Source organism: Paenibacillus sp. TCA20 (assembly GCF_000732325.1).
Lineage (GTDB): Bacteria > Bacillota > Bacilli > Paenibacillales > Paenibacillaceae > Paenibacillus > Paenibacillus urinalis.
In genome coordinates this window covers 115343-230685 of the sequence record NZ_BBIW01000004.1, presented here as the reverse complement: position 1 = coordinate 230685, position 115343 = coordinate 115343, and the positions used below count along the sequence as shown (strand labels likewise).

General features: G+C 48.0%; 96 protein-coding genes, 2 pseudogenes and 3 riboswitches (2 of these 101 running past the window's edge). Of the genes and pseudogenes, 34 read left to right on the top strand and 64 right to left on the bottom strand.

Translation table 11 applies throughout. The features are described 5' to 3' along the window. From kdpA to TCA2_RS09880, 3 genes are all read right to left on the bottom strand, one after another. A protein-coding gene (kdpA, locus tag TCA2_RS09885) for a potassium-transporting ATPase subunit KdpA (protein ID WP_047911429.1) crosses the window boundary here: on the bottom strand, nt 1–942 show its 5' portion. It extends 729 nt beyond the left edge of the window; only the first 942 of its 1671 coding nucleotides appear in the window; its start codon is at nt 940–942; its stop codon lies beyond the left edge, outside the window. A gap of 72 nt (nt 943–1014) precedes the next feature. Beyond that, nucleotides 1015–1092, bottom strand: coding sequence for a K(+)-transporting ATPase subunit F (kdpF, locus tag TCA2_RS27980; RefSeq protein WP_370510332.1), 78 nt, complete (start codon nt 1090–1092; stop codon nt 1015–1017). 132 nt (nt 1093–1224) lie between these two features. Next, on the bottom strand, nt 1225–1620 hold the full coding sequence (locus TCA2_RS09880) for a hypothetical protein (protein ID WP_047911428.1): 396 nt from the start codon (nt 1618–1620) through the stop codon (nt 1225–1227). 134 nt (nt 1621–1754) lie between these two features. Continuing rightward, nucleotides 1755–1932, bottom strand: a riboswitch (cyclic di-AMP (ydaO/yuaA leader). A gap of 364 nt (nt 1933–2296) precedes the next feature. Here TCA2_RS09880 and TCA2_RS09875 point away from each other — a divergent pair. After that, entirely contained in the window at nt 2297–2743 is a 447-nt protein-coding gene (locus TCA2_RS09875; protein ID WP_047911427.1) for a hypothetical protein, read from the top strand. A 126-nt stretch (nt 2744–2869) separates the two neighbouring features. Here the strand turns inward: TCA2_RS09875 and TCA2_RS09870 are convergent. From TCA2_RS09870 to TCA2_RS09855, 4 genes and pseudogenes are all read right to left on the bottom strand, one after another. Further along, nucleotides 2870–4544, bottom strand: a pseudogene (locus TCA2_RS09870) (NAD(P)H-hydrate dehydratase). Between the two features lie 67 nt (nt 4545–4611). Then, nucleotides 4612–5244 carry an NAD(P)-dependent oxidoreductase gene (locus TCA2_RS09865; protein ID WP_047911426.1) on the bottom strand — a complete coding sequence of 211 codons (633 nt, stop codon included), beginning with the start codon at nt 5242–5244 and terminating at the stop codon, nt 4612–4614. 260 nt (nt 5245–5504) lie between these two features. After that, nucleotides 5505–6728: a threonine synthase gene (locus TCA2_RS09860; protein ID WP_047911425.1), complete on the bottom strand. Its 1224-nt coding sequence runs from the start codon at nt 6726–6728 to the stop codon at nt 5505–5507. A 284-nt stretch (nt 6729–7012) separates the two neighbouring features. Then, nucleotides 7013–7414: a GNAT family N-acetyltransferase gene (locus TCA2_RS09855; protein WP_052511873.1), complete on the bottom strand. Its 402-nt coding sequence runs from the start codon at nt 7412–7414 to the stop codon at nt 7013–7015. 324 nt (nt 7415–7738) lie between these two features. On the opposite strand from TCA2_RS09855, the gene TCA2_RS09850 reads away from it, so the two are divergent. Then, entirely contained in the window at nt 7739–8551 is an 813-nt protein-coding gene (locus TCA2_RS09850) for a hypothetical protein (RefSeq protein WP_152557692.1), read from the top strand. 134 nt (nt 8552–8685) lie between these two features. Here the strand turns inward: TCA2_RS09850 and TCA2_RS09845 are convergent, their stop codons facing one another. The 5 genes from TCA2_RS09845 to TCA2_RS09825 all read right to left on the bottom strand — a co-directional run bounded on the left by TCA2_RS09845 (nt 8686) and on the right by TCA2_RS09825 (nt 14083). After that, nucleotides 8686–8940, bottom strand: coding sequence for a YezD family protein (locus tag TCA2_RS09845; protein WP_047911423.1), 255 nt, complete (start codon nt 8938–8940; stop codon nt 8686–8688). Between the two features lie 101 nt (nt 8941–9041). Further along, nucleotides 9042–9905 (bottom strand): sulfate ABC transporter permease subunit CysW, encoded by an 864-nt coding sequence (cysW, locus tag TCA2_RS09840; protein ID WP_047911422.1) that lies wholly within the window; start codon nt 9903–9905, stop codon nt 9042–9044. Between the two features lie 12 nt (nt 9906–9917). Next, nucleotides 9918–10754, bottom strand: a complete 837-nt coding sequence (gene cysT / locus TCA2_RS09835; protein WP_047911421.1) for a sulfate ABC transporter permease subunit CysT — start codon at nt 10752–10754, stop codon at nt 9918–9920. A 112-nt stretch (nt 10755–10866) separates the two neighbouring features. Beyond that, nucleotides 10867–11910 (bottom strand): sulfate ABC transporter substrate-binding protein, encoded by a 1044-nt coding sequence (locus TCA2_RS09830; RefSeq protein ID WP_047911420.1) that lies wholly within the window; start codon nt 11908–11910, stop codon nt 10867–10869. 367 nt (nt 11911–12277) lie between these two features. Further along, on the bottom strand, nt 12278–14083 hold the full coding sequence (locus tag TCA2_RS09825) for a rhamnogalacturonan lyase (protein ID WP_370510331.1): 1806 nt from the start codon (nt 14081–14083) through the stop codon (nt 12278–12280). A 357-nt stretch (nt 14084–14440) separates the two neighbouring features. Between TCA2_RS09825 and TCA2_RS09820 the strand changes: the two genes are divergently transcribed. Next, nucleotides 14441–15376: a methyltransferase domain-containing protein gene (locus TCA2_RS09820; RefSeq protein WP_052511869.1), complete on the top strand. Its 936-nt coding sequence runs from the start codon at nt 14441–14443 to the stop codon at nt 15374–15376. A gap of 45 nt (nt 15377–15421) precedes the next feature. Here the strand turns inward: TCA2_RS09820 and TCA2_RS26900 are convergent, their stop codons facing one another. Together TCA2_RS26900 and TCA2_RS09810 are read right to left on the bottom strand one after the other, a co-directional pair. Further along, entirely contained in the window at nt 15422–23272 is a 7851-nt protein-coding gene (locus TCA2_RS26900; RefSeq protein WP_052511867.1) for an Ig-like domain-containing protein, read from the bottom strand. Nucleotides 23273–23492: 220 nt separating this feature from the next. Then, nucleotides 23493–24563: a lactonase family protein gene (locus tag TCA2_RS09810; protein WP_238546337.1), complete on the bottom strand. Its 1071-nt coding sequence runs from the start codon at nt 24561–24563 to the stop codon at nt 23493–23495. A 218-nt stretch (nt 24564–24781) separates the two neighbouring features. On the opposite strand from TCA2_RS09810, the gene TCA2_RS09805 reads away from it, so the two are divergent. Both TCA2_RS09805 and TCA2_RS09800 read left to right on the top strand, forming a co-directional pair. Further along, nucleotides 24782–26221, top strand: coding sequence for a glycoside hydrolase family 1 protein (locus TCA2_RS09805; RefSeq protein WP_047911417.1), 1440 nt, complete (start codon nt 24782–24784; stop codon nt 26219–26221). Nucleotides 26222–26388: 167 nt separating this feature from the next. Then, a complete protein-coding gene (locus TCA2_RS09800) occupies nt 26389–27372 on the top strand; it encodes a LacI family DNA-binding transcriptional regulator (RefSeq protein WP_047911416.1) in 984 nt (327 codons plus the stop codon). Between the two features lie 20 nt (nt 27373–27392). Here the strand turns inward: TCA2_RS09800 and TCA2_RS09795 are convergent, their stop codons facing one another. The 5 genes from TCA2_RS09795 to TCA2_RS09775 form a co-directional block, all read right to left on the bottom strand. Next, nucleotides 27393–29366: an RNA polymerase sigma factor gene (locus TCA2_RS09795; RefSeq protein WP_047911415.1), complete on the bottom strand. Its 1974-nt coding sequence runs from the start codon at nt 29364–29366 to the stop codon at nt 27393–27395. A gap of 47 nt (nt 29367–29413) precedes the next feature. Continuing rightward, on the bottom strand, nt 29414–31339 hold the full coding sequence (locus tag TCA2_RS09790) for an RNA polymerase sigma factor (RefSeq protein ID WP_047911414.1): 1926 nt from the start codon (nt 31337–31339) through the stop codon (nt 29414–29416). 61 nt (nt 31340–31400) lie between these two features. Further along, complete coding sequence (locus TCA2_RS26130) at nt 31401–33308, bottom strand: sigma-70 family RNA polymerase sigma factor (RefSeq protein ID WP_052511865.1); 1908 nt, start codon at nt 33306–33308, stop codon at nt 31401–31403. A 151-nt stretch (nt 33309–33459) separates the two neighbouring features. Continuing rightward, entirely contained in the window at nt 33460–33897 is a 438-nt protein-coding gene (locus TCA2_RS09780; RefSeq protein ID WP_047911413.1) for an Rrf2 family transcriptional regulator, read from the bottom strand. Between the two features lie 264 nt (nt 33898–34161). Next, nucleotides 34162–35283 (bottom strand): hypothetical protein, encoded by a 1122-nt coding sequence (locus TCA2_RS09775; protein ID WP_047911412.1) that lies wholly within the window; start codon nt 35281–35283, stop codon nt 34162–34164. Between the two features lie 273 nt (nt 35284–35556). On the opposite strand from TCA2_RS09775, the gene TCA2_RS09770 reads away from it, so the two are divergent. Next, nucleotides 35557–36057: a CcdC family protein gene (locus TCA2_RS09770; protein WP_274520934.1), complete on the top strand. Its 501-nt coding sequence runs from the start codon at nt 35557–35559 to the stop codon at nt 36055–36057. Between the two features lie 257 nt (nt 36058–36314). Here TCA2_RS09770 and map read toward each other — a convergent pair whose 3' ends face one another. Together map and TCA2_RS09760 are read right to left on the bottom strand one after the other, a co-directional pair. Beyond that, on the bottom strand, nt 36315–37061 hold the full coding sequence (map, locus tag TCA2_RS09765; protein WP_047911411.1) for a type I methionyl aminopeptidase: 747 nt from the start codon (nt 37059–37061) through the stop codon (nt 36315–36317). A gap of 154 nt (nt 37062–37215) precedes the next feature. Beyond that, a complete protein-coding gene (locus TCA2_RS09760; protein WP_047911410.1) occupies nt 37216–37860 on the bottom strand; it encodes a hypothetical protein in 645 nt (214 codons plus the stop codon). 474 nt (nt 37861–38334) lie between these two features. On the opposite strand from TCA2_RS09760, the gene TCA2_RS09755 reads away from it, so the two are divergent. After that, complete coding sequence (locus TCA2_RS09755) at nt 38335–39303, top strand: L-lactate dehydrogenase (RefSeq protein WP_047911642.1); 969 nt, start codon at nt 38335–38337, stop codon at nt 39301–39303. A gap of 149 nt (nt 39304–39452) precedes the next feature. Here TCA2_RS09755 and TCA2_RS09750 read toward each other — a convergent pair whose 3' ends face one another. The 5 genes from TCA2_RS09750 to TCA2_RS09730 all read right to left on the bottom strand — a co-directional run bounded on the left by TCA2_RS09750 (nt 39453) and on the right by TCA2_RS09730 (nt 44019). After that, on the bottom strand, nt 39453–40175 hold the full coding sequence (locus TCA2_RS09750) for an ABC transporter permease (protein WP_047911409.1): 723 nt from the start codon (nt 40173–40175) through the stop codon (nt 39453–39455). A gap of 2 nt (nt 40176–40177) precedes the next feature. Further along, a complete protein-coding gene (locus tag TCA2_RS09745) occupies nt 40178–40894 on the bottom strand; it encodes an ABC transporter permease (protein ID WP_047911408.1) in 717 nt (238 codons plus the stop codon). Continuing rightward, nucleotides 40891–41802 carry an ABC transporter ATP-binding protein gene (locus TCA2_RS09740; RefSeq protein ID WP_047911407.1) on the bottom strand — a complete coding sequence of 304 codons (912 nt, stop codon included), beginning with the start codon at nt 41800–41802 and terminating at the stop codon, nt 40891–40893. Before TCA2_RS09740 ends, TCA2_RS09745 begins: the two co-directional genes overlap by 4 nt. An 82-nt stretch (nt 41803–41884) precedes the next feature. Further along, on the bottom strand, nt 41885–43333 hold the full coding sequence (locus tag TCA2_RS09735) for a HAMP domain-containing sensor histidine kinase (protein ID WP_238546336.1): 1449 nt from the start codon (nt 43331–43333) through the stop codon (nt 41885–41887). A gap of 8 nt (nt 43334–43341) precedes the next feature. Beyond that, nucleotides 43342–44019 (bottom strand): response regulator transcription factor, encoded by a 678-nt coding sequence (locus TCA2_RS09730; RefSeq protein ID WP_047911405.1) that lies wholly within the window; start codon nt 44017–44019, stop codon nt 43342–43344. A 255-nt stretch (nt 44020–44274) separates the two neighbouring features. Here TCA2_RS09730 and TCA2_RS09725 point away from each other — a divergent pair, with 255 nt between their 5' ends. The 3 genes from TCA2_RS09725 to TCA2_RS09715 all read left to right on the top strand — a co-directional run bounded on the left by TCA2_RS09725 (nt 44275) and on the right by TCA2_RS09715 (nt 49110). Beyond that, nucleotides 44275–46017 carry an alpha-glycosidase gene (locus TCA2_RS09725; RefSeq protein WP_047911404.1) on the top strand — a complete coding sequence of 581 codons (1743 nt, stop codon included), beginning with the start codon at nt 44275–44277 and terminating at the stop codon, nt 46015–46017. Between the two features lie 223 nt (nt 46018–46240). After that, entirely contained in the window at nt 46241–46531 is a 291-nt protein-coding gene (locus tag TCA2_RS09720; RefSeq protein ID WP_047911403.1) for a helix-turn-helix transcriptional regulator, read from the top strand. Continuing rightward, nucleotides 46528–49110 (top strand): DsrE/DsrF/DrsH-like family protein, encoded by a 2583-nt coding sequence (locus TCA2_RS09715; RefSeq protein ID WP_047911402.1) that lies wholly within the window; start codon nt 46528–46530, stop codon nt 49108–49110. The genes TCA2_RS09720 and TCA2_RS09715 overlap by 4 nt, the downstream gene beginning before the upstream one ends. A gap of 92 nt (nt 49111–49202) precedes the next feature. Here the strand turns inward: TCA2_RS09715 and TCA2_RS09710 are convergent, their stop codons facing one another. Further along, nucleotides 49203–50447, bottom strand: a complete 1245-nt coding sequence (locus tag TCA2_RS09710) for an OFA family MFS transporter (protein ID WP_047911401.1) — start codon at nt 50445–50447, stop codon at nt 49203–49205. 291 nt (nt 50448–50738) lie between these two features. Between TCA2_RS09710 and TCA2_RS09705 the strand changes: the two genes are divergently transcribed. The 3 genes from TCA2_RS09705 to TCA2_RS09695 all read left to right on the top strand — a co-directional run bounded on the left by TCA2_RS09705 (nt 50739) and on the right by TCA2_RS09695 (nt 53768). Further along, a complete protein-coding gene (locus TCA2_RS09705) occupies nt 50739–51641 on the top strand; it encodes a LysR family transcriptional regulator (RefSeq protein WP_047911400.1) in 903 nt (300 codons plus the stop codon). Nucleotides 51642–51778: 137 nt separating this feature from the next. Beyond that, nucleotides 51779–52516 (top strand): SDR family NAD(P)-dependent oxidoreductase, encoded by a 738-nt coding sequence (locus TCA2_RS09700; protein WP_047911399.1) that lies wholly within the window; start codon nt 51779–51781, stop codon nt 52514–52516. A gap of 229 nt (nt 52517–52745) precedes the next feature. Then, nucleotides 52746–53768, top strand: a complete 1023-nt coding sequence (locus TCA2_RS09695) for an LLM class flavin-dependent oxidoreductase (protein WP_047911398.1) — start codon at nt 52746–52748, stop codon at nt 53766–53768. Between the two features lie 183 nt (nt 53769–53951). On the opposite strand, the gene sdaAA is transcribed toward TCA2_RS09695, so the two are convergent. The 7 genes from sdaAA to TCA2_RS09660 all read right to left on the bottom strand — a co-directional run bounded on the left by sdaAA (nt 53952) and on the right by TCA2_RS09660 (nt 61306). Beyond that, nucleotides 53952–54875, bottom strand: coding sequence for an L-serine ammonia-lyase, iron-sulfur-dependent, subunit alpha (sdaAA, locus tag TCA2_RS09690; RefSeq protein WP_047911397.1), 924 nt, complete (start codon nt 54873–54875; stop codon nt 53952–53954). Beyond that, on the bottom strand, nt 54865–55560 hold the full coding sequence (gene sdaAB / locus TCA2_RS09685; protein WP_238546335.1) for an L-serine ammonia-lyase, iron-sulfur-dependent subunit beta: 696 nt from the start codon (nt 55558–55560) through the stop codon (nt 54865–54867). Before sdaAB ends, sdaAA begins: the two co-directional genes overlap by 11 nt. Nucleotides 55561–55765: 205 nt before the next feature. Next, nucleotides 55766–55878: riboswitch (glycine riboswitch) on the bottom strand. Between the two features lie 258 nt (nt 55879–56136). Further along, nucleotides 56137–57381: an MFS transporter gene (locus TCA2_RS09680; protein ID WP_047911395.1), complete on the bottom strand. Its 1245-nt coding sequence runs from the start codon at nt 57379–57381 to the stop codon at nt 56137–56139. Between the two features lie 190 nt (nt 57382–57571). Next, nucleotides 57572–58330 carry a phosphate ABC transporter ATP-binding protein PstB gene (gene pstB, locus TCA2_RS09675; RefSeq protein ID WP_047911394.1) on the bottom strand — a complete coding sequence of 253 codons (759 nt, stop codon included), beginning with the start codon at nt 58328–58330 and terminating at the stop codon, nt 57572–57574. Nucleotides 58331–58369: 39 nt separating this feature from the next. After that, nucleotides 58370–59266 (bottom strand): phosphate ABC transporter permease PstA, encoded by an 897-nt coding sequence (pstA, locus tag TCA2_RS09670; protein WP_047911641.1) that lies wholly within the window; start codon nt 59264–59266, stop codon nt 58370–58372. After that, nucleotides 59266–60198 carry a phosphate ABC transporter permease subunit PstC gene (pstC, locus tag TCA2_RS09665; protein WP_047911393.1) on the bottom strand — a complete coding sequence of 311 codons (933 nt, stop codon included), beginning with the start codon at nt 60196–60198 and terminating at the stop codon, nt 59266–59268. Before pstC ends, pstA begins: the two co-directional genes overlap by 1 nt. A 157-nt stretch (nt 60199–60355) precedes the next feature. Next, entirely contained in the window at nt 60356–61306 is a 951-nt protein-coding gene (locus tag TCA2_RS09660) for a phosphate ABC transporter substrate-binding protein PstS family protein (protein WP_047911392.1), read from the bottom strand. Between the two features lie 322 nt (nt 61307–61628). Between TCA2_RS09660 and TCA2_RS26125 the strand changes: the two genes are divergently transcribed. Together TCA2_RS26125 and TCA2_RS09650 are read left to right on the top strand one after the other, a co-directional pair. Then, nucleotides 61629–62525, top strand: coding sequence for a LysR family transcriptional regulator (locus tag TCA2_RS26125; RefSeq protein WP_052511863.1), 897 nt, complete (start codon nt 61629–61631; stop codon nt 62523–62525). Between the two features lie 25 nt (nt 62526–62550). Continuing rightward, nucleotides 62551–63225 carry a hypothetical protein gene (locus TCA2_RS09650; protein ID WP_047911391.1) on the top strand — a complete coding sequence of 225 codons (675 nt, stop codon included), beginning with the start codon at nt 62551–62553 and terminating at the stop codon, nt 63223–63225. 137 nt (nt 63226–63362) lie between these two features. Here TCA2_RS09650 and TCA2_RS09645 read toward each other — a convergent pair whose 3' ends face one another. The 4 genes from TCA2_RS09645 to TCA2_RS09630 form a co-directional block, all read right to left on the bottom strand. Continuing rightward, nucleotides 63363–65090 carry an alpha-amylase family glycosyl hydrolase gene (locus TCA2_RS09645; RefSeq protein WP_047911390.1) on the bottom strand — a complete coding sequence of 576 codons (1728 nt, stop codon included), beginning with the start codon at nt 65088–65090 and terminating at the stop codon, nt 63363–63365. 6 nt (nt 65091–65096) lie between these two features. Continuing rightward, nucleotides 65097–65939 (bottom strand): sugar ABC transporter permease, encoded by an 843-nt coding sequence (locus TCA2_RS09640; RefSeq protein WP_047911389.1) that lies wholly within the window; start codon nt 65937–65939, stop codon nt 65097–65099. Continuing rightward, a complete protein-coding gene (locus TCA2_RS09635) occupies nt 65936–67276 on the bottom strand; it encodes a carbohydrate ABC transporter permease (protein WP_047911639.1) in 1341 nt (446 codons plus the stop codon). The genes TCA2_RS09640 and TCA2_RS09635 overlap by 4 nt, the downstream gene beginning before the upstream one ends. Before the next feature lie 140 nt (nt 67277–67416). Further along, on the bottom strand, nt 67417–68709 hold the full coding sequence (locus TCA2_RS09630; protein WP_052511861.1) for a maltose ABC transporter substrate-binding protein: 1293 nt from the start codon (nt 68707–68709) through the stop codon (nt 67417–67419). A gap of 591 nt (nt 68710–69300) precedes the next feature. Between TCA2_RS09630 and TCA2_RS09625 the strand changes: the two genes are divergently transcribed. After that, the gene (locus TCA2_RS09625; protein WP_047911388.1) at nt 69301–70338 is read left to right on the top strand and encodes a LacI family DNA-binding transcriptional regulator; all 1038 of its coding nucleotides are present in this window, start codon (nt 69301–69303) and stop codon (nt 70336–70338) included. 235 nt (nt 70339–70573) lie between these two features. On the opposite strand, the gene TCA2_RS09615 is transcribed toward TCA2_RS09625, so the two are convergent. After that, nucleotides 70574–70840: a hypothetical protein gene (locus TCA2_RS09615; protein WP_047911386.1), complete on the bottom strand. Its 267-nt coding sequence runs from the start codon at nt 70838–70840 to the stop codon at nt 70574–70576. Continuing rightward, nucleotides 70792–71130: an RNA polymerase sigma factor gene (locus tag TCA2_RS09610; protein WP_081872357.1), complete on the bottom strand. Its 339-nt coding sequence runs from the start codon at nt 71128–71130 to the stop codon at nt 70792–70794. Before TCA2_RS09610 ends, TCA2_RS09615 begins: the two co-directional genes overlap by 49 nt. 326 nt (nt 71131–71456) lie before the next feature. Between TCA2_RS09610 and TCA2_RS09605 the strand changes: the two genes are divergently transcribed. Continuing rightward, nucleotides 71457–72542, top strand: a complete 1086-nt coding sequence (locus TCA2_RS09605; RefSeq protein WP_337999895.1) for a hypothetical protein — start codon at nt 71457–71459, stop codon at nt 72540–72542. A gap of 465 nt (nt 72543–73007) precedes the next feature. Here the strand turns inward: TCA2_RS09605 and TCA2_RS27165 are convergent, their stop codons facing one another. From TCA2_RS27165 to serS, 6 genes are all read right to left on the bottom strand, one after another. Then, complete coding sequence (locus TCA2_RS27165; protein WP_193746018.1) at nt 73008–73184, bottom strand: hypothetical protein; 177 nt, start codon at nt 73182–73184, stop codon at nt 73008–73010. A gap of 310 nt (nt 73185–73494) precedes the next feature. Then, a complete protein-coding gene (locus tag TCA2_RS09600; RefSeq protein ID WP_047911384.1) occupies nt 73495–74097 on the bottom strand; it encodes a hypothetical protein in 603 nt (200 codons plus the stop codon). A gap of 91 nt (nt 74098–74188) precedes the next feature. Beyond that, entirely contained in the window at nt 74189–75001 is an 813-nt protein-coding gene (locus TCA2_RS09595) for a hypothetical protein (RefSeq protein ID WP_047911383.1), read from the bottom strand. Between the two features lie 302 nt (nt 75002–75303). Continuing rightward, nucleotides 75304–77583, bottom strand: a complete 2280-nt coding sequence (locus tag TCA2_RS09590; protein WP_370510327.1) for a bifunctional 2',3'-cyclic-nucleotide 2'-phosphodiesterase/3'-nucleotidase — start codon at nt 77581–77583, stop codon at nt 75304–75306. A gap of 390 nt (nt 77584–77973) precedes the next feature. Then, nucleotides 77974–78390 carry a pyridoxamine 5'-phosphate oxidase family protein gene (locus TCA2_RS09585; RefSeq protein WP_047911382.1) on the bottom strand — a complete coding sequence of 139 codons (417 nt, stop codon included), beginning with the start codon at nt 78388–78390 and terminating at the stop codon, nt 77974–77976. Between the two features lie 163 nt (nt 78391–78553). Beyond that, nucleotides 78554–79849 carry a serine--tRNA ligase gene (gene serS / locus TCA2_RS09580; RefSeq protein WP_047911381.1) on the bottom strand — a complete coding sequence of 432 codons (1296 nt, stop codon included), beginning with the start codon at nt 79847–79849 and terminating at the stop codon, nt 78554–78556. 378 nt (nt 79850–80227) lie between these two features. Beyond that, nucleotides 80228–80347: riboswitch (TPP riboswitch) on the top strand. 227 nt (nt 80348–80574) lie between these two features. Here serS and TCA2_RS09575 point away from each other — a divergent pair. From TCA2_RS09575 to TCA2_RS09530, 10 genes are all read left to right on the top strand, one after another. Next, a complete protein-coding gene (locus TCA2_RS09575) occupies nt 80575–81582 on the top strand; it encodes an ABC transporter substrate-binding protein (RefSeq protein ID WP_047911635.1) in 1008 nt (335 codons plus the stop codon). Nucleotides 81583–81609: 27 nt separating this feature from the next. Beyond that, complete coding sequence (locus TCA2_RS09570) at nt 81610–81903, top strand: MTH1187 family thiamine-binding protein (RefSeq protein WP_047911380.1); 294 nt, start codon at nt 81610–81612, stop codon at nt 81901–81903. Next, on the top strand, nt 81900–82673 hold the full coding sequence (locus TCA2_RS09565; RefSeq protein WP_047911379.1) for an ABC transporter permease: 774 nt from the start codon (nt 81900–81902) through the stop codon (nt 82671–82673). Before TCA2_RS09570 ends, TCA2_RS09565 begins: the two co-directional genes overlap by 4 nt. Before the next feature lie 50 nt (nt 82674–82723). Further along, nucleotides 82724–83545 carry an ABC transporter ATP-binding protein gene (locus tag TCA2_RS09560; protein ID WP_238546334.1) on the top strand — a complete coding sequence of 274 codons (822 nt, stop codon included), beginning with the start codon at nt 82724–82726 and terminating at the stop codon, nt 83543–83545. A gap of 23 nt (nt 83546–83568) precedes the next feature. Next, nucleotides 83569–84375 (top strand): TatD family hydrolase, encoded by an 807-nt coding sequence (locus tag TCA2_RS09555; RefSeq protein WP_047911377.1) that lies wholly within the window; start codon nt 83569–83571, stop codon nt 84373–84375. A gap of 336 nt (nt 84376–84711) precedes the next feature. Beyond that, on the top strand, nt 84712–86481 hold the full coding sequence (locus TCA2_RS09550) for a sensor histidine kinase (protein WP_047911634.1): 1770 nt from the start codon (nt 84712–84714) through the stop codon (nt 86479–86481). Further along, nucleotides 86456–87247 carry a response regulator gene (locus tag TCA2_RS09545; RefSeq protein WP_047911376.1) on the top strand — a complete coding sequence of 264 codons (792 nt, stop codon included), beginning with the start codon at nt 86456–86458 and terminating at the stop codon, nt 87245–87247. Before TCA2_RS09550 ends, TCA2_RS09545 begins: the two co-directional genes overlap by 26 nt. Nucleotides 87248–87402: 155 nt before the next feature. Next, nucleotides 87403–88689, top strand: a complete 1287-nt coding sequence (locus TCA2_RS09540) for an ABC transporter substrate-binding protein (protein WP_047911375.1) — start codon at nt 87403–87405, stop codon at nt 88687–88689. Between the two features lie 93 nt (nt 88690–88782). Continuing rightward, nucleotides 88783–89664: a carbohydrate ABC transporter permease gene (locus tag TCA2_RS09535; RefSeq protein ID WP_047911374.1), complete on the top strand. Its 882-nt coding sequence runs from the start codon at nt 88783–88785 to the stop codon at nt 89662–89664. Nucleotides 89665–89677: 13 nt separating this feature from the next. Beyond that, complete coding sequence (locus TCA2_RS09530) at nt 89678–90556, top strand: carbohydrate ABC transporter permease (RefSeq protein ID WP_047911373.1); 879 nt, start codon at nt 89678–89680, stop codon at nt 90554–90556. A gap of 98 nt (nt 90557–90654) precedes the next feature. Here TCA2_RS09530 and TCA2_RS09525 read toward each other — a convergent pair whose 3' ends face one another. Further along, nucleotides 90655–92271 carry a glycoside hydrolase family 43 protein gene (locus TCA2_RS09525; RefSeq protein WP_047911372.1) on the bottom strand — a complete coding sequence of 539 codons (1617 nt, stop codon included), beginning with the start codon at nt 92269–92271 and terminating at the stop codon, nt 90655–90657. Between the two features lie 215 nt (nt 92272–92486). Between TCA2_RS09525 and TCA2_RS09520 the strand changes: the two genes are divergently transcribed. Beyond that, nucleotides 92487–93431: an AraC family transcriptional regulator gene (locus TCA2_RS09520; protein ID WP_238546333.1), complete on the top strand. Its 945-nt coding sequence runs from the start codon at nt 92487–92489 to the stop codon at nt 93429–93431. A 188-nt stretch (nt 93432–93619) separates the two neighbouring features. Here TCA2_RS09520 and nfsA read toward each other — a convergent pair whose 3' ends face one another. The 3 genes from nfsA to TCA2_RS09505 form a co-directional block, all read right to left on the bottom strand. Then, complete coding sequence (gene nfsA, locus TCA2_RS09515; RefSeq protein WP_047911371.1) at nt 93620–94363, bottom strand: oxygen-insensitive NADPH nitroreductase; 744 nt, start codon at nt 94361–94363, stop codon at nt 93620–93622. 123 nt (nt 94364–94486) lie between these two features. After that, entirely contained in the window at nt 94487–94933 is a 447-nt protein-coding gene (locus TCA2_RS09510) for a DoxX family protein (protein WP_047911370.1), read from the bottom strand. A 51-nt stretch (nt 94934–94984) separates the two neighbouring features. Next, on the bottom strand, nt 94985–95581 hold the full coding sequence (locus TCA2_RS09505; protein WP_047911369.1) for a TetR/AcrR family transcriptional regulator: 597 nt from the start codon (nt 95579–95581) through the stop codon (nt 94985–94987). A 421-nt stretch (nt 95582–96002) separates the two neighbouring features. Here TCA2_RS09505 and TCA2_RS09500 point away from each other — a divergent pair, with 421 nt between their 5' ends. Both TCA2_RS09500 and TCA2_RS09495 read left to right on the top strand, forming a co-directional pair. Beyond that, on the top strand, nt 96003–96560 hold the full coding sequence (locus tag TCA2_RS09500) for an RNA polymerase sigma factor (protein ID WP_338000041.1): 558 nt from the start codon (nt 96003–96005) through the stop codon (nt 96558–96560). Next, the gene (locus tag TCA2_RS09495; RefSeq protein WP_047911367.1) at nt 96557–97525 is read left to right on the top strand and encodes a hypothetical protein; all 969 of its coding nucleotides are present in this window, start codon (nt 96557–96559) and stop codon (nt 97523–97525) included. Before TCA2_RS09500 ends, TCA2_RS09495 begins: the two co-directional genes overlap by 4 nt. Nucleotides 97526–97661: 136 nt before the next feature. Here TCA2_RS09495 and TCA2_RS09490 read toward each other — a convergent pair whose 3' ends face one another. The 3 genes from TCA2_RS09490 to TCA2_RS09480 form a co-directional block, all read right to left on the bottom strand. Further along, complete coding sequence (locus tag TCA2_RS09490; RefSeq protein ID WP_047911632.1) at nt 97662–100091, bottom strand: heavy metal translocating P-type ATPase; 2430 nt, start codon at nt 100089–100091, stop codon at nt 97662–97664. Nucleotides 100092–100203: 112 nt separating this feature from the next. Further along, nucleotides 100204–100404: a copper ion binding protein gene (locus TCA2_RS09485; protein ID WP_047911366.1), complete on the bottom strand. Its 201-nt coding sequence runs from the start codon at nt 100402–100404 to the stop codon at nt 100204–100206. Between the two features lie 72 nt (nt 100405–100476). Then, complete coding sequence (locus TCA2_RS09480; protein ID WP_047911365.1) at nt 100477–100836, bottom strand: metal-sensitive transcriptional regulator; 360 nt, start codon at nt 100834–100836, stop codon at nt 100477–100479. A gap of 285 nt (nt 100837–101121) precedes the next feature. Between TCA2_RS09480 and TCA2_RS09475 the strand changes: the two genes are divergently transcribed. Continuing rightward, complete coding sequence (locus TCA2_RS09475; RefSeq protein WP_047911364.1) at nt 101122–101724, top strand: DUF5317 domain-containing protein; 603 nt, start codon at nt 101122–101124, stop codon at nt 101722–101724. Between the two features lie 331 nt (nt 101725–102055). Beyond that, a complete protein-coding gene (locus TCA2_RS09470; protein ID WP_047911363.1) occupies nt 102056–103918 on the top strand; it encodes a diguanylate cyclase in 1863 nt (620 codons plus the stop codon). A gap of 131 nt (nt 103919–104049) precedes the next feature. On the opposite strand, the gene TCA2_RS27160 is transcribed toward TCA2_RS09470, so the two are convergent. Then, a complete protein-coding gene (locus TCA2_RS27160; protein ID WP_170862498.1) occupies nt 104050–104220 on the bottom strand; it encodes a hypothetical protein in 171 nt (56 codons plus the stop codon). 249 nt (nt 104221–104469) lie between these two features. Here TCA2_RS27160 and TCA2_RS09465 point away from each other — a divergent pair, with 249 nt between their 5' ends. Together TCA2_RS09465 and TCA2_RS09460 are read left to right on the top strand one after the other, a co-directional pair. Further along, a complete protein-coding gene (locus TCA2_RS09465; RefSeq protein WP_047911362.1) occupies nt 104470–105312 on the top strand; it encodes a sensor histidine kinase in 843 nt (280 codons plus the stop codon). Further along, nucleotides 105309–105965 carry a response regulator transcription factor gene (locus TCA2_RS09460; protein ID WP_047911361.1) on the top strand — a complete coding sequence of 219 codons (657 nt, stop codon included), beginning with the start codon at nt 105309–105311 and terminating at the stop codon, nt 105963–105965. Before TCA2_RS09465 ends, TCA2_RS09460 begins: the two co-directional genes overlap by 4 nt. A 127-nt stretch (nt 105966–106092) precedes the next feature. On the opposite strand, the gene TCA2_RS09455 is transcribed toward TCA2_RS09460, so the two are convergent. The 10 genes and pseudogenes from TCA2_RS09455 to TCA2_RS09410 all read right to left on the bottom strand — a co-directional run. Continuing rightward, nucleotides 106093–107343 (bottom strand): DUF445 domain-containing protein, encoded by a 1251-nt coding sequence (locus TCA2_RS09455; protein ID WP_047911360.1) that lies wholly within the window; start codon nt 107341–107343, stop codon nt 106093–106095. Nucleotides 107344–107589: 246 nt separating this feature from the next. Further along, nucleotides 107590–108054 carry a cupin domain-containing protein gene (locus tag TCA2_RS09450; protein WP_047911359.1) on the bottom strand — a complete coding sequence of 155 codons (465 nt, stop codon included), beginning with the start codon at nt 108052–108054 and terminating at the stop codon, nt 107590–107592. A gap of 113 nt (nt 108055–108167) precedes the next feature. Further along, the gene (locus TCA2_RS09445) at nt 108168–108770 is read right to left on the bottom strand and encodes an ABC transporter ATP-binding protein (RefSeq protein ID WP_047911358.1); all 603 of its coding nucleotides are present in this window, start codon (nt 108768–108770) and stop codon (nt 108168–108170) included. Next, complete coding sequence (locus TCA2_RS09440) at nt 108760–109755, bottom strand: ABC transporter ATP-binding protein (RefSeq protein ID WP_047911357.1); 996 nt, start codon at nt 109753–109755, stop codon at nt 108760–108762. The genes TCA2_RS09445 and TCA2_RS09440 overlap by 11 nt, the downstream gene beginning before the upstream one ends. 21 nt (nt 109756–109776) lie before the next feature. Further along, a complete protein-coding gene (locus TCA2_RS09435) occupies nt 109777–110637 on the bottom strand; it encodes an ABC transporter permease (RefSeq protein WP_047911356.1) in 861 nt (286 codons plus the stop codon). Further along, nucleotides 110638–111611: pseudogene (locus tag TCA2_RS09430) on the bottom strand (ABC transporter permease). Between the two features lie 38 nt (nt 111612–111649). Next, nucleotides 111650–113275, bottom strand: a complete 1626-nt coding sequence (locus TCA2_RS09425; RefSeq protein WP_047911355.1) for an ABC transporter substrate-binding protein — start codon at nt 113273–113275, stop codon at nt 111650–111652. 271 nt (nt 113276–113546) lie between these two features. Beyond that, nucleotides 113547–113762, bottom strand: coding sequence for a hypothetical protein (locus TCA2_RS09420; RefSeq protein WP_047911354.1), 216 nt, complete (start codon nt 113760–113762; stop codon nt 113547–113549). Between the two features lie 114 nt (nt 113763–113876). Next, nucleotides 113877–114323 (bottom strand): nickel-responsive transcriptional regulator NikR, encoded by a 447-nt coding sequence (nikR, locus tag TCA2_RS09415; protein ID WP_047911353.1) that lies wholly within the window; start codon nt 114321–114323, stop codon nt 113877–113879. Between the two features lie 102 nt (nt 114324–114425). Next, nucleotides 114426–115343: the 3' portion of a glycoside hydrolase family 28 protein gene (locus tag TCA2_RS09410; protein WP_238546332.1), read on the bottom strand. 684 nt of this gene lie beyond the right edge of the window; only the last 918 of its 1602 coding nucleotides appear in the window; its start codon lies off the right edge, out of view; it ends in the stop codon at nt 114426–114428.

The window sequence follows — 115343 nt, the reverse complement described above, 5'->3', positions numbered from 1 at the left end:
CTGCTGAACTCCTACAGCCTCCATCGCAGGGTTACCGTTCGTTTCAGCACCAAGTGATACCCCCATCAGCACGAGAAACATGATCGCCATCGAGACGAACAGGACACGCCCTTGCTTCTTGTTCCCCACCATCTTGCCATATGCGAAGGGCAGGGAGACCGGGAACAGAAGCATCAGCACCATCTGCAGCAGGTTCGTGAATCCATTAGGATTCTCAAACGGATGAGCCGAGTTTACTCCGAAAAATCCACCGCCGTTATTCCCCACCTGTTTAATGGACAGGAAGGAACCTACTGGACCTCTCGCAATTTCCTGAACACCACCCTCAAGCGTCGTTACGGCTGCTGTTGCTTTTAACGTCTGTGGAACACCAGCAGCAATAAACAGAATAGCGGAGACAATAGCGACAGGAAGCAATACCCTTGTTATACTTCGCACGACATCTACGAAGAAGTTACCGAGCGGCTTGCCTGTAAGTCCTCTAATAAATGCGATCGCCACCGCAAAGGCCGAGGCCGGAGCAGTAAACATCATGAACACAATGGCGATCATCTGTGATAAATAGCTGAGACCAGATTCCCCGCTGTAATGCTGCAGATTCGTATTGGTCATGAAGCTAATCGACGTATTAAAAGCAAGCGTCGGCTCCATACCTGCTACACCGCTTGGATTCAGCGGCAGATGGGCCTGTATCCGAAAGATCAGATAGACGAGTACAATCATGACCGTGTTACTGATGACAAAGGAAGCTGCGTACTGCTTCCAGGTTTGATTCGTCTCCTTGATGCCGCTGACAGCATAGAGGGGTCTCTCTATCCATTTGAACCACGGATCGATCCGGGTTGGTTCATAACGGAATGCACTTGCAATATATAGACCTGCAGGGCGAGCCAGCAGGAGCACGACCGCGAGGGTCACACAGATGGATATAACGGTTAACATATCGACTTATCAGCCTCCTGTTAGTGAATGTCGTTTATTCATTGTTAAATGAATCTAGTTCTTTGTTCTGTCTCAAAATTTCTCTGGGTTAAGCAGTGCGTAGACCAAATAAATGAATACAGCAGCTGCAATAGCAAGCAGCACCCACATCATTTTTGTTCACTCCCTTCCGAGGTGATTAAGTCTGAGCCTTTGATAACTCCGATTGAAATAAGCGTCAACAAGCTGATCAATACGATCATGATAAAATCCAGCATTGGTTTAGCACCTCCCGATTCCGGTTTAGAGTAAGAAAGAGCAGTCGCTGCCGCGGCTGTAGATGACATGTGTTGCACCAAGCCCTCTGTAGATGAGCCGCGGCTTGCTTCGCTCTGTAATGACATAGATTGGCTTACAGGTCCATGACCGGCAGACTTGGATGTACTTACAGCACACGGGCAGACTCTCCTCGAACAGAAATACGTGACCTACGTGGAAATCAGGGGGCTCAGGTGCCTGTTCGAAAGAATCCACTTGAATGACCGGTTCCACATAGAGCCTTTGCATTTCTTTACGCTCATGCTCAGAGCTGACCAAGATGGCAAACGGCAAACCCTTCATGAGCAGGGTCTTTATAAAGGATCTGCCCGGCTTACCCCCAGCTGCAACAATTATGACGTCATCGTCATCAACGGACATTTGTGCATTCCCCTCCTGTTTCTCCCTTCATCCGGCAATAAAAAGAAGCCGAGCAAGAGAAATCTCTCTCGCGCAGCTTCTTATTCGTAGGCAGGCGGGAACAAGCCGCTGCCACTTAAGAGCTCGGATATAAGAAAGTCTCTCTAGATACGCTGACGAGGTTAGCTGTCGGATTCGGGCGTGAGAGTCGCCCTACCTGTACTAAGCACATATGGTGTGCTCTTCAGGATTCACCCCTCGAAGCCTGCATAGCAAACCTCACTGGTTCCCCCGCTCCTTTTCATTCATCAAAGGATTAAGCGGTATGAAATTGTATGGCGAAAGCTTTTATGCCAAGAATCATAATCCTGACCGAATGTGCTGTAAAGAAAGTCCGCTCCTCATATAAGACGAATTTCGAATCATTGACTTCGCATAGCGGATTGTTATCTTTATTTTCCTCTTCGTTCCTCTCTCTAACTCCACTTTCCTTGCTTTTTGCGCAAGAAGCTGACAACGATAGATATAGGTCCGATCGGTCGAGATTGGCCCTTAATTAACCGCTTACTTTCATCCATTTCGTCCGATTTGCTGAAAAACCGGTTTTTTTAGAACAAGGATCATTTTACTCGTCTGTGACATTTGCTATATGATGATCAACATAATAATGAGGATGATTAATGGAGGATGAATACTCGTGGCACTCGCCTATATGGGGAATAATTCAGTACCTGCTTATACAACGGATGCGATCAGCTCGATGGAAATCATACGCTATGATTCACGCCGGCTTCCTTATTTGACAGAGGAGAAATATCATTACTGCGGATTGTTTAAAATAACCTGCGGGACAGCACACGGCTTTGCTGAATTTGAGCTGCCACAGGAGAGTGCTCCCGGGGATCTGATTCCATGGATCTCTGTGTTTGCCATCCTGAAGGAGCTGACCGTGGAGCAGGCCAAGCTCTGCGTTGCAGATCATGAACAGGAATGGGGAATGGAACGAACCCGAATAGCCGAGGAAGCACTCGCAGATCTGCAAATGATGCAGGACGCGGATGAAGAGCTGCATCCTGTTATCAGTTCCAGACTGCTCGTTCGTTCTTTTTTGATGGAGTATGGGCTGACGTATTATTCCTTCTAAGTTCCTGGTCGTCAAGATTTACTCCAATACTAAACGTAAAAAGGACACGCTTCTGCGTGTCCTTAAATTTGACTTGTAAATCTGTGTGCAGACGCCTTACCGGCGGCTCCTTGCCAATACGCTGTATTACAATGCGTCAATAATGTCGCCGGCAATAATGCCTCCCGGATGATGCCGCTTGTATGCAGCACGTTCTCCGGAGAGTCCATGCAGATATACACCGTATGCTGCTGCCTGCTCAGCGCTCCATCCCTGAGCCAATAGACCCGCTATAATGCCGGTCAGCACGTCCCCTGCACCGCCGGTTCCCATACCGGGATGTCCGGTCAGGTTAATATAGGTGCTGCCTGAAGGAGCAGCAATGACCGTGCGCGAGCCCTTGAGTACAAGGATAACGCCCGTCTTCTCTGCATATGCCGCCGCATGGGTGATCCGGTCTCGCTGGACGTCCTTCGTGGATATCCCCATCAAACGAGCCATCTCCCCCCGGATGCGGCGTCAGAATGAGCGGTGCAGTCCGGTTCATCCCCAAGAAGAAATCTTCCCCTCCTGCTGCGACCATATTGAGTGCATCAGCATCAAGTACAATAGGTACATCACATGCTTCAACAATGCGGCGAAGCCACCCTGTATCTCCTTCAAAGCGCCCAAGTCCCGGCCCGATGGCCAGCACATCCTTGCCCTCCGCGAGCTGTATAACTCGCTCTGCTGACTCTTCCGTCCACAGCCCGTCATTTCCGCTCACCGCATCGGCGAGCATCAGCTCAGGCACCTTGCCGATGACATGCGGCATCAGCTCGTAAGGCAGCGCCCAAGTGGCAAGACCGCAGCCTGACCGGAGCGATGCACGTGCACTCAGAAGCCCGGCCCCGCTCATGGCAAGTGTCCCGGCAGTAAGCAGCACATGTCCATAGGTTCCCTTATGCCCTTCGCCTGATCTTCGGAGCGCCAGATCCATTCCAAGCGTCCCTTCCAGCACTTCTTCTGTAAGGACTTGTACAGATATGCCCTGATCCGCTGCGAGCTTAGGAGGGATTCCAATGGATCGCACTTTGACGCGGCCTGCTGCCTCTGCACCGGGATACTGAGTCAATCCGCGTTTTAACAACCCGAAGCACACCGTCATCTCTGCCCGGATATGAGGCTCATAGAGCTCTCCCGTATCTGCATTTAAACCGCTTGGAATATCAGCGGAGACAATAGGGAGCCCGCTCTCATTAGCCTCACGGATCAAGGCTGCATAAGCCTTGCGCGGCGCACCGTTGCTTCCAGTACCCAGCAGCGCATCTACAATACCGGTAATGCCATGAAATGACAGCGGCTCCTTCTCGCTATATACGACTGCCGGAATCCTATATGCCGTTGCCGCGTCTCTTTGAAGTGCAGCATCCTGCTCCAGTGCTGAAGGCGGAACAGCATAAACAATCGTTACTTTGATACCCGCCTCTTGCAAATGCCGGGCACACACGAGCCCATCTCCGCCGTTATTTCCTTTTCCAATGAGTATAAACCAATGTTCCTGGCTTCGGTCTTTGATGCGTAATGTCTCCTCGGCACGAATCGTACCTCTCACACCACGCCACTCCTCAAATGCCCTGCGATTGTTATTCTCATCTTCCTGCAGCGGGTCCCGCGGTGTTCCTCGTTCTATTCGCCCATTCTGCTCTTCACGGCACAGCTTCACCACTTCTTCGGCGAGCGCCTTGCCTGCATTCTCCATCAGGCTTGCCGAAGGAACGCCGATCTTCTCAATTACGATGTGATCAAGCTCACGCATCTGCTTCGCGGTTACAACATACATCTTGTCCAGCCCCTCCTATCAAAAAGAGCGAGAGATAGATCCCTCGCTCGCTAAGATGAATTCTCTTCTAATAAGCCACGGTAAATCGGGACCCGCTGAAATACGGATCATCCGCTTCATCCACCATAGCCGCTGCATAATCTTCGACCGATATACGGCTCTGCCCTGCTTCATCCAGGATCAGACGATCTGTGCCAATTCGGAAATTGCCTGTACGGCGTCCAGGTTCGATCGTTGCTGCCGGACTCAAATAAGTCCAGTCCAAGTCGGACTCCTCGTAAATATGAAATGCATCCCGATGTGCGAGCGCCAGCGGTCTAACCTCTTCCGGGAATTCCGGAGTCTCCATCAGCGGAACTCCGCTATCGGTCAGCAGACTGCCTGCTCCTCCAACGACGAGCAGACGCTGGACTCCACTGTTTCGAATGCCCTCTACGAGGGAACGTGCCGCCTCGACCAGCTCTTCCTCCTTACCGAATTCAGGACCGTATGCGCTAATGACCACATCATGTCCCTTTACGGCTTCAGCAACCGATTCAGGCTTAAGAATGTCACCCTCAACAACGGTGAGTCCCTCTCGCTTCTCGTTAAATTTAAACCGATTCCGCACAATGGCAGTTACCGTCATTTTTCTGCCCAATGCTTCCTCCAAGATCGCTTGTCCAATCGTTCCTGTTGCTCCAAATAAAGCTATATTCATATTATTCAGTCCTCATTTCTGTTCTATGCTAGCGTAAGCTTACTTTATATTAATCAGGTATGCTCTCTATTAAAACGTCAATTGTTTACAACTCAAGCTCCGTAGCTTAGTTATGCTTCTCTCATTCAAAAAAGATACGTCATAATAATGTTAGAGACAATCCCCTGCTCACCTTACATTATTCGATATTCACAAGAAAAGCCACCTTGCCCGGCTGGAGCGAGATGGCTTCCTGCTATTCATTTGTATTATAAGTTCGATCATGTCAGCGCCTTGGGAATCGTATCTCCCGGGTTCAGCAGTGGAACATTGCCGGATATCGTTTCCGGATACTTAATGCCAGAGCCCGTATTCAGGACGATCACCTTCTCGTTGTCCTGAATCCATCCGTTAGCCCGAAGTATTCGTGCGGCAGCAAAAGCAGCGGCGCCTTCCGGACAAATGAACGATCCTTCCAACCGGGCTGACAAACGCTGTTCAGACAAAATTTCCTCTTCTGTCACAGCGATGGCAGCTCCATCCGTCTCATATATGGCGTCAAGTACAAGAAAATCTCCGATCGCTTTGGGCACATTAATACCAAAGGCAATCGTCTGCGAGTCGGACCAAAATTCCGATTCAGACGCATTCTGCTCCCATGCTTTTACAATCGGGGCACAGCCTGCAGCCTGTACAGCAACCAGCTTCGGCAGACGACCGGTTACAAAGCCCAGCTCTTGAAGCTCTAGCAGACCTTTATAGATCCCGATCAAGCCGACACCGCCGCCTGTCGGATACAGAATAACGTCCGGCATCTGCCAGCCCAGCTGTTCTGCAATCTCCAGTCCCATCGTTTTCTTGCCCTCAATCCGATAAGGCTCCTTAAGCGTGGATGCATCGTAGATCCCCTCTGATCGGACCTTATCTGCAACAATCTTCCCTGCATCACTGATTAGTCCGTTCACGAGGTACAAATCTGCACCTGCGGCAATACATTCATTGCGCGTAATCAGCGGCGCGTCAACAGGCATTACAATCGTTGCCTGAATACCGGCACGAGCTGCATATAAGGACCAGGCTGCGCCCGCATTCCCGTTCGTCGGCATCGCAAATTTGGATACGCCAAGTTCTTTGGCTTTGGATATACCGACAGCAGCGCCGCGTGACTTGAATGATCCGCTCGGAGTCAAGCCTTCATCCTTCATATACAGCTGAGGAATCGCCATATCCATCCCGAGACTTGGCATACGAAGCAGCGGTGTCATCCCTTCGCCCAGAGTGATCACATGCTCCGGTTCCCTTACAGGAAGCAGTTCATGATATCTCCACAGGTTCATCTCCCTGCCTTGTAATGCTTCAGGATTCCATTCCTTCTTAAGACTATCCAGATCGTATCGGGCGTTTAACGGAGATCCGCAAGTGCACAGTTGTTGAACGCCTGTTGTATGATAAATCAGTCCGCACTTTGGACATTCCAAATGACTCAAATAGCTGTACTGTCCCATATGAACATACATCTCCTCACTTTATAACGACCTAAGTGACGTGAAAAAGATTGATGCTATGACTGTAAATAAGAGTTCACCCTTCTGTTTCAGAGTGAGGACCCAGCGATATCTTAATGCAGCAAAATGCTGCCATGACCCAAAAAATGGCCTCCTTATTCCTTCTGAACCATCTCAGAATACCAGGGGCCATTTGCAAGCATTCGCATCTAAATGTATATCTATCATCTTTTCATAGTGAAACTTATTTGTCAATTCGACCGAGGTATAATTTCCAATAATTTCTATTTTTGTTTCCAATGCATGCCTTGAGATTCGGGTGCTGAATGCGTAAAGCCATACTGCTCATATAACCGATCAGCCGGGATATCTGCCAGAAGTGACACGAGGCCCTTCGCAGGGACATGATCATCGAGGTATTTTCGAATCTCTCCCATAATGGTCTTCCCATATCCTTTGCCCTGGTAATCGGGATGAACAGCAATATCCGTCACAAAAAACTGTAAGCCTCCATCACCGACAACTCTGCCCATGCCGATGAGCTTGCCCTCTTCCATTAGACTGACTGCGAACAACGTGTTCGGCAGCCCTTTCTGAGCTCCGTCAAGACTCATCAAGGACAGCCCTGCAGCTTTGCGAAGGTCCAAATAGTCCTGCGGCGAAGGAATTTGATATGTAATTTCCATGTCTATAGTCACCCCGTATGTTTTTTTGAATGATCCACCTATTGTTCCTTTCTAGATTTGCCCAATCAAGGATTAATTATGTCGAAATGCAGCTTTACTTGATCTCTATTCCTAGAACTATTTTACGATATTTATAGAAATAAAGAAAACACATGTTCCTGTCCTGCATGCTCCTGCGGTTTAATTTTAGCTTCGTCCCCTTTTCGACTTGAAAACCCCCGATTCGTATGCAATAGTGAGAGAAGATATCGCCGCTATTCGTGTAAAGGAGGGAGAAGCCTGAGCTCTATTGTACAAATTGACGGCATCTCGCTGTCCGCACAGGTGATTGCAATTGCCGCCTTCATGATCGTGCTGCTGCTGTGGCTCTACATATATCATGCATCCAGCTTGCGACAGGGCAAGTACCGACGAATGGACGATCTTCAGGACACGCTCTACACCTACTCCAAGCTTGCAGGACATTTGACCCTGGGGCTGAAGAAAGACGGTCTTCCTGGGGAGCCTCTGCACGGAGCGCTCATCCTCGCGCTTCAGGAGAGTAAATCTGCACCCTGCCTTACGCCGCATCTAAGAGAACAGATTCAGGCCTGCCTTGCAGAAGGTGACGAAGCAGGGCTCCAATTACTCTCACGTTCGCTGGAGCGGGAAATGACCCGGCTGGCTGCCGAACGAGACCGATTGTTCTCGTCCGTGCACTCCCCAAGATGGGGACAAGCACTCTGGCAGATTATCCAGCCTATGTTTGCTCCTCTTGCAGCGGTAGGTATCGCGGTTCTGTTGTACCAATTCATGACAGGAGCAAGAGATATCACCGAGGGAAGCTCTGCATGGGACTGGGTGTTGCTGAGCGCAAGACTCGTATCCGGCATGATATCCATCGCATACGTTTACATCCTCATCTTGATGAGACCACGTACGGCCGCCGGATTAATAACCAATCTGCTGTCCTTAGCCATTATTCTGGCAGCACTATTTCATCTGATCGGGCTCGCTGCTGCACCTTATGTTCTGGGAGGACAGCTGATTCTGTTCCTGCTCGGATTCAAATGGAGCAAGCCGCCTTCCCGCAAAGAACGGCCTTATGCCGGTCAATTCGCAGCCATGGATAAGCAAGAATCACAGCTCTATCGTTAGCATAACCTAAATAAGCAGCTCCTCACGCTTCTAATAGAAGACAGAGGAACTGCTTATTTTCATTTTGACATACAAGCGAATCCATTCATAATACCTTATAGCTGCTTTCAATCAAGGGTATAAGCTATGAATGTTTATGAAGACCCGGATTTGCGCAGTGCACGTGGACCACTCGATCTGGAATCAGCGGCTCCTGACGCCGCACTGCGAGCTTTGCCCGATTTAGAGGTATTGGAAGATGTGTTCTCATAACGTTTGCGCTCGGTCCGCTCCATCTGTACAATCTGCCCCTCGTGGACGATGATGGACAAGGAGCCAAATTCCATTTCATTCAACAAACTGGCGATACGATCCATCCACACTTCATCGACTTTCAGCGGTTTAGTCATTATTAACGCCTCCTATTAAATCGGGCCTATTAGCGTACCCTGCTTACTTATTCAAACCTATAGCTCGAATCTGCAGGAACACACCCTGACTTCAGAAAGCTCTAATGCGTACCCTTCCTAGTAAACCAGCTCTTGAGTATAAGTGTAATCAGGGCAAGCACGAGCAGCAGGGATGCAACCGCAAATGAAGCGGCAAACTGATACTCGTTATACAAAATCTCCACGTGGAGCGGCAGTGTATTTGTCAGTCCGCGAATGTGACCCGATACGACAGACACCGCTCCGAATTCCCCCATCGCTCTGGCATTACACAAGATGACACCATACAGCAGACCCCATTTAATGTTAGGAAGCGTCACTTGGAAGAACACTCGCCAGCCCTTGGCTCCCAGCATCACAGCGGCTTCTTCCTCCTGTGTTCCCTGATCCTCCATCAGCGGGATCAGCTCGCGTGCTACAAATGGGAACGTGATAAACAAAGTGGCAAGCACAATACCTGGAACCGCAAAAATGATGCTCATATTCCATGACTCCAATAAAGGTCCCAGCCATCCATGAGATCCAAAGACAAGAACAAGCATCAAGCCGGCAACAACCGGCGAAATGGAGAAGGGCAGATCGATCAAGGTAATGAGCAGACCCTTCCCGCGAAATTGAAATTTCGTAATAACCCAAGCGGCCGCGATGCCGAACACCGTATTCAGCGGTACAGTAATCACAGCGACCAGCAGTGTAAGTCTAAGCGCGGACAGCGCATCCGGATCCGAGAGTGCAGCGAAGAACACCCCCGCCCCTTGCTTCAACGCTTCAGCAATAACAATAACCAGCGGCAAAATCAGCAGCCAGCCCATAACGAGTATGGCCGCTCCGATGAGCACCCATTTCACCCAAGGCGCTTCTGTCGTCGCCCGGGACTGGTTCGCATTCGTCCGTGTGTTTGCTCCTACAGGTACGGTTCCTGCCATAATGCATTCCTCCTATTTGCGGGATGTCTTCCGGCTCCAGCGCTGTAATGTATTAATAAGAAACAACAGGACAAAGGAGACGATAAGCAGCAGCAGCGCAACCGCTGTTGCCCCTGCATAATCAAACCGCTCAAGCTGGGTCATGATGAGGAGCGGAGCAATCTCCGTCTTCATCGGCATGTTGCCTGAAATGAACACAACCGAGCCGTATTCACCGATTCCTCTCGCGAATGCAAGAGCAAATCCGGTAAGCAAAGGAGGAATAAGCTCTGGCAGAACGACCTTGCGAAAAGTAAGCCAGCGTCCAGCTCCCAGAGTAGCTGCCGCTTCTTCTACATCCTTCTCCAGTTCAGCCAGTACCGGCTGGACTGTACGTACCACAAATGGAATACCGATGAACATCAAGGCAAGCGTAATCCCAAGCTGCGAGAATGCGATCTGAACTCCCAGCGGTTCAACAATGGAGCCTATCCACCCGTTCGGTGCATAGAGCGCCGTGAGCGCAACCCCCGCAACTGCGGTTGGAAGTGCAAAGGGCAGATCGATGATGGCATCAAATATTTTCTTGCCAGGGAACTCGTACCGGACCAGCACCCAGGCTAGCAGCAGCCCCAGAAACAAGTTGGCGAATGCAGCAAAGCCCGCAGTCGTAAAGCTGACGCGGAAGGACGCGAGAATTCGCGGATCCGTAGCCATATCTGCAAACTTGGCCCATGTCAGACCTGTTGAATTGAACAGCAGTGCTGCTAGTGGAATCAAGACAACCAAACTTAAATACAGCACCGTAAATCCCATATTTATCCCAAAACCCGGAAGTACTCTGACCCGGGCTGTTCCTGCCCTGCTCATGCTTACTCATCCCTTCATGCCTCCGGCCGTCTCCGGTCGGCATCTCTAGTCTTGTATGGCTGCAATAATGTCGAGTTCATATGAATAGTAATTTAAAATGTAAATTCATTGCTTAATTGCTTGGCACATAGATTTGAGAGAATATTCCGTTCTCGCTGAAATGCTTCTCTTGTGTTTCTTTCCATGTACCAAATACATCGTTCAGTGTGAACAGCGCAAGCTCTGGAAAATTCTCTTTATACTGTTCAGCAACAGCAGGAAGAGTCGGACGGTAAAAGTTCTCGGCAGCAATCTTCTGCCCTTCTTCACTGTACAAGTATTCCAGATAAGCCTCTGCTGCTTCACGTGTTCCATTTTTATCTACATTCTTGTCTACTACAGCTACAGGCGGCTCAGCCAAAATACTGATCGATGGGTAGACAATATCGAATTTATCTGCACCTTGTTCCTTGATCGACAGCAGGGCCTCGTTCTCCCATGCGAGCAGAACATCGCCTATTCCCCGTTCTACAAAGGTCGTCGTGGAGCCGCGGGCTCCTGTATCAAGTACAGGCGTATGCTTGAACAGCTCTGTAATAAATTCCTTTGCCTTGGCTTCATCATTGTTATTCTGCTTCAGTGCGTAACCCCATGCGGCCAAATAATTCCAGCGGGCTCCTCCCGATGTCTGTGGATTCGGGGTTATGACCTCCACACCTTCTTTAATGAGATCATCCCAATCCTGAATATCCTTCGGATTCCCTTTTCTCACAAGAAACACAATGGTTGATGTATAAGGTGAACTGTTAAGCTCATATTCATCCTGCCAGCCTGCATCAATAAGTCCAGCTGCTTCAATGGCATCAATATCATAGCCAAGAGCCAGTGTAACTACATCGGCTTTCAATCCGTCGATCACTGAACGGCTTTGTTTCCCTGATCCGCCGTGTGACTCGTTAATTGTGACCTTCTGCCCCTTCTCCTTCTCCCAATAGGCAGCAAACGCCGCATTGTACTGTTCATACAGCTCACGAGTAGGATCATAGGACACGTTCAGCAGCTTCAGAGAACCATTATCGGCATTTCCACTTCCGCAAGCGGTAAGCGATGCAGCAAGTGAAGCCGCAAGCAATACCCCAACCCCTATTTTCAGACGGTTACGAACACCCTTTTTCATATAGTAGACATCCTTTCTTTTATAGAAGCCGCCCATCATTGAATAGTAAAAACGGAGGAGCCTGGCTCGCAATAGAAGGGTCAAACCGGTTATCTTCCGTGTCTGCTGTTCTATGCTGCCGCTGCTCATCCGCTGCCCTGCGGTAGGCTGATAATAAATCGTTTATTCCTACCTGTTTAGTATGTTATGTTACATTTTAATAACGCAGACCAGCGCTGTCAAACATTTTTTAACAATTATAGATAGGAAAAGATACGTGCTCTCTTTTTTCCAAATCGCCTTTCAACCTCCTCTATTCTATTGGAAAAACAGAAAAAGAACCGCATTAAAAACGCGGTCCCTGATATTCTGATTATTTAGTTCTTCATTAGGGTCCTCCGACCAGTCGGATGTTCGGTGCAGGCGGTGTGCTCATCCCTGTGCCCAAGTAGAAGCTGGTATGCGGCGGCTGATTGTAGGCCACATTTTGCCATGCGATGCCAAGACGATAGATGGGGTCATGCATCAAGGTGTAGATCCGCTGTTCTGTAACTGCAGTCGTTGTATAGATCCGAAGGGCTGTGCTGTCATCTGTCCGCCACACGGCTTCCTCCCGCCAGTCTCCCAGCAGGTCAGCCTGAAGGTTTGGAGTTGCCTTCGTTCCGTTGTTGCTCGCTGCTCCTGTAGCCGTCAGCAGATTCGTTGTTGTGGATGTCTGATGATTCCATTTATCGATCCGATTATTATCCAGCAGCTCTCTGCTCAGATCCCCGTCCCACCAGATGCCGAAATTCGTAGACGGTACCTTGTTAACAATGACCTGTCCCTTCGCTGTGTACAGTACTCCATTGGCCCAGACCTCAGCTCCTTTATACCGAGGATCAATATCTGAGGCCATGCCCCTGCCTATATCCTTGGTCGTTGGAACTCCCCAGATTAAGGCCCCTGAATCGGCATCTCTGAATTCGATACCTGCATTCGAAGGAACCTCATGAACCTGGAATACCTCAAGTCCAGCCCGATCCGGATCCAGATCGCTCAGGTGCATCGCATCGCCGTGGCCAAGTCCTGTCGTATACAAGCCCTGACCATTATCATCAACCGCCATTGCGCCATATATAATTTCATCTCTTCCATCGTTATCCACGTCACCAACACTTAAATTATGATTCCCTTGACCGGCATAACCCGAATTCCCGGACGAATTGGAATCAAAGGTCCATCGCTTGGTGAGCTGACCATTTCTATAATCATAGGCTACTAGAACAGACCGGGTGTAGTATCCTCTCGCCATGACCAGACTCGGTCTTTCTCCATCAAGATAGGCAATGCCTGCAAGGAAGCGATCAACCCGATTGCCATAATTATCTCCCCAATTGCTTACGGTGCCGCGCGGCGGCTCGTAGTTCACTGTAGTGAGCACTCGGCCCGTCTGGCCGTTAAATACGGTCAGATACTCCGGCCCCGATAATATATAGCCGCTGCTGTTCCGATAATCCTTGCTTCCATCACCGATGACCGTGCCTGCAGCGTCTTTGGTACCGTCAGCCGTTTTCATTGCAACTTCGGCCCTGCCGTCGCCATCCAGATCGTAGACCATAAACTGAGTATAATGCGCGCCTGCACGAATATTTTTGCCGAGACTGATCCGCCAGAGTCTTGTTCCATCAAGCTTGTATGCATCAATAAATACTTCCCCCGTATAGCCGCTCTGCGAATTGTCTTTGGAGTTCGACGGGTCCCATTTTACGATCAGCTCATATTTCCCGTCGCCATCGAGATCCCCTGCGCTCGCATCATTGGCACTGTACGTATAAGCTACACCGTCAGGTGTTGTCCCGCCAGCAGGCTTCATCAGAGGTACATTCAAATGATTTGTCCCCCACACGCTTGCTGCCGGAGAAGCAGCCTGTTCCGCACCATTCACGACAGCTCTTACTGTATACTTCGAGCTCGCTGTACCGGCATTGTCCTGCAGATTCGTACTATTCGTTATGGGAGAAGCATTCACCTTGGTTCCATCGCGATATACATTGAATCCGACGTTAGAGCCTTCAGTTCCGAGAAGCCGCCAGCTGACGAATACACCTGTACCTGTTTTTACAGCCACCACTCCGCGGTCCAGATACTCCATTTGCCTTGGATTCGCCGCCCCCGCATCGCCTGGGGAAACACCAATGCAACCCCCAATCATCGCTGCACTGAGCATCGCCAGCCCCGCAGTTCGCCAGCTTCGTTTTTTGCTTAACATGATATAGCCTCCTTTAATTAGGTAACTACCTGCTTTGGATACACATGTTTGTAAGCGCTTCATATTGTGAGTAGAATTATATTTTATACAATGAATCCCATAAATAGGTCCTTTAGCATAATTGATATTTAAAAATCCGACTTCTTTTTGAGCAGAGAGATGGATTCGCCCATTGAAGGATACAAGTTTAGCCCTTAGGGGATGAACGCTTATACGAGATCAACTCCCCCGGCATACAACTAAAGAAGAGCCGACAAAGACCTGTGACAATACAGGCCTGTTAGAAAAGAGGGGATTTTCTTGAGAATCGATCTAGGCTGTGGACAGCAGAAATTTCCCGGATGTATCGGTATCGACTTGATTCCTTATGATGGGGTCGATCTGGTCCATAATTTAAATGATCCTCTTCCGTTTGATGACGACAGCGCTGAATTTCTTATTGCTTCACACAGCCTCCAGTATGTTCATAATTTGAACAACGTCCTGCATGAGATTTACCGGGTATGTAAGCATAAAGCCATTGTATGTATCGTGGCTCCTTACGCCCACGTAACGGCCAATATGGTGAATCCGCTGTATAAGCAGCAGTTCAACGAGCATTCCCCGCGCTACTGGACACAGGATAATCACAAGCTCATTGGTGATGAGGAGCATTTCTTCTCCTGGCCGCCCGCATGGTCCCTCGCTGAACCTGTCCCGGGAGCTGCTCCCATCGATTTGAGACTGATCCGAATGGAGTTTTTTTATTTCCCCAAATACGGAGCGTACGATGATCTGGAGCTCGTGCTGCTTCGGCAGAGCCAATTAAATGTGGCCTATCAAATTATGTATCATTTTCTTGTTATCAAGGAACCCGTATCAACACCAGATCTTGAAATGTGGAGATCCTGCGAGCTGGAAGAGCCGCTGTACGTTAAGGAACAGAGAGCGGCATTCCGAAATCTCCGTTATGGAGATCGATGGGTACAGACTGAGCATCTCTCTGCAATATTGGACGCGGATCAGTTACATCCTTCCCTTGAAGCAAGCACCGCACCATCCGCTGATAATCCTCATTTGGCCGCTCCGAAGCCTACTTCTGATATCCCTCCTCCGGATACCAAGCATCCTCACCATAGGTCCGGCAGAAGAACGAAGGCAAATCCATCTCGCGTTTCCAAACACAGCAGATCACAGGAGCCGTCTGCCAAAAACAAGTCAAAGATAAACAAAAAGAAGCCCGGGAAAAGGAATTGATTCCCCCGGGCCTTTCATTTGTGCCTTGTTTATTACTATTCTGCCTTATTCATCTCCACCCGGAACGACCCTGATATTGACGATGACCGTATAGGTCTCGCCCGAAGCAAGCGTAACGATGAACGTAATCTGATCAGGCCCGATATAATCGAGATCCGGTATATAAGTGAAGGTTCCATTGGCATTTAGTGTAACTCTTCCGTTATTCGGCGGATCCACGAGCTGTGCTGTTGTCAATCGTCCAAAAGCGTTCAGATCGCCGGATACAGAAGTATTCTCCTCTGTTCTTAGATCAATCAACACCGTGTTGGATAACGCCACTACATTCACGGTCACTACATATAGATAAACTGCTCCTCTGGCATCGGTATATCGGATGGTAAACGTATCGCTGCCGATAAAGCCTGGATTTGGCGTATACGTAAACGTGCCGTCTGGACGAAGTCTTAGATTTCCATTCGCAGGCTGGCTATACACCTGGTATACGGCCCCCGGTCCGCCATCTGCCGCTCCGCTTACCGGCCTGCCTTGAGGTGTTGTCAGTTGAACTCGAATGGTCGTCTCTCCTCCCGTATTTGCCGGAGGATATACAACGACGGTAACGGTGGATACGGCTGACCGGCCCTGGCTGTCTGTTACCGTAATTGAGAAAGTATCTGTACCACTAAAGCCTGGATTCGGTGTATAAATAAAGCTTCCATCCGGGTTCAGCTCCAGTGATCCATTAGCTGGCGATTGCAGGACGATATATGCTAATGCAAGCCCTGCCGGGCTGCTGGCCAGAATCTGTCCGGTGACCGGCTGCCCCTGATTTGTTCCTATGCCGATATCAGTCGTAATCGGTCCCGCTGTAAAAGGAGGACTTTCCTGAAGCACCGTTACCATAGCAAAAGCCACTGTAAACAGTCCTGCACTGTTGGTCACGATGACAGTAAAGGTATCGGTTCCGACAAAGCCCGGATCAGGCGTGTACGTAAACGTACCGTCTGGATTGACGACCACCGTGCCATTTGATGGAGGAATGCCCAGCGAGAACGTCAGCGCGAGTCCATTCGGATCGTTCGCGATGACTGTACCACTAACCGGCTGACCCTCTGTCGTTCTTACATTTACCGGAGATGCAACTGGCGAGTCGCCGCCTACAATGACCGTAACCGGTGCAACCGCCGATATTCCTGCACTGTTCGTCACGATCACACTAAACGTATCTGTACCGGTAAAACCAGGATTCGGTGTATACGTAAACGTACCATCCGGGCTCACGACAGCCGTCCCGTTCATCGGCGGATTCCCGAGTGTGAAGATCAGCGGCAACCCGGCGGGATCCTCTGCCGGTATAAACCCGGTAACCGGCTGCCCTGCTGCAGTCCCCACATTCACCGGAGTGGCAATCGGTACATCCTCACCTACCACGATGGTCACTCGAGAAATCGCGTTCTCCCCAAACAAATCAGATACTATGATCGGGAAGGTATCAACCCCCGTAAAGCCCGGGTTTGGTGTATACGTAAACGTACCGTCCGGATTGACCACCACCGTACCGTTGCTCGGCAGAGGTACATATTGAGTGTAGATCAAGGTGCTTGCTTGCGGATCGGATGCAATCACTACTCCGCTTACCGGCGTATTAATCGGGGTGGTCAAGAAAATATCAGGTGCCACCGGTGGAGCAGAGAACACGGTAATCGTCACCCTTCCGGTGGTTGAAGCTCCAAATGGGTCAGTTACAACTACTGTGAAGGTATCTGTTCCGATAAAGGCGACATCCGGAGTATACGTAAACGTCCCATCTGGATTGACTACGACCGTACCGCTCAATGGCGCCGTTCCTAGCGCATAAGTGAGCGGATTACCCTCCGGATCCACGGCTGGAATCTGTGACGTTACAGGTGTGCCGACAAGTGTGCTTGTTGCAAAGTCAGATACAATGGGCGGCAGGTTCGGTATCGTAATACTGACTGTGGATACGGCAGACCCTCCTGTTCCATCCAGTACCCATACCGTAAATGAATCGGTACCTACAAAGCCGGTATTCGGGGTATAGATGAAGCTGCCGTCGGCATTCAGTACGACGGTGCCATTCGTCGGGAGAGATCCAATGACATAAGTCAGCGGATCTCCATCCGGATCTGACGCAATAATCTGTCCGTCTACACTTGTATTTGGTCCCGTTTCAATGGATTGATCCTGCGTAATCGGCGGACGACCTGTGACGGTAATCGTCACCAGCGCAATCGCCGTACCTCCGAGTCCGTCACTGACCAGAACGGTGAAGGAATCTGCACCGACAAAGCCGGTGTTTGGTGTGTACGTAAATGAACCATCCGCATTCAAGATCACCGTTCCGCTTGAAGGTGTCGAATTCAAGGTGAACGTTAGTGGATTACCGTCCGGATCACTAGCTGTCACCGCTCCTGACACAGACGTATTCTGGATTGTTGTCAAGCTTGCACCATCTGCGGTCGGAGGCACATTGGACACGGTCACCGTCACGGTCCCCACACCCGATCCGCCTGCTGAATTCACCACCTGAACCGTGAAGCTATCGGTACCGATAAACCCGGGATCCGGCGTATAAGTGAACGTTCCATCTGGATTCACCACTACCGTTCCACTGAGAGGCGGTGAGAGCAGCGTCACCGTTATCGGTAATCCGTTCGGATCTGTTACCACTACCTGCGAAGATACAGGTGTATTACCTCCTGTACTTATGCTCAGATCCTGCACAACCGGTGGATTAATAGCTACATCAATCGTGATTACGCCAAAGGTGATTCCACCCCGCCCGTCACTGACCGCTACAGTGAAGAAATCGGTACCGAAGAAGGTCGGAATGGGTGTGTAAGTGAAGGTACCATCTGGATTGAGCAATACCGTTCCACTCGCTGGAGGTGTATCTATCACATAGCTCAGCGGATCGCCATCCGGGTCACTTGCCGTGACTATACCTGAGACCGGTACTGACTGTACCGTACCGTATGTTGTATTGGATACAACCGGCGGACGATTGACGACTTGGACCGTGACGGTGGATACTGCCGTTCCGCCCTTCCCATCGCTCACCAGCACGGTGAAGCTGTCAGGGCCGCTGTAACCCGTGTTCGGCGTATAGATAAACGTTCCATCCGGATTCACCTCGGCAATACCATTTGCTGCAAGTGACAGAATGCCGAAGGTTAGTGGATCGCCATCTGGGTCTGTCGCTGTCACTTGCCCGGCTACCGGCGTGTTAATATTCGTTGTCAGACTCAAATCTGATGTCACTGGCGGATTGTCTGTGACGGTAACTTCAACCGAGGCAATAGCCGTGCCTCCCACTCCATCACTGACAAGGACCGTGAAGCTGTCCGACCCTACATAACCGGTATTCGGGAAATAACTAAATGTACCGTCAGCATTAACAACCGCTGTTCCATTCACCGGTGAACTGAGCAGTGAGAAGGTCAGGGGATTACCTTCTGGATCGACGGCAGTGACCGCACCATTGGCTGGTGTATTCTGCGGCGTCGTCACACTCGTCCCTGTCGCTACAGGCGGAGCATTGGTCACTGTAATACTCACCGTAGAGATGGCGGTGCCGCCTTTCCCGTCATCCACCAGAACGGTGAAGCTGTCTGGTCCTACATAACCTGCATTGGGTGTATAGGTGAATGTACCGTCCGGGTTGACCACAGCTGTTCCAAAGACCGGGGCAGCATTGAGACTGAAGGTAAGCGGATCCCCGTCCGGATCGGTGGCGGTCACAGCGCCAGCCACTGGTATGCTGTTCGGTGTACTTAGACTTACATCCTGAGTTACAGGCGGACGATCAATAATATTCACCGTAACGACGGAAGTCGCCGTCCCACCCCGTCCGTCATCGACAAGCACAGAGAACGTATCTACACCAACGACACCTGCATTGGGTGTATACGTAAACGTACCATCCGCCGGGTTTAGCAATACGGTACCCAGTGCAGGCGGTACAGACAAGGTGTAGTTCAGCGGATTGCCGTCAGGGTCGCTTGCTGGAATCTGGCCTGCAACCGGAATGTTCTGGAACGTATCCAGCGTGAGGTTGCCTGCAATCGGTGGAACGTTGCTGACGTTGACCGTAACCAGTGAATCTGAGAATACGCCGCTTGTATTCGTAACTCGGACCGTGAAGGTATCTGTCCCGATAAAGCCTGCATTTGGTGTATAGGTAAACGTCCCATCTGCAGGATTCAGCAACACCGTACCATTCGCTGGCGGAACCAGCACAGCATAGGTCAGCGTTTGGCCTTGCGGATCGGTGGCAATGACTTGACCCCCAACCGGGACATCCGTGGTCGTATTTAAAGTAACATCTGAAGTTACCGGCGCATCAACAGGCACACCGATCGTAACCGTGGAAGTCGCAGTTCCTCCCTTACCATCACTGACGAGCACCGAGAATGTATCTGTCCCTACAAAATTAAAATTAGGAGTATACGTGAAGCTGCCGTCCGGATTTAGTACCACTGTCCCGTTTGCTGGTGGAACGGATACGGTATAGGTCAGCGCATCGCCATCTGGATCGGTCGCTGGAATTTGCCCTGCTACCGGTGTATTGACGTTTGTCGTGAGTGTCAAATCCTGTGCAACCGGCGGCTGATCGATGACCGTGATAATGGCTGTACCGACAGCGGTGCCGCCTTTGCCATCGCTGATCAGGGCTGTGAACGAATCGGTACCCACAAATCCTGCAGCCGGAGTATACGTGAAAGTACCATCAGGATTGACGACCGCTGTTCCATTCGCCGGAGGAGACAGGAGCGTAAAGGTCAGCGCATCGCCATCCGGATCGGTTGCAAGCAGCTGTCCTGGCAGCGGTGTATTTTGCAGTGTGCTGAAATTTTGTGTCTGCCCGATCGGCGGCTGATCGATCACCGTGATGAACACCGTGGATATGGCCGTGCCGCCGAGCCCATCCGATACAAGAACAGTGAAGCTGTCTGGACCCACATACCCCGTATTCGGCGTATAGGTAAACGTTCCGTCCGGATTCACTACCACAGTTCCATTAGCTGGTGCAGACAACTGTGAAAAGGTCAGCGGATCGCCATTCGGATCGGTCGCTACGACTTGGCCCCCGGCGGGCAGATTCTGCAGTGTAGATAGAGAAACATCGCTGGTTACCGGCGGCAGATTCTGCACACTGACCGTTACCGTGCCAATTGCTGTGCCGCCAAAGCCATCGGATACGAGAACGGTGAAGGAATCCACTCCAGCAAATCCAGGATTCGGCGTATACGTGAACGTACCATCCGGATTCACAATTACAGATCCGTTCATTGGCAGTGAATTCAAGCTGAATGTCAGTGGATTTCCATCCGGATCGGTCGCAATGACCTGACCTCCGGCTGGTGTGTTCCCTAACGTAGACAACGATAAATTCTGAACGATTGGCGGCTGATTCGTGACCGTAACGGTGACAACGGAAACCGCCGTCCCGCCATTCGGGTCGCTTACCAGCACGTTAAAGTTATCTACTCCAAGGAAGCCAGGATTCGGAGTGTACGTGAACGTACCATCCGGGTTGACCACGGCTGTACCATTGGATGGAGCAGACTGCAGTGTGAAGGTCAGCGGATCCCCGTTCGGATCGGTTGCTGTAACCTGACCTCCTGCAGGCACACCTAATGTTGTCGCTACACTCAGATTACTTGTTACCGGCGGCAGATTGATTACCTCTATCGTCACGGTAGAGATGGCAGTGCCCCCGCTCGGATCAGTGACCAGCACCGTGAAGGTATCTGTACCGATGAATCCAGGATTCGGATTGTACTGGAACGTTCCGTCTGCATTCACCACTACCGTTCCATTTACTGGCGGAGCATTTAATGTAAACGTCACTGTATCCCCATCCGGATCGGTCGCAATCACCTGACCTGTAATAAACAGATTCTCTGGCGTTATCAGATTTAGGTTCTGTGCCACGGGCGGCTGATTGAGAACGTGAACCGTGACGATTCCAATGGCTGTGCCTCCATTCGGATCGGTGACGAGATAGGTGAACGAATCGTTGCCCGCAAAGCCAGGGTTCGGATTATACTGGAAGGTTCCGTCTGGATTGAATACAACCGTACCGTTTGACGGTAATGAATTCAGACTGAACGTGAGCACATCTCCATTTGGATCCGTCGCTGTGACTTGACCTGTTGCAGGAACGTTCTTGGTCGTGGACACATCCAGGTTATTAGCAATAGGCGGCTGATTAAGCACCGTTACTGCAATCGTTGAAACTGCTGTTCCGCCGAAGCCATCGCTGACCAATACGGTAAAGGAGTCGTTCCCAACGAAGCCTGTGTTAGGGGTGTATTGATACGTGCCATCGGGATTGACGATTGCTGTTCCGCTTGTCGGCACCGAATTCAGTGAGAAGGTCAGCGCATCTCCGTCCGGATCCGTACCTGTAACCTGACCCCCGGCGGGAATATTCTCATTGGTGACAAGGGAATAGTTCTGTGTCGTTGGCGGCCGATTGCCGATTGAAATGCTGTTTCCGTTCGATTGAGACATCCCTTGGAAAGTCGGTCCGCCCGGAAGACTTTGAAAATTGTAGGTGAGATTTGCTACATTCGACTGTGTTGATCCTGGCGGCCTAGACACAATTTGAACCGAGTAGATAATCGTCAGCGTCTGCCCTGGAGCCACAGTACCCAGATTGACCCCAACCGTTGGATCTGCACCTGGCTGTGCTACACCATTCACGGAGAAGGAGCCCGGAACGAATACGCCGGAAGCAGAAAATGTATCCTGCAGCAGCACCAAATTGGCAGAGGCCGTACCTGTATTGCCTGCGGTGAGTGTATACTGAACCACATCTCCAACCAGTGCACTGCTCACATTGGAGCTCTTATTAAATACAAAAAATGGCGCATTCACGTCCACTTGAAGTCCGAGACCATTTACAAGATAAGCATCCCCCTGGGATGTGGCCTGAATGACAGCAGAAGTCTGCGAATTGACAAGTCTGGAGGATACGTCAACATTGGTTATATCCCACCCTTGTCTGGCACCAATGACCGCATTACCTGGCGTACTATTTAGACTGCCAAACGTTCCCCTTGTATCCAAGAGCCCCAGATTGTTGTTGATCTGCGAACCAAAAAAATTACTGACCGGATTGTTCGGACCTGATATGGCTACAAGCGTTGCTGTTGTTGGTCCAAACCTCAGCTGATCACCTAGCAGCTGAGGATCACCCTCTCCTGCGCTGACCATCAGCCTTCCGCTCACGACACCAGTAACAGGTGTAGCGAACCCGGTAATCGTAGCGGTCGCCGCACCAAGCGCCTGGTTCACGACCTCTGCACCGACAAACACGCTCATGTTCCTTGACGGGAGGAACGGATTCTCATACACGACAGCCAGCGTCCATCCGGCGAAGTTATCATTGTTATTCGATGCTGTGACCGTCCCTGGCACCGCCCCCGTTATATAAGTACCGGCTCCCCCTTGCTGGACAAGAGCCGTTACATTTGCCGAATTGACATAATCATTCGCTGTCGGTGCGGTATTCCGCGCTGTCGCCGGATCAGGAGCAACGGAGAAGGTTCCTGCCGGTGTAGTGAATAACACAGGGTTGCCGATCTGCCCAATGACGTTATTCCCCCCCGTATTGTAGCTGGCTGCCCAGATCAATTCGGCATACAGAACCGTCGAACCGCTAGGCAAATCCAAAATAGCAGTTGATGCATTCTGGGTATAATCCAGCGTTGTTCCCAGCGGGAAATTACCGACCCGGACCGAAGTATTCAACGTGCTGAATGCTCCAATTGAGCCTGTATTTCCCTGATTATTCTGATTGGTTACCTTGTTTAGCCCCAGTGTATTGCCTGTAAAAGTCATAGCTCCGTTCATTGTTGTATTAAACCTTAATATAAAAGGCATCTTGCGCTGTCCACCCCCAAAAATAGCATAAATCCCCATACAATATATTGTTTATGACTTTGTACTATGCAGATTAATTATGAAAACAGCAAAAAAGGCATAATCCAGATCTGGATCATGCCTCACAAGGACCATATAATTCATGGCATTTCATATTTATATAGGGAATCAATTTCATCATCCCTTTAATGAGTTATGAAATTGATTCAACCAATAAATGTTACCCCTTCTTACAGGGTTCAATGCAAACAGGAGCAGGGATTTCAAGCTCGTACCCAGTTGGCGTAAGTCGCCCGTTTTCACTGTCTATTTTGAAGGAAATAAGGTTGTCACTGTCCTGATTGGCCGCGATCAGCAAGCCGCCCTCCAGCAGATTGAAGTTTCTTGGCGTCTTGCCTTCTGTACCTGTACACTCTACTGCGGTAAGCTCACCGCTCTCCTCATTAATATGAAACAGCGCGATTGAATCATCACCACGGTTGGATACATAGAGGAAACGACCGCAGGAGGATATGCGTATATCCGCACCTGTATTTTCTGACTGTTCCGTTTCATCCCGTGTTGAGATATGATGCGTGATCTGGAATTCTCCACGATTCTTGTTGAAGGTTAGTGCCGTAACCGTATTGTTCAGCTCATTAACGACATAAGCAAATTTCTCATTGGGATGGATCACCAAATGTCTCGGACCTGAACCGGCAGGCAGCTTCAGCTCATAATGGGTTGACAGCTTACCCTCCTGCATACGGTACACAATGATCTGATCCAGCCCAAGATCACACACGATAGCATACTCACCTGCCGGATCCGGTACGATGGAATGTGCATGCGGTCCCTCCTGCCGATCTTCACGGAAGCCCTTGCCTACATGCTCAATCTTCGCAGACATCTCCACAGGAATGGAGGATTCATCCAGCTTATATACATTGACACTTCCACTTGAGTAGTTAGCTACAAGCACATAGCTGCCGCTCTGATCTACCGAAACATAGCAAGGGTCAGCACCTTCGGTCGGTTTACGGTCCAGAAGCTGCAGCTCACTCGTCGACGGATCTATTTTATAAGTAAACAGTTCCCCTTCACCTGTCTCGCTCACCGCATACAATACTTCACCATTCGGATGCAGCGCAAGGAAGGAGGGACGCTCGATTCCCGATGCCTGGTTCACAATTCGCATCTCTCCACTATCCTTGTTCACGGCCACCAAATAAATGCCAGGGTCTGCTGCCGCAGAATAAGTCCCCGTATAGAAACAAACCTCGTCTGATTTCTTCGCTTGTGGGTTCATCATCGATCGCTCCTTATATTCATATCATCACTGGATAGACTACTGGAATTGATATTAATCTATTAACCACAAATGACTTCCATCCCTTCAAAAACAAGGCGGTTTACAAAAATTTCACGAATAGACTATTGCTCTGAAATGCATTTCATAACTTAAGATGCTTATGTAAAAGCTATGGTCAGCTGTAATCATAGACATAACTTGCAAGGAGGACATAAAATATGATACATGAAAAATCACCTTCCTTCCCGGCGGACTTTCTCTGGGGCTCTGCTTCTGCTGCCTATCAGATTGAAGGCGCTTGGAATGAAGACGGCAAGGGACCTTCCGTATGGGATCTATATACCAAAATTCCAGGCACCACCTACAAGGATACGAGCGGGGATATCGCTGTAGATCACTATCACAGATACAAGGAAGACGTACAGCTCATGGCTGAGATGGGTCTTAAATCGTACCGATTCTCGGTCAGCTGGCCAAGAATTTATCCGCATGGCACAGGTGAAGTCAACGAAGCCGGACTCGCATTCTACGACAGCCTGATTGATGAGCTGGTCGCCCACAGCATTGAACCCGTGCTGACCCTATATCATTGGGATGTGCCGCAGGCACTTCAAGACCGTTACGGCGGCTGGGAATCACGGGAAATTATCGAAGATTTCAACCAGTACTGCATCACCTTGTACAAAAGATTCGGAGACCGGGTCAAATACTGGGTGTCTCTCAATGAACAGAATCATAATACCAATCATGCGTACATGCTTGGCATGCATCCACCCGCGGTCAAGGATCGCAAACGCTTCTATGAAGCCAACCACATCATGTTCCTTGCGAATGCGCAGGCCATCACCTCCTTCCGCAAGCATGTACCGGACGGCAAGATCGGACCCAGCTTTGCGTATACTCCTTCCTATCCGGCTTCGAGTTCACCAGAAGACATGCTGGCATATGAGAATGCAGAGGAGTTCACAAGCTATTGGTGGCTTGATGTCTATTGCCGGGGTGAATATCCCAGCATTCCTTACCGCCACTTGAAACAGCAGGGACTCGCTCCTGTGTTTGAGGAAGGAGATCAGGAGCTGCTGAAGCTGGGGATGCCTGATTTTGTCGGTGTCAATTATTATCAGACCATTACGTACGAGCATAATCCGCTGCATGGCGGAGTTTCTTCAGGCAAAATGAACAATACCGGCAAGAAGGGCAGCAATGAATCAACCGGAATTCCAGGTCTATATAAGACAGCGAACAATCCTCATATTGAAAAATCGAACTGGGACTGGAATATCGATCCCATCGGTCTTCGTATCGGTATGCGCAGGATTACGAGCCGCTATGATCTCCCCATCTTTATTACGGAGAACGGTCTTGGCGAGTTCGACAAGCTGGAGTCCGGAGACCAGGTTCATGATGAATACCGGATCGCCTACCTTAAGTCCCATCTTCATCAGTGCAAGCAGGCGATTGCTGACGGGGTGGAGCTGATTGGCTATTGCAGCTGGTCCTTCACGGATCTGCTCAGCTGGCTGAACGGCTATCAGAAGAGATATGGCTTCGTCTACGTCAACCAGGATGAGGAGGGCGGCAAGGATCTTCGCCGTATCAAGAAAGACAGCTACTTCTGGTACCAGGATGTTATTAAGACGAACGGAGAAAACATCTAATTTTACAGTCAACAGGATATTCTGGGTTTACCTCGAACTGGAACTGAATGTACTACAATAACTTTGCTTCTATTAAGCCCCTTTCGAGGGGCTTTTGTGTTTGTGGATTTCGCGATAAACCGTATCCAAGGGTATAATATCGTTAGATCAGGAGGTGAAACATATAGATGGCCAATATTAAATCCATTGCCAAGCTGGCCGGTGTATCTGTAACTACCGTGTCCCGCGTGCTGAACAATCATCCATACGTCAATGAAGCAACTCGCCAGAAAGTACAGCACATTATGGAGAAGGAAGGATATAAGCCGAATTCAAGCGCGGTGCATTTGATTAAGGGTCAAACCGATCGTGTCGGGGTCATCGTCCCGAACAGCCATCCCTATTTTCAAACGATATTGTCAGGCATTATGGATGAAGCTGCCAAGTCCGGCTATGGAACGCTGCTATACCAATCTCGGTACGAGACACAAGAAGAGCTTAAAGCACTTCAGCTGCTATCTACCAAGCAGATTGACGGTCTCATCTTCTGCTCCCGTGCACTTGAGCTTGAAGCTATTGCTGCTTACGCCAAGTATGGTCCCATCGTTACTTGTGAGTATACAGAGAATGAGCAAATTGCGGCTGTCTATACCGATCATTATGAAGCCTTTCTAAAGGGAATACAGTACCTGATTCAGCACGGTCATAGGGCCATCGGTTATTGTGTGGGGCGGCCTGACAGTGCAAGCAGCCAAGCCAGGTATCTTGCTTATAAGACCCTGCTTCATGAGCAGGGAGAAGTCTTGCATCCGGAATGGATCTTCACCGATTGCACAGAGATTAAAGACGGTATCCGTGTCATTGATACCCTCATGAAGATGAAGGAACGCCCCACCGCTCTGCTCGTTACTGGCGATGAAGCGGCAGCCGGAGTCATCCTGAGAGCTCAAGCCCTCGGGCTTCGCATTCCCCAGGATCTTGCCATTATCGGCTTCGACAATCTCCCGATCTCCGAGGCACTTGGTCTCACGTCCATTGACCAGCATCTTCAGGAGATCGGAAGAGAAGCCTTTCGCACGTTCTATAACAGCAGGAATGTGGAAGTGAAGGACAATGCGCCTAGTTCCAAGACCGTCATTCCTTTTGAATTAGTTGAAAGATCCAGTGTCTAATCGCGGTAGCTTCATAGCGACTAATTCTGTGGATTTATAATGAGGGGAACTGAAATACGACCTTCCAGCGGATCATAATTCGCTAGGTTATTGTCCGCACTCCGTTGATCCTGGTCGAGTATTGAGAAGTAAAAAGTAAGCGGCTGTTCATACTCTAGGTCTGGAATGTTCATTCTGACTTTATCCACTTCAAATATGTTATCTATCGCTGGATACACCTGACCTGCCGCATCCGTATAATAATCCGAAATCTCATATTGAATTCCTTCCCAAGCAGGAAAGTAGATCGTATGATATGGACCATCTGTATGCCCAGCATAGGTGACCCCGTAGGATTCAGGCTCCATCCCCGCTGGATACTGGACAAGCGCAGGATTATTTAGATCAATAACAAAAGGAGTCTCCAAGCTGAACAGCTCCTCAACTAAGGTAAGTTGGAGTTCTTCATATGAATCCTCATAATAGATGGATGGAAAGATCAGATCATCCCCTGCAATCTCCACTACTCTGCTTCCGGATCTCGAATTCTCTCTTACCCGGTCCAGACGAACATTCTTCAGACTCTCTATCCCTCTCTCATTGAGAATATCAGGCCTCATCTTCACCCGCGTGTAGTCCGAGCTGATCGTCATGCCGTTAATATGGTAGGTCTGGCCTTCAATTGTGAAGCTCTCATCCATCGCGATCTCTTTGGCCGGCTGCTCGACCTCATGAGGATAGTCTGTTTCTAACATGACGGTATGCGTCTCATCCCCCTGAACCTCAACTTCGAATTGGAGCAAGGCACCTTCCGAAGAAACCGTGGGATTGGTTCGAACAAACGTAACAAAACCTTTCTCAGCCTGCTCTGTCTCTTCAAGAACCATCTGATTCTGCAAATAACCTAACAGCAGCAAAGTCGATCGCTCCAGAATAGATCCGTCCACGATCGAAGCAGAGACCTCGGGCTCTTTCTTTTCCAGCGTATACATTAATAATGTTTCTCTTCCATAATCAATCGCTCCGTCAATGATCAGCCGGGATCCATCATCTAATTTCATTGCATAACCGAGCTTCTCGTAATCCCCATCCGCAACCCGTGATCTGAGATACCCATCGCTGCTCGCAGTAGTATTGATTAAGCTCTCATCCGGGACGACTCTTGTGCCGGAAAAATTAAGAGACGCGTGAATCTCCTTCTCGCGGAAAGGATTAAGCACAAGGATAGCAAGGACAACTACACCAAGCGATACACCAAGCGTCCAAGCCCATACCTTCTTGTTCCTGTGCCTCGGGAGAACACCCTGCCCAGCCTGGAGTAGTCCCTTCTGTACTGCTGCCTCTGCATCATTACTCACCTCTACCGAGCTCAAGTATTCTTTTTCCTTGGAAAAGTGCTTGCGGATAAAAGACGTGACCGCTGCGACTTCGCTTTCCCCCATCTCTTTGGCCACAGCATTCAGCATCTCATCAAGCCGTCTAGAAGTTGTCTTCTCCGATCTTGATATGTATTTTGCTATCTCCGCTATGGGCTGTTCTGCAATATAAGTCAGCAGGAATACGACACTGTGTTCAAAGCTCATCTGGCTCATGAGTGTCTCCATCAATTCGGCTCGGTTGCTGCGCATCACTTGAACATGCTCACCCGCTACAGCCGGGTCACCCAGCTTATTAGAGCTAGGTGTAAGCTCATCAGATTCACCCACTGCCGTGGATGGTTCTATTGCAGCATCAGCTCCATCTGCTCTTCTTAACCGCTTAGCATAGAGCAGCATGTTACGAAACAAGGCAGTCACGAGATCCTCTCGCCGCTTCCCTGCTTTGACCTGATGCCAGGTGATGGACACCGTGGCCGATACAAGTGCATCCGCGGTGCTCCTGCTTCGGGATATCGCATAGGCTGTGACAAACAGACTTGCCGCATGACGCTTCAACAGGTGCTCATAAGCATCGAAACCCCCACTAAACGCCATTTTCTCTAAATCCCGATCGTTCATCTTATCAAAACTTTGCACCGTATCACCTCTTTTTCCTCATCCGATCACAGTCTGGGGGTCTGCCCTTATTTTTTTACCAAGGTTAAGTTAATGGCATCACCGTTGTCTATATAAGCATTCTCATCGCCGGACACTAACTTCTCGATCTGAAAGGTCAAAGGCTGCGCATAGTCATAATCAGTCACTTTATACGCCAGTCTTCCGCCCACTTGATCGATGCCTTGTGCAAAGTAGGACACACCCTCCGCATCCGAATATTGATAGTCGAGTGTATAGCTCGACTCCTCTGACGAAGGAAAGAAAATGTAGAAGAAAGCATCACTGGCAACATCCGTAATCTCAATTTCTCCATCGTACACTTCCGGTGCTTCTACAATCTCGCCGGTGTCTGTGTTTACCTCGATAACCGGATTAGCCTGCTCCCCCATTCCACTTATACTATGAAAGCTGAGTCTGATCTCAGAATAATCATCATAATACATCGAATCAAAATACCATTCGGTTTCATTCCCGAATCCTTCAATCCAGTCCTTCCCTTCACCCGTCATACTCATCAAGCTCTTTTCTATCACTGATAGAAGGGGTAAGTTTAATTGATCCATAGTTATGATAGTTGAAGAATCTGCCCCCAACTGAACAATTGTCGCATCGGTCGTCAGGCGCAGTTCATCAATATGAATGCTGCGGTCTTGAATCTCGAAGGTTTGGTTTATCTCAATATGCTTAACAGGCTTTTCCTCGAAATCAGGAACAGGCACTTCGAAGGAAGCCCATCGATATGTATCGGTATCGTCCTCCTGCACATTGGCAGGAAATACAATGGTATGCTCACTGGACAAAGAAGTGCCGCTGGACATCTGGTGTTTAGACAACAGAATTTTCCCAAATGTTCGATTTCCGTCTCCCCACATTCGCATGTTGTCCCGGTCGAATTCAGAACCAACCTCTCGATACACGTCACTCCAAAGAATGACTCGATCTGGGATTGGAGCTGCTGCACCCTCCGTATTCTCGAGCCTGTACCACAGCATCAGTCCGTCACTCGTCTGCATCGCACCGTCCACATACAGGCGAAGACCATTCTGCTCAGGCAGCACTTTTCCTATCTTGACGAAATCTCCTTCAGCCAGCCTTTGCTGCGATATGGGATCTTCCTTAAGCGTCCTTTCCCAGTAGCTCTGATCGAAGGTCTCCATTTCTTGGGGCTTCTCTGGAGCTGCTTGATATATACTGCCAAGAAGAAACAAGCCCACAAGCCCTGCTGCCACGCTCCAGATCAACCTGTTGCTTATGCTGCGCTTTGCCATTTTGCCAGTCTTGGCCTCATCCAGACCTTGCTGAACCCCTCTCTCCAGCTCGATCTCAGATATGGACAGCAGAGCTTCATGGTCCTTCCTAAAATGCTGCTTCAAGAATGCTTCGCTGATCGTCTCCTTCTGCTTCTCTGCATGTATGTTGATTCTCTGAAGAGCCTCACTTCGTTTTCGCTCAACCTGTGACTCTGAAGTAAATCCATACGATATCATTTCTTGAATATCTAACCTTGCGGCGTAACTGAGCAGGAATACAGTCCTCTCCTCGGCTCCCATACGAGACAATGCTTCTTCTACCACGAGAGCACGATGGTTCAGCATTTGACCTGGAGTATTCTGCAGAATCTCTTGTACGTCGGTTACAGCTATATCCGGTCTATCGGGTTTGCCAGCTCTGTCAGCACCGTTTAAATTACTGCTCACTGCAGATCCCCATATCTCCTTAAGCAGGAGGTTCAGCATTTTATCTTTAGCCTTTATTTTACTTCTATGATGCCAGGTCTTTGATATGGAACGGGTCATTAACTGCTGTGCTGCCGTGTTATCCCGCGATGTGATGTATGCGAGTATGTATATCTTTTTGCCATGACGCCGAACTACCTCCTCATACGCTTCAACATCACCCTGGCATGCGGTAATCGACAATTCGGAATCATTAAGGTCAGTATAAGTTCTCATAGCCCCAACTCTTTTCAATTATTGTTTAATAGAATCAATTTTAATGTTTTATGAAATTGATTCATAAGAGAGGAATATTTAATGTCTCCTCGTCTAATTTTTCGTAAACTACAGGAATCGTAATCGGCTGAGGATAATCCCCATCCTGAATGTAGTACGTGCGCCATTCTCCCTCATAACCTGTTCCGCTGGAAGCATAATAATTGCCCTCCGCATCATAAAAGTCAAATACCAGCTGTCCATTTGGTACACCCTCTAAAGAGGACAAAACCTCTTCGTTGATGTATCCCGCATCCTTAAAGTACAGCTTCATCTCAGAACCATCACCTGAACGCTTCATTTTAAAATCTCCATTGAAATGATCTGGATAACCAACTAATTTCCCCTCATCCAGATCTACTTTAAACTCTTCGGTTATGGTTACAAGTCCAACATCCTTCACCAGTGACAGTCCACTGTAATCAAGATAATACACCGGAGGATATATCAGTGTCGTTCGCCCTTCTTCGTCAGTCTCGTAGTTCATTGACTGCCCGTTCAGGCCAAAGTAACTCTGATCATTAGAACCAAGCCTCAGCCTTAAGCTGCGTAGCAGTGCCGCATCCTCCTCGTGCCTTGATTCTGGTTCAATCACAATCTTGGTATAATTTTTGGTAAGTTCAGCCTGCTTGATCATAAAAGAACGATGATTCAGCTCAAATTCCTGGTTGACCGTGATAAGCTCATGCGCCTGTGATGGCACGGATGGAACCGTAAGGCTTAGTGAGATTACTGACTCCGGACGTTCCGCATCTGCCGCATTAAAAATGACAACCCATTCCTCCGGGACTGTCTGATGAACGATATCATGCAGGCTATCGAATATCATCATCCCTTGTATTGTAGAGGAGTTCTTTGTCTGCACAATTTCATTTCCCGATCGAGTTCGCAACGTATCGCTCAAATTAAAGCTATCGCTTCCATACATATAGCCACTTAGCTTATCCGGCATTACTTGCCCATTCTTCGCAGTTAAGGTATACCAGATCAGAGTTGAATCGCCTTGTGCCATCATTCCATCAATAATCAGCTTCAATCCGTCCTGTTCAGCCACATAGCCCAAATATTGAGCATCCCCTTCCTGCAGCCTTCTCTCTGCAACGCGATCCGAGCTTACGGTGCTCAGCCAGTAGCTGTCATCCGGTACGACTCGGGTTCCTGCCCTATTAAGGGGGTCGTGAATCCCCTTACCTCCCCAGGAATTCAGACCAACTACCAGTATTATGGCGATACCGATCACCACAACGCCTGCTGCACCCCATGTTCTCCTTAGCCGCTTGGAGAATCTGCCAGCCCTGGCATCGGTTAAACCTTGTTGAAGTGCGTCTTCCAAATTTTCATGCTCGTGTGCATAAACAGTCATGCGATCCTTCTCGAAAAAAGTATTAAGAGATGGCGATGATTCTTTCATCATCTGCTTGGCTTGCTGTAAACTGGCGGCAGCCCTCATCTCTCCTATTCCCGTAAACTCTCCGAACTCGGCAGGCGTTTTGCCTAATATGTATGAAGCTTGTAACATCGTACGTTCTTCAAACGGCAGACTATTCATTTTTTGTGACAGCAAACGGTCGGTATCCCTTGTCATTTGAGATGTGGTCTCGTCTTGCACCGTTGATGGAGAGTAAGATATCTTATTCCAAGCCGTAGCTCTATATTGCTTTCTTGCAGTAATATACATCGTTCGAAACAGGAGCTTTGCAAGCTGAGCCTCATCCTTAAGTTTATTACGCTGACACCAGCTCTTCGAGATTGATTCTATGAGTAAACGTCTCCTATCCTGTTCTTCTCTGCTGTATATATAAGACCATGCATAGAGCTCCTTGCCATGACGCTGAACTAACTCCTCATACGCTTCAATATCACCCTGGCATGCGGCAATCGACAATTCGGAATCCTCCATCTGTAGGTATAAGTCCATGTCTGATCTCATAGGTCACTTCCTCTATTTTAAGAATGCGGAATAGCAGCTGCTTCCATTGTATATTAAAATCCATTTTAAGGTAAAATAATCCTTCTGAGTACTATTAATGGAAAAACAAAAAAGACCCGGTACCCGACCGGATCTTTCATAAACCATAGGCTTAGGTTAAATCTCTATTCTTCCATCTATCCTCCAAGCGATGCTTCACTTCAGCAAGGGTAATGCTGTCCAGGTATTGCTCCACCACGTGCTCTCCGTCATGATATATGGTACCCATGACATCCTTGATATTAGAGGATACCATGCAGCTGGAGTCCTCATCCCCCGAACGCCAATGAGGCCCAAAGGATCCTAACGCAAACAAGCGATACAAATCACCAAGTCTCACTTCATCCGGCTTGCTGTTCAGCATATAACCGCCGTGAGCCCCTTCCTTTGTCATTACATACTGATGCTTGCGCAGCACACTAAGCACTTTGCGTACTCTGGCAGGATGCGTCGATACACTCTCTGCAATGTCCTCGCTATTTGCTATGCGTCCTTCACGGATACCCAAAAACAACAGGCAATGCACTGCAATCGTGAACTCACTGTTCATTACCCTGACCTCCTGTATTAGCGCTCAAAGCTTCCTGTCTCCCGTTTCTTTATCATTTAGTTATGCCCCGAAATCGTCTATAAATCTCGGACTCATCCTTCGTATATATCATAAGTTAAGATAAACGCACTTCCCAGCAACTGTTATTCTATTGATAACAGTTTTGTTTGTCAAGTTTACATCCAATCCAATACTTACAAATAAAAAGAGTCCACAGATTCTTCTGGATCTGTATAGACTCTTCTTTGTCAAATTTCATATCGATCAAACCCGGTTACTCTCAATATCAGACAAAATCGTCTTCATCAACGGAATATAGATATTCCAATAAAAAGCATTCGGGCTGGAATTAGGCACAAAGAGGCCCACAAACTGATCCCAGCCTTTATATTGAACCATGAAGGGAGAGACTGTTCGCTCTGCAAAATCACCCGCAAAATAATAAGATTGATGCGATTTCTGCTCCTTATGAATAATGGCCGGAAACTGCGCAGGGACTCCCGCTGTTCTCAGCTTCTCCGAACCGGAGCTTGTTAATTCGAGCTTATAATCCGCTACAGTCTCCGTGCCTGGCTTGGGAGTAACAACCTCAAACCATTGATGATAGCGGGCTGATCTTTCAACATTGTATTTATCACTGTTTTCTTTGGAGAAGGAGATGGACATGCCCGGCTCCCTTAGATCTTGTCTATCGAGCACAATGACCTCCCCTTCATGATGAACGAGTACCATCCCTGTGCCGCTGTAGGACCATTCCTTGCCTGTCTGTCCTGTATAATTCTCCATGATATGGAGGGGCACTTCTGTTGATAAATTCTCATAAAATTTCCCTGCCCAGCCCTTCCATTCCACACCCAGCATCTTCTGCAGCTGCCTGCTGACAGATTCTGCTGTTGGGGCTGCCAGTATACTGTGTTCAGCAATAATTGTTGTTCCTGTCATAGCAGCAGCCTGAATTTTTTGGACATCTGTCAAATTCATGCCGCCGTACACCAGCTGCTCGATTTGCTCCTCCCTTTCTTCCTGCGAACGTACAGATTCATAGATGCCATAGGAGTCTGCAAGATAGATCAGATCGGTTCCGCGAAGTGTAGCAGGCAAACGCCTCATTCGTTCATCTCCGACTTTGTGAGGATGGTATCCATAATAAGATTCATCATATGCGTATCCCGCTCCGTTATGATCCACAACCTTCTGCTGATTGAGCAGCCAGGTCAAGCCTTTATGCTCACGGTATGTAATGTCCGGAACGGTCTTATCTACAATCACAACATCAATAACCCGGCTCGGGGCCGCTCTCCATTGAATCCAGGGGAAAGTGAGAAGCAGCAATACACCAACCAAAATCGCAAGTCCTGCTTTGAGCTTCCATTCCCTTGGTCTCACTTCTCTTTTCCCCCTTTAATAGAAAGTATATATACGTAGAGGCCTGCTTCATCAAAATATAGAAGTACTCTCCTAGTATATGACCTGTTTCCGCAAATTGGAAGAAAAGTTCTTGATCATTCGATAATTTTCTACAAATTCCTACAACAACGTATTCTCGATTAGATCTCGTTCTATATAACTCTTATATTTCACGGGATATACTTACAGTATTTCTAGGGAATTATGATATACTAATGAAAAATGATTTCCAATTAGAGAGAGGTCCTGTACGTGGCTATAAACTCCTCATTTCTCCAGATCGCAGCAACAGTCGGTATGATCTTTATTGCTGTGAGCGCTATCTTTATCCGTATGAAGGCCGCCAATCGGCCAATTAACAAGAAAAGAATCATTATTCCGCCGCTCGGCATGAGCACGGGATTTCTTATGTTTGTTGTGCCGGACACGCATATTCCATGGCTGTGGGCACTCATTGCGTTTCTGGTCGGCTGGTTTATCTTCTCGTATCCGCTGATCAAGAGCACCAAGTTTGAAGTTAGAGACGGAGCGGTCTTTGTTACCAGCTCGAAGAGCTTCATGTTCATTCTGGTCGGTCTTCTGATCGTCAGACTTGTGCTGCATGAAGTCGTTTATCAGTATATATCCGTTGTGCAGACAGGAGCCGTCTTCTTCATTCTAGCCTTCGGCATGCTGCTCCACTGGAGACTGTATATGCTGAAGCATTACAACGAAACCTTCGGTTCGTCCTTTGAACCTTCAGCTAAGCAGTAACGATGTATGTATTCATCGTGAGGTAACAGGCTCATTCGATCAACTATGATTCATTTCATTTCAAAAAGCTCAGTACAAAGGATGAATTTTCTCCTGCTTGTGCTGAGCTTTTGTATTAGAGAGATACTCCTTCCAAATAATAAAGAGCAGCATCCCTTCATATGGAGGATAGAAGGAACGCTGCTCTCTATTTATGCGGCCGTATGGCCTTGAATGATCTTGGGGGCAGCAAGCTTCCCTGCTGCAGGTCATTCTTCTTATTGCTCGGTTAGAATAACCGGGCCGTCTGCTGTAATGGCAATCGTATGCTCGTACTGTGCAGACAATTCGCCGTCCTGTGTACGGGCTGTCCATCCGTCACTGTCCAGCTTGCTGCGGAAGGTGCCGACATTCAGCATCGGCTCAATCGTAATGACCATGCCTTCCTTCAGACGCGGTCCGCGTCCGGCGGGTCCATAATGAGGCACTTGGGGCTCTTCATGCATATCCTGACCGATCCCATGCCCAATGAATTCCCGAACGACCGAGAATCCTTCGCCCTCGGCATATACCTGGATCGCGTTGGAAATATCCCCGATCCGGTTGCCAAGAACGGCTTTTTCAATACCCTTGTACAGGGATTCTTTGGTCACATCCAGCAGCTTCTGCGCCTGCTCGGATACGTTACCTACCGCATAAGACCAAGCGGAATCCGCCAGCCAGCCGTCTAGATTAACGACCATATCCACCGTTACGATATCCCCGTCCTTCAGCGCGTATTTTCCAGGGAACCCATGGCAGATTACATCATTAACCGAAGCGCAGGTCGCATACGGATAACCGTTGTAGCCCTTCTGCTCCGGAGTCGCTCCATGCTTCTTCATGAAGCTCTCTGCAAATGCATCAATCTCTTGGGTCTGAATGCCAGGGCGAATGAGCCCGGCAATCTCTCTATGGCAAGCAGCGAGAATCTCGCCAGCCTTCTTCATGTACTGTATTTCATCTTTGCTCTTCAAAATAATCATTTATGGCTCTCCTTGTCGCTAGTATCAATCACTCCTTTCTATTGTAACTCTAATACTGTAAAAATAAAAACAAATTCCTATGCTTTAGGCGGTCCTGTATCTTGATTCGTCACTTTTTGATGCAGGGTGGAGTGGATGAATATTCGCATCATCATCACGCCTCCCTCCTACTCTTTGGGAGCAATCCGAACAACATCCTCAGTGAATGTCCCCTCTGCTTGGGCTTTGGCTTCTGATTACGCCCCTGATAGCTTCGCAAATTCGTGATCAGCTGACGGTCTCGATCCTCATCCAGCTTCTCCTTGATCCATAAGCGCTGTTCTTCTACCTGCTCCTGCAGCTGTTCATTCTGCTTCATCAGCTTCGTTTGCTCACGTTCAAGCTCAGCCATGCGTTCCTGCAGAATTTGCCACTCCGAATTGAGCTGCTTAACTTGCTCCTGCTCGACTCCGGCCTTCTGGAGAACCTTCTCCTGCTCAATGAGGGGTGAGTGTGCACTTGTCTGTTCTATATCCGAGCCATCCTTGGCCGCTGCAGCCATCTCATGATTCAGCTCCATAACGAGTACAGCTGCATCATTCAGCGGCAGGTTTTGCTCTCTCATCAAATTCATCATTTCCTTAATCCGCTCTATTTCAAGCGTTCCGAACAGTCTCGATTTATTCGCAGCCCGTTCAAAACGATGTCCATGCTCCTCCAGCGCAGCCGCATATTTGCGGAGTGTGCTTGCGCCGATCCCCAGTTCCTTAGCCGTTTCCGTCGTAGCTCCTGCTTCATTCATATTCAAATGCATATTCATTATCATTCCCTCCCGAATTTTTTAGGGTCTAATAAATCATTAACGTATGCCGACAGTAATCAAACTTCATACTACCTGTTTAAGAAACAGCACTATTTCTTCCGCTTGATCAGGGCGGACACAGCGAAATAGTTGTCTGTGAGATAAGCAATTCGCCTTTCTACCCTTCAATCCCTTTGGCATATTTCTTCTAAGAATGTGGTATCGTAAGAAGTTTTGTCAGGGTGGAATTACGACGTTACCCTACGTTCTTTCGACACATTCTATAAATTTACAAAGGAATATGAAGCAGAATTTTCAGTCCACGTCACCTATTTGTAATAAATGTTCACTTGATTTGCCCTATAACCTAAATTTCCATTGCTGTTCAGGAGAAAATTATGTTATCTTATGTAACGTTGAATAGGTATATGCATAAAATACAATTATAGATGATAGGATGATAACGATATGGAGACAGGGGGCAGGCAGATTATGCGAAATCGAACAGGAAAAGTGGCGATTGTTGGAGCGGGTCTTGTCGGATCAAGCGCAGCTTATTCCATGATTAATCAGGCGATCGCAGGAGAAATTATGCTCATTGGCCGCACTTATGAGAAGGCGTTTGGGCAAGCGCTCGACTTGTCCCACAGCATGGATTTTACGTATCAGCGCACCAAGGTCCATGCTGGAACTTATGCGGATTGCAAGGATATGGATGTCATTGTCCTGACGGCAGGAGCTAATATCAAACCTGGTCAGACCCGGCTTGATATTCTGGAAGAAGCTGAGATTATAACGAAGGATATCGTTCAGCCTATTATGGAAAGCGGCTTTAACGGTGTATTTGTCGTTGCGGCGAATCCTGTGGACATTATTACGTATCTGGTGTGGAAGCTGTCCGGACTGCCGCGGAATCAGGTCATTGGCACAGGCACATCCATTGACTCATCGAGGCTTAAGACGATCCTGTCCGAAGTGTTCTCGATCGACCCGCGCAGCGTTCACGGCTATGCTCTTGGCGAGCATGGAGAATCCCAATTTGTCGCCTGGTCTCATGTCACAATTGGAGGTAAGCCAATTCTGCATATTCTTGACCAGCATAAAGAGAGATTCAAAACACTGGATCTTGAGGATATTGCACGCAAGACCCGAGATGCAGGCTGGGAGATCTTCACCCGCAAAGGCTCCACCCAATTTGGCATTGGCAGCGCCATCGCTTTTATTACCCGTTCCATTCTAACGGATGATCATAAGATCATAGCGGTGTCCGCGATTCTGGACGGTGAGTACGGCGAGACGGACATGTGCATCGGGGTTCCGGCTATTATCGGCAGCGACGGAATTAAGGAGCTGCTTGAATTAAACCTGAGCTCGGAAGAAATGGTCAAGTTCAAGCACTCTTGCCAAGTTCTTAGAAACAACATCAACAACTTAACGATCGACGATATCGCAATGCGCTAAAATACTTGATTGGAAGCTGTGCAGAATAAATTACAGGGCTGCTTATTACGCTGGTTAGCGAATAGCAGCCCTGTTTTGATTATAACTCTACCAGTTAAATCCCCTCTATGAATTCCAGCAGCGCTTCGCTCACCGATTCCACAGTATCGTCAAATTTCCTTCCGTCTGAAATACACGACCCCAAGGAGTATAAAGAACAGTGCACTGCCCAATACGACAGGCAATATGGTTGACATTGGCACCATAAATGCACCAAAACTATATTCTTCTCTCGGCATCATGAGCAGGAAGGGCTGCGCCCACGGATAATACGGGGCAATGTCGCTGGAGTTCACGATCAGCAGGTTCGGGATCGTCAGCATAAAATTAATGCCGAGCGGCGCACCAAAGCTGCTCCACATCAAGGATACGAGCAGCTGCAGTGCTGCAAGAGGCAGTACAGCCAGCCACCCCGCACCTACACTTTGCAGGAGCATCCCCCATGGAATTTCATTGTTCAGCCCGTGATAAGCACCTGCCGCAAGCAAACTGAGCAAGAGCAGCAGCTGGATGACCAGAATTAACACCATGATGACCGTCAGCTTGGCTGCATAGAAAGTGGACCGGCTCACCGGGAGTACTAATACCTGCTTCCAGCCACCCGCCGCATGCTCAAACCTGCAGATAAAAGAAGCGAATATTCCAGTGAAGATCGGAAGAAACAGCATCGCATGAAAAGTAGACTGGGAAGCTACCAGATCCCAATAACCGGCTGGCTCCGCAATAAATCCTAACAGCAGAGCAATGGCTGGACTGACGAGCACCAGCAGCCAGACCCACGATTTCATGATTTTTAGTCTTTCCGCAGATAGGAGACGCAAGTATGCACGCATGGTCAGGCCACCTCCTTTTTACCGAATACCGACATTCCGGCCAGAAGCAGTACTACGCCAAGACCAAGACCGAATAAAGCCAGCTTCTCTCCATCCGGCAGCATAATGCTGAACATCGGCCAGGAGAGCGGCACAAATTCGGGAAGCTGGGCGCTGAACAAGCCCATGATCGCAAGTGTAATCCCGATGGTCACAGACAAGGCCTGATTCTCATACGTCATCGTCAGCATAAACAAGAGTGCAATCATCGGCGAAGATGCTGCAAGCGGAAGAAAGCATAGCTTCAGCAGATCAAGCCAGGGAATATGCATATTGAATCCAAGGGCCAGTCCAAGAAGAATAACGCCAATGTACAGCAATACACATGAGCACAGCAGCAGCAGCAAAATGACAGAAAACTTGGATAAATACACCTTCCATCTGGATACGGGAAGAGCAAGCAGCTGCTTCCAGGAGCCCTGCTGATACTCTACCCCTGCCAGCATGGAGCTCAGAATGGTAGCGCCAAGAAGAATGGCCAGGGGGACAAAAGGTTCGAAATTGTAGAGTAATCCATCCCACATTCCCTCTTCACCGTACAATCCCTGCAAATAATCCAGACGAAGTCCAAAATTGAGGGCATTCATTGCAACCAGCCCGATGGGAGCTAGAAAGACGAGAAACCATAAGCCTTTTTTTCGTATCTTGAGAAGATCACTATTCAACAGCCGCATCATCATTTAACGACCCCTCCAACTACTTCGAGGAAGAAGTCCTCCAGCGACTGTCTATGCTCCTCAACCCGGTATATGCTGTGATCCTGCTCCACCAATCGGCGGACCAGCGCGGCAATGAGATGATCGTCCATATGGTTGAACGTCAGCCTTGCTCCTTCGACCTGTCCCCATTGTCCAAGCTCTCTTGCAATGTGCAGAGCAGCTTCTGCATCAGATACGGTGAGACGGATCGTGCTTCCAGCCTCTTGGTGCAGCCGCTCAATCGTATTTTGAAATACAAGCTGTCCTTCGCGAATAATACCAACAGTGCTTGCCATCTGCTCCACTTCGCTGAGCAAGTGGCTGGAGACCAGCACGGTGATACCGTACTCCTGCGGCATTCGTTTGATAAGCTCACGAATCTCCTGAATTCCTGAAGGATCAAGCCCATTTGTCGGCTCATCCAGGATGAGCAGCTCGGGATTACCAAGCAGCGCATTTGCAATACCGAGCCTCTGCTTCATTCCGAGAGAATACCCCTTCACCGGACGATTGGCATCCTTCGTCAGATCCACAATACGCAGTACTTCGTCGATTCTCGATTTTGGGACATCCAGCAAAAGACGGCTCGTCTCCAAATTTTGAATAGCATTCAAATGGCCATAGTAGGATGGATACTCGACCAGGGAACCCACCTTCCGGAGAATTTCCATCCGGTGGTTCCGGATATCCTTGCCGAAGATACGGATATATCCCTTCGTCGGTTTAATAAGACCGAGCAGCATCCGAATCATCGTTGTTTTTCCAGCGCCGTTCGGTCCCAGGAAGCCGTAAATTTCACCTTTCTTTATTTGCAAGCTGAGCTCTTTGACCGCTGCCTTGCCGCGGTATGTCTTCCACACATCAGCTGTTTCAATCATCCATTCATTCATTTGTTTATCACCTCGGGAACTATCATAACGCTCCCGGTTTAAGGTGAAGTAGGTACGAAGTTTAAGTTTTGTTTAAATTATACTAATCACGGCTATCACTAGAGCGCGGCCCAATCATGATGCTTGTCCCCTGTTCAGAGCTTTCTGTTTCCCGTTCGAGCTCCATTCCTTCAAGCAGCAAATCCACGATTCGCAGGCCGATCCCTGCACCGGCTGACGCAGAATCTCTGCTTATGCCAGGTCCATGATCCTCGATCACAATGCATGCCTTGCCAAGATGCTGTGCTGTTGCCACTCTCACATACCTGCCTGAATTGGCATGACGCATAATATTCTGAAACAGGTTGTCCAGTACGCGGCGGAAGCCTTGAATATCGACATTCCATATCAACGGCTGCTCGCTGAGCTCAATATCAATGGTAAACCCAGCAGATTCCCATAACGGATACCAAGCCGCTGTGCTCTCTCTTACAATCCGGACCACATCCGCTTGCTGCAGCTTCATCGTATACTTTCCGCTCGACAGTAAATTATAGGACAGCAGGTTGTCGATTAATCCCCCAAGGTCGTCAATCTTCCCCTCTATTCGGTGAAGAGATTCCTGTCCATTCGCTGTGAGCGGCTCTTTATGAAGCGCATGCAGATGTCCGCGTACGACAGTCAGCGGCGTTCTCAGATCATGTGACAGGTCAGCGATCAAATTTTTACGCAGCTGCTCCTCCTCCTGCTGTCTCCCTCTGCTGTCTCTAAGCTGATGTACCATCCCATTGAATGACTTCTCCAGCTGTCCAATTTCGTCCGGCTGTCTGACCTCCACCGGCAGCGGAATACCGTCAGCGCCAGGCGTGGACACTGCGTTCTCTAGCCTTGTCAGCCGCTTGCTGATGCGCCGGAAGAATGACCAGGAGATGAGCATAAACAGCCCTAAAATGATGATCATAGCGAGTGTGTTATAGATCGCCCAGCCTCCCGTGTCAGAAGAGCGGCTCAGCACCTCCCTTGGCAGCGCGAGGGATATAAATCCTTCACCCAGATCCTCCTGCCCGCCTCCGATAAAGGCTACGACAGTATAGACCTCCGTGTTATTTTGTGCATTCTTCATATATTCCACAGCATCAGAAGGCTCCCAGCGGGATTGAATCTGCAGGGTGTCCGGCTTCTTGAAGCTGGTCATACCCGTATCATCCACCCAGAGAATCGTCGATTCCTTATAATGCTCGCCAAGCTCTGCCAGCCTCAACTTAACGCTGTCCTCCGGCAATCCGCTGAGCTTCTTCGCTTCTTCATGCCAGTCCGTTTCGATCTGAATGGAATTGCCGTAAGGCAGATTATCGTTATTTGCCGAGTTGACAAATGGATACAGAATGCCGAAGAGAAGCCCTGTCGACATAAAGGCGATCGGCAGGAACACCATCGCAACGATGACGATCAGCAGATATCGCGACATCAGTGAATTTTTAAAATGAATCCTCCCATTGCGTTGGCGAAGCCCTCGTTCGTTCTTCTCGCCTTCTCTAAGGTCTTGTCTCATCCTGTAGCTCATGCCTTCACCCGGTAGCCTACACCCCTGATCGTCTCAATAATTTTGGGTTCAGCCGGATCCTGCTCCAATTTCTCTCGCAAGTGACGAATATGGACCATAAGCGTCTTGTCACCTTCCATATATGGCTCACCCCATACGGCTTCATAGATCTGCTCTTTTGTTTTGATCTGCCCCAAATGTCTCAGTAAATAATTAAAAATATGAAACTGCTTGCCGGTAAGCACAATTTCTTCATTCACTGATGTATCGATGATTCGCTGTTCGTCCATATAAACATTCAAATGATCTAGCACGATGTGCTCAGAACGGGGCAGTGCCTGTCCATTTCGCCGAAGCAGCACCTCTACTCTGGCCGCAAGCTCATCCGGATGAAAGGGCTTGGTCAAATAATCATCGGCAAATTCGAGTCCCTGCAGCTTGTCATCAATGGACGTTCGTGCAGAGAGCATCAAGATCGGCAGCTCCGGAAGCTCTTTCTTAAGCCGCTGGCCAACAGTGAAGCCATCAAGTCCGGGCAGCATAACATCCAGAATGGCCAGATGCGTCCCATGTGCCATGGAGACAGCCTTCTCTCCGCTCTTTAACCAGAGCACATCATAACCCCGGTCCTCAAGATCCGCCCTTACCAGATTCCCGATTTCGATATCATCCTCAATATAGAGCAGTGTTGTCATTCCAGTAACACCTCGTTTATAAAATATGTACGCGCTTCATTGCAGAAACCAGGATCTGCATGGTATATTACAAAATGAAGCAAATCTGCTGCAAAGTTCTACAATTCAGTATAACTTCCTGCATTTTAACTCACAATTAAAAGGCCATGTTATCTGTGATGAATCATGTACAGGTACAACCTCGGAGAACATTATCTCTCTTTGGTTGTGCCTTTTGTTTTTTCTATGCAATATATACAAGGGAGGAACAATACTATGCTATTAGAAGCCATTTATCATCATCCGAAACAGCAGTGGTCCTGCGCTTATGACAAGGATACCATTATTATTCGAATTCGCACCAAAAGAGATGATGTTCATAAGGTCTCCATCTTAACGGGAGATAAATACGACTGGGAGCGAACTAAAAAGTACATACCTCTTAGCAAGATGACCTCCGATTCCATGTACGACTATTACAGCTGTGAAGTACAGCCGCCTTACCGTCGCCTGCGCTACGCCTTCCTGCTGGAGGATGGGGAAGAGAGCATCTGGATGGATGAGAATAACTTTCTCGAAGAAGAGCCGGACAATCCGGACCGAATGTTTGAATTCCCTTATATTAACGGAGTTGATGTATTTACCCCGCCTGCTTGGGTTAAGGACGCCATATTTTATCAGATCTTCCCGGAACGTTTTGCCAATGGTGACAAGAGCAATGATCCAGAGAGTGTACTGCCTTGGGGTGGGAAGCCTGAGCGTGATAACTTCTTTGGTGGAGATCTTCAAGGGGTCATGGATCACCTGGATTATTTGAGCGAGCTCGGGATTACAGCCATTTATTTTACTCCGATCTTTGAAGCAACTACCAACCACAAGTATGATACCGAGGATTATATGCGGATTGATCCGCACTTTGGAGATGCTGACACATTGAAGAAGCTGGTGAAGCAGTGCCATAAGCGTGGTATCAAAGTGCTCCTTGATGCCGTGTTTAACCACTCCGGCCGTACATTCAAGCCCTTCGTCGATCTGCAGAAGAATGGTGAGCAGTCCAAATATAAGGATTGGTTCTATATTCGCAGCTTCCCGATTGAAGTGGTTGACGGCATTCCGAGCTATGAAACGTTCTCCTTTGAGCCGCTCATGCCGAAGCTGAACACCGAGAATCCTGAGGTCAAGGAGTATCTTCTCAATGTGGCGGAGTACTGGATTAAGGAGATCGGAGTCGACGGCTGGCGTCTAGATGTAGCGAATGAGGTAGATCATGAATTTTGGAGAGAATTCCGTCACACGGTCAAAAAGGTAAACCCGGATGCCTATATCCTTGGAGAAGTGTGGAATGATGCTTCCCCATGGCTGCAAGGGGATCAATTTGATGCGGCAATGAACTATCCGTTCACGAATGCGGTCGTTGACTTTTTTATCAAGGACGAAATTGACGCCTATCATTTTGCCAACTCGATCGGACGGCAGCTATCCCGCTACTCGCTTCAAGCGACAGAGGTGGCCTTCAACCTGCTGGACAGTCACGATACGCCCCGTCTGCTCACTTTGAGCAAGGGAGACAAACGCAAAATGAAGCTGGCTGCCCTCTTCCAATTCACTTATATCGGCACTCCTTGTATATACTATGGAGATGAGATCGGGATGGATGGCGATCATGACCCGGGCTGCCGCAAATGTATGGAATGGGATGAGTCCAAACAGGACCGCGAGCTGTTCACTTACTATCAGCATCTGATTGAACTGCGCAAATCACATCCTGCCCTTCGTACAGGCAGTGTTCACTTCCTGGAAGCCGAGCAGGACGGTACGAAGCTGGCCTACGCACGGACAGACGAGAATGAAACCATCGTTATATTGACCAGCACTTCCGAGGATCCAGAATCCTTCGCTGTGGAGGTGGATGGAGACTCTTACCTCGATCTCCTGTCCGGCAATGAATGGCCGGTTACAGACGGTAAGCTGCAAATGGAGCTGCCTCCATTCGGTTATGCGGTTCTGAAATCTGTATAGTTACACACAGCCGGATGTTATCCTTCCTTGTGATTTTAATTTCCCTGGGAAGCATCATCTGGCTTTTTTATGCAAATTGGGCTTAGGGTTGATTTATATATCACTATATCGTAATATTACAATATATTGATTTATAAATCGTAAATGAATCATAAATTTGAGTATTCATAACGATTCGTTTATTACCCATCACCTTGAAGTTCTTAAGAGGAGGCTGTTATCCGTGAATAATAATATCAAAATATATAACGAAATGGCCGAGTGTCTGAAGGCGCTGGCCCATCCGGTTCGGCTATGTATTGTAAGAGGACTGCTTCAGAAGGGCAGCTGTAACGTCAGCTACATGCAGGAATGTCTGGAGCTTCCTCAATCGACCGTATCCCAGCATCTGCAGAAGCTGCGGAGCCTGGGCATTGTCGAGGCTGAACGGCATGGACTCGAAGTGACTTATTCCGTAAAAGATCCCCGAGTTAAAGGGATTATTGAAGTATTTTTTCAGGAGGAAGAGAAATGAGTAAAAAGGTAATTATTGTCGGCGGCGTTGCTGGCGGCGCTTCTGCTGCTGCAAGGCTGCGGCGTCTGGATGAAACAGCACATATCATCATGTTCGAACGGGACGAGTACATCTCATTTGCCAATTGCGGACTCCCCTACTACATCGGAAATACGATTCAGGACCGCTCCAAACTGATTGTTCAAACACCGGAAGCGATGACGAAGCGTTTTAATCTCGATATTCGGACTCGAAGTGAAGTCATCTCCATTGATCCCAGCGCCAAAAAGGTAACGGTTAGAAGCTTAGAGCGTGGAATCTATGAGGAGAGCTATGATGCACTTGTGCTCTCACCAGGGGCCAGACCCATTCGTCCGGAGCTGCCAGGGATAGATCTTCCCCACATCTATTCAGTACGCAACATTCCAGATACCGATCGGATTAAGCAGCAGGTCATCTCTCCGGACACCCGCTCTGCGGTGGTTATAGGTGGAGGATATATCGGTGTGGAAATGGCTGAGAACCTAAAGCTGGCTGGACTTGAAGTGACACTCGTGCAATCTGGACCACAGATCATGAATTCCTTTGACCCGGAGATGGCAGGGGTACTGGCAAAGGAAATGGAAGAGCAAGGTGTGCAGCTCATTGTTAATGATAAGGTGCGGTCATTTAAGGAGCATGGCGCTCAAGTTGAAGCAGTACTGGAGAGTGGACAGACGCTGCATAGCGATATTGTCATTCTTGCCGTAGGCGTTGCACCGGATACAGGATTCCTGGCAGGAAGCAGCATCAAGCTGGGCGAGAGAGGACATATCCAGGTAAACGAAGCACTCGAGACTAATGTAGAAGGTGTTTACGCCGTAGGAGATGCTGTCGAGATTCATGCGGGCAACGGGAAGACGGCTATCCCTCTTGCCGGACCGGCGAATAAACAAGGCAGAATTGCGGCTGACCGCATCGCAGGTCTAAGCACCACATACAGCGTATCTCAAGGAACTTCTATTATTAAGGTGTTTGATGTGACAGGGGCCCAAACCGGACTGAGCGAGAAAACATTGAAATTAATTGGGCTGGAATATCAAGCTGTTTATATTCATCCAAATGCTCATGCTGCATATTACCCTGGCGCAACTCCCCTTACGATGAAGCTGCTCTTTGATTCTCAGGGCAAGATTCTGGGGGCTTCAGCTGTCGGGCGTACGGGTGTAGATAAACGGATCGATGATATTGCAGCTGTACTGCATTTTGGAGGGACTGTCACCGATCTGACCGAGCTGGATCTCGCTTACGCTCCGCCCTTCTCATCTGCCAAGGATCCCGTCAATATGCTCGGATATGTCGCCGAGAATGTGGTAACCGGGAAGACGTCGGTGTATGTGAGTGCAGATTTGCAGAACCGAAATCCGGAGACCACACTGCTCGTCGATGTCAGATCAGAGCTCGAGCATCAGAACGGCCACATCCCTGACTCCGTTAATATTCCGGTCGATGAGTTGAGAGCTCGATTATCTGAGCTGGATCGAAACAAAGAAATCTGGGTGTATTGCCAAGTAGGACTTCGTGGATACACATCAGCCCGTATTCTCGAGCAGCACGGATATCAGGTCCGCAACCTGACAGGAGGATACAAAACGTATATGATGGACAAGTTTGAGCCGAAAAGGCCGGTAGCCAAGGGTGTTCAGGAAAAGGAAGCATTCACCGAAACCGGACAGAGGCCTGATCCTGCAGCTAATGGAGAAGAAGCAGGATCAGGACTGGCGTTGAGCTCGGCTGTGACCGGATCTCCTCCATCCGATTCGGCTGCCGAGAAGGTAAGCCTCAAGCTAGAAGGCACCCGCATCCATGCAGATATGAAGCTCGATGCATGCGGCTTGTCCTGTCCTGGACCTCTTGTCCAAGCAAAGCAAGCGATGGATGGTATCCAATCAGGACAGATCCTGCACATTACCGCTACTGACCCTGGATTTTACGAAGATGTACAATCCTTTGCCCGTATGTCGGGTCATGAAGTGCTGTCCGTAAGTAAACAGCCGGACGGAGAAATAAGCGCACATCTGAAAAAGGATGGGGTTAAGCAACAACCTGCTGCGCTTTCACAGCAAGCCGAGCCTCAGGCCGCCCCAAGACCGGAAGGAACTACGATGGTCGTATTCAGCGGCGATCTGGATAAAGCGATCGCTTCCTTCATTATTGCAAACGGTGCTGCAGCAAGCGGCAAGAAGGTTACCCTGTTCTTCACCTTCTGGGGACTGAATATTCTTCGGAAAACCGAGCCGGTGGATGTGAAGAAGAACTTCATGGGGCGCATGTTCGGCATGATGATGCCAAGAGGAAGCCGGAAGCTTGGCCTCTCTCGTATGAACATGCTGGGTGCAGGCTCCAGGATGATTCGCGGAGTGATGAAGCGAAGCAACATCTCCTCGCTGGAAGAGCTGATGGACACCGCAGTTTCTCAGGGTGTTGAGCTTGTCGCTTGCCAAATGTCGATGGATGTCATGGGCATCAAGCAAGAAGAGCTGATCGATGGGGTGAAGATCGGCGGAGTTGGATACTATCTGGGACAAGCCGATCAATCCGGGATTAATTTATTCATCTAAATTTTAAATTAACAAGAGGAGCAGCACTCATGGTTGATACCACGAGAGCTGCTCCCTTTGCTATATCCCCGATCTGGAGTTCGGAGACGTCTTTAAATCGCTGATTTCTCCAGTCTTTTTTTATTCATATACATAATGACACCGACGAGCATAATTCCGATAGCGGTGAGCACTGCAGCCGATACGTATGCACTTGTAAATGCTCCTGTCGTTTCTTTATAGTAGGAGGCGATCCGAGGGCCCACAAATGAACCGCCGGAATAACCAACAAACACGATCGCATAATTGATACCCAGATTCTTAGGTCCGAACGACTTGCTCGTCAGTGGAGGGAACACAACTAGTAAACCCCCAAAGGAAAAACCAAGCAATATGATACAGATTGCAAAGAATGTATAATCCTTAGCTACCGTCATCAATAGAAGTGCAGCAATGGTCATGAGTAGACTTACAAGCAATGCAGCGTAGTCACCAAATTTATCGTAAATAACACCAAAGCTGAGTCTACCAACAAAGTTGGCAAGCGTGCTGATGCTGACAATGATTGCGCCTGCTGCAGCTGTTAATCCAATCTGGTCCTGAGCTATAATGGAAGCCGAGCTGACCATCATGGTACCTGCTGTACTTGCGCTGACCAGCGTTAAGAAGAGCAGATAGAACAGCGGCGATTTCAGCATCTCCTTCCAGTTATAATTCATCACCGTGCCCGTTGAAGTGCTGCCGGAGGTGGATTGATCCGGATTCCAGCCCTTAGGTCTGTAATCCGCAGGCGGAGAGACTAACAACCACCCCGTAAGGAGAATCGCAATGGTATAGAATATCCCCAGGATCTGATAAGATGAAACAACCCCCATCCGTTCGATCAACGTCGCAGAAACCGGTGACAGAATAAACGGACCAATTGCCGCACTGGACAATAATAGCCCGGAAATTTTCCCACCCTTATCCGGGAACCAACGGACTGCTGTAACAAGGGCGGAGTTGTACATCAGTCCTGCTCCTCCACCGGCAATCAAGCTAAAGGTTACATAGAACATCGGAATACTTTGGACATAACCGGTAAGAAACCAACCAAGCCCGAATAGTACACCCCCTACATACATTAACACTCTCGCCCCATATTTATCGGTTATTCTTCCCGCATAAATAGCAATCAAAGCAAAAATCAAGGTGTACAAGGAATAAGCCAAGTTGTAATCTGATGTGGCCCATCCATGAGCTTTGGTCATCGGATCCGAAAACACACTGTAGATGGCTACAGAGGATACACAGAAAATAATAATCCAAGCTGCTGCAAAAACAGCCCATCGGTTAAACTGTTTGGGTTGAGATGACATGCATAACATCCCCTTTCTCTTTTTTCAACTCATTTTTTGAAAGCGTTTACTCAAAGAGGCGTCACAACTTATAGAAGCAACTATTACAATAAGAAATCCCCTGTAGGGTCATTGGTCATGACTTCTTGATTCATTAAATTGTCTCTATATACACATCATAAAATTGACGGAATTGTGACATCGCTCTTTCTTCCACTATCTTATAAGAATATAATAACAATGTATAATACATATTTATTAATAAAATCATTCCATCGAGGTTATCAATTATAGAAAGCAGGTTACAACGATATGGAACTTCAGCAGCTTCGCTACTTTCAAGTTACCGCCCGCTGTGAACACATGACGAAGGCAGCTCAGGAACTCAATGTTTCTCAGCCTGCACTAAGCAAAACCATTGCCCGCCTTGAAGAAGGACTCGGAGCACCACTCTTCCATCGGGAAGGCAGACAAATCAGACTCAATAATTTCGGGAGTTCGTTTCTTGTACGAGTCGATCGTATCTTTCAAGAGATTGAAGAAGGTCAGCGCCAAATTCGCGATATGTCCGGTCTCGATAATGGCATCATATCGGTTGGCACTTCGTTGCCGCATATTTTGCCCTTTCTGCTGACTGATTTCTTGAAGCTCCACCCCAAGGTCGAAATCAAGCAATATCAAATTCATTCAAAAGATATGAGGGGCCCGCTTGAACAAGGCAGTATGGACATATGCATTTCCTCCAGCCCTATATTTGGAGGTCATATCGAATGGATGCCACTGCTTGAAGAGGAGATTTTCCTCTCCGTTCCGAGCAACCACCCCTTTGCAGATCGCGACAGCATTTCTCTCGAGGAAGTCAAGGATGAGATTTTTATTAATCGTTTTATTGGATATGAATTTCGGGATCTATGTGATCACTTCTGCAGTCAGGCTGGATTTACAGCGAACACTTCAATTGAACTGGAGGAGGCAGGGGCGATCCTGCGATTGGTAGAGCTCGGTGCAGGTATCTCTTTTACGCCTCAATTATCTCTACTGAACAAGTGGGGTCCTAATACGGTCCAGCTTCGGATCAGTAACCCGAACTGTAAGCGTACCATCGGTATTGCCTGGAACAAGGAACATTATCTTACCAAAGCGGCCGTGGAATTTCGGCAGTTTACGGTTGATTTTTTTCGCAACATCGTCTCTACGTATTACCATCAAACCTAGAATTACTCGAAATCTTTTTTATAACTTTAAGGTTATAGAATTATGTCTAAATATGTATTAGATATTATATAAGAGAAGTCTATAATTAAACCTGTAAGAGTTAGTTACATTCATCCACTTTACAGGGGGTAATTATAATGAGATTACAAAATAAAGTCGCAATCATTACCGGATCAGCCTCCGGTATGGGTAAAGCGGAAGCGCTTGCATTTGCTAGAGAAGGCGCTAAAGTCATCGTAGCCGATATGAACCTCGAAGGTGCAGAGCAAGTCGCAGCGCAAATTAAAGAGAACGGCGGCCAAGCCGCAGCTGTCAAAGTGAACGTCACTGTGCTGGAAGATCTCTCGAATATGGTTGAATATACGAAGAATACCTTCGGTCAGATTGACATCGTTGTTAACAACGCCGGGATCTTTGACAAGTATACGAACAGTCTGGAAACGACTGAAGAACAATGGGACTTAATGTTCGATATTAATCTCAAAGCCATCTTCCGTATTTCCAATCTAGTACTGCCTCATATGATCGAGCGTAAACAAGGAACCATCGTGAATATTGCTTCTATTGCTGGACTCGTTGCCCAGATGGGAGGCGCAGCCTATACTGCATCCAAGCATGGAGTGATTGGTTATACGAAGCACCTCGCGGCAGTGTATGGCAGGTACAATATTAAGATCAATGCGATTTGCCCGGGTACAATCTCTACTCCAATGACAGAAGAGATGCTCAAGACTCGCCCTACCGACAAGATTCCATTGGATCGCTTCGGTCAAGCCCAAGAAGTTGCTGATCTAGCTGTATTCCTCGCTTCTGATGAGGCCAAATTCATGAACGGTGCTATGGTACCGATTGACGGCGGATACACTATCGTTTAACTCTTCTTGGTGAACTGAATTCTATTTGTGATAGACAAGCCGGCTCCGCTATATGGAGCCGGCTTTTTTTACATGCATGCCACAGCCCTAACTTACACATAACTAATATGAATTCAGGCAAGATCCACATATCTATAATTTATGATATAATGAAAATGCTATTCTTTTTATGCCCTATCTCGAAAGATTAACGATACAAACTAACCACAAGGAGGCTTACTACACATCAATGACTACTGAATCTACAACTCATAAGAAATTAGAGGAGATTCCCTTCTCCATTCTGGATCTGGCCACAGTAACAGAAGGCTCCAACATCGGCAATGCGCTGAAGAACTCCCTTGAGCTGGCTCAGCATGCAGACGAGCTTGGCTATAACCGCTTCTGGCTGGCCGAGCATCATAACATGCCGGGGATTGCAAGCTCAGCAACTTCTGTCGTTATCGGTCATATTGCAGGCGGGACGAAGCGTATTCGCGTCGGCTCTGGCGGTATTATGTTGCCAAACCATGCCCCTCTCGTTATTGCAGAGCAGTTTGGTACACTCGAATCTCTGTATCCTGGACGCATCGATCTGGGTCTCGGACGTGCTCCGGGTTCTGACCAGCTGACATCTCGCGCGCTTCGCCGCGGACCAGGAAGTGACGGTCAGGATTTCCCGCAGCGCCTAGAGGAGCTGCAGCATTATTTCAAACCGACGTCGACCTCATCAATGCAGGTGCATGCATATCCAGGACGTGGACTCGACATCCCGATCTGGCTGCTCGGATCAAGCGGCTTCAGCGCCGAGCTTGCAGCTCGCAAAGGTCTGCCGTTTTCTTTTGCCAGCCATTTCGCTCCAGACTATCTGCTGCCTGCACTGGATTACTACTATAACAACTTCCAGCCTTCCGAAGTGCTGGAGGAGCCTTATGCCATGGTCGCTCTAAACGCTTTTGTGGCAGAGACAGATGCAGAAGCCCATAAGCTTGCAACTTCACATCAGAAGCAATTCCTCAATATGATCCGTGGACGCTTCGGTCTGATGCAGCCTCCGGTTGACGAGCTGGACTGGAATATGCAGGAGAAAGCCATTGTGAAAGGGCAGCTCCGCTATTCTGTCATGGGAGATAAGGACAGTGTCCGTGATCAATTGAATCAAATGCTGAAGCAAACCGGCGCTAACGAGTTCATTGTAACCAGCCCGATCTATGATCATCAGGCAAGATTACATTCGATTAAGCTGCTCAGTGAAATATTTAACCAAGCTTAATAACGCGAATATAAAAAGCCAAGACGAGCAGGGACCTCATTTGAAAACCTATACAATCGTCTTGGCTTTTTTTGGTGTTGTTACATAAGGGATAACCCACTATGGAGCTCAATAAATTCCGTGGCTAAGACACGTTCCATATTTTCGGACTCTTGAATCCACTACACCATGCTCCAACATCCACTACATTTCTGCTTCATCTGCCGCTTTCTTAGGCTTGGTTTTTTCCTTCTTCGTATCTGCCAGCTGTTTCGTCAGCTTCTTACCCGTTGGCGTCTGCGCGAGTCCGCCCTGGGCCGTCTCCCGATGACGGCTCGGCATTGCGCTTCCCACCTCAAGCATGACGTCGATGACTTCGTCAGAAGGAATCGCGCTCCGTACCCCTGCCAGCGCCATATCTGCAGCTGCAAGCGCCGTAACTGCCCCTAATCCGTTCCTTACAATACACGGAATCTCAACCAGCCCTGCCACCGGATCGCAGATCAATCCGAGTGTATTTTTCAGAGCTAAGCCGACCGCATGTACAACCTGTTCCGGTGTTCCGCCGCGAAGCTCAACCATCGCCCCGGCTGCCATCCCGATCGCTGATCCGACTTCTGCCTGACATCCGCCCTCGGCACCCGAGATGAAGGAATTGTTGGCAATGACATAACCTATGGCCCCAGCAGAGAATAAGCCATTCACCATATGCTCATCTTCCCAGCCAAAACGCTCCTGCGCACTTACGAAAACACCGGGAATGATGCCTGCCGAACCCGCCGTAGGCGTTGCCACAATTCTTCCCATGGAAGCATTCACTTCCGACACACCAAGCGCATAGGCCATAGCAAGTGTAGAGGCGTCACCCGAGCAGCTCTGATTGTTCTGCAAATAATGGCGGACCCGCTGGCCGTCTCCACCCGTCAGTCCACTGCGCGAGGTTGTATCCTCGTTCATCCCTTTATGCACAGCCTGCTTCATGACCTGATAGTAATCCGACATCTGCCTCACAACCTCAGCCTCTGGTGTTCCGGTCTCCTTCACCTGTTCTTCAACCATCAGCTCAGCCAGCGTCTTGCCTTCTGCCGTACAAATTGCATTCAAATCCTTCAAGTGCTTAAACCGCATCGGTATCGTCCCCCTTCTTCAAATCAATGACCTTAATATCATAAATATGAGGCAGAGACTTCAGTCTGTTAAGCACATCCGAAGCCGGTATCGTATCTGTCTCCATTGCTGTCAGCGCTTCTCCATCCCGGCCCTTACGATCGACCTGCATGAAGCCAATATTAACACCGGACTCACTTATCGCAGATGTTACTGAAGCGATGACCCCGGCTTTATCCGAGTGCCTCAGCACCACCGCAGGAAAATCACCTGTCAGCTGTACCCGAAAATCATCCAATAAAGAGACGGTAACGTTCCCTCCACCAATCGAAGCTCCCACCATCGTACAAGCCCGATCTCCTGCAGACAGCTCAAACTTGACGGTATTCGGATGTGCCGCCGGAAGACCGCTCGTGACAAACTCATATTCCATTCCCAGCTGCTCAGCCCACTCTTCTGCATTCGGTATCCGCTCATCATCGGTAGCCATATTCATCAGTCCACTGATCAGCGCCAGATCTGTTCCATGTCCTGTATAAGTGTCGGCAAAAGAGCCGTATAATATCATCTTCGCTTTCTCCGGTCTCGTTCCAAGCCACTGCCGGGCAATACGCCCAAGTCTAACAGCCCCTGCAGTATGGGAGCTGGACGGTCCCGTCATTGCCGGCCCGATAATTGAGAATACATCCTTGAACCTTGTCATCATAACTCCCCATTTCTCATTGTTTTAGGTTCTAGCTTATTGTGTGCAGAATTATCCGTTCTTCCACGCAAAAAAGGACAGAGTAAGGGTGTACATCCCCTCTCTCTGTCCTGGTACCTGAAAGTTTCGTCAGAAGTGGCCGGCGTACAGCAATCGCCCTCACTCTCACTTACCCCTTTGGCGGCGCATCGGCTCTCTCCAGAGTTGCGTCGAATCAAGGTTCTTCTACCTGAGAGATTCTGCTGTATAAGCCGGGTGCTTATCAGCTTGCTCCTTCGGTGTCCCGTGGTTTCCCCACGCGATCTCTCCCATTGATCTTCATCCGCAGTCCTATTCTTTTGTATTTATTCAAAGCTTCAAATTCACTATAAACAGATTAATCGATAAGCCGACCTCATGTCAACAAAAGTAACGATGACACCTTGTATAAAACTGGTTTGTGTTATATTTTCTAACGCATTGATATTTAAATTCTGATGGATTCACTATTGCTTCTATAATATATTATGCATAATCTTTTATATTTGCTTATACTTCTACCCCTGTTAATGCCATTGCATACGTTGATGTTAGTCTGTCCTACAATCTAATCTGTGACTTGTCTTCATCGAAATAGCCGCCTCTCGAACGCTGAAGACTAATTAACCAGAGCAACAACGATAGAAGGACTAGCACGATCGATACTGTAAAATAGACGTAACGCAGCGACACGAGCTCGGCAATAACACCAAACGTTATAATAGCAGCTATCTGAAGCAGACTAACCATCAGGCCGAATATGCTTGTTACCCTGCCCATCATGGCTGCAGGAACATTATTTTGATAAAAGGTCGCCAGACCCGTATTGGAGAAAGACGAGAAAAAGCCCAGTAGGATGAAACCAGCTGCAGCCCATACGAATGAATTCGAGATGGAGAAGATCAGATACCCTGCAGATACAAGCAGCATTCCCCCTCCCAGCATATGTTTGACTGGAATCCATTTTGCTAATATCGAATTCAGAAATGCTCCGGCGACACTTCCTGCTCCTGTCAGACTGACAATCAATCCGTATTCCAGCTCAGACATCTTAAGGGTACTGCGAATAAATACAACCTCCTGTGAGTCCAGCGCCATACCTAGCAGTAAAATAAAATGAAACAGACTGTAGACAAATATGACATATGCGTTAGATCTACTGAACTTCATTACACCGCTCCAATCAGCTGCTATCATGCGATAAGTTATCCTCTGTCCTGCCGCTTCTCCCTCTTGCACCTCTATAGGTAGCTTGGGGAGCAGCGATAACAAGAAGGCTGATATCAAGAAGGATGCTGCGTTAATATAGATCGCAATATCAGGCTTCATATATATGAGCAGCACCCCGGCAATGGCCGGACCCACCAGAAAAGCCCCCGAGGTCGTTAAACCCTGAAAAGCATTAAACTGCTTGCGTTCTGCTGCTGGTACAAGTCTAACGATATAGGTCATCGAAGCCGGTTGAAAAATAGAAGAGGCCATACTGTTAATCATCAGGCAGGCATAAATCATCCACAGCTCGGGCAGCAGCGGGAGAGCAGCTACAAATACAGTCCGGATCAAATCAGTAATGATCATAATCTGCCGCTGATTGTATCGATCCACCAAGCTTCCAGCCCAGAATTTCGTCAGTAGTGAGGCTGCTGGTGCAATGATCCATAATCCTGCAACGGCTGCAGGAGAACCCGTCATATTCAGAATCAACACGTTAATCGCAATGAGATAGACAAAATCTCCAATCCTGGAGATCCCGATACTTCCAAGCAGCAAGCCTTTTCGACGCCAATTGGCGAATGATTGCTCCATAAATAGTCCCTTTCAGGTTAGCATTGGATTGAAGAAGCTTATTTATACTTTTTCTATATTTATCCATTCAAACCCTCTCTCTAATAACCTGACTCAACGGACTACTATGCAAAAAGAGCACAGCCTCGGCTCGTTAAGCCGTAAGTATGCTGTGCTCTTCTGACTATTATGAATGCTCGATGATTTTGGATCAGCCGAAACGTCCCATAATATATTCTTGAGTCGATTGGTTCTCCGGATTGGAGAAGATTTTCTCGGTTACATCGCGCTCCATGAGATTGCCCAGGAAGAAGTACGCTGTAAAATCGGAAATCCGTGCTGCCTGCTGCATGTTATGAGTAACAATAACGATACGCAGATCTTTTTTGAGCTCTGTAATCAGCTCTTCAATCTTTCCTGTGGATACCGGGTCTAGTGCAGATGCCGGCTCATCCAGCAGCAATATTTGCGGCTCGACCGACAGTGCGCGAGCGATGCATAGACGCTGCTGTTGTCCACCCGACAGAGCCAAGGCAGAATCGTTAAGCCGATCCTTGACCTCGTCCCACAGAGCGGCGCGACGCAGGCTTTTTTCCACAATTTCGTCCAGATCCTTCTTCTTCTTCATACCACGGTATTTCGGACCAAATGCAATATTGTTATAGATCGATTTGTGGAACGGGTTTGGCTTCTGCCACACCATTCCGATGTTCTGTCGAAGCTTGATAACATCTGTGCCTGGCGCATTCAAGTCTTTGCCGTCCATCCAGATATGACCTGTTACGCGAGCCCCGGCGATCTCATCATTCATTCGGTTCAAAGATCTCAGGAACGTGGATTTACCACATCCAGAAGGACCGATCAAGGCAGTTACCGTATTCTTCGGGAACTCCATACTGATTCCCTTCACTGCTTCTTTCTCCCCGTAAAAAACACTCAGATCCTCTGTGCTAAAAGGTTGTTGTGGCATTATTCAAAGTACCTCCCTATATACAAAAAGCCGATTCTACTAGTTCATACGCTTAGCTGCTGTCATTTTACGATATACAACGCGTCCAAGCCAGCGCGCAAGCAGGTTAAAGATGAGAACGAGGATAACGAGCACAGCTGAAGCTCCTGCCGCAATCTCAACCGCATCAGGCGCAAGCTGCTCACTATTTACTTTCCAGATATGCACGGCAAGTGTTTCTGCCGGACGCATCGGATTCAGCGGTGATCTTTCGCTGAACGGATTCCAGTCCGTAAAGTCAAGCGGCGGACTACTCATACCGGCTGTATACATCAGGGCTGCCGCTTCACCGAAGATCCGTCCTGCAGCAAGAATCGTACCTGTAATCATGCTAGGCAGCGCAACAGGAAGCAGAATGGAAGTAATGATCTTCCACTTGGACAAGCCGAGTGCAAGGCCCGCCTCCTTCTGTGCCGTCGGAACAGAACGGAAGGCCTGCTCTGTTGTACGCACCATCAGCGGCAGATTAAATACCGCGAGCGCGAGCGCACCGGACAAGAGCGAGAAGCCAAACCCGAAGGTGTTAACAAGTAATAACAAACCGAACAAACCGATAACGATGGAAGGGAAAGAAGACAGTACTTCAACAACCAATCGAATAAAGTTTGTAATTTTGCCGGGTTTCGCATATTCCGCCATATAAATACCGGCTCCCCAGCCGAGCGGAATGGTGATGATCAGGGTCAAGACAAGCAGGAACACGGAGTTAAAGAGCTGCGGCCCAATACCGCCTCCTCCGCGAAGGTTTTGCGGCCGGCTGGTAAGGAAGTCCCAGCTGATATGGCTGACGCCGCGGAATATAATATAACCGATCAAACCCACCAAGATCGCAATAATAAATACAGCGAAAGCGATGATGATGCCAGTAGCTAATTTATCGGCTGTTTTTGGTTTCATCATACCCGGTTTCTCCTTTCAAGCAAACGCACCAGCAGGACGAACAAGAAGGTCATAATCAGCAGGACAAGCGCCATACTCCACAACGCATTGTTGTGCACTGAACCCATTGCCGTGTTACCCATGCTAAGCGTAATTACACTCGTTAATGTTGATGCTGACTCCAGTAATGAAGTTGGAACAAATGGAGCGTTACCGATGACCATCTGTACCGCCAGCGCTTCACCAAACGCACGTGCCATACCCAGCACGACACCCGTCAGGAGCGCAGGAAGCATCGTCGGAATAACAACACGGGCAATGGTTTGCCAGCGAGTAGCTCCGAGTGCATAAGAGGATTCACGGAGCCCTCCAGGAAGAGACGTAATCGCATCTGCCATAATACTTGTAATGGTAGGAAGAATCATGACGGATAAGACTAGGCATCCTGCAAGAATACCAACCCCTGTACCTCCGAAGATCGAACGCAGTAACGGAACGATAACACTCAGACCAACAAAACCATAAACAACTGAAGGAATACCGGACAGAAGCTCAATGGCCGGCTGTAGAATTCGCTTACCCTTACCAGGTACAATCTCGGTCATAAACAGTGCGGCGCAGAGCGCCAAGGGACTTGCAATTAGTGCTGCCAGAATTGTAACAGCGAAGGAGCCGACAATGAATGGCAGAGCCCCGTAAGAAGCCGGATCAGATGTCGGACTCCATGTTGCTGATGTGAAAAACTCTTTGACGCTTACGCCGTCAACAAAGAAGGTAGCAAGCCCTTTGGAGGCTACAAAATAAACAATTGATACTATGACGACGATAAGGAAAACTACACAGATGGAAGTATATATTTTACCGATCCAATCCTCGTAGAAATGCTTCTCCCGCTTGGGACGAGACTGTTCGCCGGATTCAAGCGCCGGCTCCCTCTTCGTTAGGCTCATCTAAACCATCCTTTTGAATCATTTTAGTATAATTTGTATATCATCTCGTTAACCGAACGAAAGAGGTCGGGCAAATTTGCCCGCCTCTTCTCATTAGGTCATGTATGAAATCATTACTTAGAATCTAGATTTCATACCGCTTAATTCGTATTCAGCATTATTTTTCAGTGATGTTACCTTCTACGTCACGCTCAACTTGCATACCGCTAACCGGGATGTAACCAAGCTCTACAACATAAGTGTTCTGGATATCGTCAGAAACCATGTAGTCAAGAAATGCTTTTGTTACTTCATTCGGCTCGCCGTTTGTGTACATATGCTGGTAAGCCCACACTGGATATTCACCAGATTCAATGTTTTCTACAGTTGCTTCAATACCTTCATATTTCACTGCAGTCAGCGTATCATCCAAGTAGGACAATGCCAGGTAGCCGATTGCACCAGGAGTTTCAGTTACGAGCTTCTTAACGTTACCAGAGGATTCTTCTTGAATAGAACCTTCAAGGTCAGGAGCTGCTCCGCCAAGTGCATATTTCTCGAAAGTAGCACGAGTACCAGAGCTTGCTGGACGGTTGATGATTACGATCTCTTGATCGGCTCCACCAACTTCACTCCAGTTCTTTACTTTACCGTTGAAGATATCGGACAGCTGTTGTTTAGTCAGATCCGTCACGCCTACTTCTTTATTAAGAACTGCTGCCATACCAACAACAGCTACTTGGTGGTCAACGAGTTGTTCTGCTTGATCCGCTTCAAGCTTCTCTTCAGCGAATACGTCAGAGTTACCGATATCTGCTTGCTTATCAGCGACTTGTGTAAGACCTGTACCGCTACCGCCGCCTTGAACTTGAACTGTAATGTTCTCATTGCCTTCTATCATCATGAAGTCTTGTGCAGCTTGGTCAACAAGCGGCTGAAGCGCTGTAGATCCTACTGCAAGTACGGAACCGCTAAGCTGTGTTGCTTCTCCGCCGCTGCCATTCGAACTTCCTGCTGGGTCTGTATTTCCAGATCCGCTCGTATCCGTACCTGATCCGCAGGCTGCGAGTACGACGGTCATCGCTAGTGTAGTCATCATCAAAGGTAATTTCTTAACTCTTTTGAACATGTTAGGTTGTCCTCCCCCAATTTGTGTGTGGTCTTATTTGTGTTCACCACTTACATTACTCATTCTAGTGGTAGTGCATCATCTTAAAATTTATCCTTTGTTAAATGTGTATTAAATATGTATACATGAAATCTATTAAAACATATAATAAATCTATAATAGATATAAAGAAGCACGCCTTTTTACCTGCAATCCCTCTTATAATGAGCTAATTTATGAGCTTATATCCCAAATATAGCGTCTATTTTTACAATATCACTATATGTTGATGTTAAATGTTCGTTTACAAATGTCAGTGCTTCAACCCAGGAGGAACAACGCAATGAATTTAATTAAATTTCAAATTCTTGTTTTGATAGATAAGTGGAATAAGGTTACGGATGTCGCCAAGGAGCTTGAGATGAAGCAGCCAACAGTTTCTTTTCATATGAAGAGCCTTGAGAAGGATATGGGGACCGCTCTATTCATCTCAACACGGGGAAGAATTCTGCTTACAGAGGCGGGAAAAGCCATCCTGCCTTATGCCAAGCAAATGATCAATCTGGATCAGACGGCACGGCGGACCGCACAGTTGTTCAGTGAACTGAATCAAGGAAGCCTTCAGATCAAATCGGATCCCATTGTCTCTACCTATTATCTATCCAGTCTTATCGCTCAATTCGCAGATCAATATCCTGGCATCCGGATTTCAAATCGTTTGTTTGATGAGGTATCAGATCCAGGCAGTGAGGAGAACTTTATTGCGGCCAGGCTGGACAAGCTGGGCAGCCCATTAGAGGAGTCTTCTGACAAGGTGCTGATTCGGACAGATGAACTGATTCTTCTCGTCCCCGAGAACCATCCCTTTGCGCACGAGTCAAATTTGCATCCTGGAGAACTAAGCAAATATATGTTTGTTAATTATGAGAGCTGCGGATGGATATCTGAGCGAATGGGGCGCTTTACACAGATAACAGGCGCCCATTTGTGGGAGAGAGTGTTTGCAGCGACACCCGAAGCAGCTGTAAACATGGTTGCGGCAGGCAAAGCAATTACTTTTTTTCCTGAAAGCGCAGTAACATCGGCTAATCGAGGAGTCATAAAGCTACCAATCCCCGGCCTATCGAAGGAAGATGTCTTAATACACATCACATTATCTAAAATGAACGAGCTGACACCGGCAGGTCAACAATTTTGGTCCTTCCTCAGCCATGAATACAGGAACCCAGAAGCTCCCTAACCCATATATATAAGAGCATGGGCGTATGCACCAAGTTACTGTATGGGAGCTGATTCAATTGTCATTCATACCGATACTTCCCCCAGCAGGGGCAGGAGGCGGAGCTATACCGCTTCAAAGTTTGCTCGGGTCGATTAATGTAGGAAGCTTAGCTGCTACACCGAATGCTACTCAAGCCATTCCTTCCAATATACTTACCTCATTACCAAGTCCTCCACTTCAAGCCATTCAGCAGTATCAGCTGTTAACTTCAAATCCGGCACAGGCACAAAGCTTAGTCGCACAATCCAGTCAGCAGACAGGACCAGGCGGCTCAGCCTGGCAGATCCCTTCAGGTGGAATAGGTTCTTCTTCCATTGGAGGCATTGGCGTACCAAGCGGAAGCGGTTCTCCTGGAGGAATTCTAGGCAATCTTCTTCCCGGCTTAGGCGGGCCAAGACCAGAGGATGCACCTGTTTACTCAGAGGATACGGAGTCAGAGTATACCGAGTATCGCAGTGCCCGATTCCCTTGGATGCTGCCTTATTGTACGTATCGCTGGGCCGTCTTGATCACGGGGCCGAATCCTTTTAATTTAACGGTTCGTCTTGGTATTGTTCTCTTCACCAATCCCGGTGTAACCGTACTGCTGCAGACGCAGCCCTTCCCGATAATTCAGACTATTCCAACTTGGCAAATACTATATGTGCAGTGTTATTAATCAGATAGCTGCCTGTTCCTCTGCTTCTGCCTGTCATTCGTCTTAAAAACGAGAAAGACCCTCTCCTACATGGCCCTGGTCAAGGAAATTGACTCAGCGTTTGAGAGAGGGTCTTTCTTCATTATAATATGGCTGAATTATTTTATAATCACGGAAGTATAGGGCGGCAGCGTCAATGTCTGATCTGCCCATTGTACTTCTGCGTTTGTGGCATGTAGAAGCTCGCTATACTTCACTTCTGAATCGTCCAGAGCAACTTCCTTCTCCTCATTAGAGAGGTTATGAAGGACGAGCACCCGCTCACCCTCTGCTGCCCTGACATACCCTAGCAATTGATCGTCATCCAGATCATAATCGGCAATAGTCCCATCTGTAAGGGCTCTGCTTCCATTTCTCCAATCGATCAGTTCACGATAATGAGACAGAAGGGATGAGCTGTCCTGCAGCTGATCCTCCACGCTCACCGCATCCTCTCCGAGATTATGCTTCGGTGTCTGCCACGTTGTCTGTCCAGCTCCAGCCTCCGCTTGATACCATAACATAGGCTCGCGAATCTGCTCATCCGGCTTAGCACCTTCCATTCCGATTTCTTCACCATAATAGATGAAGGGATTACCGGGAAGGGTTAATAGAATGGATGCCGCCATATGTGCATGATCTGCCGATCCGCCCAGCTGACTCATCACGCGATTCTGATCGTGATTGGCCAGAAAGACGGCATCAACAAAGGCTCCTTCGGACTTCTCATTGAACAGCTCATAATTCCGGGTTAGCTGCACGATGAACCCTCCATTCGTCTCATTGGTCACCGTACGAATGATTTGATCTGCCAGTCCGAAGTTAAAGCCCGAGTCAAACGCGTTGTCCAAATAAGGTGCTACAGAGACAGGGGAGTTCTCCCACACCTCTCCGACAATATAAGCATCTTCCTTAACCTGATTCATGGCCGTTCTAAACTCCTGCCACCAAGCTACATTCTTCTCCGTTGTTTCTGCGCTGCGGTCGCTCTGCACATCCTCGTAAATATGCTTTGCTGCATCAAGCCGGAATCCGTCAAAGCCAAACTCCAGCCAGTGCTGACCGATCGCCAGCATCTCAGATTGAACTTCTTCATTATCAAAGTTGAGGTCAGGCATTCCACTCCAGAAGGTACCCAAATAATGCTTGCCGCCCAGCTCGTGCCAAGCCGGTCCACTGCCTGCGGCACTCATGCCTGTTGTATTCTCGCCTGTGTCCTCTGCCCAGCTGTACCAATCACGATATGCACTATCCAAGGATGCACTCGATTCCTTAAACCATGGATGCTCTGTGCTCGTATGATTGACGACCAGATCCATAATGACCTTGATGCCCCGTTCATGCGCTTCATCCAGCAGGTGCTTCAAGTCATCCTTCGTTCCGTAATCGGGATGGACATCATAATAATCTGTCACATCATATCCGTGATAGCTTGGAGAGGGATTGATTGGCATCAGCCAGATGCCTCCCACCCCAAGATCATCTCCACCAGGCTGACCATCATTTAAGTAGTCCAGCTTCTCCGTAATTCCGTTCAGATCCCCGATCCCATCCCCATCGGAATCATAGAAGGAACGAACAAAGATCTCATAATAAACGGTTGACGGCTGTTCATCGATTACGAGCTCAGCGTTACCTTGGCCCCCTGCTTCTGATTCCTCGGCGGAATGATTCCCATCAGAGCTCTTCTGCCCAGCCTCGGTATTTATTGCAGCAGAGTCTTCTCCTTGCTGCGATGGCTGTTCTGCTCCTTCACTACTGCACGCAGCCAGCATGCAAGCCATTAAGAGAACAATGGCGGGATAACCAAATCGTTTGTTTAGCCCAAGCAGATGGCGCGGCGCCATAGAACCTCACCCTTTCGTTGCTCCCGCAGTCAAGCCATCCACCAGGAAGCGCTGCAGGAACATGTATAGGAGTGTAATCGGCAGGGCTACGAGAACAGATCCCGCCGCAAACAGCGTAAATTCGGTACTCGTGTAGCTGTTCACCAGCTCATACAAGCCAACGGCCAATGTCCAGTTTTCACGTGAGCGCAGGATCAGTCTGGCAAATATAAAGTCAACCCATGCGCCGCTGAATGTCATCAAAGAAATGTACGTAATAATCGGTTTGGATAACGGCAGTATAATAGAAACAAAAATTCTCATATGACTCGCCCCATCGAGCAATGCCGATTCTTCAAGCGCACGTGGAATGGTATCGAAGAAGCCCTTCGCTACAAACATACCGAGTGCTGCACCCGACGTGTACACCAGAATAAGAGCCCAAGCTGAATCCAGCAGATTCATTTGCAGGAGCATTACGTATACAGCAATCATACTCATGAAGCCTGGGAACATCCCAAGAATCAAAATAACAGACATAGCCGTCTGACGTCCCTTAAACCGGAACCGAGACATCGCATAGGCAGTAAGCACTTGAATTATCGTTCCGAGCACCATACTGGTGACCGCAATCTTCAGCGTATTCCAGTACCACTGGAGAAAAGGAATATCCTTGTCAGCCTGCGGCATAAACAGATCTTTATAGTGCTGAAGTGTAAATTGTTCAGGTATGATCGTCTCACTGTACAGAGAATCCCCCACTTTAAGGGATGACATGATAATCCATAGAGCAGGATATATACATACGATGGCGATCAGAATCAGCAAAATATAACTGAAGGTGAGCTTAATCCGTTTTTTTCTCTTCATTGAATCATATCCTCCTCTTTAAACGAACGACTTCTGCGATAGTTATAGATCGAGAACGAGGCGATGATTAAGAATATGAGAATACCGATCGCAGATGCAAAGTTGTACCTTTGATTATCCAGCGTCAGCTTGTAAAGCCACGTTACGAGAAGGTCTGTACTACCCGCAAATGCATAGTCACCGTTCGCCGGAGCACCTCCGGTCAACAGGAAGATGACGTTAAAGTTATTGATGTTGCCCGCAAACTGCATGATCAGAATCGGCGCAGTCTGGAATAGTACAAAGGGCATTGTAATGTTGCGGAATTTCTGGAATGCGGATGCTCCGTCTACCTCGGCCGCTTCATACAAATCCTTCGGAATCGCTGTAAGCACACCAAGCACAAGAATCATGGATACCGGAATACCAATCCACATATTGACGAGTATAACCGTCACTTTGGCCATGAATGGATCATTCAGCCACGGCAGCCCGCCAAGTCCCAGCATGCCTAGATATTGATTGATCGGTCCAAATTGTGAATTGAACAGGTTCTTCATAATCAGCAGCGAGATAAACTGTGGAATTGCATAAGGGATAATAAAAATCGTACGCCACATTGTTTTGAAGCGAATCCCATGCTGCTGAATGAGCAAAGCGACCAGGATACCTCCAAAATACGTCGTTACCGTAGCCACGATCGCCCAGATAATGGTCCAGATCAATACGCCAAAGAAGGTATTACTCCAAGCCGTCAGCGTAAAGAGATTCTTAAAAGTATCGAAGCCGACCCAATCCACAAGATTCTTCGGCGGGATATGGTCGGGGGCGGAATAATTCGTGAAGGCCATCAGGACCATAAACAAGATTGGTAATATAGTAAAAAAGAGCACACCGATGGTCGGGAGCGATAGCAGCAGATATGGGAAACCTTTGTCCAGCAGCTGCTTTACCGTTTCGCGGAAGGATGGTGCCTGCTTCCCTTGATCACGGAGCTGTCCGATACGATGAGCATCCTTGATATTTCCAATGTAAAAAGCAATAAGAAGCACGAAGTATATCAATGCTACGAGCCCATATATCATCATGAATATGGAATGATCACCCGGCACATTTTGATATAGACGTCCTACCTTCTCCATTCTGGCAGGTGAATCTCCCAGTGTTACGAGCCCCCATAGATTGGCCCCCAGCTGTGTAATGATCAAATATAAACTAATGACTTCGACTAGAAAAAAGATTGCGCCTTTTACCCATTGTCTGTGATACCATTGCCCAAGCCCCATGAATACAGCTGATAAAATAGCGCCTGTGCGGGCATGGCTCCCCGAAGCCGACTGCGGCTTCCCGGTTGACATCATTGCCGGTGATTGTCCTCTACTCATGTATGGTCCCAGCCCTTCCTTCCGATAGATGGTATGGAGCCACCGCGAGAAACTCATGTTACTGAAGTCTCACGCGATGGCCTCTTGTCTTTTTCTACATATTAATCTACGTATTAAGAACCTGTTTGAATGTTGCTCTTCATTTGCTCTACCATGCTGTCCATCGCTGCTTTAGGATCTTTGTTGTTATTCCACAGCTCGGACAGAGCTGCTTCCATTGGAGACCAGAATTGGGCCATAGCCGGAATGGAAGGCATCGGAATGGAATTCTCGAATTGTGCAAGGAAAGCAGAAGCAATCTCATCGTTCTTCACCGCTTCACTTGCTGCAGCTTCTGTATTTGCAGGAAGCGCACCTGTCATTTCAAAGTTCTTCGTTTGGTTCTCTGCATTTGTAATAAAGTCAGCGAACAGCTTAGCTGCATTCGGGTACTTCGTATTTGCATTTACAAAATAGCTCTTCACGCCAGAGAACGGCTTCATTGGCTCACCATTAGGAAGGTTAGGATATACGCCAACTCCGAGATTAGCTACGCCTTCCTTCAGAGAACCCACATCCCAAGGACCCGATACGTTCATCGCCAGCTTGCCTTCAGTGAACAAGGATTTACGAATGTCACCATTAATGTTGGAGGAATTGAGCGGCAGAATCTCTTTCAGACTTTGCAGGAAAGTCGCTGCTTCAATTCCTTGCTCATTGTTCAAGCCGATATCTGTAGGATCTGTGCCATCACTTCCAAATACATAAGAACCATATCCACCAAAGAACGGGAACGCGTTATAACCATTACCTACATCCCACATAATTGCGAACTTATTGCTCTTCGTATCATTGAAGGTGCTTGCAAACTCCTTCACACCATCCCAGTCAGCAGGAACTGCATCAATCAAATCTTTGTTGTAGAACACAGCCGTTGTTTCAACCGATTTTGGATAACCGTATAGAATTCCATCATATGTCAGAGCATTAACAGCCACTTCACTGTTTCTTGCTTTGGTATCTTCTTCAAACCAGTCATTTGGCATAATAACCCCTGCAGTAACGCCTTGACCGATCTGGTCATGCACGCCTGCGAATACGTCAGCGCCTACACCGGCAGGTCCGTCCGTTACCATCTGGCTCATTGCCTTGTCAGCTCCAAGCTCAGTGAAGGTGACTTTGACCCCATGTTTCTCTTCAAATGCTTTGGCCACTTCTTCAATAAATCCTTTCTGATCGCCGCCATCCCATACGGTAAGCTCAGCGCCTTCTTCAGGAAGAAGCTCCTCTAATTCAGCAGGTGGTGTCTCTGCCCCTGGTGCTGGTTCAGTTTCGGCAGGTGCATTGTTACCGGTGCCGCATGCAGCCAAAAAGACCGTCATGGCAAGCGAGAGTGTCATAAAACTAAATTTTTTACCTTTTTTCATGTGTAAATCATCCCTTCCCCTTTTTGTTCTGCATGCGCTTAACCCGATCAAGCACCTGTTCAGAAATATTTGGATCTCATACAAATGTTTGCGTTTTAGATGATCCAGAATATTGTGCAAACGTTTGTCCAAATAGTTAGATTTATTCCTCTTTCTATAGGCACTTGACTCAAATTACAGAGGGTATCGATAAAATCCAGGTTAAGTAAGCGCTTTATCAGCAAGCTAATCATAACCGAGAATTCAAATTTGTTAAAACGTTTGCATAGATCATTTTCAGCCATATTTGATCATTTCAATCATATTATTACCTTGTTATCTTCATTATCCGTTTCTATACTGCTATTTACTTCATTTTTTAACTATACCGCTTGTGAATCCTAGGTATTTTATACCAATAATATTTATAGTTCTATAATCCGGGGTAAATTTATCATGTGGGTTTATAGGCTTTTTACTGGCGATTTATCAAATTAACTCATTTTTGATGACGATCTCCATAACGGACAAAAAATCTCATTTACAAATATGCAATTCATGGATTAACATAATCGGTAAAACGCAAACGGTTCCACGGAGGAGGTGAAACAAATGGCGGTAACGATCAAAGACGTGGCAAAAATGGCAGGGGTATCACCATCCACGGTATCCCGTGTCTTGTCCGGGCATCCAAGAATCAGTCAGAAGACAGCCAGTAAGGTTCGAACGATCATGACGGAGCTGGGTTATCATCCGAACATGATGGCAAAGAGCCTCGTATCCAAAACGACTAAAAGTATTGGTGTCATTTTGCCCAAACCGGCAGAAGAGCTGTTCCTTAACACCTTCTTTATGGAGCTTATTCGTGGAATTGTATCTCAGGCCAACAAATCAGGCTACGATATTGTGATCAGCTCGGGGGCTAATGAGCAGGAGGAAGTCGAAGCCGTTGGAAGACTGGTTCATGGCGGACGAATTGACGGTGCGGTACTGCTTCACTCCAGGCAAAATGATCCTGTTGTAGAATATTTGCATAATCTGGACTTCCCATTTGTACTTGTGGGACGTAATGAACAGTATCAGGATGTATTATCAGTCGATACGGACAATGTACAGGCCGCCTATGATGCAACCCGTCATCTCATATCCTTCGGCCATGAACGAATAGGCTTTGTCAGCGGTCCAAAGAACCTCATTGTATCCAAAGACCGGATGAAGGGCTATAAGAAAGCCATGCATGAAGCGGGACTTTCTACCAAATCAGAATGGATTGTCGAAGATGATTTCCTGCAGGAAAGCGGGTACCGTGCCATGTCATTTTTCATGACGCTTCCCGAACGCCCAACTGCACTTGTCGTCATTGATGATGTGGTGAGCTTCGGTGTTCTTCGCGGGTTAAATGAATTGGGCTATAAGGTTCCTGAAGACTTATGTATTGTCAGCTTTAACAATAACGCAGTCTCGGAGCTGTACAGTCCTCCACTAAGCAGTGTAGACATTGGGATATACCATCTTGGATATGTGGCCTCACAGGCACTCATCCAAGCGATCCAAGGAGATGACAAGTCACTGTTCTGCAAGCGCCACATCATTCCGCATCGATTAATGGTTAGACAGTCTTCCATGTATAATGTGATGAGAACCACATAGTCATTTGCGAAACGTAAACACCTGCACACATCGTGCAGACATCAGTTCAAACGTTTGCATTACAGTTAACAACTCATTATCGATATTAAAAATCAGCTTGTGAGCTGGTGATTTTATTTGCACTATTTCACTTATAATAGCGCAAAAAATAGTGTACCCGCAGTCCTCCCGGGCAGCGGGTAATTCGTGCACAGTATAAACACTATAAACCACCATAATGACTACACTTCCTCCTCTACTCCTTCTCTTCCGATCCCTTCTTCTCATTACTCTCCTCTTCATCATACAAGGTGCTGTTCTTGATCAGCTCAATCAATTCTAGCTTCATACTTTGCAGCGCATCCTCCTTGGGCATCGGAATATACCGGCTTAGAATCCGCATATCTTCTTCGAACATCTCGATAATGCGGGTCATACTGTCTTCATCTCCGTGCTTCACACCTGCCACCAGTTTTAAGAACTCATTCTCTGGGATATGCTCTGGATCGATTTTCTTTTCCATTTGTTCACCGCCTGCTGGCTTATATTCATTCGTCTGGATATTTCTGCTTCACTATGTCCTTCTATATAGAACAGCCGAACCACTCGCTTGCCTGTCTCGGAGGGAATCAGCCCCAGCAGATATTCAACGTACAGCTTCGAGTCGACTTCCTGCTCAGTTGAGTTTGCAGACAAATGTACTTGCTCGAGCAAGATGGGCATCTCCCTGCGGCGCTCCGAACGGGCCCGATAACCAAGACGCCAAGCGATACGTTTAAGCTCCTGTTGATAATACTGAACGGTCTGAACCATATTCATACCACCTTTCGATTTAATAAAATAAGAACATTTGTTCCTATTTTTAAGCACATTATAATCGATCCCCCTCTTTCTTCCAAGTCCCAAAAATAGAGTTCTAATCTCCTACCGCTAGAATGTACTGCTGCTCGGCTGTTCTTTATTGAATTTTCACGGCATTCTCGATGTAGAAAAATGTTTTAAAACTTTTTTTGTGTAATAGGTTGTAAAAAGAACGGTTAAAACTCCTTTATAAGTGAAACAAATTCATAGCTCATTGCAAAAGGTACTATGAAATTGTTTCAAGAACAACAAAAAAACATTGTAGGAGGATGAACATAATGAGCTGCAAACAAACCAATCTGCCTGTAGAAACTTTAACGGTCCCGGGGAACATCAATATCGATATTGCCTCTGCTTCAAGAGGAGACGAAAGACGCTTGATGGTGAGCGATAACCCGGAGACTCTGACTGCCGAGAGCTTCCCGGTGGAGTACGGAACACTCTGGCATGACGTAGTCAAAACATCAAAACGCTCTGTAAAGCATCGTATTTTTGGATGGCATTACAACCGCACTGGTGCTCCTGTTAAGCTGGGTGTGACGATTGAGAATAAAGACAAGGATCGGATTGAAGTACGTCATATTGAAAGAGATCTGATCCTCGGACCGTCTACAGTCAGCTGGATTATAGATGTCGGGCAGTGCATCGCCAAGTCCTGCCTCGGCGGAACACTTGACCGGATTAAGCCTGTCGATCATTACAAATTCGGTACCGGCGTGGCGCTGATCGAGGAATTTATTATTGAGGAGGATGTACTCGCAGGATTTATCTATGAGTTTACAGTGGAGCATGCCGATGGAAAGGGCAGTCAGGATTATGAGATTCGTACTGTCGCCTCAAAACTGCTGGACAAGGATCTGCGCGAAATTACGACAGAGCCTGTACCGCCCCGCCCCGCGCCTCAAGCACATCCACGTGGCAGCTGGACCTTCTCTGAAACAGATGCCGTTACCCCTGTATATCGGGTAGGTCAAAGTGCGAACTACCGCACCTGTGCAGGAACCAAGCTCACGGGAGAAGCGCCGGCTGATCTGCTGTTTACCGCTGAGAACAGTACGCTGCCGAACTCCCTGACGAACCGCGGGCAATTCGGTGCAGTCTATCAGGTGACCATTCCGATTCTGAATGAGACGGACAGTGAAGCGTCCGTGCGCATACGTGTCAATCCTCGAGGCGGGGCCTTTGCCGGAGCTGCCCTGATTGATGGCAAGACCTATGGAATTCCGCTTCTGCGTAACAACACCCAGCTCAGCCCGATCGCGGACATTACGGTTCCGCCGGGTGAGAGCTCCTACAGCTTCAAATACATGACGGCAGGCAGTGCAAGTACGCCGCTCGGCATCTACGTAACCACCATTGTCTAGGTCAATGTCCGACCGTAGTGATCGACACACCACACCCAGGTCATTGGCGATCATCCGTTGTGGTTGATAAGGCTCTAACCCACAGTTGTGAGACGGAGGGATAGCATCTTCCGCATCTATAATGTAAACCCCATTTAGAGGCGGTAAGATCTCCTTACCGTCTTTTTTTAGTCCTACAACAATCTGACCGGAATAGCCACTATCTATGTGGTCCTTTAGTTCCTCGGTAGACCACTAATCTTGTTGCTGCTCACTTAACATCCCCCTCGATGCCGGCATCATAAATGATATCATCCGTCCAATCGAAGTAATCATTCATGATGTATCTTGAAAAATCATTATCTGCAGCACCTATAAGTATCTTTTGAATGTATTGTTCAGGCTTATGCCGGTAATCCGTCAGAAAAAAAAGTTTTTCTATTTGTTCTACCGACTCAATATAAGAATCTGAGAAAGAACCGATCTTTAACCGTATATACCGCCATATCGCTTAGCTAATCTCGGATTTCTTGAGCCCAATATCGACGGGATAAAAGGCTGCGGCAGAATGTTCTTTTCCTCTACAGTATCCGGATCAGCAATCATAAGAAAGGATGGAACATTATTAAATGCACTACTCATCATCTTAGTTAGACGTTGCACCGTATATCCACCATTCTCTCCTGCACCAATCAAAACTATGTGATACAGAAGAAGTAGATAATTAGTAGAAAGGGGATAAATAAAAGAGATTGCTAAAGCGTATATTCCGAATCAAATATATACTGACAGGCTGGGGAAGCTGTAACTGGGGGGCAGCGGAGCAAAACCATAAAAGATATTGAACTCAATCTAGAGCAGCACTACGTTAACAACTAAAAGAGATATAGTGTTACTTGGTACTGTAAAGGATAAGTAATGATGGAGGATTCTTTGTTTAGACTTCATCCACTCCTAATATAATTGCTTATGTTTATTCAGCAATACTCAGCTCTTTTATTGCATAAACAATACTATTAATTTCATTAAGTTTTACCTGATAAATATCTTCTTTATTGATCCAATCTTCCGGATAACTTATCAAGTTATACAAAGAAAAGTGTGAGCTATCATTAGATATAAGTAGAGTGTTAAGATCTTTTAGTTTCTCTCGTAGAAGATCCCATTTTACTTCTAATGATTGTGTTTCAGCAGCACGTTCTAAGTAATCGTTTAGATAGAGTATGCTTTCTCTTATTTCTTTATTAATTAAAAAAATCTTATCCAGATATGCCTCTTGATCGTTGTACAAATTTCTAAGGGCTTCTTCCAACATAACATTATAATCATCATCATTTGTTGTTATGAATCCTTCAGAATAATAGAAGGCTTCATTTACATTATCAATGTTGATAATCAAAGAGAAAAAATTGAAGTTATTTTCTATATTATCAGCATAATTTGACGAGAGGTTATACTTATTTCCAACATGCAAAGTTAATTCTTCAGAAGAGTTTTTCTCAGAACACCCAATCAGAACAAGTGGGAAGATAATCATAATTGAAAGTATAAAATGATGTGATTTATAAAATTTCATATGATCCTCCTTAATAAATATATAATTTAAAAGAAATGAGAAGAGAAGAGATTTCAGATTTCATTCCCTTCTCGTCTCTTACAGAAGTATTTTATCTTACAGAGAAACTGGTTGTTCCTGATCTACTCCAGTTGGCTTCTACCTGAGTTGTTAGAACTGTATAAGTTACACCAAATGAAGGTCCTGGATTACCCCATTGATAGGATGCATTCCCTGAATACGTGGTTGTTTTAGCTGTTTTGTCATACGTATGAGTATATCTTATCTGCGTTGAGGTAGTTCCCGTTTTAGAACCCGCTTTTCTTAGCTCCACATAGAAGTGTATGGAAGTACCTCCTGGAAAATTATCTTTAAGATTAAATAAAAGGCTGCCCTTTTCCCTTTGGGTTGCATCATTCAGCCAAAAGTTCGAGGAAGATCCAGAAAGAAGACCCCAGGATCTATATTGTAGAAGGTCTGAATTCCAGTCGGCAGATACAACATCATAACTTGCAGGATGTGGTTCATGCATCCATCCTTGACCTAAATCCGCAATATGTTCAATCTTACCATAAATATTGTATTCTCCAGTCTGTGGATCATAGTCCATTGTGTTTGTTATTTTTCTATAAGCAGCATCGAGGGCTAGTGTACCAATACCATTTGGGTTAATTTCATTGCCATAAAGATCAACATAAACCTCACTTACATCCAGCACTTGTAACCCTTGACTCTCTTTAAAAGAAATAACCTCTTCCAGCGAAGCACCAGATTGATCAAGCTCAGCAGCTTGCTTCAAAATATTCTTGACTCTATCAGGGTTAGAAGTATTTTTGCTATCAGACAAAGTCTCTGCGTTGGCTACTGACATTGATAAGGTTAAGAGAACTGCTGCTGTCAAAGCTAAGATCTTTTTCTTGAACATTGAGAATCCTCTCCTTATTATTGGTTGGGTTTATAAACTGCTACCCTCCTTAACTTAAATTATAGATAATTTATGTATCTACATATTTAATAACAGTCAAAACTGGAAAATATTTTAATTTATTTTATCTTTTTTTCATTTTAACTTAAAGCATCAGTGATTTATGTTACAACAAATAACAATCAACACATCTACGTTCAAGCACTGCTCTGCCTCGAAATAATCCTTCCGCACAAAAAACCGTACCCGCTGGCCAGCACCTGGCCTCTTGCGGGTACGGTTTTCAGTTTCGTTCCTGCATCTTACGATGCAGGAATAATAATTTTTTGACCTATTTGCAGCTGATGCACATTGCTTATTTTATTTGCCTTGGCGATTGCATTCCAATCAACGCCATATTTCAGACCAATTCGGTACAGGTTGTCCCCTTTCTTGATGACATACACCCGTTCCTTGCCCGCTTCCGGTTTCACAGGCTTAGGCTCCGGCTTCGGTGCTGGAGTTGTCGGTTTTGGTTTCGCCGGCGTCTCTTCCGCTTCCGGCTCTTGAGCTTCTGGAGCGGCCGTGTCTGTACCGCCGGATAAATCTAGGGAATACTTGCCGAAGCCATCCTTATTGTCACCAAGATAAGTCATTGCCCCGCTTAACTTCGCATCGGCAGTAACTATGCTGCTGGCTGCAGGAGAGGTATTGAAGATAATTTCCGGCGTACCGGATACCTTGGCGAATGACCAGTTTCCATCAGCAGACGGGTTAATCGTCTTGTTCTGTGCAATATAGTCAATAATGACTTGACGGCTCTCATCTGGAGCAGCCATAATAATACGCTTGCCGTCCGGATTTGCCAGCTTGCTGGAGCCTGCACGATAGTTATTTGTCGCTACAATAAATTTTTGCTCAGGATCGATTGCTTTGCCTTCGTATTTCAGGTTCTTGATCCGGTTTGAAGAGGCACTCACGACGTTGCCTTTGCTGTCATATTTCGCTGGCTCCGTCACATCAATCTCGTAGGTTACACCATCAATGACATCATAGTTGTATGTCGGGAAGTCAACATTCACGAGTTCCTGCTCTCCACTCTTAGATGGATCAATGGTATTGAACTGTCCTGCGGACCATTCCAGCCATTCCTTCACTTCTGCTCCAGTCAGCTCAACTGCATGAACGGTATTAGGGTAAACATATAGGTCAGCGACATTCTTAATTGCGATTGTACCTGCCGGAATATCTGTATAATAGTCCGGGCCCATGCGTCCGCCTGCCTTAAATGGAGCCCCTGCGGACAGAACTGGAATTCCCTCATACTCTGTGCCTTTTAGCTTGTTCTCAACATACCATTTCTGTGCATTGGTTACGATTTGAATGGATGGATCATCCTGTACCAGCGCAAAATAACTCGTGATCGGCGCGGTGGTTTCCCCTACAGGACCTCGCACGTACTCCACGGTTGCTTCGTGCTCCGCTTGTACCGCAGCCGCTATTTCTTTATCCAGTGCCGCAAGCGATTTAGCATTGGCTGAATCGTAGATTGGACGGGATACGGCTGCCGAATTGACTACCTCCCATTCTCCATCCACCTGCGCAAGCTCCAGATCAATGACACCAAGATTATCTCCCCATGCCCCCGGCTCAACAGCAGCAACTCCGTTGATGGTTCCTTTCTCCAGATCAATGCCCTTCATTCCTTCAAAAGCAGCACTTGGGAAAATCTTATGGGCATGTCCGAACAGAATTGCGTCAATGCCTTCCACTTCACTAAGCGGAAGTACCGCGTTCTCTGCCATCTCTGCAGGTGGATTCTCGTCATAACCCGAGTGTGCCAGAGCGACGATGAGATCTGCCCCTGCAGCTTCGATCTCAGGTACGAATTTCTCTGCCGTTTTGACAATGTCCTTGGTGATCACTTTACCTGTAAGGTATGCACTGTCCCATTGCATAATTTGAGGAGTAACGAGACCGATGACCCCAACCTTGAGCGTGTGCTCCTTACCGGACTCATCCGTTACCTTCTTCTCAATAATTTCGTACGGCTTATAATGGTTCACATCATTGCTCTCATCCTTATCGCCGTCGTCCTTATAAATATTAGCATTCACATAAGGGAACTCTGCCCCTTTCATGACCTGATCGAAAAATTCCAGTCCATAATTGAACTCATGATTCCCAGGTGTGGCCGCATCATAGTCAAGCAGATTCATCGCTTTATATACCGGATGGACCTCATCCCCCTTCAGCGGCTTAACCTTGGCTACGTAATCACCCAGAGGCGTGCCTTGAATAAGATCCCCGTTGTCAAATAGCATACTGTTCTTCGCTTCACTGCGTGCTTGCTTGATCAGTGTTGCTGTTCTAGCCAGACCATAGGTCTCAATCGCTTTATCCGTATAATAGTCATAGTCTACCAGGTTGGCATGAATATCTGTCGTTTCGAGAATACGAAGCTTAACCTTGGCTGCTTCCTCTGCGGACACCGGTTGTCCTGGAATGGCAAAGAGCTGAAACAACAGGGCTGCCGTGGCCATCCCTGCCAATAATGTATTCCTCTTCTTCAAAATGTACCCCTCCTGTATTAGGTCCTTCATTCTCTTGCCACTGACTCACTTTATGTAGAATCTATGCTGTCATCAAGCCTGACACCAAGACCTCCCTTGGAAGAAATATACTGCTAACTGATATTTTATACCAATATTTAGAAGTGTTAAAGAGAGAAGTTTTTGTTCACTGCACAACGTTCTGACTTATTTTTATTTAACACATACAAAAATGACTTTATTCTACAACGAACACGTTATATATTTTGACATAAGTATGTCGAGTATCCACGTTATATGTCCTTATACTGATCAGGGCTTAACTACATTCATACAAAAAAGAAGAGCAAAAGAAGCTTCCGTAAGCCTCTCTTGCTCTTCTCTCATTGTCGTATTGAATGTCCACCGTTTGATGATCCGCTGATCCTGCAAACCATCAAATTACGCTTCCCATACCTGCATATCCTGACCCTTGCCTGTATACTCAATCCGTTTAGGCGTAATGTCCAAGATAACGTAATTGGGATCATCAGGTCCTGTAAACCATTTTTCCATATTGTTATTCCACAGCTGCTTACGGAGTTCACCATTACGGCTCACTTCTGCAGTACCTTCGATCTCGAGCAGGTCCTTCGTTCCGCCTGATTCGTAGCCGAGCAGCAGGCTGACATTCGGATTATCCTCCAGCTCCTCTACTTTGTGGGTACAACGGTTAGTCGCCATATAAATGCTCAGACCGTCATTATAGACAGCCATATATCTTGCCTTCGGCTTACCGCCTTCCACTGTTGCAAGCGAGCAATACGGATTGTCCTCAATAGCTTGTATAATATGTTGTTCCAGATCTGTTTTATTCATCGCACTTCAGGTCTCCTTTCAAAAATACACCCTCTATTATTAGTGTACCCTGCTCCTGAAAGTTGAACCCGTCGTTACCTAAAATAAACCTCTAAACCTCTACTTACACCGTTTACTCATTTACCAGGAAGCTGGTCCTTAGCCGAATAAACAAATACATCCTTTAACTCTCATCCTGCCGGACGGGAACCAGTCTCTCTCGATTTCCCATGTAAGGGCGGAGCGCCTTCGGTATATAAATGCTGCCATCCTCCTGCTGGTGATTCTCGAGAAGTGGAATCAGGATTCTTGGCGAGGCCACGGCCGTGTTGTTCAATGTATGGCAATACCTCAAATGACCTTCGTTATCCCGATAGCGGATATTAGAGCGGCGTGCCTGAAAATCATGCAGGTTCGATGAGGAATGCGTCTCCCCATAGCTGCCCCGGCTAGGCATCCAGGTTTCAATATCGTACTGTTTATATGTCTTTTGTGACATATCGCCCGTACATACTGCCACGACCTGGTATGGAAGCTCCAGCGCCTGCAGCAGCTCTTCTGCGTAGCCTGTAATTTCCTGGAGCGCCTGCTCCGACACCTCCGGATCAGCCTCTGTCAGTACGACCATCTCTACTTTGGCAAACTGATGCACCCGATAGAGCCCGCGTACATCACGTCCTGCTGAGCCCACTTCACTCCGAAAGCTTGTCGATACGGCCGCAAGCCGAACGGGTGCTGCCACTTCAATGACTTCCCCGGCATAATACGAGATGAGCGGAACCTCTGAAGTACCGATCAGGAATTTGTCCTCTCCTGCAAGCTCATAAGTCTGATCACGACCGGTTGGAAAAAATCCCGTGTTCTCCAGCGCCTCCTCCCGGACCATGATCGGCACCTCCATCGGCACGAAGCCATGCTTCATCACGATATCCAGCGCAAGCTGCTGAACGGCGCGATGCAGCAGAACGCCGTCTCCCTTCAAATAGTAGCTGCGCGAGCCGCCAACCTTGACTCCACGCGGAGCATCAATGAGCTCATGGAGCTCTCCAAGCTCCATGTGGTCCTTGATCGAGAATTGAGGATCACTGACCTCTCCGACCTGTCTTACAATGACATTATCCTTATCGCTCTGTCCTCGGGGCGTGTCAGGAGATACGATATTCGGAACGAGCAGCCGCAGCGCAGTATAATGGTCCGTCACCTCGGCTAGCCTTGCTTCTGCTTCTTCAATCTGCCCGTTCAACTGCCGCACTTCTTCACGAGCAGTCGCTGCCTCCTCCCGATTCCCCTCTCTCATCAACTGCCCTATTCTCTCCGAATCCATATTTCTCTGTTGCCTGAGCTTCTCCACTTCCGTCATCAGCTCACGACGTACATCATCACACGTTAGCAGCTCGTCTATAGATACGTCTATCTTCTTCCAATCCGCTGCTTCCTGAACCTGTGCAGCATGCTCTCTTATCCATTTCATGTCCAGCATTGTCGTCACCCCTAAGTTAAATTGGTCAAGCGAAAAAAAACATAGAGCGCCCTCATCCGTTGGGACGAGGAGCGCTCTATGCTCGCGGTGCCACCCAATTTATTGAAGCAGACTTCATGCGGTCAGCATTAGGTTCCACTTCAATCACTTTGGTTCCGCGATAACGGGCGGTGCCGATTAACTTAGGGGAAGACTAGCGCCTTCCCTTGGCGAGAATACCTCCGAGTTGGATGCTCTTCACAGGCATTTTTTCACGTTTTCAATTAAAGGTATTATAATTTAGACATTTCCATATTACAATGATTTTATTCTGGATTATGCTGTACTTTCCAGCCAAGGAGGGCTATAATTAGCTTCTGAAATGTCCTAAACTTCATATTCAACCTCAAGGGGTGCTGGGTTAGCCGGCTGAGATAGTATCCGTGAAAGCGTGTTAGATACGTACCCTTTAAACCTGATCTGGGTAATGCCAGCGTAGGAATGGAGAGAATTCGAGTGTGCTGTTCTATATTTAGACAGCCCTTAGCCCTTACGTCTGCATGCGTCCCTTATCCGGGACGCTTTTTTTATTATGGTCGCAAGAATGCCATTGCACTCTATCCGATCTCCCTTATCAGTATGGCTATCAAGGTAGCCTCAATTGAACTTATAGGAGTTATTATGGAAATTTCGTCAAGAATAGGGGTAGTTGAAAAGGAGAGAGAAACGTGTACAAAAAGTTAGGAATGTTGTTTCTGGCGGTACTCATGATGATCATTACTGCCTGCGGCAATAACGGCACATCGAATGAGGAATCTGGTGCAGGCTCGGAGGAGCCGGCAGCGAGCGATAGCCTCCGCGACATCAAGGTCGTCCTGGACTGGACGCCAAATACGAATCATACGGGCTTATATGCTGCAGTAAGTCAAGGCTTCTACGAGGAAGAAGGTCTGAATGTCGAGATTATTCAGCCCGGTCAGGCCGGTGCAGATACGATGGTTGCTTCTGGTGAGGTTCCATTTGGCGTAAGCTATCAGGAAGGGGTCACCCAAGCACGGACACAAGGCGTGCCGATCGTATCCATTGCTGCTGTCATTCAGCATAATACTTCCGGCTTTGCAGCTCCTGCCGACCGCAATATTAAATCTCCGAAGGACTTCGAGGGTAAAACCTATGGAGGATGGGGCAACCCGATTGACTCAGCGGTTCTGGATACAATTATGGGTCTTGAAGGTGCGGATGTAAGCAAAGTGAACAATGTAAACATGGGAGATGCCGATTTCTTCACCGCAACGAAGCGAGACATCGATTTTGCCTGGATCTTCTACGCCTGGACGGGTATTGAAGCCGAGCTTCGCGGGGAACCGATCGATATGTTCTACGTTAAGGACTATTCCGAGAAGCTGGATTACTATACACCTGTACTTATTACGAATGAGGCGACCATTGACGAGGATCCGGAGCTGGTCAAAGCCTTCATGCGCGCAACGACCAAAGGCTATGAATATACAATTAATCATCCAGAGGAAGCCGCAGCGATACTCAGCGAGGCCGTGCCTGACCTCGACAAGGAGCTCGTGCTTGAGAGTCAGAAATGGCTCAGTCCGAAATATCAGGATGACGCCGCTCGCTGGGGCGAGCAAAAGGCAGAGGTATGGCAGAACTATTCCGACTGGATGGCTCAGCACGAGCTGCTGGACCAGCCGCTGGATGTCGAGAAAGCTTTTACGAATGAATTTCTGCCACAACAATAATTACTAAAGAAAGCGTTGGTGACCCATATGGCTCAAACATTGCTAAGTATTCAAGTCATTCCGAAGACACCTAATGGAGAAGATTCGATCCCTTATGTAGACCGTGCCATTGAAGTGATACAGCAATCCGGGGTGAAATATCAGGTTCATCCCCTTGAAACGACGCTGGAGGGCGAGCTTCCTGAGCTGCTCCAAATTGTGCAGAGAGTTCATGAGGTACTCATTGAGGCTGGCAGCCCGAGCATTATTTCACAAATCAAGATTGCCCATTACCCAAGCGGAATCAGCATGGAAGGACTAACGGAGAAGTATCCATCATGAAGCGTGTTGTAAGAAATGTGCTGCCGCCTGTTGCGGCGGTCATCCTCTTTTTGGCGGTATGGCAAATAGCCGTGCCGCTTTTTCACATTGAGAAGTGGATTCTGCCAAGTCCTGTTGATATTACCCGTGAAGCAGCTGCACAAGCTGCAAGTCTTACTGAACATACTTGGGCGACTGTACAGCTTACTCTGCTCGGCTTCGGCATCGGCGCTGCGATCGGTCTTCTGACAGCCATGGTGCTGCATCTGGTTCCATTTATGAAAACGGCCCTGTATCCACTACTCATCCTTAGCCAGAATATACCGACGATCGCACTCGCCCCGCTTCTGATGATCTGGTTCGGATTTGGTCTGCTGCCCAAGATCATTGTGATTACACTCGTCTGCTTCTTTCCGATCGCAGTATCTGCTATGGACGGACTGATGCAAACAGACCGCGCGATGCTGAGCTACATGAGAATGGCCGGAGCCAGCAAGGGGCAGATCTTTCGCAAGCTGGAGGTGCCTCACGCGCTCCCATCCATTTTCTCAGGACTCAAAATCGCAGCAACCTACAGCGTCATGGGTGCAGTCATTGCCGAATGGATCGGGACAGACAAGGGTATCGGCTATTATATGATGCTGCAAAAATCAGCCTATCGGACAGACCGGGTATTCGTCGCCATGGCTATTATCGTCCTCTTGAGCCTGCTCCTCTTCGCCATCATCGCTATGCTGGAGAGAGCGCTTATCCGCTATAAGACAGATGATCATAGAAAATCGGGTTCATAAGACGGTTTGAGTCGATGAATCTTATCCAATTACGAAAGGAGGATATCCTAATGCATCCTTTATTAGAAGTGTCAGACATCCGCTTATCATTTCGTCAGAAAAAGCAGCAGCTTCATGTCCTTGATCACATATCACTTACGGTTGGCCAGGGTGAATTCGTCTCGATTATCGGACCCTCGGGCAGCGGAAAGAGCTCTTTATTTCAAATCATTGGCGGACTTATTCAGCCTGATGCAGGAACAATCCGCTTGGACGGAGAAGTGGTAACAGGAACTCGTGGCAATATCAGCTATATGCCACAGCAGCCAGCCCTGCTCCCATGGCGGACCATCGCGGATAACATCAAGCTCGGCAGCGAGGTTGCGCCTGCTAAGTTCCGCAGCAGGCAAGGAGCAGATGATGCACGATCCACGCAGCAATGGATGGCTAAGGCTGGTCTGAGCGGCTTTGAAGATATGTATCCACACAAGCTGTCAGGCGGAATGCAGCAGCGGGCTGCCTTTTTGCGTGCGCTCTTAAGTCCACAGGAGCTTATGCTGCTCGATGAGCCGTTCAGTGCGCTCGATGCACTGACGAGAAGCGAGATGCAGGAGTGGCTGCTCGGGATATGGGAGCAATCGAAGCGTTCGGTGCTATTCATTACGCATAATATTGAAGAAGCGCTTCTGCTGTCAGATCGGATCTATGTATTTTCGAATCGCCCGGCCACCGTACTCCATGAGGTGAAGGTCCCATTTGTCCGACCAAGACAGGAAGTGCTGACAGAGGACCCTCAATTTCTCCGCTTGAAGCGTGAAATATCCGAATGGATGCGGGAGGAAAGACGTAAACAGCCGGTGAATGCCGGCTCTTATCCGCCGAACACGAAGTAAATCACTAGGAGGTGATAAGCGTAATGCAGCAGTCTGAAGAGGATTTAGCGCCTGTCATTGACTCGCATATTCACCTGGATCAGTATGAAGACGAGAAGCAGCCCTTGCGTCTGTCGTTCGCACAGCATCAAGTGGAGGCTGTAATTGCTGTATCCACCCATCTTGTCTCCTGCCAGAGAACAGAGAAATTAGCGGCCTCCTCTCCTTCAGTGATCTATCCTGCGTATGGATATCATCCGGAGCAGCCCGTCCCTTCTGAGTCGGAGCTAACAGCATTATTTGAGTGGATGGAAGAGCATCTGAACCACATGATCGCCGTAGGTGAAGTCGGCCTGCCCTACTACACGAGATTGGAAGCCGAAGCCGATGGTAAGTCTCTGAAGATGCAGCCCTACATCGATATGCTGGACAAGTTCATCGGGTTCGCCAAGAAGCACGATAAGCCCATCATTCTGCATGCCGTTTATGAGGACGCAGACATTGCTGTCGAGCTCTTGGAGTCTCATCGCTATGCCAAAGCGCATTTCCACTGGTTCAAGGGTGCAGAGCACACAGTCATACGCATGGCGAAGAACGGATATTTCATCTCTTTTACACCCGACATCGTATATGAAAAAGAAATTCAGGATCTTGCCAGCATCTATCCCCACGATCAGATTATGGCAGAGACGGATGGCCCTTGGCCTTTTGAAGGCCCTTTTGCCGCGCAGAAGACGCATCCTCGAATGGTAAAGGACGTGATCCGCGCCTGGTGTGATGTTACAGGAATCAAGCTGGAAGCAGCATTTGAGTTATTCTATAACAATACCAAACGCTTCTACGGGATTTAACACCAGGTATGGACAAGCCATGCATCTTACATATCAGCTTCGCCATTCATGCCCCCTGATAATTCAGGGGCTTTTTCAGCTTCATGAGCGGTGATCCCGTACATTTCTTTGTCCATTTCGTTCTCGTAGTTCCCCTTTTCATGCAGCCATTATTTGAACTATTGTCGGAATCGCAGGAAAGAATTAAAATTTGAGAGCAACCAGCATACGGGTACAAGAATTAGCTGAAGAAGTAAACCGTAACATTTCATGCGCTCACTTCAGTCTGATCTTATTCCATTTGCCGCCTTCAAAAATGTAAGCACTTTCATAAAAATGAAAGGAAACGTGGATTATATGTTTGGCTCCCGTTACTTTAATACACTTCGCAACCAAATCTTTATCGGCTCTTTGATCGTTATGCTGCTCGTCCTAGGCTCCATCGCACTTATCGTATACAACCAAATATCTGTCCTGCTGCGGAGTAACGCGGAAAGCCATATTCAGCAAACTGCCGTCCAGGCATCCGGCAAGCTGGATGTCCTTCTGAATCAGATCGAGAACTGGACATCCCAGGTGGCAACCGATGCCACGGTCCAGCATGATCTGGCACTCGAGGCCGCAGGGCAGCACATCAGCTTCTCACAGCGGCAGCAGCTGCAGGAGGAGGTTCGCAAGCTTGAGGCGTACGCCACATCGATTCGTTCTATTGAAATATATACTGCCGATTATCGCAGAATGCTTCCTCTTGATGATGCTGCGCTTGATGATCGTGTGCCTGCAGGCTGGATCACGAGGGCAGATGCAGCTGAAGGACGCCTTGTATGGTTTGGTATTGATCCCAGGGATTCGGCAAGTGTCGTTGCCATTCGTAATATACGAATTATTAATCAGTCCTATCAGGCGGCAGGATATGTCGTTGTTCGTATTGATAAGAGCTTCTTCCAGCTTGCAGATAATGACTCCGGGAAGCTCGAATTCTTGAATTTGTTTGATCATGAAGGGAAGCCGATCTCCCTTGCAGCCATGCCAGGTGTAAGTCCGGATATCCATCTGCGGGAGCTTCAGTCCTCTGTAGAGCTGGATGGTGAGCCGTACATCACGGTGGAACGACAATCCGAGAAAACTGGCTGGAATCTCGTCATCTTGTCTCCTGCCAATTACCAGGCAGAGGGAATCAGTCTATTACTCACCGTGATGATTATTTCTGTTATTGGCGGGGCATTGCTGTTCGTCATCCTCTCCTTCTTCCTGTCGACGATGATTACACAGCCCATTCTGAATATGATTAAAGTGATGAGGACCTCTAAATTCGGCACGCTCAAACCTAGTAAGGTCACTTCCGCTACGCTGGAAATCCAAGAGCTGAGTAACACATACAATCAGATGGCGGATCGGATGAATGAGCTTGTTGAGGTCGTATATCAGAAGGAGATTCTGCAGAGCCGCACGGAGCTCAAAGCACTTCAATCCCAAATTAATCCACACTTCCTGTTTAATACACTGGAGGCACTTTACTGGGCTCTCGATGAAAAAGGGGAGGAAGAGCTTGGTGAGGTCGTCATTGCGATGTCCGGTCTGTTCCGGTATGTCATCAGCCGGGGCGATGATGACGAGTGGGTAACGATGGATGATGAGCTCAGCCATGTAGAACGTTATCTAACGATTATGGATATCCGCATGGGAGACAGACTCTCCTGGAGGATCACTTGTGCCGAATCCATGAGATCTGTGCCGATCCCCAAGCTGCTGATCCAGCCGCTCGTGGAGAATGCCATTCTTCATGGACTGGAACAGCAGGTCGGTGCCGGAAGCATTGAAGTTCTCGTTGCACCCTCCGACCGTGCGGGTTATATCGATGTCATGATCAAGGACAGCGGCCCCGGCATGAGTGAGGCGAAGCTTCGTTCTCTGTACACAGCTATGGAGGAGGGCCATTCTGCTTCCTCTAAGGGAACGGGCATCGGTATTGCCAACATCTACAGGAGATTAAAGCTCAGCTACAACCGGGAAGGAAGCGGACTCCACATAGCCAGCGATTTAGGCAAAGGCACCGTTGTTAAGATGACGATACCCAATGAACCAGGAGGTACTTTTTATCATGAAAAAGATACTTATCGTGGATGATGAGCCCAGAACGAGAGAAGGGATTCGCAAAACACTGGAATCCTGGTCTTCCGGACAGCATGAGATCGAGACTTCAGCCAGTGCGGTGGAAGCCCTCGAGCGACTAAGGATCAATAACGCGCATCTCGTTATTACGGATATTCGTATGCCTGAGATCAGCGGACTCGATCTGATTGAGCAGATTCACGACTCCCCCGTTCCACCCGTTGTCATTGTCATCTCAGGTCATGCTGAATTTGACTATGCACAGCGAGCGCTGAAATATGGTGTGGTGGAATATTTGCTCAAGCCGATCGACAAGAAGAAGCTGGTTTCTGCTGCAGAGCTTGCTCTTCAGCGTTATGAGGATCAGAACCAGGTTAAGAAGATGAAGAAGCTCGTCGATCCGAAACTGATGGCTACCACGCAGGAAGAGCGCAAGTACAGCCTCCCTGTCCAGGAAGCGATCGATTATCTGGAGCAGCATTTGCATAAGCCTGTCTCCTTGCGAGATCTATCTGAGGTGCTCCACATGAACACAAGCTACCTGAGCGCCTTATTCAAGGAACAGACCGGGCTTACATTCAGTGATTATCTGACACGCAAGAGGCTTCAGCGGGCCAAGGAGCTGCTGCTAAATACCAGGCACTCTATCAATGAAATATCAGAGATGGTCGGATACCAGACTCCTAAATATTTTGTGAAAGTGTTTCGAACCGCCGAAAATGTAAGCCCAGGGAGATACAGACAGCACATGCTGGAGGGCTCAGAGGAAAAGATCCAATAAAAGTGGTATTTAACCTAAAACCTGTTACGTTATGCGCTTACAAAAGCTTTGCTACAATTCAACATAGAGACAAATAAAGCGGTTTCAATAACCGACTTAGATCATAAAGCAAAGGGGATGTAAACGTGTTTAAGACAAAAAAGAAGTGGTCATTCATGGCTGTGACTCTCTGCTGTGCTATTGCACTTGCAGGCTGTGGAAACAGTGAATCCGGCGGTAGTGCAGAAGGATCCGATGGCGGCAATAAAACAACGATTAATTTCATGCACTTGTGGCCGGAGGGCGTGTCCGCCGGACAGAACAAGATCGTAAATCAAATCATAGAAGATTACCAGACAGAGAACCCGGATGTCACCATCAAGACAGAGGTTCTCGATAACGAGCAATACAAGAATAAGCTTAAGGTCCTCTCTGCTTCCAATGAATTACCCGATGTCGGTATTACGTGGGCAGCAGGCTTCATGACACCTTACGTTGAAGGCGGATTGTTTACCCCTATTGATGATCTGCTCGGCGGTGAGCTGAACGGCAAATTCGTAGAAGGAACGACCGAAGCCTTCAACATTGACGGCAAGACGTACGGACTTCCACTCGAGTTTAATATTACACCTGTGTTCTATAACAAAGCGATCTTTGAACAGTATGGACTCGAGACTCCGCAAACCTATGAAGAACTAAAGGCAGTCATTTCGACTCTTACCGAAAACGGAGTAGCTCCGATTGCGCTGGGGAATAAGGACCGCTGGACTGGGTCACTAATTTATATGTTCCTTGCTGAACGCTTCGGCGGACAAGAAGCACTCGCCAGCGCCATTAATGGAGAAGGCTCCTTCACAGATGAAGGCCTGACAAAAGCAGCGGCAGAAGTACAGTCCCTTGTAGACAGCAATGCATTTATCAAAGGCTTTAACGGGCTGTCCAATGAAGAAGCCAAATCGGAGTTCCTGAACGGCAATGCAGCCATGTACATCATGAGCACATGGGAGCTTCCTAACTTTACGACGAATGAAGAAATTCCACAGGAATTCCGCGACAGCGTTGGATTCTTCAAGTTTCCTGAAGCCGAAGGCGGTAAAGGAAATGTAGACAGCTGGGTTGGCGGCCCTGGGGTTGGACTCTTCGTATCGGAGAATTCCGAAGTCAAGGATGAAGCGAAGATGTTCGTTGAATACTTTGTATCCCAATGGGGCGAGCAATCCGTAACTGGAGCAGGTGTTATTCCTGCAACCAAGGTAGACACAGCATCACTAGAGCTTCCTCAGCTGTATATCGACCTGTTCAATGAAATGAACAAAGCAACCAGCATCACCTTGTATGCCGATGTGCAGATGCAGGCATCTGCCGCAGAGACGCATCTGAATCAAATCCAGGCATTGTTCGGCAAGGCCGTGACTCCTGAAGTATTCGCGGAAGAGCATGACAAAGCCATTTCCGGAAACTAACCAAACACAGCTTAGAATAATCACATAACAGGTGAACTGGCCCGGTCCTGTACCGGGTCAGCTCGTTATATAACGGAAAGGAGTTTGATTCCTATGGACAAAGTGATGTCTAACAAGAAAATCATTGCACTGTACGTGCTTCCAGCCCTGCTGCTGATCTTGACACTTGTATATATTCCAATCATCTTGACGGGCTATTATGGTCTGCATGAATGGAACGGCATTGGTGCCATGAAATTTATTGGGTTCGATAATTATGCTAATCTGCTTCAGGATAAAACGTTTTGGGACAGTGCCTGGCACTCCCTGCTGCTTGCGATCTTCTCCGGCCTGAGTCTTCTTATCTACTTGGCTGTAGCGATGGTCGTTGCAGGACGCATCAAAGGAGCCAATCTCTTCCGCAAAATTTATCTTGTGCCGATGCTCCTGTCCTCTGTTGCAATCGCACAGCTATGGCTTCGGATGTACCATCCAACAAACGGTGTCATTAACAGCTTCTTAACCTCTATAGGCATTGATAACCCTCCTGCATGGCTGGCGGAGCCTTCACTAGTGCTGATTGCGCTCTTCATTCCGATTCTGTGGCAGTATGCAGGTTTCTATATTTTGATCTACTACTCTGCACTGAAGAATATCCCTACTTCACTTGAAGAAGCGGCCAAGATTGACGGTGCTACCGGAATTCAGATTGCGCTGAGAATCAAGCTTCCGCTCATTATGGAAGTGATCAAGGTTACCATCGTGCTTTCTCTTGTCGGTTCCCTTAAATATTTCGACTTGATCTACGTCATGACAGGCGGCGGACCCAATGGCTCTAGTGAAGTTATGGCCTCCTATATGTACAGTGAGGCGTTCAAATCCTACGACTTCGGCTACGGCAGTGCCATCGGCTTCTTCCTGCTCATTATCTGTCTTGTCGTGACCTGGATCATTCGTAAGCTGACAGCGACGAAAGATACGATTCAATACTCATAAGGAGGTAACCTTCATGATGCACACATCTGCTCAGATCGGTGGTACCGTAAAGTCCGGGTCCAGCATACTGAGAAAAATCGGCTATGCGCTGCTGTACATTATTCTCATCGGCGTGGCCGCATTTCAGCTGTTCCCGCTGCTATGGCTGCTGCTCTTCTCGCTTAAAAATAATCAGGAGGTCTTCAACCTGCCTCCCCTATCCCTCCCGCAGAATCCGAAGTGGGAGAACTACGCAAAGGTATGGAATTCAGGTAATATTGATGTATACTTCTTCAACAGTGTATGGATAACGGTTGCGGCAACGGTCATCACCGTCGTGCTTGGAAGCCTGGTGACCTTCGCGATTACACGGATGAAATGGAAAGGCAGCTCTCTTGTGCTCGGCCTGTTCATGGTTGCCATGATGATTCCCGTTCACTCCACGCTGATTCCTTTGTTCAGCATGTTCAACAAGGTTGGTCTGACCGATCATCCGCTGTCACTCGTGCTCTCCTATGTTGCATTTAATATGCCGATTACCATCATGATTCTGTTAGGCTTCTACTATGCGCTGCCTAAGGAAGTGGAAGAGGCTGCGATCATTGACGGCTGCAGTGTGAACCGCATGTTCTTCCGCATTGTACTGCCAATGACAAGCTCGGTTATTGCAACGACAGGTATTATTAACATGATCTATAACTGGAATGAATTCATCTTCGTCAACACGTTTATCAGCTCAGATCATTACAAGACGCTTACGGTAGGCGTGCAGAATTTCATTGGACAATATACGACAGATTGGGGAGCCATCGGCGCAACGCTGATGATCAGCATTCTGCCCATCCTCGTAGCCTATATGTTCCTTAGCGACCGGATCGTGGAAGGTATGGCGGCAGGAGCAGTAAAAGGTTAACGATGAGTTTTAAAAAAAGCTCCGAACCCTTCCGCATGGTGTTCATCCCATGCGAGGTGTTCGGAGCTTTTTATATGAATACAATCTAACTGAAGATATTATGAAATGGATTCACTCTTATAGATAAAGTAATCAAAATCAGCTGGCAGGCTCTGTCCAGAGGTATCCTGGCTGCGCATGCCGACGAACGCTCCTGTGAAGAAGCCGCCGCCCTGAATGTAATCATCAGACAGCTTATGAGATTGGAACTGCACCGGAATGGTCTTCCAGTCCTCTCCATCCCAAGAATAGGAATACTCATAAACGTCATATTTAACATCTACACGCAGGTATACGTATTCTACCTCATCTGGAATGACAATTTCATTCCCCTGCAAAGGCTGGGAGAAGGAGAAGTTATCGCAAGCGACCAGCTCGAGGATTCTTCCCTTCTCCTCGTTCCACGTGATCTGGCAGGAAGTCCAGTTCTGTGTATTGTAATAGTTGCTGAGTCCTGCAGACTGCTGGAATGTCGTCGGATTAAATGCCACCTTGGTCTCTGCCGTGAACCGGAAGTGCTGCCAGCGTCTCGCGATAAATGCCTGTGTGAACTTCGATGAGAACGACTCTTTGCCGTACAGTCTTAAATGTCCCGGACGATCTGTGAGTGACATAATCTCACTTCCGAGCGGAATCCGCAGGCTTTGGAAATGCAGGTTCAGCACTTCGCTGTCAAAATCGTCCTTCTCCGGGAAGTCCGGACCCCAAATGACCTCTTCCATATTCGGCCCTTCAATCTGAAGCGAAGGCTGGTTGCCGCCGACTACGTAAGGCCATCCATCTCTCCATTCGAGACGCTGAATCGCCGTTTCGCGGCCGAGCGGACAGTATCCTCTTGGATCAAGCAGCGGTTGTCCTTCTCTCGAGAGTGGTCTACCGGTCAGATGCACCAGGAACCATTCATCTGTATGGGTATGCACGATCGAGGAATGTCCTGCCTTCTGCAAAGGGTTGCGCGGATGAGCAAAGGAAGATATAAGCGGGTTCTCTGGATGCACCTCATAAGGACCACGCAGGTTTTTGGAACGCGCAAGTGTCGAGCAGTGATCATACTTCGTTCCGCCTTCTGCCGTGAGCAGGAAGTAAGTGCCGTCAATTTTATATAAATGCGGAGCTTCCGTCAGCTTAATATCCGTTCCCTTAAAAATGATCTCCGATTTGCCAACGAGCTTCTGCTGCTCAGGATCATATTCTTGAAGCGCAATACCATAAAAAGGATGATGTCCGATCCGCTGATCCCATACCATGTTAACCAGATACTTCTTGCCATCCTCATCATGGAACAAGGAAGGGTCGAATCCGGAGCTGTTCAGATAGATCGGCTCAGACCATTCTCCGTCAATCGTGTCACAGGTTACCAAGTAGTTATGGGAATCCTTCCACTGTCCCTCTGTCACTTTGACATCGGTGTAGATGAGCCAGAACTTGTCATCATGATAAGATAATGCTGGTGCCCATATCCCGCCCGAGTCGGGATTACCCATCATATTCAGCTGGCTCAGGCGATTAAGGGGTCTTGATACAAGTCTCCAATTCTTAAGATCTCTTGAATGATAGATTCCCACACCAGGGAACCACTCGAACGTTGATACGGCAATATAATAGTCATCCCCAGCACGGCAAATGCTTGGGTCCGGGTTAAATCCCGTCAAGATCGGGTTCTGGATTGTAGCCATCGATTATGCTCCTTCACATTACGGTCCATGCTGTTGTTTCAATAGATTTCATTTACCCAACTTATTCAGCATGATATGCCCCGTATATTTTTAGTAGTATGCTATAATCATAGCAAGGTTCAATACGTTTACCCATATCCAGAAGAAGTCACAATTTATCCAAATCGAGCAAATAAAATTCAGATCATGAAGAAGGCTAAGAAGGTGAATCCAGCGTGAACAATAGCAACGAACGTAAAAATGAACAGGCCCATCATCGGCTCAAGTTTCCGGCGGCAGAGCTTGGTCAGGACGAGCACAAGCGTACGGAATTTATGCTGCCTGATATGAATTCTACATTTCGTGTCTTTGCTGCCCATTATCGCACCGTAGACTCCGATTGGAGCTACCCTGCTCACACACATCCCTTTTTCGAGGTGAATCTCGTTCTGTCGGGTTCACAGCGCATGAAGGCAAACGGGCAGCCTTACCTGCAGCAGCCTGGCGACTTGATGCTGCTCATTCCTGGTGAGGAGCATGAGAGCTATGCAGCTTCTGCACAGGGAATGACCTATTACTGTATTCATTTTGACGTGGATGAGCCTGCATTCAGAGAGCTGCTATGTGCCCGAAGCGGTCCTTTCTTTGATTCGGGAAGTGAACTCAGCAAGCAGATCCGGCCTGCACTGGACAAGCTTATTATGCTTACCCTGGATGAAGCGGGTGTGCGTGTACAATCACGAATGATGATCCTCTCGGCCTTGTTCGAGCTGTTTGGAGCACTCAGTCATGTACTGTCCCAGGAAGAACACAGTACGCCTTCACAGATTAACCCGACTGCATCTTATGTGGCCTCCAGACTGGAACAGATGGTAGGAGATATTGAGAATGAGGATGGGGATGCCTTGGCGCATGATACCGTGGAGTCCATCGCTCAGGAGGTTGGCTATAGCACATCGTCGGTGAATCGGATGTTTTCCCGTGCGTTTGGCTTATCGCCAAGACAGTATATGTCCATGTTAATTCTTAAGAAAGCCAAGCTGCTGCTAATGGATCCCGATCTGTCCATTGAGGAGATCTCGATGAAGCTGGGATATAAGAACATCGCTCACTTCAGCAGACAATATAAGCGGTGGACGGATGAATCACCGAGCCAGTTCCGGGGTAGATTTCATAAATAGGATATGGAATGGCTTACCAAGCATATCAACGAGTAGTAAGTGGAATAACAACAACGCAGAATTATTCATCATAAAAAAAGACACTGTCCGTTTTAAGCAGGGACAGTGTCTTTATCTCGCCTGTATAAACTTACTAATCTGTATGGTTCATTATCGCGATCGCGGACTTCTCCTTTTATGAAGATCACTTAACGCTTCATGAAGCCCTTATCTTCAAGGAACGGCTTCAGCTGCAGCCGCGCAGGCTGAGTCAGACGCTTCGCCATCATTTCAGACCAGGTTGCAGTCTGCTTACCGGAGGAACGTTCCTGCATATACGACGATAGTGTCTTGTCGTATTCCTTGACCTGTACCATAGTCTCTTCATGGTCATATCCGTTCTTGTGAAGCACTGCAGGCAATGGCAGGCGCGGCCGAAGCAGAGGCTCTTGATCCGGAACACCAAGGCACATACCGAACACAGGGGATACAAGCTCCGGCAGACCCAGCAGCTCTGCAACCTCGGCAATTTGATTGCGAATGCCTCCAATATACACGATACCGAGACCGAGTGACTCTGCTGCAATCGCTGCATTTTGTGCGGCAAGCGCGACGTCAATCGTCGCTACCGTATAATTCTCCGTCGTATCCTCATAAGTCTCTTCGCCAGCTGCCTCCGAAGCGGCTGCTTCGCGAAGCCGGTACAGATCTGCGCACCAGACCAGGAAGACTGGGCATTCCTGAATATAGGCCTGGTTGCCGGCACGGGAAGCCAGCTCATTTTTCAAGCCTGGATCTGTGACGGCGATAACGCTGTAGGCTTGCACATTACTGGATGAAGAAGCCATCTGAGCCGCAGCAATGATCGTGTTAAGCTGCTCATCGGTGACGGGTTCATTTTTGTATTTGCGGATCGAACGATGATTCATTAACAGGTTAATCGTATCATTCACGACGTCTTTCACTCCGTTTTCTATATAAATTTTCATAGGCGATGGTTACGTCTATAAGTCTACTCTCATGCTGGGACCCTTTCAAGTTAACCGTCCCCGATATAAATGCGCTCATCACAAGGATTATACTATTCCCGGTGCGGACAAAAGAATGGCGGCAATAAACACCAGCTGGAGCACTGTTCGGACAGGCAGTGTTGGAACGGGCAAACCGCCAATCGTTAGCCTCTCATTCGCAGCCTTCATGTTGGCGGGGAACATGGCGACCAAGAGTACCACCAAGCAAACCGCCGCTAGTGTAGAGAGAGCGGGAATTACGAGTCCAATTGCACCTGCGATTTCCAGCAATCCGGTAACTGTCACTACCCACTCCGGCTGTGGCACCCAGCTTGGCACCATCCTCACTAGATCGCCACGCTTGCTCCCCCAATGGGCAGAAGCCGCGAGCAGAAGCATGATGCCGGATGCTGCCTGAAGGGCAGGCTGCCAGCTGTCGAAGTACTCCCACCCTGCCCATCCTAAACATCTCAAGACGATGAATGAAACAATAAGAGCATAAAACGGTATCATACCCAGCTCCACTCCTTTTCATGAATCGTATCCATTGATAGTTACCAACAGCTAATCCCTTTTCAACATGCTCTGGATCAACGATGTAAAATCATCCGCTCTGAACAATCCCGGAGCAATTCCCGGAATAGACGACCGCAGTCGTTGGCCAAGCGAAATAAGAACCAGCAGCTCTGCCATCCGGTTGGCATCGACCGAATCGTGAATGACACCTGCCTGCTGTCCAGTTACAATCCACTCCCGGGAATAGCGGAATGTCTGCTCATAAAAAGTCTGCAGCACCTCCGCAACCGCCGGCTCCTGCTCCTTGCCCAGCAAATACATCAGAATTTGATTTGTTACGTTCTTTCCGTCCTCGAGTGCAGGAAAGCTTTCCGCTATGCGGCTCATCGGCCCATCAAACGTCTTCCCCCGCTCCTCCACTTCAGCCTCAAAACGGGCATGTGTTTCGGCCACAGCCTCTTGGAGAACCATTGCAAAAATTTCATCCTTCGTTTTTACATAATGGAAAATCGCCCCCTTGGATAACTGTGAACGCTCCATGATGTCCTTCATTTTAATCGTCTGACACCCTTGCTCACGCACAAGCTCCTTCGTTGCCTCCAGCAGATTCCTAACCGTTTGTCGTTTCCGTTCCTCCTGCTTCACTGGCTTCCTCCCAATCGTTTTACTGTAATAATTTGGTTGTAACCTCATTATAAAAACCGACCATCGGTTTGTAAACTGTTTTTTTCATGCCAGTGTACATTTGCTTTTTTCATGGATGTTATCTCCCTTCTTCATGTATCTTCCGATATGCTTATCCGATTTTTAATATTAGAATGAACATTGTTGATCAGCTTGAATCAGTCGCCCGTTGTATGCTGCCTCCCTTGAGGAGAGGCAGCTTACAACCGAAGGTACCCTCACACCCCAGCGAGTGTTTGCATGCAGAGCGACTTTTGGCTTTGGATGCTCCTGTTTTCTCTTCGTAGGAATTGCTTCGCATCCAAAACAACCCGGAGTGTGGCTGGCAATACAGGTGCGCCCGGAACTTTTTGCGCGATCCCTAAGTCTAATGGTAAGAGAGGTGACGCACTTGGACTCAGATCATCAGATTTTATATAAACTCATGGACGAGTATGGCAACGACGTCTGGAATTACGCCTATTTTTTGACGGGGAACCGGGATCACGCAGATGAGATCTCCCAAGAGGTCTTTATTAAGGTCTATCAGGGGCTGCATACTTTTCGCGGAGACGCCTCTAGGAAGACATGGCTGTTTACGATTACAAGAAATACCGCTTTCTCCTATCGAAGATCCCGTTTCTTCAAGCAGGGCCTGCTTGGCGGCCGGGTCTCCTCATTGGATTATCCGGTGGAAGGCAGCAGCGCCGCAAAATACAGTACAAGCACCTCACCTTCTGCCGAGACAGAGGTATTGGAACAGCAGTACGCTGATGCGATATGGGACATCATTATGGAGCTTCCCGACAAATTCAGGGAGGTTCTTGTGCTCTCATTAAAATACGACATGAAAATAAAAGAGATCGCAGAGCTCCTGAACGTCTCGGAAGGCACCGTGAAATCCAGGCTGTCCCGCGCCAAACTGAAGGCGCAAAAAGAATTAAGGAGGCTCGAAGAATGACCGATCAACATGAAGACTGGCAGGAGCGATTGAAGAAGGGGCCTTTTACAGAGGAGCCTTTTACAGAAGACCATAAGCAGCGAGTCATCCAAACGGTACAGAATCTGACTCCACATCATTCTCAGCATAAGCCACGCCCTTGGCAGTGGAAACGCATGCTGCTCACTGTTGGTATCAGCGGAGCGGTGCTTGCTTCTATATGGTGGCTTGTACCTAATCGTGCGATGAACGAGAACATAGCGAGCTTATCGGATGAAGCAGCTGAGACCAGCCACACCGAATTCATGAGTGCTGAGATCGATTCGTCCCCTAATCAGAAAAACAACGATAATCCCAGTCCAGGACGGAACTCTCCCACCTCAACTCAGGAGCAATCTACCCAGCAAGGAGAGGCGGCTGCCGAGGCGGAGGACAGCTCCGTCAGTACGTCAGAGAATGTGGAGGAGGAGCTTACGACACAGCAGGACTCAGCAACAGACACATCCGGTTCTTCCTTGAGCTTGGCTGCCTCCTATCCCAGCTTCGAGACGCTCTTGGCCGATTCCGAGCTGGCTGCCGAGATTGAAGTGCTGAATACCCAATCAGACCCTTATATAATCGAAATCAAAGACATACTTTACTCAACAACCGGGGTTACACCCGGTGAGAAGATCGATCTGAATTATGCTGGTGTTACGCAAAGGAATGAGAACACACACGCTGAAGACAGCTACAATCCCCCGTTATCGAGCGGAGACCATGCTATTATGTTCTTAAAGAAAAGCGGGGATTCAGATTCTTATCACATCGCTGGGGTCTATCAGGGAAATTACATGATTCAGCAGGGTAAAGTATCCTCTGTTGGAGAGCGACCAAGTGCAGAGGAGCTGGAGCTTGTGCGGAAAGACAGCGGTACCTCACGATTCGTCATGGATATGGAATTAACGAAATTTAAAGAAATGCTCCGAACCATTGCCAAGAAGTGAAGCACTGAACTGGGCAGCTCTTTATGAATTCACTATTCATTTGTCCGTTAGCGACTATTGAACAAGCTAAAAATACCTGGTCATCTCCACAATGATGAGATGCCAGGTATTTTTCTTCTTTGCTTCCAGTTTGATTCTACAGCTTAATCCGCTGAAGTCTTAAGGCATTGAGCACAACAGAGATTGAGCTTAGCGCCATCGCCGCTCCTGCCAGCCACGGAGCCAGAAATCCGGCTGCAGCAATCGGAATGCCAATGACATTGTACCCCAGTGCCCAGAATAGATTCTGCTTAATGTTCCTCATCGTTCTGCGGCTCATTAGAATTGCATCGGGTATGCTGTTCAGGTCGCCGCGCATAAGCGTGACATCTGCTGCCTCCATGGCAACATCCGTACCCGTACCCATGGCCATACCGGTATCTGCTGTCGCCAAGGCCGGTGCATCGTTGATGCCATCACCTGCCATCGCTACTTTTTGGCCAGAGGCTTGAAGCTTCTTGACCTCCTCCGCCTTTCCTTCCGGCAGCACCTCGGCAAGTACATGGTCGATCCCTGCCTCAGCAGCAACCGCCTCAGCGGTACGCCGGTTATCCCCGGTCATCATGATAACCTGGATCCCCATTGCCTTCAGCCGCTCAACAGCAGCACGGGATGTGTTCTTGATCGTGTCCGCTACCGCAATGGTTCCGGCATAGACGCCATCTACGGCGATGAGCATAGCCGTCTTGCCAGTAGCTTCAAGCTCCTCCATCCCTTTCTCAGCAGCCGAGCTATCCACCTTGCGTGCAGCAAGCAATCTCCGTGTACCGATCAGCAGCTCATGTCCTTGTACCATAGCCTTGATCCCGTAGCCCGGCACATTCTCAAACTGTTCAGCCTCCGGAACAGCGATACCTCGCTCCCCGATCCCTGTAACGATTGCACCTGCCAAAGGGTGCTCCGATGCTGCTTCTGCTGCTCCAACAAGGGACAGCAGCTCCTCTTCAGAGCGGCCCTCTGCAATGATTACATCGGTCAGCTTCGGTTTTCCTTCTGTCACCGTCCCGGTCTTATCCAGTACAACTGTCGCGATCTCCTGAGCACGCTCCAGGTGCTCTCCGCCTTTAAACAGAATGCCATACTCGGCGGCCCGGCCCGAACCTGCCATAATAGAGGTCGGAGTCGCTAAGCCGAGAGCACAAGGGCAAGCAATAACGAGTACAGCGATTGCTTTTTCCAGAGCCGCTGCGAATTGGCCCTGCTCCACGAAGAAGAACCACACCACAAAGGTCACCATCGCAATCCCTACAACGATAGGAACAAAGATTCCAGAGATGACATCAGCGATTCGCTGAATCGGTGCCTTGGACCCCTGTGCTTCTTCAACCACCTTAATAATCTGGGCAAGTGCCGTATCCGAGCCAACTCGGGTTGCTCTAACTGTAAGCACGCCATTTTTATTAATCGTCGCACCCGTTACGTTGTCTCCCACTTGTTTATCTACAGGCAGACTCTCGCCGCTCAGCATGGATTCATCTACAGAGGAGCTCCCTCTCTCAACAATGCCATCTACAGGAAACTTCTCACCAGGCTTCACAATAAGCAGGTCGGATACAACAACATCTGCAGCCGGAATACTTATCTCCTGTCCGTCACGTATGACCATTGCTGACTGCGGTGCCAGCTCCATCAGACTGCGGATGGCCTGGGAAGAGCGGCCTTTCGCTACACTTTCGAACCATTTACCCACCAGCACCAGGGTAATCAGAATTGCACTGGTCTCGTAATACAGCTCGGCCCCGTGGTGCCCTCCTTCCATTGTCCAGCTGATCGTCAGATACAAGCTGTAGAAGTAGGCCGCCGAGGTACCGAGGGCAACGAGCACATCCATGTTCGCACTCTTGCTGCGAAGAGCAGCATAGGCACCTTTATAGAACTGAAAACCGATAATGAACTGAACCGGTGTTGCCAGTAGAAGCTGAAACCAAGGGTTCATGAACAGCTCAGGCACATAAATCCATGAAGTAAACGAGAAATGGCCTACCATAGCCCACAATAAGGGTATCGATAATATAGCAGATATGATCCATTTCCATTTCTTGCGTACCATTTCCTTCTGTCTGATTGCCGTGATGTCTTCCTTCGAATTCTGCAGCAGCGCGCCATAGCCAAGCTGTTCCACCTTACGGACCAAATCCTGGGGAGCAGCCTCACTCCCATCATATTCAACGTGGGCGGTTTCCAAAGCAAGATTAACACTCGCACTCGTCACGCCAGGTATTCGGCTAAGCCCTTTTTCAATCCGTGTCGCACATGCCGCGCAGGTCATCCCTGTAATGTCCAGATCTATCCGTTCCACTACCGTTCCATACCCGAGCGCTTCGACCTTGCTTCTAAGATCACTGACTTGAACGACGGCCGGATCATAACTCACCGTAGCTTGCTCTATAGCGAGATTCACATTCGCACTGTGTACACCCTCCATGCGCGATAGTCCTTTCTCAATGCGGGTAGAGCAGGCAGCACAGGTCATTCCTGTAATATTTAACTTTGTATGCTTCTCACTGCTTTCGGAAGGCGAATTCATATAAATCATCCCCTAATACCCCTTGGGGGTATATAATTGATCTGAAAAAAGCAGACCAGAACGGACTGCTCTTCGCTCATTGTTCACTTAATATAATCCATTCTCAAATACTTTAAACCACGTCATAGCCTTGATCTTCAATCGCATGCTTCACTTGATCTACTGTTACCTTTTGTTCATCATATTCTACCTTAACTGTACCGGAGGCCAAATCCACGGTACCCTTAGCTCCGACGCTTTCGAGTGCTCCTTCAACAGACTTCACACAATGGTTACAAGACATACCCTGTACATTCAACGTTACGTTACTCATATTAATTCCTCCCATTTAGTTGTGATTTATATATACATCCGGACTTTCATTACCATCGGAGTTGCAGCAATACTACTTCATAAGCTTCTTAACCGTCACCAGCAGCTCGTCAATCACTTCATGCTCACCCGCCTGGATTCGATCAATGACACAGCTCTTCATATGCCCCTCCAACAGAAGCTTGCCGACACCGTTAAGCGCAGATTGAACAGCAGCAATTTGCGTGAGCACATCATCACAATAGGTATCTCTCTCAATCATGCCCTTTATACCGCGAATTTGACCTTCAATCCGGTTAAGCCGGGTTGTCAGAATATTCTTCATTTCATCAGAGTGATGGCTGTGCCGTACTCCTTCCTCTTGATGGCCTGGATGGGAATCATGGCAATGCACTCTGTTCTCACCTTCAACAGCTATCTTCTTATCATCCATTCACATGACCTCCTTCCATTCCTACACTCAATATATTATACCCCCATAGGGTATGTCAATACACATTTCTTCAGAGAATTTCCTGAAAACTTTGTAGGTCTATGTACCTTTTTATAATTATTTGAAGCAAAAATACTATTAATTAGAAGGAATCAGACAAGAAAATGGGTATCAGACAAATTAATCAAAAAATATCAAAAATTTTTAAAATCCATGAAGGATTTACCATTTTGAAGTCGAATAATAATGCTACGATAAAAATTTCAAACAAACGGAGATTGATACATGGTCTATGACGGTATAATTCTAGGACTTATCGTAGGACTTTTCAGAGGCGGCTTTAAGCACGGTCTCATGCAGTTTGGACAGATCAAGCTACGAGGCGGATTAATTTTCCCGATATTGCTGCTTATTCAGTTTATCATTTTCCGTTTTCAAGGCAACGCAGATTGGCTTGCACCCGTTTCAGGTTATTTCTTTATGTTCCTCTATATTGTGGGGATGTTCTTCTTGTGGGTTAACCGTCAGAATAAGGGGTTTCTGATCATTCTGATCGGCGTATTCCTGAACTTTATCGTTATGGCTGTCAACGGCGGCCGTATGCCTGTCTCTTTAGAAGCAGCCCAAGTTCTCGGGCCTTACTATACAGAGCTTCTGACCAGCGGTGACGCTGTGTACAAGCATTACATGCTTGATGCCTCCACCCGCTTATCTTTTCTGGGAGATATTATCCCGCTCTCGAGTCCTTACCCTCGAACCCAAGTCATTAGTATCGGGGACGTGGTCATGAACCTGGGTATATTCCTGTACATCCAGAGTATTATGGTACCGCCGAAGAAGGATGCTGAAGATCAAGATCTCGCACCAAGTTTAAATACATCAAATTAAGACGAAGGAGGATACATACTATGAAAAAATCTAACATCGCCCGCATCATCATGAACGGGGTAATTGTTGCTTCTGTCGTTGTGGCATTGACTTCTGGATTTGCTTTCGGCTAGGACTTATCAGCTTTATTCTTTTTTTCAAAACAGGCCACATAGCCTGTTTTTTTCTTTATACACGAATCTATTTCATCATAAGCCCAAGCCGCTCTAGTCGAGAGTATATCATTTTAGATTCTTCGTTTAATAAGTTATGAAATTATTTCACACAGTCGTTTAATGTCATGATAAATTATATAAACATACGATGAATTTAATAGGAGAAATTAGATTTCATGACAACCTTTCTATCAAAAATAAAAAAAGTAGATATTAGTCAGTGGTATATCGCTGTTCTGTGCTTAGCAGGTATGATCACCTTCAGTCAATATAATGGCGGAGCCTTCTTCAGTTACTCACCGGAAGAATGGGTCACCTTATACATCATGCTGGGTGCCACACTGATACTCAATAGTCTTACCTTTCGCTTACCTCCTGAAGGAAATGTGATGTCATTTGACTCTTCCATATACCTTGCATGTATTTTCATATATGGGGGCGAAATGGCATTAAGCGTGTTGCTTTTTTCTTTTCTATGTTATCTGATCTACAAACGAAATGTCCCATGGTGGAAACAGCTAACGAATTTCACTCTGTATTCATTAATGATATCTTTATCGGATACGGTATACGAATCTCTGGGCGGAACACGCGGAAGTGTCGATGATCAGAATCTCCCCGTGTATATGATTTCGCTTGCGGTATATTTTTCAGTTAATACAATCGGAATGTTCATGTACTATTACCTTCTATACAGGAAGGATCTGTACAACACCCTCAAAGGCTTCGTCAAAGAGACCATGCTCGTGTATTTATGCATGCTTATTCTGTCTCTCGTCCTTACCGTGCTGATTGTGCATAATGGGGTATTAGGCCTCATCCTGTTTCTAGGCTTGGCTATATTGCTGTCTCACGCGTTTCGACAATTGTTTAATATGTATCATCAGATTCTGAATCGTTCGAATTTGGATCAACGAACCGGACTGTACAACCACAGTTATTTTGAGAGCTCACTGGAGACAAGCATCGACGAAGCACGCAAGAACGAGACGCCGCTCACTTTAGCGATGATTGATATCGATGATTTCAAGAAATACAATGACAGCTTCGGACACCTCAAGGGCGATACTCTTATCAGCTTTTTAGGCTCTCTGCTCAAGGAGGAAACCAAAGACACTCCGATCATAGCATCAAGATATGGAGGGGAAGAATTCACACTGCTGATGCCTGGATATGCCATAGAAGAAGCACGCTCATTCGTCGATCGAATTCGAAAAAAATTAAACGATACTCCTTTTGATGGTGTAGAAGTTTTTCCTCATAAATGCTTATCCTTCTCTGCCGGTATTGCCGAATACGAAATTGAACTGTATGACAAATCCCAGCTGGTCGATTATGCGGATAAAGCACTCTACTATGCGAAGAAACAAGGCAAGAACACCGTGCATACCTACGGATGTAATGTCGAGATGGAGGCGGACATTGATCTGGATCAGGAAATTCATTATATCGAGCAGCAGCTTAATCTGTTTATATACAAGGACATTGACACATTCAAGCATTCGAAGCGGGTATATAAATATGCACTTGATATGAGCAGCCAGCTTGGTCTGGAGAAGGATGAAAGACGTAATTTTATACTCGGAGCCTTAATTCATGACATCGGAAAGCTCGAAATCCCTTGGGGGGTGCTCAACAAGAAAGGCAAGCTGACCTCTGAAGAATGGGAAACTGTCAAACAGCATGTCACTTGGGGCAAAAAAATTGCCATGACGGATCATCGGTTCAAGGACCTGATTCCCTATATCGAGCTCCATCATGAGCGTTATGATGGCAAAGGTTATCCTCACGGACTGAAAGGCAAGGAGATTCCGAAGCTGTGCCGGATGCTGACCGTGATTGATTCCTTCGATGCTATGACTTCGGAAAGACCGTATCAGAAGACAAAAACGTTCGAGGAAGCCATTGTTGAGCTGCGTGACTGTTCAGGAACACAGTTTGATCCGAAGCTGGTGGAGCTGTTCATCTCTTACATTCGAACACAGATGCCAAGATCGGAGTACGTAGAAATGGGCAGTACGACTGTCTTATCCAATTGACAGCCAGCCCAGCTCTACTATATTAGGATTATCCATAAATTCTGACATCAAAAAACCTATGCGTTCCTACGAATAGCCGTAGTCATTGCATAGGTTTTTTACATGTTAGAACAACAAGTTCCTAAATTAAATTATGATTTCTTTACATCCAGTTCATGAGAGGTTTGATGAAGCTCTTTAATCATTTGCTGTAAAAACATACTTTGCTGTCTCGTAATGCCCCGTTGATTCTCTCTAATCAGCATCCGCTCGATATTCTTCTTCAGAATTTCACTTCGACGTTCCAATACGGCTTGACTCATGCTTTTACTACACTCTCCTTCAATCCATTTCTCTGTCTCTATACAAGTATATCGAATTGACCTCAGGTTAAGGAAGACGGATTCTCTGCGATAATATCAGCTCAGAAGTGCTTAGTCGGTATTTAACGTACACCTTCTTCTACAGCCATACAATTCCTCTTGAATGCTTGGGCATCTTAGGTGAAGAGTTTATAATAGAATAAATTACACATCTTCATAACTTGCCTAGAAGGAGACTGAAGTCTGGCGATGAGCTATAAACAAATGAAATGGATGATCTTGTTCATCCCTACCATCACCGTTGGTTTGTGGGAATATATTCGTCACCAGTTTCTTATGCCCTATCTCTCCATGGAGGCAGGGAACTGGCTGACACCGGTTATTATATATTTCATCAGCGTTACTTTATTGAATAAATTGTTTACGATTATGGAGAAATCACAGGCCGAGCTGGAACAAGAGAAGGCAGCAAAATCTGCGCTGGAAGCCAGGGAGCATCTGGCACGAGAATTGCATGATGGCATAGCCCAGTCTTTGTTCCTGCTGTCTGTTCAGCTTGATAAAGCCGAACGTAAACTGACAGGCACTCCTAACGAAGGCGAACTGCAGGATGTTAGAAAAACCGTACACGAAGTGCATCACTATGCCAGACAAGCGATTGCCCAGCTGAGAGTTCCTCACAGCGAAGAGAACCATGCCGATTCACCTCAGCAGCTGCTCAGACAGATCGAGGATATGGTTGCAGACGGCAGATATGTTTCCCGTATTCAATGGAAGCTCTCGGATGAAGCGCTCACGACCAAAGAACATGTCGAGCTCATTGCCTGTATTCGGGAAGCTATTCTAAACATTCGCAAGCATGCCAATGCCAGCACAATCTCGATAACAGGAACAGGAAATAAGGAGCATTGGAAGGTGTCCATTACAGATGACGGAATTGGCTATACTGGCGATCCGGAGCAGCGCAAGGGCCGATACGGGCTTCGAATAACGAGAGGTCGTGCGGAGGAAATGGGCTGGAGATTTCACTTCAGCAACATGGAGGGCCACGGAACCTGCATGCAGATTATCAAAGGAGAGGACGCTTCATGAACAAGACACGCGTACTTATTGTCGACGATTCAGCCCATGCCAGAGCTGCCATGGAGTCGATATTATCGGAGGAGCCGCTGTTTGATATTGTAGCTACCGCATCAAGCGGTGAAGAAGCACTGGTGTTGACCGAGGAATGGATGCCGGACCTCATCCTCATGGATATCCGCATGCCAGGAATGGACGGACTGGAGACAACACGGGCAATCAAGCAGCGCTACCCGTATGTGATCATCGTGATGGTAACGGTCTCCGATGATGTGACACATCTGTTCGAAGCACTCAAACAAGGAGCGCAAGGATACCTGTTCAAGAACTTGTCCTCCTCAACCTGGCTGGAATATCTAAAGGCTGTTGTCAGTGACGAAGCCCCGGTTAACCCGGAGCTGGCCTACCGCATATTGCAGGAGTTTCCGAAGACCAAGAAGAGAGACGATGGCAGCACACCGCTGACCACCCGAGAACGGGAAATTCTGAACTGGGTTGCCTCTGGCAGGACCAATCGGGAGATCGCCGACCGACTCGGGATTTCGGATCAGACGGTGAAGAATCATCTCAAAAATATTTTACAGAAGCTCCAGCTGGAGAATCGTGTCCAGCTCACGAGGTATGCCCTGGAGCAGGGCTGGATCGAGCGTGATTTTCAGAATTAAAATATACAAAGTTCATACAAGACCCATTCTTTAACTCGCGAATGTGTTGATCTTGTACACCCTATTAAAAACAGCTGTCTCCTGAATGCAGGAAACAGCTGTTTAACTTATATAGCGCCAAAATCGATTAGGCCAGTGCCAGCTGCAATGCAGTCAGAACAATCCCGATCATGAAACCGGTCACCGCACCGTTAATCCGAATCCACTGCAGATCCTCACCGAGCTTATCCTCCATCATGGCAATTAGGGTTTTGTTATCCATCTTATCGATATTCTCACGTACGAGCTGGCCGATCTTGGAATGATTACGCTCCAGCAAGGTCGTTACGCTGACTACAATCTTCTGGTTGATGCGTTCCAGAAGCTCAGCATCCTCTTTCACCTCAGCAACAAGGGATGAAATGACCGGAATAAGCTGCTTCTCTACGTAGCTTCCATCTTCCATATAACCCAGCATCTGTTCTCGGAATTCCACCAGCTTGCTCAACACAGCTGATTCTGCGTCCCAGTTCTGAAGCACGGAATTCTTCCACTCTTCAAGACCGCTTGCAACCTTCTTGCTGTGCGCTAAACGCTGGACCTGTACGCGAATAGCATTTAATGCACTGTGTCTGCGAGGGTGACCTTCATACTTCAAATCCTGTACCTGATCATACAGGAAGCGCTGAAGAATACCTCCCAGCCGTTCCTCATTCAAATATCCCATGAGTGCATTCAGAGCAAACTGCATCAGACCGTTAACCTGCAGGGAGTTCAGCGCCCTCATCCCTATTTCGCCGAGTGTATATTGGGTATCCGGTTTAACGAGCCACGCCTCTGCCTGATCAAGTCCGTAGTCCAGAGCCATACGGTCGTATCCCTTACTCGTAATATACTGCTCTGCCTTCGACAGCAGCGGCTCCATCTCTATACGTTCCACCTGACGCTTAAGCTCTTCGGCAACAAGTGGTGCGATCTTCTCCAGCGGTAATGATGAAACGATACGTTTGGCAAGCTTATCAATCGCCTCATGTGTTGTCGTCGTATGAAGCTCTTTCTCTGCCATCTCCAGGATCATTTGTGACACCGGCATTTCGGCAATCTTGGCAGCAATGCTGTCTTTGTTCAGCAGATTGTTCTCTACTGCAGATACGAGGGCCTCCGTAATTTTCTTACGGTTCTTCGGGAGCAGCGCCGTATGTGGTATTTTGAGTCCCAGTGGATGGCGAAAGAGGGCCGTGACTGCAAACCAGTCAGCAAGCCCGCCAACGAGTCCGGCTTCAAAGGAACCGACAAGCATCTTACCAACCGTACTATCTTGAAAGGGCAGCGATGCTGCGAACCCAGCACCCATAATAACAAGCGACCATGCTGCGGCTTTTTTCGTCTGTTTAACCATTTGGGTTGACTCCTTCAACTACTTAATCTATATAGAATACATGTGTAGATCATGCGTATGGATAAAGCTATGTATAATATTCATCTTATCACCACAATTGTATTATTCCAAACTCTGGATAAACAAAAAAACGGGCCGACCTATGGTCGCCCCGTATTTATGCTGAGCCTTAATATGAATCGATCTCGCCGCATGAAAGCTGTACGTCTCCATTCCGCTAAGGCCCAGCTTATTACTCTCATGTTACTACTCTCCACGCTGGATCAGCCGGAAATCATCATAGTGGAATCCTGGTGCAACTACACAGGACACTAGCACCGGCTCATCTCCGAGTGGCCGAGCCATCTGCCATTGTCCGCCTGGCGCCAGTGCCTGAGGATGCTGCCCTGCTACAACGTCTGGGCCCAGAATGAAGGATTCTGTCTGATTCGGATCCCCTTCACCGCTGCCGCCGATGATAAGCTCGAGTGGACTGCCAGAGTGCCACATCCACAGCTCATCGGAATGAACGACGTGCCAATCTGAGAATTCACCAGGGTGCAGCAAGAAATAAATCGAGGTAGCCGCTGGGCGCGCTCCGGAGTATACACCTGGCAGTACGGATTGAGGAATTTGGTATGCCGCCTTCCAGATCTCCTTGTACCAGCCACCTTCCGGATGCGGCTCCATGGAGAGCGCAGCAACCAATGGTGATAAATTACGTTCTGTCATATTCGTTAACCCTGCCTTTTATATAATAATTTCTAACAGCTTCCTTGATACTATAGAGTGTATCATACTAGAAAACCTGGATGCTCTCAAACGAATAGGATCACAAAATCACTTCATTTCCATTCAATAATCCGGCTGCACAGCTGAGACAACAGATTTCCCTCATGGCTAATGACCAGTATACCCAATTCGCGTTCTACAGCCATCTTCTTAACGACATTCCAGATCTGAGCCTGTGTTACAGCATCCAGCATGGTGGTCATTTCATCTGCAATGAGAAATTTCGTGCCGACTCCGAGTGCACGGGCTACGCAAAAACGCTGCAGCTCGCCGCCTGACAGCTCACCCGGTCTTCGTGCAAGCCAGTCCTCTTCAATTCCTAGCGAGTGCAGCAGCTCTCTATCATACACACCCGCTTCCTGCAGCACTTTATGCATGTGCCATCTTGGATTAACCGCGGATTCTGGATGCTGTAAGACCAGCTGAACCGGTGCATAACCTGTATATAAAGACAGCGGCGCGCCATCCAGAAGCACCTCACCCTCAAGCGGCTGTAAATAACCTGCCAGCAGCCTGGCCAGTGTTGATTTCCCAGCACCACTCGGTCCCCGAAGACCCACCATCTCGCCAGAGGAAATAGACAGATGGATATCCCTCATACACCAATCCTGACGACGACCGTACCGAAAACCAAGCTTCTTCGCCTCAAGTTGCATGAATGCATCTCACCTCTCCGCCCCGCAGCACCCGGAGGGGTGGCAGCTCTTCTGTACATTGCCAGGTTGCCATTGGACATCGGTTGGCATACTTACACCCGCTTGAATGAAGTCTTCTATCCAGTGTCAGTTGAGGTCTTGGAGGCATCTTAAAGCCATTATGCGGCAATGCGTTCCAGAGCGCCTTCGAATACGGATGCCTCAGCCGCTCTCCGTTGCCTGTGAAATCTTCCGGCCGTGCAGTCTCTACATTGGTTCCTGCGTAAAAAACAACGAGCTCGTCTGCAATTTGAAGTGCGGATTCAACATCGTGGGTTATCCATAGGATACCTGCCCCTTGGTCGGCAATGGAGCGAAAATGTCTCAGCGTCTCAGACAGTGCCTCCACATGAATACCAGGCGTCGGCTCATCTGCAACAATCAGCTCCGGTTCGCCTGCCGTTGCAATGGATAACAGCACTCGCCTCGCCATACCGCCGGACAGCTCAAATGGATACCGCTCTGTCACATCGGTGGCTAAGCCATATTTACTTAGAATCTCACTCAGTCTCTCATGCATAAGCCTCTTCTTTGTATGTCTTCGGGAGGTGGTAGTGCCTTTCATCTCGATCAGGTCATTACGTTCATTACTTCGTTCAAAGCTGTAGCTTATCTGGGGGCCTACCTTCATCAGAGGGTCGAGGTATTGTACAGACTGTGGTACCAGCGCAAGACGGCTGCCTCGAAGCGCTGTCTGAGCAGCGATATTCAATGGTTTACCGTTATAATAAAGCGTTCCGCGAGTAATCGCATTAGACGGAAGAATGCCCAGAATCGCATGGGCCAGCAGGCTTTTTCCCGATCCGCTCGCGCCGATCACTGCTGTAATTCGGCCTGCTTTGGCGGTCATACTCAGTCCATGGATGACCTCGGTCTCCTCTACCTGGAATAATCCCTTGCCGCGCGCAAATGCGACCGATAAGTTGTCTATTTTGAGCAAAGTCATATCAACTCTATACCCCTCTCTTTATCGCTCAAGCCTGATCGGTTCACTATAGCTTCTAATTCCGTGACCCAGAGTATCAAAAGCAAGCACCGTAAGCACGAGTGCCAGTCCGGGGAAGAAGGCCAGCCACCACATTCCTGCCGATAAATATCGCATTGATTCTGACAAGATAATGCCGATGGCAGGCTGCTGGGGTGATAAACCGAGACCTAGAAAGGTAATGGCCGCCTCATGCAATATCGCATGGGGAAACACGAGGAGCAGACCGACAAGCAGCTGCGGGATCAGATGCGGAAGCATATGATGCAGGGCAACATAGCCCTGTGACTTCCCCATTCTCCGAGATACCTGTATATAATCAGCCGACTTCAGCTGAAGCATGTCAGCACGGATCACTCGGGCTAGCTGCGGCCAGTGTGTGCATGCGATTGCGATAATGACTCCTTTGGCTCCGCCGCCAAAGACGAAGGCGATCAGAATGAGCGATACCAAATGCGGAACACTCATAAACAGATCAATAAACCAGGCTACAGCCTGATCCATTCTTCTGCCCACAGCTGCAAGCAGGCCGACCAGCAAGGCGATAAGACTGGAAGAGGCTGCTGCCATGAGCCCAACTTGTATACTGTAAGCTAGCCCTTTCAAGGTGCGGTTAAACATATCACGCCCAAGCCAATCCGTCCCGAACAAATGCCCGGCACCCGGTGCGAGGTTACGTTCCGTTAGCGACGTATAGGCTGCCTGCTCTGGCAGGAATGAGCCCAAGAGCAGGACCGCAGCCAAGAATCCGGCACTTGCTAGAATTCGAATTAGATTTTTGCCTCGGGTATTCCGTGTTCGTCTGACTCCGGCAGGGGCAGAGGATCGTTCCAGCTGCTGCATTTACACCGCCTCCTTTGTATCGAACCGTGGATCAATCCAGCGGTATAACAGGTCGGCAATGAAATTGCCGGTGAAGACGAACAGTGTGCTGCACAGAACCAGTCCCAGCAGGAGAGGCACGTCGCCGCGAAGCCCTGCTTCAACCGTGGCTTGTCCCAGTCCGGGGTAAGAGAATACCTGTTCCGCCAGTACGGCCCCGCCAAACAGTTCACTAAAGGACGCAAATTGAAGCGTTATTGCAGGCAGCAGGATATTGCGAAGTCCATGACGCCGGAACAGCGTGAAGCCTTGCTCCCCCCTGGCACGTGCATACAGCACGTAATCCGACTCCAGCACATCGATCAGCTTCTGACGGGTGTGAAGCGCAATATTTGCTACTCCCGTTACACTTAGTGTCAGTGCTGGGAGAATCATATGCCGCAGTCTTTCTATGATGGTCACCTCACTGCTGAGCACTCCTGCAGGCACACCGAGTCCGATGGGAAACCAGCCGAGCCAAACGCCAAATACCATCAGTGCCAGCAGGGCGAGCCAGAAGGCGGGTGTGGAAGCGAGCACATAGCAATACCCTTTGACCACATGATCCAGCCAGCTTCCCTTATTCATTGCGGCTAACGAGCCGAGGGCAAATCCGAGCACACCCGAGATCATCCAAGCCGTTCCCATCAGTGCGAGAGAAGCCATAAACAATCCTGAATCAAATCCAGAACCGGCTCCCGATAGATCATGGAAGTCCCAAAATCCCCTTGCAATAGGGATGACAACCACTTGCCGTACCTAACCAGCGGCTCCTCATCTAATCCCCAGCGCTCTCTGATCTGCTCCAGCTGCTCAGGACTTACCTTGATGGCATCTGCACCTACATACGCCATCACCGGATCCACTGGTGAATACTCCATCAGCATAAAGGCAATGAAGCTGACTGCGGCCAGCAGTGATGCAAGCCGGAGCACTTTTTTCAATAGATATAACATCCAGCTGCTAAATGGTACGCGCTGTCCACTGCCCTGCATTACTGCGACCCTTCCCAGGTCCACTCTTCAATATTAGAGGTAATCGGCCATCCATGACCGTGCGGATGGATCTGCTGCTCGCCGATATTCAGTCCTTCACGCACGAGATAGATATGATCGACATTAACGAGCCATGCCCATGGCGCATCCCCTTGGAAGCCAAAGCCAGTCGTTCCATCCCATAGTGCCTTCTGCCAATACTCCCATGCTTCCTCTTCGTCGGTTGCCTTCATCGCTTTATCCATCCACGCATCGACCGTAGGATTACTGTACTGTCCAGCGTTGTAATATCCCACTCCATTTTTGGTACTGGAGTATAGATTGTAGGTTTCAAGCGGATCATGGCTTCCCCACCCGAACAGCACCGGATTCGCATACATCAGCTTCTGTACTTCTTCCCGGCTCTTCCCTTCAACCTCAATCTGAATACCCGCTGACTTCACCATATCGGCTACAGTCAGGGCAATCGACTGTCTGGTCATATCTCCGGCAAAATAATACAGTTTAAAGCTCGCTTCAAGTGCGCCTTTCTCTACAATTCCATCATTATCTGTATCATGCCATCCTGCTGCTTCGAGAATCCGCTTTGCTTCTGCCGGATCCGCATCCTCAAACTGTGCTTCCTCACTGCCCCACGGCAGATCATCCGCTACAGAGTATGCTGGACGACCATACCCCTCAAGCACACCTTCTACCAGCGCCTCTCGGTCAATCGCCACATTCACAGCCTTTCGGATCGCTGCATCAGCGGTTACATCATTGCCGGTCATTATCCCTTCTGAGGTTGTCCCTCCTGCCGGATTGTACGGAAATACAATTCCGCGATTGTCTACGGTTTTCACGGCTTCAAGCTTCATGCCCGGAACCTCTTGTCTGGTAAAAGCGGCAGGAATCGCCGCTACATCCACCGTACCTGCCTGCGCCGCAGCATAGGCCGCGTCCTCTTCCAGGAACAAGAAGGTCAAGCGATTGAAATATGGCTGTTCCCCATAGTACTCCGGATTCCGCTCCACGATGACCTGCTGACCCTTGTCCCACTGCACCAGCTTATACGGGCCTGAGCCGATCGGCTGCTCTGCGTAGCTCTCATCATAAGCATGCTCCGGCACAATGCCGAGTGTAGTCAAAAGCGATATGAACGTTGACTGCGCTTCTACTAATGTGAACACTACCGTGGCAGCATCAGCCGCCTCTACTTTCTCCATGTTGGTTAGATCAATGATGGACGCGCTCTTCGCAGCAGTCTCGAAGGTAAAGACCACATCCTCCGCTGTCAGCGCCTCACCGTCCGAGAACTGGACGTCCTCCCTCAGCTTAACCGTCCAGGTCTTGCCATCCTCGCTTACTGTATAATCCGTTGCCAGATCATTCACCACATTGAGGTCCGCATCCCGTTTAAGTAATGTACTCTGAAACAGTGGAGAACCATATTGCCCCCAGCCTGTTGTCGGGTCATATCCTGCCTCCGTCTCTGTACCGATGGCCAGAATCAGCTCGTCCTTCACATCAAGTGCTGTCATCTGTCCTTGGGTTACTGCATTCTTATCCCCCTGGGTACAGCCTGCAAGAATGATTGAAAATGATGTTGACATAACTAACATGGATTTCAATAACCGAAGCTTCATTGGACCGTTCTCCCCCGTATTTTGTCTATATTCAGATATCGTGCTACAAATTTTACTAATTGTAGCACGATATTCGGAGAGCCATCAACCATATTTTGGATTAAAACCACTGGAGGCGTAATGAAAGTTGACATAAGTCAATCATGCCAGAAAAAAATCAACACGGAGAGAAATCATAAAGCGAATAAAAAAGAGCATAAAAAAGAGGACCCTCATTCACCATTAGGCAAATTTGAAGATCCTCTGCTGATATATAGACTGCAGCTATAACTTAAGAAGCACAGTTCTCACATTCAAAATAACGATTGGATGCGTCCATCGTTTTGAGTAGTTTACCCACGACGACATCCTCCAGGTCTGTAAATTCAAGATCAGCGATCCGCTCACGGACAGCTTCTTTTGCCTTCTCTTCAGACTCCTCTACCCAGCTGAATTCACCGCGGAAGCCAGTGGATTGTAGTTCATATTCGAATAGATAGCGGTTCATCTAATATTCCCTCCCATTTCTATATCGCAGCTTAAAAATACCAATATAATACAATAGATAGTGGTAACCTCTATTGTATACCCCTATATATAGTCTGTAAAGAGGGATAGCCACTTAAATATGTGAATGGGCTTTCTCTTTCTCATCATCATTAAACGTCACAGACAGCTCAGCATAGTGTACACCCTTCTGAACCTGGATCTGTTGATGCAATGAGCGAAGGCTGCTGACAGATCCGCGAACAGCAATGACTTCTAGACACTGATGATGATTGAGATGAACGTGCATATTTGAAATAATGTCTTGGTGATAATGATGCTGCAATTCCATAAGCTTACTCGGCAGCTCACTGGCATGATGGTCATAGACCATCACAATCACACCGGCCACCTGCTCGTCCGAATGCAGTCTTGAAGGCTCAAGCATCGTTCTTCTAGCCAGATCACGAATGGCTTCGGAACGATTCTTATAGCCCTGTTCCAGTATATATTTGTCAAACTGTTCGATCAGCGGCGTCGGGAATGCTACGCCAAATCGAGTCAGCTCATCCTTATCGTTCATGTTGAACCCTCCTGTCCTTCAATTAAACATCATATGAACAGAAGTTTAACATAGGAACGTGGTTTGAAATATAGAAATGAACCCTAATCGCTAACTGCCGCTTCATCTTCTCCGTATCAGCGAGCCGCTTCGCACACCCGGTCCTGCTAATATTTGGCACCCTTCCTGCTCGCTTGCGACCCCGTAGACAATACCAGTGCTATCCGATCCTGTTACCACGAGCAGCCGTCCGTCGGCTCCGAGTCCTTCGAGCTCGGACAGCTCTACACCACGGCATTGATGCAAGCTGACAAGAGAGCCTTGATCTACCTTTGCTGTAATATGTGTCAGCTTCAGATGCTTGGCCTGAGAACATACGAATCCATTTACTGCTTGTACGTGATAATTGTCCACACTTAGATCTTCCACAGGCATTTCAGGGAGACCATTCATGTACAGTGCAGTTTGGGCTCCACTGCATACCACCTCACGAATGGATATATTACGAAAAATCGGCGTCCCCTCGCCCACAGCATAGATCTTCTCATCTCCTCGGCCCGAGCCTTCCTTCCCCTCATAGAAGAGTGAGAAGGAAATGGCCTCCTTCGTTATATCCAGCATTCGGATCCGCTCAATGACAATATCCTCTACAATCCCGCCGCGGCCTCTCGCACTCTTAAAGCGCAGGCCAATATCGGTACCCATAAACATGCAATCGGAGACTCGGACATGCCGAACGCCGCCGGACATTTCACTGCCAATGACAAAGCCGCCGTGCCCATGATACACCGTAGAGTGGCGAATGGTTACATATTCAGTAGGGATGCCGAGCTCGCGTCCCTCTGCGTCTTTGCCTGATTTAAGACAGATGGCATCATCTCCGACATCGAAGGAGCAGTACTCAACGAGCGCATGCCGTACTGAATCGAGATCGAGCCCATCCCCGTTCTGTGCGTACCACGGATTCCTGACATTCACATGGCGAATCGTAACATGCTCACAGGCCCATGGATGCAAGTTCCACGCCGGGGAATTCTGAAA

What these genes read in the sequence shown, in the direction of transcription:
- TCA2_RS09705 (WP_047911400.1), top strand. Translation starts at nt 50,739, where the DNA reads ATGGAACTTCAGCAGCTTCGCTACTTTCAAGTTACCGCCCGCTGTGAA.
- TCA2_RS26125 (WP_052511863.1), top strand. Translation starts at nt 61,629, where the DNA reads ATGAATTTAATTAAATTTCAAATTCTTGTTTTGATAGATAAGTGGAAT.
- TCA2_RS09635 (WP_047911639.1), bottom strand. Translation starts at nt 67,276, where the DNA reads ATGTCAACCGGGAAGCCGCAGTCGGCTTCGGGGAGCCATGCCCGCACA.
- TCA2_RS09880 (WP_047911428.1), bottom strand. Translation starts at nt 1,620, where the DNA reads ATGTCCGTTGATGACGATGACGTCATAATTGTTGCAGCTGGGGGTAAG.
- TCA2_RS26900 (WP_052511867.1), bottom strand. Translation starts at nt 23,272, where the DNA reads ATGCCTTTTATATTAAGGTTTAATACAACAATGAACGGAGCTATGACT.
- cysT (WP_047911421.1), bottom strand. Translation starts at nt 10,754, where the DNA reads ATGAGCAGGGCAGGAACAGCCCGGGTCAGAGTACTTCCGGGTTTTGGG.
- TCA2_RS09615 (WP_047911386.1), bottom strand. Translation starts at nt 70,840, where the DNA reads ATGGAAAAGAAAATCGATCCAGAGCATATCCCAGAGAATGAGTTCTTA.
- TCA2_RS09420 (WP_047911354.1), bottom strand. Translation starts at nt 113,762, where the DNA reads ATGAACCGCTATCTATTCGAATATGAACTACAATCCACTGGCTTCCGC.
- TCA2_RS09860 (WP_047911425.1), bottom strand. Translation starts at nt 6,728, where the DNA reads ATGGGACAGTACAGCTATTTGAGTCATTTGGAATGTCCAAAGTGCGGA.
- TCA2_RS09650 (WP_047911391.1), top strand. Translation starts at nt 62,551, where the DNA reads ATGCACCAAGTTACTGTATGGGAGCTGATTCAATTGTCATTCATACCG.
- TCA2_RS09725 (WP_047911404.1), top strand. Translation starts at nt 44,275, where the DNA reads ATGCTATTAGAAGCCATTTATCATCATCCGAAACAGCAGTGGTCCTGC.
- TCA2_RS09710 (WP_047911401.1), bottom strand. Translation starts at nt 50,447, where the DNA reads ATGTCATCTCAACCCAAACAGTTTAACCGATGGGCTGTTTTTGCAGCA.
- TCA2_RS09645 (WP_047911390.1), bottom strand. Translation starts at nt 65,090, where the DNA reads ATGGCGCCGCGCCATCTGCTTGGGCTAAACAAACGATTTGGTTATCCC.
- TCA2_RS09540 (WP_047911375.1), top strand. Translation starts at nt 87,403, where the DNA reads ATGGCTGTGACTCTCTGCTGTGCTATTGCACTTGCAGGCTGTGGAAAC.
- TCA2_RS09625 (WP_047911388.1), top strand. Translation starts at nt 69,301, where the DNA reads ATGGCGGTAACGATCAAAGACGTGGCAAAAATGGCAGGGGTATCACCA.
- TCA2_RS09425 (WP_047911355.1), bottom strand. Translation starts at nt 113,275, where the DNA reads ATGAAGCTTCGGTTATTGAAATCCATGTTAGTTATGTCAACATCATTT.
- TCA2_RS26130 (WP_052511865.1), bottom strand. Translation starts at nt 33,308, where the DNA reads ATGAGATCAGACATGGACTTATACCTACAGATGGAGGATTCCGAATTG.
- TCA2_RS09630 (WP_052511861.1), bottom strand. Translation starts at nt 68,709, where the DNA reads ATGAAAAAAGGTAAAAAATTTAGTTTTATGACACTCTCGCTTGCCATG.
- TCA2_RS09730 (WP_047911405.1), bottom strand. Translation starts at nt 44,019, where the DNA reads ATGACAACACTGCTCTATATTGAGGATGATATCGAAATCGGGAATCTG.
- TCA2_RS09825 (WP_370510331.1), bottom strand. Translation starts at nt 14,083, where the DNA reads ATGATTGGGGGTTGCATTGGTGTTTCCCCAGGCGATGCGGGGGCGGCG.
- TCA2_RS09535 (WP_047911374.1), top strand. Translation starts at nt 88,783, where the DNA reads ATGGACAAAGTGATGTCTAACAAGAAAATCATTGCACTGTACGTGCTT.
- serS (WP_047911381.1), bottom strand. Translation starts at nt 79,849, where the DNA reads ATGCTGGACATGAAATGGATAAGAGAGCATGCTGCACAGGTTCAGGAA.
- TCA2_RS09475 (WP_047911364.1), top strand. Translation starts at nt 101,122, where the DNA reads ATGGTCTATGACGGTATAATTCTAGGACTTATCGTAGGACTTTTCAGA.
- TCA2_RS09595 (WP_047911383.1), bottom strand. Translation starts at nt 75,001, where the DNA reads ATGTTCAAGAAAAAGATCTTAGCTTTGACAGCAGCAGTTCTCTTAACC.
- TCA2_RS09830 (WP_047911420.1), bottom strand. Translation starts at nt 11,910, where the DNA reads ATGAAAAAGGGTGTTCGTAACCGTCTGAAAATAGGGGTTGGGGTATTG.
- TCA2_RS09455 (WP_047911360.1), bottom strand. Translation starts at nt 107,343, where the DNA reads ATGGTTAAACAGACGAAAAAAGCCGCAGCATGGTCGCTTGTTATTATG.
- TCA2_RS09805 (WP_047911417.1), top strand. Translation starts at nt 24,782, where the DNA reads ATGATACATGAAAAATCACCTTCCTTCCCGGCGGACTTTCTCTGGGGC.
- TCA2_RS09565 (WP_047911379.1), top strand. Translation starts at nt 81,900, where the DNA reads ATGAAGCGTGTTGTAAGAAATGTGCTGCCGCCTGTTGCGGCGGTCATC.
- TCA2_RS09495 (WP_047911367.1), top strand. Translation starts at nt 96,557, where the DNA reads ATGACCGATCAACATGAAGACTGGCAGGAGCGATTGAAGAAGGGGCCT.
- cysW (WP_047911422.1), bottom strand. Translation starts at nt 9,905, where the DNA reads ATGGCAGGAACCGTACCTGTAGGAGCAAACACACGGACGAATGCGAAC.
- TCA2_RS09465 (WP_047911362.1), top strand. Translation starts at nt 104,470, where the DNA reads ATGAGCTATAAACAAATGAAATGGATGATCTTGTTCATCCCTACCATC.
- TCA2_RS09510 (WP_047911370.1), bottom strand. Translation starts at nt 94,933, where the DNA reads ATGATACCGTTTTATGCTCTTATTGTTTCATTCATCGTCTTGAGATGT.
- TCA2_RS09760 (WP_047911410.1), bottom strand. Translation starts at nt 37,860, where the DNA reads ATGAATATGCATTTGAATATGAATGAAGCAGGAGCTACGACGGAAACG.
- TCA2_RS09435 (WP_047911356.1), bottom strand. Translation starts at nt 110,637, where the DNA reads ATGCAGCAGCTGGAACGATCCTCTGCCCCTGCCGGAGTCAGACGAACA.
- TCA2_RS09550 (WP_047911634.1), top strand. Translation starts at nt 84,712, where the DNA reads ATGTTTGGCTCCCGTTACTTTAATACACTTCGCAACCAAATCTTTATC.
- TCA2_RS09555 (WP_047911377.1), top strand. Translation starts at nt 83,569, where the DNA reads ATGCAGCAGTCTGAAGAGGATTTAGCGCCTGTCATTGACTCGCATATT.
- TCA2_RS09525 (WP_047911372.1), bottom strand. Translation starts at nt 92,271, where the DNA reads ATGGCTACAATCCAGAACCCGATCTTGACGGGATTTAACCCGGACCCA.
- TCA2_RS09560 (WP_238546334.1), top strand. Translation starts at nt 82,724, where the DNA reads ATGCATCCTTTATTAGAAGTGTCAGACATCCGCTTATCATTTCGTCAG.
- TCA2_RS09865 (WP_047911426.1), bottom strand. Translation starts at nt 5,244, where the DNA reads ATGAATATAGCTTTATTTGGAGCAACAGGAACGATTGGACAAGCGATC.
- TCA2_RS09800 (WP_047911416.1), top strand. Translation starts at nt 26,389, where the DNA reads ATGGCCAATATTAAATCCATTGCCAAGCTGGCCGGTGTATCTGTAACT.
- kdpF (WP_370510332.1), bottom strand. Translation starts at nt 1,092, where the DNA reads ATGTGGGTGCTGCTTGCTATTGCAGCTGCTGTATTCATTTATTTGGTC.
- TCA2_RS09575 (WP_047911635.1), top strand. Translation starts at nt 80,575, where the DNA reads ATGTTGTTTCTGGCGGTACTCATGATGATCATTACTGCCTGCGGCAAT.
- TCA2_RS09780 (WP_047911413.1), bottom strand. Translation starts at nt 33,897, where the DNA reads ATGAACAGTGAGTTCACGATTGCAGTGCATTGCCTGTTGTTTTTGGGT.
- TCA2_RS09450 (WP_047911359.1), bottom strand. Translation starts at nt 108,054, where the DNA reads ATGACAGAACGTAATTTATCACCATTGGTTGCTGCGCTCTCCATGGAG.
- map (WP_047911411.1), bottom strand. Translation starts at nt 37,061, where the DNA reads ATGATTATTTTGAAGAGCAAAGATGAAATACAGTACATGAAGAAGGCT.
- nikR (WP_047911353.1), bottom strand. Translation starts at nt 114,323, where the DNA reads ATGAACGATAAGGATGAGCTGACTCGATTTGGCGTAGCATTCCCGACG.
- TCA2_RS09790 (WP_047911414.1), bottom strand. Translation starts at nt 31,339, where the DNA reads ATGAGAACTTATACTGACCTTAATGATTCCGAATTGTCGATTACCGCA.
- pstA (WP_047911641.1), bottom strand. Translation starts at nt 59,266, where the DNA reads ATGAAACCAAAAACAGCCGATAAATTAGCTACTGGCATCATCATCGCT.
- TCA2_RS09695 (WP_047911398.1), top strand. Translation starts at nt 52,746, where the DNA reads ATGACTACTGAATCTACAACTCATAAGAAATTAGAGGAGATTCCCTTC.
- TCA2_RS09755 (WP_047911642.1), top strand. Translation starts at nt 38,335, where the DNA reads ATGCGAAATCGAACAGGAAAAGTGGCGATTGTTGGAGCGGGTCTTGTC.
- TCA2_RS09460 (WP_047911361.1), top strand. Translation starts at nt 105,309, where the DNA reads ATGAACAAGACACGCGTACTTATTGTCGACGATTCAGCCCATGCCAGA.
- pstC (WP_047911393.1), bottom strand. Translation starts at nt 60,198, where the DNA reads ATGAGCCTAACGAAGAGGGAGCCGGCGCTTGAATCCGGCGAACAGTCT.
- TCA2_RS09470 (WP_047911363.1), top strand. Translation starts at nt 102,056, where the DNA reads ATGACAACCTTTCTATCAAAAATAAAAAAAGTAGATATTAGTCAGTGG.
- TCA2_RS09605 (WP_337999895.1), top strand. Translation starts at nt 71,457, where the DNA reads ATGAGCTGCAAACAAACCAATCTGCCTGTAGAAACTTTAACGGTCCCG.
- TCA2_RS09610 (WP_081872357.1), bottom strand. Translation starts at nt 71,130, where the DNA reads ATGGTTCAGACCGTTCAGTATTATCAACAGGAGCTTAAACGTATCGCT.
- TCA2_RS09700 (WP_047911399.1), top strand. Translation starts at nt 51,779, where the DNA reads ATGAGATTACAAAATAAAGTCGCAATCATTACCGGATCAGCCTCCGGT.
- TCA2_RS09480 (WP_047911365.1), bottom strand. Translation starts at nt 100,836, where the DNA reads ATGGATGATAAGAAGATAGCTGTTGAAGGTGAGAACAGAGTGCATTGC.
- TCA2_RS09590 (WP_370510327.1), bottom strand. Translation starts at nt 77,583, where the DNA reads ATGAAGGACCTAATACAGGAGGGGTACATTTTGAAGAAGAGGAATACA.
- TCA2_RS09810 (WP_238546337.1), bottom strand. Translation starts at nt 24,563, where the DNA reads ATGATGAACCCACAAGCGAAGAAATCAGACGAGGTTTGTTTCTATACG.
- TCA2_RS09440 (WP_047911357.1), bottom strand. Translation starts at nt 109,755, where the DNA reads ATGACTTTGCTCAAAATAGACAACTTATCGGTCGCATTTGCGCGCGGC.
- TCA2_RS09600 (WP_047911384.1), bottom strand. Translation starts at nt 74,097, where the DNA reads ATGAAATTTTATAAATCACATCATTTTATACTTTCAATTATGATTATC.
- TCA2_RS09490 (WP_047911632.1), bottom strand. Translation starts at nt 100,091, where the DNA reads ATGAATTCGCCTTCCGAAAGCAGTGAGAAGCATACAAAGTTAAATATT.
- TCA2_RS09845 (WP_047911423.1), bottom strand. Translation starts at nt 8,940, where the DNA reads ATGACTAAACCGCTGAAAGTCGATGAAGTGTGGATGGATCGTATCGCC.
- TCA2_RS09545 (WP_047911376.1), top strand. Translation starts at nt 86,456, where the DNA reads ATGAAAAAGATACTTATCGTGGATGATGAGCCCAGAACGAGAGAAGGG.
- TCA2_RS09640 (WP_047911389.1), bottom strand. Translation starts at nt 65,939, where the DNA reads ATGAAGAGAAAAAAACGGATTAAGCTCACCTTCAGTTATATTTTGCTG.
- TCA2_RS27160 (WP_170862498.1), bottom strand. Translation starts at nt 104,220, where the DNA reads ATGAGTCAAGCCGTATTGGAACGTCGAAGTGAAATTCTGAAGAAGAAT.
- TCA2_RS09445 (WP_047911358.1), bottom strand. Translation starts at nt 108,770, where the DNA reads ATGCAACTTGAGGCGAAGAAGCTTGGTTTTCGGTACGGTCGTCGTCAG.
- TCA2_RS09735 (WP_238546336.1), bottom strand. Translation starts at nt 43,333, where the DNA reads ATGAGACAAGACCTTAGAGAAGGCGAGAAGAACGAACGAGGGCTTCGC.
- TCA2_RS09750 (WP_047911409.1), bottom strand. Translation starts at nt 40,175, where the DNA reads ATGCGTGCATACTTGCGTCTCCTATCTGCGGAAAGACTAAAAATCATG.
- TCA2_RS09570 (WP_047911380.1), top strand. Translation starts at nt 81,610, where the DNA reads ATGGCTCAAACATTGCTAAGTATTCAAGTCATTCCGAAGACACCTAAT.
- TCA2_RS09745 (WP_047911408.1), bottom strand. Translation starts at nt 40,894, where the DNA reads ATGATGATGCGGCTGTTGAATAGTGATCTTCTCAAGATACGAAAAAAA.
- sdaAA (WP_047911397.1), bottom strand. Translation starts at nt 54,875, where the DNA reads ATGCGGTTTAAGCACTTGAAGGATTTGAATGCAATTTGTACGGCAGAA.
- TCA2_RS09530 (WP_047911373.1), top strand. Translation starts at nt 89,678, where the DNA reads ATGATGCACACATCTGCTCAGATCGGTGGTACCGTAAAGTCCGGGTCC.
- TCA2_RS09740 (WP_047911407.1), bottom strand. Translation starts at nt 41,802, where the DNA reads ATGAATGAATGGATGATTGAAACAGCTGATGTGTGGAAGACATACCGC.
- pstB (WP_047911394.1), bottom strand. Translation starts at nt 58,330, where the DNA reads ATGCCACAACAACCTTTTAGCACAGAGGATCTGAGTGTTTTTTACGGG.
- TCA2_RS09485 (WP_047911366.1), bottom strand. Translation starts at nt 100,404, where the DNA reads ATGAGTAACGTAACGTTGAATGTACAGGGTATGTCTTGTAACCATTGT.
- TCA2_RS09715 (WP_047911402.1), top strand. Translation starts at nt 46,528, where the DNA reads ATGAGTAAAAAGGTAATTATTGTCGGCGGCGTTGCTGGCGGCGCTTCT.
- TCA2_RS09585 (WP_047911382.1), bottom strand. Translation starts at nt 78,390, where the DNA reads ATGAATAAAACAGATCTGGAACAACATATTATACAAGCTATTGAGGAC.
- TCA2_RS09660 (WP_047911392.1), bottom strand. Translation starts at nt 61,306, where the DNA reads ATGTTCAAAAGAGTTAAGAAATTACCTTTGATGATGACTACACTAGCG.
- sdaAB (WP_238546335.1), bottom strand. Translation starts at nt 55,560, where the DNA reads ATGATGACAAGGTTCAAGGATGTATTCTCAATTATCGGGCCGGCAATG.
- TCA2_RS09680 (WP_047911395.1), bottom strand. Translation starts at nt 57,381, where the DNA reads ATGGAGCAATCATTCGCCAATTGGCGTCGAAAAGGCTTGCTGCTTGGA.
- TCA2_RS09855 (WP_052511873.1), bottom strand. Translation starts at nt 7,414, where the DNA reads ATGGAAATTACATATCAAATTCCTTCGCCGCAGGACTATTTGGACCTT.